We start from the raw sequence: 100,140 nt of genomic DNA on the forward strand, positions 1-100,140 counted from the left end.
AATTATCAAAAGATATTGAATTCTTGATAGAAAAATTTGGCTATCAAAAACATAACGCTTCTATTACAAATATCATATTATCATTATTAAGTAACACTTCTAAACCTGAATTGCTAAAATCTATTATAAAAAAATATTTATCCATTGACCAAAAAGTAGAAATAAGAAATAAAAATGGTGTCGATTTTGAAAGATTAAATTATGAAAATCTATGTTTAAAGTATAACTGTTTAGGGTTCATTGATGATTCTAATGAGTTTACAGTAAGCCATAAACAGTGGCTGCATATTACTTGGGAAAAAGATTTATTGAAATTAGTTGAAGAAATTCATTTTATAGAAGGTAAAGCCTATTATTATAAAGCATCAAACCTCCTTATAGAAAAATCAAGTTTTCTAATTGATAAAATACAAGAGATTATCAAAAGTATTAGTTTTACCTTTGATTATAGAAGCCATTGGGAAAGAAGCTATCAATTACCTGAACAAATTTTTCCTTTACTATATACAAAATTAGTAATGTTAATTAATGAGTTTGATAATGATCGATTAGATTTATTTTTAGAATCGGTGGAAATTAAATCTCCTAATCAAATGGGCCTCTATACGGAAGGCTATCGAAAATCATTGCAAGAAATAATACAATTATTGATATTAATTCAATATGACAAAAACAAAATATTGCCATTAATTAAACTCTGGCAAGAACATATTATAAATGGTGTTCAAAACAGATGGGAAAGAACAGAAGAATTGTTAAAAATTAATGAAGTATATGGAATTTTAAATTTTAAAACCGAATCAGAATCAGCATTTCAAGAAGTACTAAATACCTCAATGGGACCAAGCTGGTATAAAGAGGCACAATTAACACCAATTAATACAACTCTTAAAAATTTAAAATCAGTTCCTAATAATAACATTCTTCAAGAATTTGCTTCAATTTTAGATTATGCATCAGGTGAAATGACATTTCAGAGATATGTTCAAGATAATAAAGAAAATTTCATAGGAGCTTTAATTAAAAATGAAAAATTAAAGGAAGCTTTAGAATATTATAAATTTGAAACTTTACCTCCTCCGAAAATATTAATTAGAAATGCTGAAATTAGTTCGTTTGATGCACCTAGAGTTGGAGATGGTTATTGCTTAGGGGCAAGAAGTATAGTAGAACAAAGTGGCATTTTAGAAATTCTAAGATATTCCGAAATTGATCCTTATTTGAAGTGGGCATTATGTGAAGTTTTCACTATCAATGATGATAACTTTAGATATATAACTTATTTTGGTGGACAAATTTCAAATATTTTAAATGAAATAGAAAAACTAGAAGATGATAATATTGATAAAATAACTGAGAGTATTGCAGACTTAATCTCTAATTCTTTAATTACTATCGACGATAGAAGAAGCTTACTAATTGAAATAGGAAAAGTACTAACAATAAGCAACGTTAAAAGATTACAAGGGTATTTGCTAAATCACAATATTAATTGGGGACTAAATGAAGATCTTGAAAATAAAAGTGGAAACACTATAAAAGAAAAAAATAATTTTGATTTATTTAATGACTCAAATCCAAGCTCGGATATTGAAATGGATATAAATCAAGGTATAAATTTATTCAAGGCAGAAAGGATAAGCATTTGGATGAATAATTATTCTAATTCTCATAAAAAAACTAAACAAAAACTAAAATCACTTTTCCCAAACGATAAATCAGTAATAAAAAATATAAAAGAAAATATATTACAATTTGAGTATGAATCTTGGGACATGTGCGATGATATTATATGGTTTTTAGAAGATAAACTGAACAAGAATCAAATTGAAACGATATATAAAATAATTGCTGAACACTTTCATTTTATGGTTAGGTCTAATAGTGAAGTAAAAGAGAAATATTCTTGGTTTGATTCGAGTTTTGACGATTACAACTCAAATGGACTAATTATTAATTTCATTATTTGGCATTTAAATCATCCTGTTAGTTATATTAGAGATAAAACTTTATATATTTTGGAAGAATTATCAAATTATTCTCCTCTAGTTATTGAGCATTTGATTAAAACTTGTATTTCCAACACACCAGATTTTTCAACGGAATTATCTGGACTAATTTTAAAGGAAATTTCAATTAACAATCCTATTTTAATACAAGATTGCTTAATTAACAATCCAGAATTAGAAGATGAAATAAGCAAAATTAAACATTTTACTATCAAGAAAAATTTGTTAGATATGAGTATCAATCTCAATAAAATTGGATATAATCAATGTTATTCAAAAATTCAAAATTCAATTCCTGAATCTGTTATTCTTACAGGAGAAGTATTTTTGGAAGAAGATTATATTGCATCTATACAAGATAGAATAGATGATTTAAATAATGAAATGTTACTAGATAATAAATTTTGTTTAACATTTAATCAGCTAATGGATGAGTATTGTTACCCTTTGTCAAAAATTGAAGTAGCAAAATCTGATAAATATTTAAGTCGAAGTTTTTATAATGAAGATAGGATTATAGGAAGATACCAATGTATTTTAAGACATGCTTTAAATAATGCCATACTTCATAGAATGGATAAGAACAATATTGACCACATTTATAACATAATAAATTAAATAAAATGTTCGACAGCTGTAAAAACATACGAGATTCAAGATTAGAGTTTGAAAGAGAAATATATATTTCTGTTGATGCAATCCAAAATAAAAAAGTTAATATTACAAGTCCAAGAACAATAAAAAGTTTTTCTAAAGCAAGAAAATGTCCTAATAATAGAATTGATTTAATTTCTATTGATGAATCTTTTAGAAGTGTTGCCCTATTAACAAGAGTTAAATATTAGAATGTATAAAAGTAGAAAGGGAAATAGGGACTCAAGAGTTGATTTTGAGAGAGAACTAAATATTTTAGGTGAAAATATTATGACCGGTAAATTAAGTATTTCTAACCACTTGAGACATCTTGGAAAAGAGATTACAAAAGCTAGGTATGCTCCGAACAAAAGAATTAATTTATTAACAATAAATGAAATGATTAGAACTTTTGCAATGAGTGCAAACTTTCCTGATTTAGATAATTTTGAAACTGAAAATGAAACAAATAACGAAAATGAATAGTAAAAAATATGGAATGCCTCCTCCTATGAATAGGACAGAAATGGAGCATAATTTGAATTTAGTAATTGAAGATTTTAATAACAAAATAGATTCTGGTAATGAAGGCCTTATTCAAAATGTAATGTGGGCAACTTATCCTCATTTAAAAGAGGTTAAGAAAACGCCAAATTTTAGAATAAATTTGCTTACTGTAAATGAAAGGATTAGACTTCAGGCTAATATGCAGAAATGGATGAAGTGAGATATAAATTTTAAAATTTACAACTATAATTAAACCGCAATTATTGAAAGTAAATATTTGCGGTTTAATTTGTAAGCTAAGTTGTTTTAGATTTTCTTTTGGAGTAAGTAGAAATTTAATACAATACAAATTTTGTGTTTAGCACTTCAGTCGCACTATTTCAAAACCCATTTTACCAAGCATTTTGTTCTTTACCGAAGTTATCATTATTTCCAAAATTGGGAGTCATTCCAACGAAGATGCCTTTGTGTTTTAAGTACAGTTCGTCCATTTCGTATAAGTCAACAGGTTGTAGAATTAGGAACCCGTGATTTCTTAGAATTAGTTTTGTATGTTTACCAACATATTTCATACCTTTAAAAGATCTGCGTCTGAATGGAAAAATGTGCCAATTGAAAACATAGTCATATTCGATTTCAAATGTTATTTTAATTTTAGTCTTAGGAACTTCAAATGTAATTTCCGGGAATTCTATTTTGCCTTTTAAGTCATAATATTCTCCATCTAGTTCAAAAGGAAATACTATGTCTGTATGCTTTAGATAATCAATTAATTCAATTGGATGTAAAAAAATTTCTAATATAGGAATTGTAAACAAAATAGATTGATTTCCATATTCCCCTTGCTCAGATGTAAAGACGAGTCCCGGCTTTCCTTCAGCTTCTTGACCATATGTCATTTGATAAATTGGAATTCTAGAACTCATAAAATTTGTTTTATAGAATTGTTATTAAGTGTACTTTGTGCGTTTTGGGATTCAAACTTGTATTGATAAGAGAAATCAATAGTCGCAAAAGGGGCACAAACAACATCAACATTAAATAAATGTTGAAACGCTCGTGATCTTGTTATCAAACTTTGCCATAATCTATATACATATTGTCTCCGATTTAAAACTTTCGTGTTTAAGCTAACATATGCTGAGTCGTCGATGTCAAACTTTATAACCACACCATTTGTTCCAAATTTACCTCGGGATAATGAAGCTGCAAGCGCTATATTTTCACCAAGGTAAAATCCTCTACCTAATTCTCCACCTCCCCTTTTTACGTCAATATTTGATGGTGTTCCAACAATATTGCTAGCTGATGTCCTGTCTGTCCCGTGAAATGCAATCATATTTTCAAATTTTTAATTTTAAATCGGTTTAAGTTTGTCGCTAAAGGATGCCAGATAATTTCCTTATTTACGCATTGCGTCAATCTGATTTATATAAATTTCGTAAAGATATTTCTGTTGCTACTTGAAAATTAATTTTTAATTGTAATTAGTAGGTTGTTACAAATTTTTCACATTTTAACTTTCTTTCGATTGACAAATGTTTTGCATTATTAAATATTTTACTTTCAGTTTAAGAAATCGATTAAAGATAATTATTCTAGCATAAAAACAATGACCGAATAACGTAGATAAAGTCTACAGATTATAAATATCATAGAGTAAACCAATTTTCAGTCTTTAAAAATTAGAAACAGCTATCTTTTTAACGGTATTGATTATTTCTTTATTGAAAATTATAAAAACTTTCTATTTCAAACTTTGCTGTTAAGAGTCCTTCATTAATTTCTGCTTGTAGATTTGTTAACAATGTTCCTATACTTTCCTGATTACCATCAACCAATAGATTATTATATTGACTTTTAACTTCGGAAGAAAATTCTATAGCCCTCTGTTTAACTAAAATAATATCTTTTCTTATGTTACTAGCAAATGCAATAATTGGAGCTAAAGAAGGATCAAAAGAATCACTACTTCTTAATTTCAACGCTTGTTCAATAAAATTCTTCAATAATTTCTCATCAATTTCTTGCCAATCTGTTTCTGAAATAGGATTACCATATTGATCATAACTGGAGTCTATTATTTCATAATTAACCCTAATTGCCTCATTAGCTATGATTGCTACAGGGTGAGATAATTTACCTTCATAATTAAGTATAAGATTAGCATTAGAATCCAAAAACTGAAGTATTTTATTTCTAATATTCATTTTCTCTTCAAAAGATTCCTTGCTGAAGTTTTGAACTTTAGAATAGAAATCTTGAAAAAATTCAGGTAAAAAATCCAAAATATTATAAAGTCTACTAAAATTTTTGCTCTGATCATTTATATTAAAAAAACGAAAACCTTTATACACTGCTAACCTATCTATTTCTAGAATTCTTAAATAATCTCGGGAAGGTGTTCTTCTGAGAATATGAGACTTAAACGGTTCATCATGCAGATCTTGTCCATAATTATGGATTTTTTCACCTTTTTCATTAATGTCTTCTAATATAGAATTTAGATTGACTGTAAGCAACTCCAATTTGTGATAAGAATCTAACTTTTCGTTTCTTATATCTCTAAGTCTATCCTCTTTCAGACTTTTATCAAATTGGTCTTTTGCTTCATTAATTTGTTTTTTAAAAATTGAAACTTGCAATTTATTAGCTTTATACTGCATATAGAAAGCTAAACCTGTAACAACTACAGCTGCTGAATTAATAAATGGATTTGTTATTCCTCCGATTGTATCACCTATATAACCGGTTTCTTTTGGATCGAAAAAAAACATAAATCCAGGTCTAGTAAATAATGGTATTGCTATTATAGAACAAATTAAAAAGGTGATAGCTATCAATATTAAAAAAATGACTTTCTGTGAGAGACTTGTTTTATAATCATTATCCTCATTAATGAAGAAGCGATTGAATATCTCACCACTTATGTGATACATAAAACTGATGATAAATAGTATAAGGAATAACAAGAAAAGTAATATTCCTAAGGAATTTGTTTCAAGCATAAATCTACATTTTTATATTTTTGAATATATTATTTTAATCGTTTTTTAAGATTTCATTTGATAGTGATTATTGAAATATTTAGTCCCATCAGAATAGCTATCAATACTGAAGAACTAAGACTTTTATCACGGTTTGAATTCTAAGTATTCATTATTTCCGAAATTATTTGAACAGAATATCATCAATTGCTTTAATATCATCAATACTGCTTTCAAGTAAAACAAGCAAACAATGTCTTAGTAAATCGAATGAAATTTTAATTATTTCTAAATCTTCTGTATTTTCAAGAGTAATCTTTTTAGTTTTTTCAATTCGTTTAACCTCTCCATGAATTACGGCGCTTCTATAATCATATATTTTTTTGCAAAGCTCATACACTTCTCTAGCTTTAAAATTATTAAAAGATTTAATTTTGCAGAGTTGGGAGGCTCTTATAGAAAGTCTATATGTAATTTCTGACTTAGAATCATTAGTTAAAAGACTTTCTAATGCACTAGTAATATCAAGTATGCTATCTTCATCATTTTTTCTAAGTGATGCGGAATTTAATTTTTTAGTTGCAAACTCGTATTTAGGGATATCATTTAATTTTTTGAAAATTGTTGAAAATTGACTTAATTCCAAACTCGTAATTAATTTCACTTCTTTCAACCATCCATAATTCTCAAATTTATCAGGATATTTACGTTCAGTTACAACATACATATCACTTAAGTCTGTTTTAAAAATTCTCTTACTATCTGTTGGACGAGAAATTATTTGACAATACCCGGTCTCAGCTTGGGAAATTAATCTTAGTATGGCAAAGAGCTTTTCAATTACATTAATTGGTTGAGAATAAGCCATCACATCGTTTAGAATTTCACTTATATTTTCACTTTTTATATTGTCAATTGACCAATTTCTTAAGATAAAGGCGTGAGTTGCTGCTCCTATTACGGTTTTATGTGTAGATGTTGTGTAGCTAGCCTGAATATTTCTTGATAATTGAGTTTTATTATCCATTTTTATTATACTGATAGACTCATTTATATCAAAGTTTTCAAAATCAAATGATATATATAAAATGGGTACAATTATATCAAAGTTTAATTTTTTACTTATAATTGAATTTACATATAATTCATATTCTCTTTCAAAATTACTTTGCTCAAATTCCAAAGAATAAGAATGAATATAAGAATCAACAAAATTACTCAGAAAGAAGTAACTATTGAATAGGATATAAGCTTTAACAACATCATCAGTTAATGGTTTATTAAATCTATTAAATTCATAAATCTCAAAATATTCTTTTAAAAAAGCACTTTCTTTTATAAAATCATGATAATTTACAAAAGAATGAATTGTGAGATATTTTTCATCTTTTATGAAAATTTTAGAGAAATTTCTTTTACCACTATTTTTTAAATAAAATGATGGTAATCCATTTTTAAAAAATGAAATACTTGGATATTCATCATGATTGTCAAACATAGACATCCATGAATTATCTTTTTCATCTTCTATTTTTTTTTTAACAATATCTAATCCATCTATAAGACATCTTTTTAGTAACTCTTTAAAATCGGCTATGTTTAAATTATGATCTTTCATTATTATCATTTAAATTATAGGATATTCAAAAATATAGTTGTAGTACGCAATCTATTGACGTAGATAATTTTTTAACCATTGTCCTCAATAATTCTTTCTTCATTAGATTGTCTAGAATTTTGGCGTACTGATAAACTGACTAAAATATCTATATTCAAAATACTCTCATCAGTTTTACAAAATAAAAAAATACCAACTGCTGTCGGTATTTTATTCATTAATGAGGTTAAAAAATTGTTCAAGAGTAAGTTTTCTTGCTTTACAAATTCTATAAAGTGTTTCAACAGGAATTCTATATGTACCATCACTCTTGATTTTCCGTACAGTACTTTCTTCAATATCGTGGTTTTTAGCAAACGAGTTCTGTGACTTATTTTCTTTAAGCCAAGGAATCAACCAATTTTTAGTTATATACGAACAGATTTTCTCGTTTATGTCAATCATATAACAAAAGAAATATTTTGTTATTGAAATTTTACGGTCGAACGACCGTAATTAAATTATTTTTGTTATATTTGTAATACAAGTTACAAGAGTGTAACTTTGCGATAGTTCAAAGAAATATAGAAGCTATTGCTTAGATTCTCGCATTAGAAAACTGGTAATTTTATGTGTACGAGGAGATAAGTAAATGTGCCCACGACTTCGGCGTGGGCTCACTTATCGTACACGGGTATACCAGTGCCTCTAATGCTGTAAGCTGAGTTCCACGCCTTTTCTTTAGGAAAAATGCAGTAAGTATTTTCAATGATGCAAAGGATTCATCTTATTGATCTAAGCAGTTCCTTCCAGCAATAATTTTGCTAAAATACGCTGCTTATGAAAAGAACAGACTCTTTGCCCCGGAAGTTGAGCAATCTTCAGTTGTACGAACTGCTGAAAAAAGGCAATCCGACAGCTCTCGAACATATTCATCTACGCTACAAGAGACTACTTTTCTGGGTTGGATGGCAAGTGCTTAAGGATGATTTTGTAGTGGACACTATTGTTCAGGATACCTTCCTTAAATTGTGGCTACACCGTGACACCATTGAAACGCCTAATCATATTACTGGTTTTTTACGGTTTGTTATGAAAAGGGACTGTATATCGTATGTCACTGCGCCGAAGAATAAATTCAACCGTCTAGTTGCTTCTCTTGAAAGTTTTGAGAATTATCAGGATTATCTTGTGGGCTATGATCCCCTAACTGATAAAGAGAATCTCCTCAGTCACGAATCTGATCAGAAAAATTTCGATGAAGTCAAAAAGGTTTTACCCGTTCTGGATCCCAAAAGGAAACACCTAATTGAACTTTGCTTGGAATATGGCTTTCAGCACAAACCAATCGCAGAAGCAATGGGAAGCAGTGTGAAAGACATCAGCAATGAGGTGAGCAGAGCTATAAATGACCTTAGGAAAATTCTTAATAGAACCTCTTTTAAACAGCCACAGGAAATAGCTTTCGATAATAAAAAGCAGTCAGAAAAACTCAGTAGCCAACAACTCGATATTTTGAAAAGGAGGTTTGAGCAGAAATCTTCATTTGCAGTAATTGCCCGAGAGCTCGAATTACCTGAAAAAGAAGTACATCGGGAATTTCTGTATGCCTATCAATATCTGCAAAATCAAAACACTTCTGAAATACCTCTTTGAAATGGAAAAATCCACGATTACACTTACCCGAAGAATTCAGCTACTGATCGATCTTCCTGCAAATGAACAAAAAGAGATGTGGGAAAAACTCTATCGGTATCAGAACCGCTGCTTCCGAGCGGCTAACTTAATTGCTTCCCATCTGTATGTTCAGGAAATGATCAAGGATTTCTTTTACCTCACAGAAGAAATCCAATACAAGCTTGCTGATGCCAGCAAGGATGAAATGGGAATATTCACCCGTTCGAAAACAAATACAACGGCACGCCTGGTCTCCGACCGTTTTAAAGGAGAAATTCCTACCGATATTCTGGGAAGCCTGAACAATACGATTCAATCCACCTTTTCTAAAAACAAAGCCGATTACTGGCTGGGGTTAAAATCTTTGAGGAACTTTAAAAAAGACATTCCCATTCCGCTTCCGGTCAAATGCATCAGCAAAATGAAGTATGATCCCGAAAAGAAAGCGTTTTGCTTCAATATGTTTGCTATTCCGGTTAAAACGTATTTAGGGAAAGACTTCTCTGATAAGCGCCTGATAATGGAACGCCTCTTAAGAGAAGAGATCAAGCTTTGCACATCGCAGATCCAACTGAAAGCCGGGAAGATCTACTGGCTCGCAGTATTTGAATTTGAAAAGGAAGAGCACCTTTTAAAACCCGAAATCATTGCAGAAGCCTCACTTTCTCTGGAACATCCTATAGTGGCACAAGCCAACAAATTGCGGATCAATATTGGCTCAAAAGAGGAGTTTTTATACCGAAGGCTTGCGATTCAGGCAAGTCAGAAAAGGATTCAAGCCGGAGTCGCCTATGCCCGTTCGGGAAATGGAGCCAAGCGGAAACAAAAGGCACTGTATAAAACAGAAAATTTGGAAAGCCGCTATGTAAGCCATCGGCTTCATTTGTATAGCCGGAAATTAATTGATTTCTGTATCCAGCAACAAGCGGGCATACTTATTCTCAAAAATCAGGAAGACAAAATAGGCATTGCAAAAGAACAGGAATTTGTGCTTCGTAACTGGAGTTATTATGAATTGCAGACCAAAATAAAATACAAAGCAGAAAAAGCAGGCATCGAATTAATTATTGGATAGCTGAAAAAAATAACGAGGGTGCTTGTACACCCGCAGGGTGAGGTCTTGAACACTCACTAAATACTTATTGTATATACAACGGCGTGGGCTTCTTTTCTTTCTCAGAGGTAGCGTATAATTAAAGATATGATTTTACTTCAAGAAGAAATCTTCCGCTTGTGATAAAAAGATAAATATGTTTGAAAGATATTTTATACATAAAGGTATATGTAATTTGGGTTTAATTACTGCTTCAAATTTAAGAAGCTCAACTGATAGTTGAGCTTCTTAAATTTGAAAAAAATTATATGCAAGCCTAAACGAATACTTATGGATGATTTCTATTTTCTGAGATTCTGGAAAACTGAGGGTAAAGCGCAATTTTTAAGTAATCATAAACTTTCATCCCTTTTTGTTTTCCACCATTGTCTAAGTTCGATTATTTTAGGCTCCCCAATGTTAATTAGTCCTTTTCCTGAGTCTAATTTCTTAATTTCGGTTTCGAGTTTATATTTACTGCTTGGTGTTCCGACGAAATTACTGATTACCTTATAATCCTTGTTTTGAACATTCAAACAAATTGGCAATTTAACTTGTGAAGCAAAATCAAAATCTTTCGTTTTATAATCTTCGACGCCTTGTGATAGCATAACAACAATGACTCCTTTTGATCTTAAAAGTCTTAATAAATCTTCAAGGGCTTTTCTAGCGTTTTTGTTTTTCAAGTAAATATGAGCTTCATCAATTACGATGACATATCGAACTGGAAAAATATGATCTTTTGGCTCACAGTCATTTGTAGAACTAAAATATGAATTAAAATATCTCAACAACAGAAATACAACTAATTGACGTAATGTATCGGAAAGTGCAGGAGGTAGATTTAGATAGAGACTTTTGCTTAAAATATCAGGATTATTCGGATTGCAATTAAAAATGTTCGTAGACAAATCTCTAATTACAGAATACAAAGTATCTTGTCTAATTCCATTTTCTTCGTAGTAATTTTCCAAATCTTCAAAAAGTTCAGTGATACTAGGGTATGACCCATTTTTTCTATCAAGTAAATCATTAATCAAACCTATCAGTACATTTTCTTGAAGCACCCCCATTTTTGGGACAAATGTAGAAATGGTATCTACAAATGAACGAATACTAAACGGTCTTTGTCTTTCATCCAAGTTAATTGATAGAAAAGGATTAAAATCAACTCCACCATCATTCACAATATCTACAAACTCAGTTTTTGTTGCTTCTAGAAAAGGTCTTAATTGTTCTGGATTACCCTCTCCTTTGTAGTCAAAAAATATAAATTTTAATTCATAATTGGAGTTTCTAGAAATTTGATAAAGAATATCTTTTATTAGTTGTGTTTTCCCAGAACCAGCCATTCCTGCAATTGCAATATTTCTATTATCAAATTCACGGAGATCATTTATTTTAATTAAAATTGGTTCTTCATTTTCTGATTTTCCAATTTCAAATGCTAATAGTTCTTGAAACTCATTTACTACTGGATTTTTTTTATTTGTTGAAATATTGATTGTATTTGATCTGAGAGTTAAACCTTTTTTTATTGGTTTTAAAAGAAAATCTATGTGACTACCTTTTGTTATATCTCCATTTTCTAAACTTTCACGCCATATTTTTAAACCGTGATTCAAATGCAGTTTAAATAATTTTATGAATTCTTCCTCAAAAGTATTTTTATTATAATGCTGATCTAATATTGATTTGAAAATCGTAACATTTGTTGTATCATTGATGAACGTTCCAAAAAGAGCCTTATCATCCCTAAACTCTTTTCCATCGGATTTTGGAATAATTTCACTTTCCCAATCAAAGGACTTACCTGTTTGCAAACTTATTGCGAAAGCAATACGTGGAGCGACTCCATCATTTTTGAAACCATATAAACTTTTAAGATTATATAGTATTTCATCATTTTCTTTAGTTAATGTTATTCTCATAATTATGGAAATAGCCGTTTTTTAAATTAGTATTTGCACCATCGTTTAACAGAATATAGGACTTAGCAATATATTGCGAAATATCTCTAAAACGTTTGGGAGTAATCTCACTATTTGTTGAGAAGAGTACAACTTGTTCAGATAAAGTGGGATAGTATTTTTTAGTAATATTATCTCTATGTTCTTCGTCAAGCCTTCCCAATGGAGTATCAATAAAAATAGGCAAACTTTGAATGGACTCATTTAGAATAGCTTTAATAAGGCACGAAATATAAATTTGTTTTTCCCCTGATGATAAACTTTCCTTCCTAATCTCATTATCGTCTTGGTCAAGTAGTGTGATTTTCATTCCTTGCCCTGAAGCCAAAATTGTCACCTTAACATCTTCAATAAATTTGCTATTGTTTCCTTCACTTGAAAGCTTGTGCATTAAAGTTTTTAACTCGATGAGGATCGTTTTCTCTAAACTTTCCTTATGCTTATTTTTTTGCTCTTCTAAAAATGTATTGAGAGTATCAATATATTTTTCAGTCTCTTTAATTTTCAATTTATTTTGAGCATTAATCTCGACCTTATTTCTTAGTGTTACAAGTTCTTGATTAAATCGAGATATGTCTTTTTTTAATTTAACAACTTGTTGATTGTTTTCGCCTATTTTTCTATTATAAATTGTAATATTATGTTCTGCCGTTTCTTTTTCAGCTAAATATTCCAGAATAATATCATCTTCTAAATCAGCATCAACCTTATTCAATATTTTTATTAATTCAGATTTTCTTGAATTTATTATATTAAATTCATCAATAGTAATATGGAACAAGTCATTTGATTGAGAATTGACAAGATTTATAGCATCCGTAATCAAACTCTTTTCAGCATTATTTAAATCGTGGTCAAATTCTAATTCTTTATAATCACTTTCAACACTGTAGAGCTCACTTCCTAAACGTTTTGCTTTTTCATAATAGAAACTTTTATCTCTGAAAGACATGGTTGAATCTGTAGGATCAGGTGGCTTGTTGAAAAGCAATTCAATAAAATTTTCTATTTTTTCTGCATTTTCACTTGATGATATTTTAGAAATTTCATTGCTTTCTTGCATTGAAATATGTTCTTTTACTTCTTGAAGTTTTCCTGATAAAATTATAAATGGAATAATTTCACTTAAGTCGTTAAATTTTTCTGACAATTCAATTTCCTTAATTTTTAGATTTTCAATTTCAGAGACAATCGTTTCTCTATCGAAATTAGAATTCCCTTTTTTACTGTTTTGGGAAATTAAGCTGTCAAAGTTTCTAATTTCTTTTTTTAGTTGATCAATCTCCTTAAGTTTTTCTGCATTTTCCTCTTCAAATTTCTCAATTTCTAAGTTTGATAAATCAATTGCTTTCTCTTTATCTATAATCTGCTCCTGAAGATTCCTTGACGCACCTTCTTTTTTTAAAGTATTTATATAAAATTCGAAATCGTCAATTAGAGTTTCATAATTATCTAAGCCTAATATTTTTCCAAGTGCATCATTTATGAAACTACCTTCTTCCTTTATAGATAAGTTAGCGATTTCAGAAATTTTTTCAGCATCAAAAAACACAAATTTCGCTGCGTCTAGAGGAATAATATAATCGTTGATGAAATTAAACTTATCTGCTTCATCATCAAATATTTCAATATTCGATATCGGATCTATGATAGATAATTTTTCTTCTGTCGTAATTGTATTTCTTGATCTTGTTATTAATACCTTATCTGCATCTGATGACAGTTTACTGATCTCGGGCAATTCAATTTCCTCAACAAGGATGCTAACAGAAAATGTCTCAATTCCTTCTTTTTGTGCGGACCAGTTAATTGATTGTCCCATAAAGGAAGAGTAGTTTTTCTCTTTCTGAATTTCTTTTTTGAAATTATCATCAATCTGAGAGATTTTTTCTCCATACAAACACCACACAATGGAGAGTAAAAAATTAGTTTTCCCATATCCATTTTTACCTCCAATCAATACTATGTTTCGATCATCATCAGTAGATAAATCAAAATCAACTGTCTTATAGTATTGCCTGAAATTACTTATTTTTATATTTGAAAATTTCATTTTATAGCTTTTTCAATCACATCAACGATTTTTTGTTGATGATAGTTAACTCGTTTAATTTTTTTTGCTTTTACGGAATCTAACAAAGATTCTAAAGATTGGTAATTAGTGTTCTTTAAGGTACATATTTCTTTAAGTCTTTCGCTTTGTTGAGTTTTGTTTTCTTTTATATTCATAGGTTAAGATTTTTCATAATTTCAAGAACAGTATAATATTTTGGCATTTCACTATCAGTAAGCTTATTAATGCTATTCAGCTTTCGCTGATTATAAAAAAATAAATATAGATTTTCCTCTCCTGCTTTATTTGCAGATGGTAAACGACGTTTTAATTTGACAAAATTTATTAATTCATCATATTTCTCTTCTGAATTTGAAAGTCGCCTACCATTAATTTTAGAATATTTTTCAAAAATCTTAGTAATTAAATCTTTTCTTTCTTCTTCCAACTCACCGAATTTAATTTTTCTCTTTTGTACATTTATCCATCTATATAATTTAATTTCTTCTTCAGGTACACTAATCGATAGAGGAAGCCTATTTTCACGAGCAAGAAAAAGTAGAAAGATTTCATATCTATCATTCCAAGACATTTGTTCAATCAAATCTGACTTTTTCAATATCTCAAAGTTTTTGGGATATGTTTTTTTATTTAAACCGATATAAGAATTTTTGAAAAAGATAAAAACTTGTGATTCATCAATACGTAGATTGTAATAAATACTCTTCTCATTCGATGCCGGCCTATACTTTAATACATATTGTGTTATATCAGAAATATGTTTTGGCTCATCAGAATGCATTAGATATTCAGTAGCGATACTTCTTATTGTACCACCTTTAAAATCTTCAACCTCATTTTCCCATTTTTTTAGACCAAATATACTAGTTCTGCCAACTGGCACAAATCCATCCTTTCTTTTCATTGAAGCACTAACCTTTCTTTCATCTGTTTCATAATTTGGATGAAGTTCAAGTATTTTTTGAGTTATTTCTTCAACTTTGGAAGGTATTCCTAATTTCTCAAGTGCTTCATAAGAATATTCAAAGGCTTGTTTACTAGTATTTCTTTTAAAAACAATATTATCATCTAAATCTAGATGCAAATCAAATTCATCATTAATTATTTTTTCAGCAACTGAAAAAGCTAAATCAATTGTTTCTACACTGAAATCATTTATAAATCGTGATAAATAACTTTTGAAATTGAAAGAATATGTTTCGTCAAGCCTCTCGTTTACTCTTTCATTTATATCATTAGCAAATGATACAAAATCAATTTTTGAAAAAACTTTACTAACAATATAAAAATTATTCCAATTATGTCTATTACGACTATTTATAATCTTCGTTTGTAATATATCTTCTATATTCCCAATTAAAATAAAATTGTCGCTTAAATAGACAGCCAGAATATAAGAAATGAATTCTTTTGAAAAATTAGTTCGATTTAATATATTAATTTGGTTCACTAAATTTTCCTTCACTTCAATTAAGCTTGAGGATAAATCTATACCATAATTCTCAAATAAATCGTCATTGAAATTCTTAATGAAAGATATTTTATCGAATAAATCACTAATACAATCTCTTCTTATTTGCCTCACTCTTTCACGTGACAAATTATTCTCAGATGCAATTTCACCAAGAGTCATCTCTCTTTGATTTTGATAAATTTTTGAAGCCTTTTTTATTATTGAATTTTGACTTTCAGTAAAGAAAGCATTATTTCTCAGTAAAAAATCAGTAAGTTGGAATATTGATTCAGACTCCAAGATTTCAGTTGGAATTAGAGAAATTGCAAAAGTACGTTGTATTAAAAAATTATTTTTTAATGTTATTAACTCTCTTTCATTATTTGACTCACTAACTTTTATTATAAAGTCATTTACTATCGATACATAAACTTCAAGTTCTGGTAAAGATTTCTGTCCAATATTATCAATATTATGAACCCTGAAATGCTTATCTATTAGTATTTTTTCGGCAAAATTTCTAACACTAAAATTACCATCCAAATATTGTGATATTGCATTCTTACTCCTTATAGAAAGACTATTCGTATTAACAAAAATAAAACTGTTAATAATCTCTCTTTGTAACCTTGTCAAATTTAAAATGATTGTATCAATAGTGATCTTACTTAGTATTTCATTAACATCATTTTCTGGAGTAATTATTTGGTACTTATTACAAAGCTCACTTAGCTCTTCATTAGATTTACGTCCACAATTTCTAAGATTATAAAAAGAATTATATTTTGCATAATGCTTTTGAACATCTTCAATATTCGTCAAGCCATTATACTTACAAATATTATAAGATCGTACACTTATATCATCATTCATATAAATATCGTCTATAGTCATTTGTATTATAATTGATTAATAAGTTTTAGTTTTGTAAGATAAGAAGTATTTTTGTAAGTAAATTACGGTTTTCCTCATTTGTTTAGGATTAAAATAAAAACCACCTTTTTTTGTTAAACTGTTCGCAATTACTAAATATATAAATTCAAAAGTAATTTGTTATTTATAAGCTTTATTCGCCGTATTTTTTTTTTCACCAGCAATTCTTCTATTTATCTACGGAAAAATTCATAATTCTTCATCCTTTTTAAAAAAGGATTTCAAGACTAAAAAAACGAGTTCCGAAGTTTTTTTCACCCTTTTCGCAGAAAAGGCAAGAGTCTAGGTAGTACAAAATGTAAATTTTGTACGTACAAAGACACATCTTGCTATATAGTTTTCATAAATTAAAAATTATATTTTAGTCTACCTTAATTTAGACTAGTGGTCATAGATGATTTTAGTCTAGTTTAGGTCTGTTAATGATTGGAAGATTAGATAGCGAAGAACTTTTGTAAGAGTGTGAAAATTCAAGTGTATTTATATTTTTTTCGAGAGTAGACTGCCAATTCAAAATAGGTCTTCCAAGTGAATTTTTCCAATCTGCTTCTTCCCATTTGTGAAATTTTTGAATCAATAGATCATCTAAAATTTCTGAATAGTCTTTTAAAGTTTTTGCAAAATCCATAAACTGTTTTAGGCTAGGATATTTTGAAAATGAATTATGCACAACAATTTTCGGCTCTAGGATCTGATCTAATTCTTCAATCGGGACTTCCTTTATTTCACCAATTTTTGGTGTTGCTTTTGGCAATTGATTTCCGTTTAAAATGAACCGATTCGGAAAACCACGATTTCTGTTGTAATCTAAAAGTCCTAAAAGTTTGAGCTTATTTTTCGCCGTGATGATCGTTTGTCTGGAGAGACCAAGTTCTCGTGCCATTTGATAATCTGATAATACAATTTCCTTTCGCAGATCTTCACATTTGTAGAGGATAAAAGTGAAAACAGCTATGGTGTTTGCGCCAATTTTATTTTTTGAATTTAAATCAAAAATTTTTTCAAATAAGTTTGCATCAAAAGTTTTAGAATTTTTCATCGCTTAAATCTCGGTTTAGACTGGTTTTCAAATTCACTGGTTCGTTGATTAAGATATTCATTCAAATCTTTAAAATCTGAATATAAAACCCGACAATCTTTCGCATTTTGTATTTCACTACTAATGATTTCAACAGCACGATTTCCAGCTTCATCATTATCTAAATAAAGCTCCACTTTTTCATATTTTCCGAGTGAATTTTTAATGTTATTAATCATCGAAACAGAATTCAGAATGAGATTATCAGAAGGCTCTTTTTCTAATTTATTTTCTAAATTTTTAAATGAAAGAAAATCGAAAAAACCTTCGAAAATCCTAACTGAATTTGAATCGTTTTTAATTGTCGAAATATCTTTTTTGCCCAAACAAATTTTCGAGTATTTATTCCGAATTTCGTAACCGCCAGAATCGTTTTTGAAACCAATTCCGAAATAGTTTTTGTCATTCATTCGATAATGGATCTCTTTTAAAAATTTGGTTTGATCTTCTACTTTCCGACTTTTTAAATATTCCAAAAGTGCCGGGTGTTGAATTTCTTTTACATTAATTATCTCATAGTTCTTTGAAAAATTTTCAAGTTTACTACTGAAAATATTTTGCTTTTGAAAAGAAGAGAAATTTTGACTTTCTGCCCATACTAATACTTCACTTATTGATGCGTTCAAATATCTTTTCATTAAATCGACATTCTTTCCACCGATTCCTTCGGAGTGTAAATACCAATAGTTTAAATTTTTATTGATTTTAAAAGAAGCTTGGGATTCGCTGGTAAAGGGGTTGAGATACCACGCTTCTTTTTCCGATTGTTTCGTTGGAAGGTGTCCGAGAGAAAGGAGGATTTCTTCCAACGGGATTGTATTAAATTGTTTGCAGTTCATTTTTATATATTTATGTGTTTTTGTTTAAAAGACTTACCTAATTACCAAAACCCTGATAATCAAAATATTAAATTCAATTATTCACCCTACCTTTAATCACCTACTTACCAGAATTTTATTTTATAGGTAAGTTCAGGTAGATTTAAACAGCTGGATATACCTTAATAATAAATTGGTTTTCAAATATTTAAAACTTTTAGGTAAGTAGGTAAATGATTATATATTATTAAAATTAATTTGCGATTTTTGACCGCATGAGGTAACCGTATATTTGCCTTTGTGGATGTTTAACTCTGGGAAATTTAAAAGACGATAAAGCTCTTCCGATTTTTAAATGATTGAGGCGAATTCCGTGAGAATTAAGATCAATCATAACTTCTGTAGCGGTTTTAAATTCCTCCAAATTGTCAGATGCTTCATAGAATTTACTCACCATTTCCTGTTCTAAAGTCATTTGTGTGAATCGCTCATTGCGTTTTTCGTTTTCGGAAATATCTGCTAAAGTAAGTTCAGGATTGTAATTTTCTCGTTTGTAAGCATTGAAATAAGCTTGAGCCCAAACCTTATCAATATCAACTTCAGATGAATAATTGAAGTTGATTTTCTCGATGACTTCAAAAATAATCCAACGAACACTTCCGGATTCGTCTGTTAGAAAGTCTGTTTTGTTGGTAGAACCCACGAAACTGCAAATTCTTTCCAGATATTCAGCTTTCCTTGCATAAGGCAATCTTTCGTTGATATGCGTTTTTGAAATGTATGCTTTCAATGAATTAATATCCGCTTTCGCTAAAACCGAAAGTTCATCTAAATTGATAATCAAATTCTTGCACAATTTAATTCTGCTATCTTTATCCAAACCAATGTCTTCCGAGAGGTAATTCGTTAGTTTTTTAGGAATAAAAAATCTTAAGAATGTTGACTTTCCACTATTCTGAATGGTATTTGCCAAAACCAAACAGTGTTTATTGATTTTCTCTTTTTCTAAAGCACAAAAGACCGCTCTAGTAAACCATTTTTCAACGTGATACAAAAATTTTTCATCATCGTTAGTCTTCACATAGCTGCATAATTTTGCGATATGATTTTCGCCATCCCAATCCTCCAAACTTTCAATATATTCTGAAATAGGATTATACTGTTCTATCAAATGGCTTCTGACCAAGATTTCCAATTTATTAATAGGAATATTAATTCCAGATTGAATGAGCTCTATATACAATGAGTTTAAATTTAGATTTGCCCATTTTTTATCTTTTATCAGCTTGATTTCAAACTCCAGAGAGATGGTGTTAAATCTTAATGAATACTTCAAATTGAGATAATATAGAGTGCGATCAAAAATGGTTTTGCCTTCTGTACCATTTTGATACAGAGTATTTTTCTCTTCCATAAAAACATCTGGGTATTGTGGAAACGGAAACAAATAATTATTATATTTGTACCTTACTTCCAAGTAAAACAAAGATTTTAAGCCTAACTACTGCTATAGTTAGGCTTTATTTTTTGCGTAAAGAAAATTCTATAGCTTCTTGTTGAATTTCATCATTTGATTTATGGCTGTTTTTTAACAACCATTCATCGATTTTTTTGCGTTCAAAAAATAGAACTTTCCCGTTGGGTTTAGAAAAAGGAATACTGTGCGAATGAACTAATTTGTAGATGTAGGATTTCTTGAATCCCGTATAATCTGCAAGTTCTTCGACGTTGAGAATTTCCTTTAAACCGAAAATATGTTTTTCAATTCGGTTGAGTTTGTGCAGAATGATTTCGTTATTTTCCATTGCTTTCGTTTAACAAATTTAATGAAGCAAAAGTCATCAAAGAAAACCATAAAAGCAATACAGTCAATTACTTAAAGTCTAAATAAGAATAATCTGGATTTACAACGAGGCTTAAAAGTTTAAATAAGAATAATCTGGATTAAAATGGATTCAGTATAATTTTACTAACTAAAATATTACTCTACCTAAAAATATATTTTTTACAGTTCGATATTTAGTTCCGGGATAATCTCAGCAGCTTCCTTCATCTTGCTATCCACGATTTTAGCATAAATCTGTGTAGTTCTCAATTCTCGATGTCCCAATCTTTTTGAAACCGTGTAAATATCTGCACCATTTTCCAGAAGTAAGACAGCATTCGTATGTCGAGCTGAATGAAAAGTAATATGTTTCGGAACAGCAGCTCGATTGCACCAGCGGATAATTTCTGTATTGTAGGTCATTCCATATTTTAAGCCTTTGAAAACTCTTTCTTGGGCATCTTGTCTTTCGCCCAACAATTCTCTGGCTTGTTTTGAAATATAAAGATATTCTACACCCTCTGTTTTTTCTTGTCGGAAATTGACTCTAGAAATATCACCTTCATCACGAACTTCTTTCCAAATCAAAGTATTTATATCCGACCAACGTAATCCGGATAAACACGAAAAAAGAAAAGCTTTTTTCAAAACCGGATATTTACATTCCGCTTTTGCTAATCGTTGTAATTCATCAAAAATCAAATATTCTCTTTGACTTTCAGCTTGTTCAAACGATTTTATTTTCGAAGCATAATTTATCGTCAAATACCCATTATCGAAAGCATTCCGAAGTGCAGCTTTAAACTTGTTGAAGTAAGAATACTTGGAGTTTTGAGAAAGAGGTAAATCACTCTTACTAATTGCATCCTTTTCAAAGTATTTCCGAACTTTTTTAATGAAATATTCATCAATTTCCTCAAAAGTTAAATTCTTTGGAACTACTTTTTTCAAATGCTGGTAAGTAGAGAACCAATTACCATAATTATTTGACGAATCGAGCGTTCGTTTTTCCTCAGCAAGATCAGCAAAGAAATTTAAAAATACCCGTTTAGCTTTCGCAGTATTTTTCAACTCAAATCTTCCTTGCGCAAATTCAGCTTTTCGAATTGCAATAACATTTTCTGCAAATTCCAAAGCTTCTTTATTTTCTTTTTTTTCTTTGGCAGTTTTTGGATCTGTAATTAGATAGGTGTCTAAATTCTCAAAATTTCTCAGATGCTTTCTTTTTCCGTCATCAGTAATTTCAGAACCACGGTAAAACTCGATTGACAGACTAATCCTTCCGTCCTTTAATTTTCTTTGACTAAGTGATATTTTCATAAATTCTGTTTTGTACTACTTTGTACTACTTTTCACTATTTTCGAGGTATGAAGTAGTACAAAAGTGGTACAAATATACAAATATAGTCTAATAAGAGAAAATAAAATCTATATAACTATCTGATAGTCAAACAAAAGAAAGAAAAAGAAATCAAAGAAAAGCTAATTTATTTCCCGATACAAAACTTAGAAAAAATATTCCCCAGCACTTCATCGTTCGTTACTTCACCGGAAATTTCACCCAGATGTTCCAGTGCGTTTCTCAATTCGTAAGCCAATAGTTCGGTAGAAATCTGGAATGAAATGGCTTCATTGACTTGATGTACTGCATCCAGGGATTTCCGTAAAGCTTCGAAATGACGCTGATTGGTGATTACAACATTATTTTCAGAGGCTTTGAGCTGTTCCACATAAGAGGAGAGTTCATTTTTAAGATCCTGGATATTCTGGTTTTCAACGGCTGAAATTTTAATAAAATCAAACTCGTTTGATAGAGCATTCCTGAAGATTTCTTCCACTCTTTCATATTGTGGCGGCGTAACTTCATCAATTTTAGTAGCACAGATAATCAACTTAAGGTCGTCTCTTATCAAGGATTGTATCATCTCAATATCTGCGGTAAAATCTGCGGTGGCGACATCAGCGAGGTAAACAAGGATCTGTGCATTTTCCACTTTCTCCCGGGCTTTTTTCACGCCGATGGCTTCAATTTCATCTGTTGTTTCACGCAATCCTGCCGTATCGATAAGTCTGAATGCATGTCCTTTGATATGCAGTACTTCCTCTATAGTATCGCGGGTTGTGCCGGCAATATTGCTGACGATTGCCCGCTCTTCTTTCAATAACGCATTCAGCAAGGTAGATTTGCCGGCGTTTGGTTTTCCGATGATGGCAACCGCCGTCCCGTTTTTAATAGCATTTCCGTACTGGAAGCTTTCGATCAGGGAATTAAGTTTTAATTCGATTCTGCTCAGCAATTGGGTAAGAGCAGATCTGTCGGCAAACTCCACATCCTCTTCGGCAAAGTCCAGTTCCAGCTCAATCAGTGAAACAAAGTTCAGCAGGTCTGTCCGCAGCAATGATATTTCATTCGTGATTCCGCCTTTCAGCTGACTGATCGCCACCTTTCTTGAAGCTTCGTTTTCAGATGCGATGACATCGGCAATGGCTTCTGCCTGGGAAAGGTCTATCCTCCCGTTGATGAAAGCACGCAGGGTAAATTCCCCGGCTTTGGCCATCCGGGCACCGTTTCTAATGAGGGTTTCCAAAATACGTTTCCCGATGTGCGGCGAACCGTGAAAAGCAATCTCTACGGAATTTTCCGTTGTAAAGCTTTTCGGAGCCAGGAAAATAGAGATCATCACTTCATCAATCGATTCTTCACCATCCATAAAATAACCGTAATGGATGGTATGGGATTTCTGTTTTTCCAGGTTTTTGGAAGGAAAACTCTTCTGAACTATCGGTAATGCTTCATTTCCGGAAACCCTGATAATCCCCAGGGCACCTACGCCATTGGCCGTAGCCAGCGCACAGATGGTATCGTTATTCATAATACAAAGATAGGAGTTTTAAAAGAAATTTTCAGAGCCAAGAACTTGCTTTCACTATTCGCTTTTTTGTACCCCGGCTGTCCCGGTTTTCTGCAAAAAGAGCTCAGACAGTTTTTCAATAAAGGCTAAACTCTGTGCGGTTGTTTAAGATATTCTCAGCCCTGTATACACTTATATTTGTATTCAATTATAATGGATATCTGTGTTTCAAAATCTTTAGTTGTACTAAATTACAGATTAGACATTTAGAAACCTTTCTTCAGACAACAGAATGTTAACAGTCCTGTACATCGGAATAATCAATCTGAAAAAAGTTATAGAAACAAATGTCCTGCAGAAATCATGCAGGACATTATTAATGTATGTAATGAAAATATTTTGTAACTAAACATTTAATGAAAATTATATTTCAAAGTCAAAGATTATGCATTAATTTCATAACGTGTATTTAAAGCGGACTTACCAGGTCCAGGAACCATTCTTTCACTTCACCTTCCAGATAAGGAGCTAACTTTTCTTCACAGGTTTTGTGATAGCTGTTGAGCCACTCAATTTCCTGTGCAGAAAGGATTTCTTTAACGATGGTATCTTTGAAGAACGGACAGAACGTTAAGGTTTCAAACTCATAAAAAGTTCCGAAATCCGTTTTCTCCGCTTCTTTTACGGCAATCAGGTTTTCGTGGCGGATCCCGTATTGTCCTTCCACATAAAACCCGGGTTCATTGGAGCATACCATTCCCGGCAGAAGCTCCTGCGGGTTCATGTCTTTCCTGATGTTCTGCGGGCCTTCGTGAACATTCATAAAGCTCCCTACACCGTGGCCGGTGCCGTGGTTATAGTCTTTTCCGTGCATCCACAACGGCAGTCTTGCAATGGCATCAAGCTGTACGCCCCGCGTTCCTCTCGGGAACTTTACCATGGACAGACGGATCAGTCCCTGCAGTACCAGGGTAGAGTTTGTTCTGAATTCATCAGATACGGCACCTAATGCCAGTGTTCTTGTGATATCCGTGGTTCCTTCCAGATACTGTCCGCCGGAATCCACCAAAATACTTGAATCATTGGTTACCTCCTGGCAGCCTTCGCTTTTCGCAGAATAATGCATAATTGCACCATTATCTTTGTACCCTACAATGCTTCCGAAACTTTCCCCCACGAAGTTTTCTCCTTCCGCACGGAACCCTCTCAGCTTTTCACCGATGGAATATTCAGTCATGGATTCTTTTCCGGCATTATGGGTAAGCCAGTACAGGAATTTCACCATGGCCACACCGTCCCGTACCATAACGGTCCTGAAACCTTCCAGCTCAGTTTCGTTTTTCTGGGCCTTCATCAGATTGCCGGGAACCGCAGCTTTGATAAACTGGTTATCTTCTTTTAACATTTCGAAAATCGACTGGTTGCTGTTAGGGGAAACCAGAACTTTTTCATTTTTAAATCCTTTCAGGCAGTTAAAAAACTCTTCATAAGGCTTCATTTTCACCCACGCGTCATCCATTTCTTTTCTTGAGTCCACTTCAAGCTTTTCCAGGTCGGTAAACAGCAGGGCCTCGTTTTTGGTGATTACGATATATCCCAGGAATACCGGGTTGCTTTCCACATCGCTCCCTCTCAGGTTTAAGGTCCAGGCTACATCGTCCAGGCTTGAAATGATATGTACCGTAGCTTCCTGCGCTTCCATTTTCTGGCGGATTGCAGCAATTTTATCAGCAACGGATTTCCCCGCTCTTTCCACAGGATGTACGAAAACCGGATTTTTAGAAGGCTTACCTCTCTCCTTCCAGATTTCTTTTAAAAGAGGAGCGTCAACCAGTGTAATGCCTTTTTCATTTAGCTTCCCGGTGAGCAGTTCCCAATTGGCATGGGCTGTTGCGAGGGCATTGACCGCTACTTTACCGTCGGCAGGGATTTCAGAGATAATCCAGTCGATATAATTGGGTGTACCTTCAAGCCCGTCTTTAAACAAATCAATCCCGGAACCTTCAAGCTCCTGGGCTGCCTGGGTATAATATCTCCCGTCCGTCCATAAACCTGCTTTATCTTTGGTAACCACCACGAATCCGGCGGAGCCTAAAAACCCCGAAAGCCATGCTCTTTCCTGCCATTCTGCGGGAAGGTATTCACTCATATGCGGGTCTGCAGAATATACGATAAATGCATCAACCTTATTTTTCTGCATTTCTTCACGAAGCGCAGCTATTTTTTCCTTTGAAGTCATTTTTTAATAATTTTTAAAGACGGGAAGTTACGAATTTTTAAAGTTTCAAAAGAGATTATGCAGGTTTTTTAAACGCTGTCCCTGTAAGTTTTGACAATTACTTTAAACCATATTTTTTGCCTACAGTGAACTTTTCAACATCATCAGATTCAGTTATTTTCCGCTTTAATTATTCCGCTCCTACTCCATCGGTTTTTAAGGTCCTTCTTATATGAACTCTCAAACAGGCTATTGATCTTGGTTCTGACAAGCAATATTATTAAACATTAACACTTTGGAAAGGTTATTGCTAAATCATAAATATGGAAAGCCAGAATTACAAAAACCACAGAAAATTTTATCCGCCTCATCATTTTATCTATCTTCCTCTACTGTTAATCTTATTAGGCACGGGAATTTATAAAAGTATGGATGATGAGCAGAACCAGCTTTTGTGGATTCTTTTTTCCGTAACCGTTTTTCTGATCCTTTTCCTTGCCATTATGGTACGTCAGCATTATGCGGTAGGACTTCAGAACAGAATCGTACGCCTGGAATTCAAACAGCGGTATTATGAGATATCCGGACAGAGATCAGATAATATTGAAGAAAAGCTTACATTCAGCCAGATCGCCGCCCTGCGGTTTGCCTATGATGATGAGTTTAAAATCCTGCTGGAAAAAGCATTAAGGGAAAACACTTCCGGAGACGATATTAAAAAATCCATCACCCGATGGAGAGGCGATTATCACAGAATCTAAATAAAATAATTACTAAACATTTAAAAACAGAATATTATGAAAAAATGGAGCTTATACAGTTTAATGACACTGGGTTTATTAACGCTTACAAGCTGCGAGGCTGTGGAAACAATTTTTAAAGCCGGTATGTGGTGGGGAATCATTGTGGTAGTAGGGATCATCGCTATTATTTTATGGCTGTTCTCAAGAGGCAGGAAATAAATTGATCTTATGGAAAATTCAGACTTAGAAATCATTTCCCATCTGAAGCCCTCGAAAATTGTAAAAATTATGAAAGATCCTGTTGCTTCTGCAAAGGCGGTACATCTTATTTATACCTCCGATGCAGAAACAGCCGGTATTACCCGTAAAAAAAACGGTAAAAAATTCGCTTACTATAAAGACGGTGAAAAAATCAGGGATAAGGAAGAAATTACAAGGATCAATAAACTGGTAATTCCTCCGGCCTGGGAAAATGTATGGATCTGCGCCCTGGACAACGGCCATCTTCAGGCTACCGGAATCGATTTAAAAAGGAGGAAACAATACCGTTACCATCCTTTATGGAGCGCGCTGAGAAACCACACCAAGTTTTACAGGATGCTTCAGTTCGGGTATGCTTTACCGGAAATCCGCCTTCAGGTGGAAAAAGATTTAGCCTTAAGGACTTTTGAGAAGAGAAAAGTACTGGCTTTAATTGTCAGCCTGATGCAGCGTACGAATATCCGGATCGGGAATAACGCTTATGAAAAGCTGTACGGCTCTTTCGGGCTCACGACTTTAAAAGGAAAACATGTCCAGATCAAAGGGCAGAAAATTAATTTTTCCTTTAAAGGCAAAAAAGGGGTTATGCACAACATTGACCTGAAAAGCAAGAGGCTTGCCCGCCTGGTACAGAAGTGCAAAGATATTCCGGGAAAGGAACTCTTTCAGTATATTGATGATGAAGGAAACCGCCACACTGTTGATTCCGGGATGGTAAATGAATACATCAAAGAAATCAGCGGGGAAGATTTTACCGCCAAGGATTTCAGGACCTGGTCCGGAACGGTGAGTGCCTTAATTGCATTCAAGGAAATCGGGTATGCAGAAACCCATGCAGAATACAAAAAAAAAGTAAAGGAAGCTTTGGAAATCGTTGCGTCCCATCTTGGAAATACCAGTACCGTATGCAGAAAATATTACGTGCATCCGCTGGTGATCAACCTGTATGAAAACAATTCCATTAAAAAGTACCTGGACGAACTTGAAAAGATAGAGGAAAACGATGGAAAAGCAGATTTGACACACGAAGAAAAACTGGTGCTTAAAATACTGGAAACCGAAAAAATGTAGTTTTTGATTCAATTCAAAAGCTGCATTTTATTTATCCGTCTGATATCTCTTATCACTGCTGTTATATTCTTGAGGCTGAACTGCCATTCTATTCCCTTCAAGCTTGTTTAAAACCGCATGAACATCATTCTTCATATTTATTTAAAGGAACTTTATCTCCTCCATTCTTACACTTTATACACAATAAACTTTAAAATCCACAGAAAGAAAAAGTTGTTTTCTCCACTTGATATTTTCATTATCATGAGGGTATTCCTGCAATTATAAGGACGAAGTATTTACAGAAATTGTTCCTTTGAAAAGTAAAGCGTAAATTTGTATAAAGTATTTAAATTAAAACATATACATATGTCTAAAGCAATATCGCAGGTACCCTTTGCAGTTAATGAACCGGTAAATTCTTACGTACCAGGTTCTTCAGAAGTAAAAAGTCTTATCGCCCAGTACAAAAAAATGTGGGCTGAAAAGATAGAAATCCCAATGGTAATTGACGGAAAGGAAGTAAAAACGGGCGATAAAGTCCAGTTACAGTCTCCTCAGGACCATAAACACGATTTCGGTTTTTACCACAGAGGTACGATGCAGCATGTGGATGATGCCATAAATGCAGCACTGGCTGCAAAACAGGCATGGAATGAACTGGGATGGGAACACCGTGCCGCTATTTTCCTGAAAGCAGCTGACCTGTTGGCAGGCCCTTACCGTGACGTGATCAACGCAGCTACCATGATCGGACAGTCGAAAAACGTTCACCAGGCTGAAATTGATGCAGCTTGCGAACTGATTGATTTCTTAAGATTCAACGTGGAATTCATGACTGAAATGTATTCTGAGCAGCCGGTTTCCGACAGCGGAATCTGGAACCGTGTAGAGTACAGGCCGTTGGAAGGCTTCTGTTTTGCCGTAACGCCTTTCAATTTTACGGCAATTTCCGGCAACCTGCCTGCCTGTATGGCAATGCTTGGAAACGTAGTGGTATGGAAGCCGTCTGACAAGCAGATCTATTCTGCAAAAGTAATCATGGATGTGCTGATGGAAGCCGGACTTCCTGCCGGCGTCATCAATATGATTTTTACCGATGGTAAAGAAACGGCTGAAAAAGTACTGGCACACAGGGATTTTGCAGGACTTCACTTTACCGGTTCTACCAAAGTATTCCAGGGAATGTGGAAAATGATCGGTGACAATATCCACAACTACAGAACTTACCCGAGGATTGTGGGTGAAACCGGAGGAAAAGACTTCGTGATTGCCCATCCGTCTGCCAATGTAGAAGCAGTAGCTACAGCTTTGGTGAGAGGTTCTTTTGAATATCAGGGGCAGAAATGTTCCGCGGCTTCCAGAGCTTATATTCCGCAGTCGCTTTGGGCGGATGTGAAAAAAGTAATGGAAACCCAGATCAGTTCGATTAAAATCGGTTCTCCTGAAGACCCTTCCAACTTTGTAAATGCAGTAATTGATAAAAATTCTTTCGAAAAATGCAAAGGATATATCGACAGAGCCAATGAATCCGGTGAAGCCAACGTGGTAATCGGCGGAAAAACTGACGACTCCAAAGGATGGTTTGTGCACCCAACGGTAATCGAAACAACAAACCCTCAATATGAAAGTATGGTGGAGGAAATCTTCGGTCCGATCTTATCGGTTTACGTTTACGAAGACAAAGACTGGAAAGAAACGCTTGAATTAGTAGATTCCTCTTCTCCTTATTCTTTAACAGGATCTGTTTTTGCACAGGACCGTTATGCCATCAACGAAGCTTTCAAGGCATTGGAAAATGCTTCAGGAAACTTCTATATCAATGACAAGCCAACCGGTGCCGTAGTAGGCCAGCAGCCTTTCGGTGGCGGCAGGGCTTCCGGAACCAATGATAAAGCGGGATCTAAAATGAACCTGTTAAGATGGACTTCAGTAAGAAGCATCAAGGAAACCTTTGTTTCGCCTAAAGATTACAAATATCCTTATCTTGGGTAATCTGATTATCAGCATATAACAGATAATGGATCATTTCTAAATTATGCATTAACTGCATACAGTCTCCGGAATATAAAATTCCGGAGACTTTTTTTATCCATGAGCAACAGGCATATCGGAAAAATGATCACCCTGTTCTGCCATAACCTCCGCTGGCTTCACAGAATGTTTTTTTGGAATAGTTATTGATTGTTACTGACCGCATACCAAAAAAATAAAATATTATGAAAAAATTATTGCTAGCAGCTGTTGCACTTGGATTAGTGACCATAAGCTGCGGAACCAAGGAATCTTCCATGTCGACGGGTAGTACAGACTCAACGGCAGCAGTAGACAATACAATGCAGAGCACACCGGCAACCACCGATTCGATGACGACCAACAATACGATGTCTAGTCCGGACAGTATGAAAATGGGAACTGATTCAACGGCTACTGCAACACCGGCAAGGTAAATTCAGTTTTACCTGTAATTGAAAATCCACGAATTATTTTGTGGATTTTTTTGTTTGCGGTAATTTTATCAGAATTGAACATAGTAAATGGCTCTAGTAAACCGTATTGCCAGGATTTATAATATTGAAGTTTAAAAGCTATCTTTTATCTTTTATCTTTTATCTTTTATCTTTTATCTTTTATCTTAATTGATTATATTTGATTGTACGAAACATTAAAAAATTGTTATGAGAAAATTATTAGCAGGAGCTGTTTTAGGCGCCCTTTTTCTGGGAAGCTGTGCTCAGGATAAGCAGAAAAGGGAAGAGTTTAAAGACGAACGAAATAAAGAATATTTAAGAAACGATATGGGTGAAACGGCAGCTGCCCACTCTGAATCTGCCACAGCCGACAGCATGAAAATGAAAGCTGACACGGCCGCAACAAAATAAACACAGCCGCAGAATCTTATTTCTGCGGTTTTTCATTTTTAAACCCACCTTACATTCAGATCATCTTCAGTTAAAAATCATGGTTCCGGGATTAAAATTCAATAAAAACACATTTTCTCTCTATTTTTTTTAAAATATATTTTAACTGAAATTGATAATACACATTACTTTTTCAATGGAATCCAAACAGTTAAAGGATTTATTACCGCCACCATGTTATTTAACTTAAACCTGGAAAAATAATCTAATCCAGGCTGTAACTATTTTTACGATATACAGACTTATGTATTACCATAATTATTACATTTGTAATCAATAAAAAGTATTATGAAAAAACTGACAATATTCTCCGCCCTTTTTATCGGAGCCATGACGCTGGCACAGGGGATTAAATTTGAAGACACCAACTTCTCTTCTATCCTGGCAAAAGCCAAAAAAGAAAACAAACTGATATTTGTAGATGCCTATGCTTCATGGTGCGGACCGTGCAAGCTGATGGTGAAAAATGTATTCCCTCAGAAAGCCGTAGGAGATTATTACAACTCACATTTCGTGAATGCCAAAATTGATATGGAAAAAGGCGAAGGTGTTGATCTTGCGAAAAAATACAACGTAAAGGCCTTCCCTACTTATCTTTTCATAGACGGGAACGGTGAAGTGGTACACAGAACGTTAGGGTATGTGGAGGAAAATGATTTCATCCAGTTTGCAAAAGATGCCGGCGATCCTGCAAAAAGATTAGGAACATTAAAGCAGAAATTCGAAGCCGGTGAAAAAGATCCTGAGTTCCTTAAAAACCTGGCCGGGCTTACCATGTACAATGATGCTGAATTTGCAGCCAAAGTAATGGAACGTTATTTCAACGGTAAAACAGAACTGGATAAGGAAGATGTTCAGATGCTGCTTTCCGGTACACAGAGCACAGACAGCCCGCTGTATAAAACCTTTCAGGCAAAAAAATCAGAGATCACCAAGATCCTTCCGGCAGACAGGTATGAGTCATTCGACAAAAATATCAAACTGAATACGATCATTAAAAAATCGTACAATACGGAAACGAAAAAATGGAATGAGCCGTATTTCATGACAGAGACGCAGAAATTCATGACAAAAGACGAGGCGATAAAAATCCTGACCAGGGTGAAAGCCGGAAGAGCACTGAAAGATAAAGATATCCCGACCTATGAAAAACTGACGATAGACCTTTACAGAGACCCGTCAGCAGTAAGTTCAGAAGAGTTGAATTCAATTGCATGGAACTTTTTCGAAAATGTAACCAATAAGGAATCCCTGCAGAAAGCGGTAGCCTGGGCACAGGAATCGGTAAAGAAAAATGAAAATTCTGCCAATACCGACACCCTGGCTAATCTTTACAATAAGATCGGGGATAAGAAAAATGCCAGAATATGGGCTGAGAAGTCGGTACAGCTGGCTAAAAGCACAGGAGAAGATGCTTCTGATACGGAAAAGCTACTGAAAAGCTTACAGATTCAATAATATAAATAAAATCCGCAGACTTCTCTGCGGATTTTATTTTTTCAGGTTAAAGTAAAATATGTACCTAATTTGAAAGACTTTTAAAACCGTAAGCAGCTTTATGGTCATCAATACAAAGAACCGCCGTCTGTAGCAGACGGCGGTTCTTTGTATAATAACAATTGAATTATTTCGTACTGAATAAAGGTTAGTATTCAAACAGAACGCTTCCCCATGTAAATCCGCTTCCGAAGGCAGAAAGGAGTACCAGGTCTCCCCTTCTGATTTTTCCCAGCTCAATGGCTTCGCTTAATGCAATGGGAATGGAAGCTGCGGTTGTATTTCCGTATTTCTGGATGTTGTTATGAATTTTTTCATCCGGCAGCCCGAATTTCTGCTGCACAAACTGGGCAATCCTGAGGTTGGCCTGATGCGGGATAAACATATCCAGGTCTTCAATGGTTTTTCCGGCTTTGTCCAATGCCTCCTGCATGGTTTCAGGGAACCTTGTTACCGCATTCTTGAATACGAAATTCCCATTCATGATCGGGTATACTTCTTTATTGGTTACCTGTTCAGGTTCTTTTCTCATCCTGTCGCTCCATCCGAATTTGGATCCCGGAAACTGCGTACATAGCTCGTCTGCAAATTTCCCTTCCGAGTGCATGTTAACTGCCAGGATATCTCCAACATTATCATCTATAGTAGCAGAAAGCACCATGGCTCCTGCCCCGTCCCCGAAAATTACGGAAACACCTCTTCCTTCATCGGAAAAATCCAGTCCGAAAGAATGAACCTCGGCTCCAACTACCAGAATATTTTTATAGGTCCCGGATTTAATGAAAGCATTGGCCACACTCATGGCATAAATAAACCCTGAACACTGGTTTCTTACATCCAGCGCCCCGATGGTATCACATCCCAGCATATCCTGTAGGAGCACTCCACATCCCGGGAAATAATAATCCGGAGAAAGGGTGGCAAAAATAATATAATCAATATCCTGAGCCGTCAGTCCGGCGTTTTCGATTGCTTTTTCTGAAGCTTTAAAACCTAAGTACGCAGTGGTTTCCTGGGAATCATTCCGGTTTTTACGGTGTCTTCTCTCCCTGATCCCCGTTCTTTCCGTAATCCATTCGTCATTGGTGGTCATTAATGCAGCTAAATCATCATTCGTAACAACGTTATCCGGCACATAGAATCCGATTCCTTTTATTGTACTTTTAATCATATAGTTTTTTAATTTTAACAAAGATAAACTTATTTAATACATAGTTTTTTAAAATAATGCTATTTTTACGGTATGCCAATTGATACGATTTACAGAGATTCCCAGTGCGAATGGGTGGATGTGGAGGCCCCTACCGAGGAAGACATCAAATATTTACATGAACGGTATGAAATCAACCATCTTCTTCTGGAAGACACCCTGGATCCGAACCACTTACCGAAATATGAAGAGAGCGGGAACATCCGGTTTTTCCTTCTCCGCGAAAGCACTGAACTGGAGCGCAAGAACCTCAATACCATCAGTGACATCAGCACGAAAATCGGGATTTTTCTGTTAGGGCGTACCATTATCACCGTTCACCGCATGAAAACGAAGAGTATTTCTGAAACAAAAAGGCAGATCTCGGGCAGTAAGGAAGATATGACCCCTGAAAGCATTGCTTTGAAAATCGCTCTGCTGATCATGAAAAGTTTCGATGATGAATCGGTCAGCCTGTTTGAAACCATGGATAATATCGAAAACGAAATTTTCCTGAAAAACACGAATCATACCAATCAGATCAAAAGATTATACAAGCTGAAGCGGAAATCCGGCCTGAACTTCAGGGTGCTGACCATTTCTGCGGATGCCATTGATAAATTCAAGCTCCTTGGACTTCAGGAATCCGAATTTTTTGACCTCAAGGATAAACACAAAGATGTAGTTGCCGATTTCGACCATCTTAATATCCAGATTACCAACCTTATTTCCATGTTCCTGGCTCTGTCTGACCAGAAAGCCAACCAGGTGATGAAAGTACTGGCGATCTATTCGGTTTACTTCTTGCCGATTACTTTTATTGCCGGGCTGTACGGAATGAACTTCGATAACATGCCGGAGCTGCATCAGAAGAACGGATACTTTTTCACCCTGGGATTGATGGCGATTGTCGTGATCTGCACCTTTATCTATGCACGCCGGAAACAATGGTAGATGAATGTCCGTGATTTGGAAATATTGGATTAAATTTATATATAATTAATGATACACTGAAATTTCATCCTGTTCATTATAAAACTTTAAAACACCAAATACACCGGCCATGAAACCTGAAACCCTGAAATCCATTCTTGAAGACCCGATGCTCTCGCCTCAGTCCCGAGAAAAGCTAGAAGCCCTGTATGCGAATATTTCGGCTAAGGAATTTTCTGATGTGCTGGGTGCGGACGGCCATCAGTATGTGGAATTTGTGCAGGAAGGCGGCGGGGTCTGGGGAAGTGCGCTGGTAGGATATCTGTACGGACTGGAAATTTTCGGGATCCGGTTCCTGAAAGTGGCAGGTACGAGTGCCGGGGCCATCAATACCATGCTGATTGCGGCCTGTAAAACCAAGGAAGAAGCCAAAAGCGGTATCATCAGAGAAATCCTGCTCAACTGGAACTTTGCCGATTTCATGGATGGCAAACCCTATGTAAAAAAGACCATCCGAGCGATGCTCAAAAATAAAAATTTTCTGAAAATCAATATTTATATCTCCATTGCCGTTCTTGTATTCTTTGGGATCCTCGCATTTGTTTTTCCTACGAAAGCCATCTGGGAAACGAAAATCCTTTTTGCCGTTCCCTTACTGCTGGTAATCATCGGGGCTGCATACCTGGCAAAACTTTATGCTGATCTGAAGAAAGGGAATTCAGGGCTCAATCCCGGCACTACGTTCCTGAACCGGATGAAAGAGGTACTGGAAGGGTTCGGGATTAAAACCGTTGCCCAGCTCAATGAAAAATTTATACAGTCGGGTAAGAGTCTTAATCTGGATTACCGCTACGGAAACGGTACGGAATATTATGATATCGCCCTGAAAAGCATCGAAGAGATCCGGGAAAACAACAAAAAGCACATCGACGAAATCCGGTACCGCATTTTTTTTGACAGTACGGTAAACAACGAATATTATAAAAAAGACCCTTTTTATCTTTTAAAATCCGAATACATTGTTGTTACCACCGATATCAATGCCAAAATAAAGGTGGAACTGCCGACGATGGCCAATCTGTACTGGTCTGAAGAGGAACTGAAGCACATCAGCCCGGCAGAATTTGTTCGTGCTTCCATGTCGGTCCCGTTCTTTTTTGAGCCGATGCAGAAAAGAATCAATAAAGAGGATGACTCGGTAAAATATGCCTGGAAATTCTGGATGAACACCAAAGAGGAATCAATCAATCCGGTCGGTGTTTTCATCGACGGCGGGAGCATTTCCAATTTCCCGATGGACCTTTTCCATACTGCCGATATTTTTTATCCGAGGATGCCTCTGTTCGGGGTACAGCTCACCAGTGATGCAGATATCCTTTCTGAAAAAGGAAAAACCAGCGAAGAGATTCTTGAGTCTCCCCTTACCTACGCCGGAAACATCATCGATACGTTGAGAGGCTTTAATGACAAAACGTTTCTGACCAAGCATACTTTTTACCATCTGTTCAGCATCCAGACTGTCAACTGCGGCACCAGCAGCTGGCTGAACTTCTTTATGAAACGGGAAGAAAAAGAGGAACTTTTCAACCGCGGCTTCCAGGCTGCCCTGGATTTCCTCAATAATTTCGACTGGGAGAAATACAAATGCGAAAGGATGATGCTGTCTATGAAAGAGAAAAAGATTTTAAAAGAGGAGGATACGCCGACGGTGGGGTAATCACAATATATCAATTTAATTAACCAACAAAAATCATGATCAATAAGATAGACCTGAGAGAACCACTCAACATTCTGAATTCCGAAGCAACTACTCCGCAGGAAGTCTTTCAGAACCAGACGCTGCGCCCTGTTTTAAAATTACAGAATGACCTTTACGGTTCTTTATTTACCAGCTATGCCATCCGCCAGAATGCAGATTTTAATGCTTTATCTGCAGCGAAAAAAAACAGTTTTATAGAACAAAGCCTGCAGAAAGACAGCGTATTGAAAAATATCTTCATCGGAATGACCATCGGGATGTTCACCCTTCAGGAACTGGAAGTTTATCATTCTGACAGCAAAGTTTTCAACAAAAGAATTATTACGATGCTGATTGAGAGATTGAAGAGTCAGATAAAATAGGAATAATAACCAGGGACTACAAATCTGATATTGAGAATAATTTTTATATTCGCTGCAATTAAACTAAACTATGAAATATATCTGTGAATGCTGTGGCAAAGAAAAAGAAGACTGGCCTGCAATAGTTTACAATTCGCCTTCTCCCTATCTTGATATTTCGGATGAAGAAATGGAAAACGCTGAACTGAGCCCGGACTTTTGTGTTATAAGATATTCTGATGAGACCTGTTATTTTATCAGGGCAGTCATGGTACAGGAAGTCAATGAAGCCTGTCAGGATCTTGACTATGGCGTTTGGGTATCATTAAGCGAAAAAAGTTATAATGAATACGTAGAAAATTACGGCAATAATGATTTTGAAGGAGGATATTTTGGATGGCTGGCAAACTATCTTCCTGATTATGAATTTGATGACCCAATCCCGGCAGATGTTGTTGTTGATAATAAAACAGGCAGACCCTTTATTTATCCGCATGAAAGTTTTGAGCATCTTTTTGTTAAAGATTTTTATAGCGGTATTTCAGAAAAAGAGGCAGAACGAAGAATTAATAAAGTGCTGAATAAATAATATGAATTGGATTATATCAAAAATAAATTTTTGAGAATAAGCACCAAGCTTACAGATACTTAATGATCATTATATCTACTGAAACAAGATTCCATTAAGTTTTCATTTCCTCAGCCACCCTTTAAAAACCTTTGTCACAAAAGGCATCACGACCCAGGTCAGCAATCCGACCATGCAGGCGGCAACCATAAAAATCCTCAGCAGAACGTTCCCGTCTTTCATCCAATGACCGATGGTGTAATTCAGGAAAATACTGGTGGGAAAAACGCCGCATAGTGTTACCAGAGCCATTTTCCAGCGTGGCGGTGCGGTTGGCGATCGGAACCACGCTTCCAGCCCTGTCAGATCACGGTAAACAGCATCTTCAGTGAGCATGCCTGCGTATGCTTCCCACTTTTTAAACAGTTCCGAATTGTAGAAGGCATCCTTTTCAGTTTCGTCTTTAAACGTCCGGAGGATTCCGATTTCATTTTTGCCGTCTTCTTTCAGGGAAGTAATCATCATGGCACCATGGACACCGTCCCGTTTAAATGATTCTCCTAAAAAATGCTGTAAAGCCGCTTCAAATTCTTTTTCTTTTCCGGGAATTACCTTTCTGGTAATGGCAACGTGAATGGGTCTGGACATGGCAATAAATTTTACATAAAAATAATTATTAAATTTAAAACCATCACCAATGAATTCAGGATTTGAAAAAACGTATGATCCGATGTCATGGATTATAATACATGAAAATCCAACTACTCTTTCTTCTACATGGATTCATGATTTAGAACTTTCTGATAAACCGGATAGCTTTTATCACGGGAATTACTAACATCAAAACCATACTATGATATTAACTTAATCTTGTGGTTTTATAATCTGTAATACAAACAGATAAAAGCATATTTGTGCAATCAGCATTAAAAAATTATCTATTTTTGCCAAAAGATTAAATCTGTAATTTAATTTTAATAACCTGTACAAATTCAATGCGAAAATTTTTTATTATTTCATCTATTTTGTTTCTTACCAATTTTCCTGCTCAAAACTGGACCCAAACTGGTAAACTTACTCCCGTTATAAGAAGAGGTGGTGATTCATTTGGCTTTGATCTGCTGTTGAAAAATAATGTTTTATACAGCTCGGCATACGGAAACACTTATGATTCTGATGAGCAGAACAGCACCTTTAAGGCAGGAAGCTTTTATATTTTTGAGCGTCTGAATAATTCCTGGGTAAAGAAAAATAAACTTGTCCCCAATGATCGCGAAAACAGTGATGAATTTGGGAAAAAGTTCGCTTTGGGTGACGATAATAAATTATTTATCAGTGCGTGGCAAAAAAAATCAGGAACAAGTTTCGGAGTAGGAGCGGTTTATCTTTTTAATAAAGACAGCAATGGAAACTGGATCCAGACACAGAAAATCACTCCTCCAATAGCAACTGCCTATACTCATTTCGGAAACAGGTTAAGTGCCGACTCTAATACATTAGCAGTAGGATCACAGAGTTCCAATGTTACTATTTATGAATATAACAGCAATACTCAGAAGTTTAATTTTAAGCAGACATTTCCTTCCACTTATAATGCAGATACTCATGTTTATAATAACAGGGTATTTGCGGGTGTTTCAACACAGAACGTGAATGGAACTGCAAATGCCGGACAAGTAATTATTTATAAGAAAAATATAACTTCGAATATTTGGGAAATTAATCAGACCATCAATTCTCCTGTTACCGGTGATACCCAGTTTGGATTTACTACGTATGCCAATGGAGATTATCTTTTTATAACTGCAGCTTATTATGCAAGGTTTGTTGCCATATATAAGTTTAATGCGGCAACAGATCAGTATACGCATGTTCAGACCATCAGCAATGGATCGAGCTATTTCGGATCAGAAATTTCTATGGAAAACGATTTGCTTGCCATTGGTGCGCCCGGTGCTACTAATACAGCAGCAACTGGTGGAGGTGCCGTATTTCTATACAAACTGGAAAATAATCTCTGGGTACAAAAGCAGAAAATCTATAATAATGATTCAAATCCTTATGATGGATTCGGTTACGGATTAAGCGTAAATAATAACAGTATTGCAGTTGGGGCACCTGATCATGATTTTGACTCTACAGGAGGTAATATTAGTGCAAGTACAGGGGCTGTTTATTTCTTTAATGATCTTTCCAGTTTAGGAACAAAAGAATCCGCTGCACCTACCTCTTATCAGATCTATCCTAATCCGTTCATTGAAAATATTTCAATCCGATTAGACAAGAAATATGATTACCTTACAACAGAGATTTTTGATATGTCAGGAAAAAAAATATACACAAACAGTTTTTCACACAAACAAGGTTTAGATCTGAGCCTGAAATCACTTATATCCGGTACTTATCAACTAAATATATATTCAAAAGACAAAAAAATTATCACGTCACGAATAATCAAAAAATAATAAATTACATCTTATCGTATCAGATAAAGAAAAATTCTCAATCGCATTCATATTTCATTATTAATTTCGATCTGATATAGCGGATTCTAATACATAATCTCTCTACCCTTTGTTCCACATCGGCTCATGCTCTAACACCTTCTGATAAATCAGACAGTTTTCATCATGGGAGCCTTTCAGATAACCGATACTCATCAGGAATTCATTCACGATTTCCCCGCCTGTGAATTTGAAGGTTTTCTTGAACAGCTTCATCCATTCCGGTAATGTTTTCGGGTGATGGTGTTCCAGCCATTTCTCGAATGAACCGAATTCTTCCTGCAGCCCGGCAATGGTTTTTGCATTTTCAATCGCCGCGTTTACCTTCAGCCGGTTCCTGATAATGCCGGGATCATTCAGTAACCTTTCGCGGTCGGTTTCTGTATAGGAGGACACTTTCTGAATATCAAAGTTATCATACGCTTTTCGAAAGCCATCTTCTTTTTTCAGGATTGTTTCCCAGCTTAATCCTGCCTGGTTGATTTCCATCACCAGTCTGCCAAACAGTTCGTTGTCATCATGAATCGGAAAACCGTAATGGTGGTCGTGGTATTTTTTATGCAGGGCCTTTCTGCTTTCAGGCTGCATGTTTTCTATGGCTGAACAGTAACTCATTTCAGTATATTTTCGGTTTTCGTTAAAAACGTGTCTAAGGCATCTTTAATATCCATTCCTATACGGTCTGCCAGAATGATCAGCCACCAGATGTTTTCTGCTAATTTATGCTTAAGTTCTTCTGCTGAATCAGATTTTGGCCATGTTTTTTCATGCGACATTATATCTCTTCCAACTAAGGCTGCATCTGTCAGAAAAGCCAAAGCGTCCTGTTCCACTCTCCATTTTTCACCCTTTTGCCGGCTTTCCAGCTGATGATATTTTTCTCTGATTACAAGAGAACGCCGTATTATTTCATCTAAATTATTATGATTCATTTATATTATTTTTGAAGTGATTGCCTGAATCCGTTGGGAGTCAGTCCGGTTTTCTTTTTAAATAATTTACTGAAAGACTGGGGATGTTCAAAACCCAGATGATAAGCCGTTTCTGAGACAGAAAACCGCCCGTTTGATAAATATTCTTTTGCTTTTTCAATCAATTTATCGTGAATGTGGTGCTGTGCATTCTGTCCGGTGTGCTGACGGAGCATATCGCTTAAATATCTTGCTGTAAGATTCAGTTCAGAAGCCAGGTACTCTACTGTGGGAAGGCCCCGGAGGCTTTTCCCGTCATCAAAATAATCATCCAGGATCTTTTCCATTTTTGTTACCAGATCATTATTCACCCCTTTTCTGGTGATAAACTGCCGGTTGTAAAAGCGGTTGCTGTAGGTGAGCAGCAATTCAATCTGTGAAATAATAACATCCTGACTGAATTGGTCGATCCGTTCATTCAATTCTCCCCGGATATTATCAAAAACAGCTAAAACGGTCTTCTTTTCTTTTTCTGAAAGATAAAGTGCTTCTGCAGTGGAATAGGAAAAGAACCCGTACTTTTTTATTTTCTGAATTAAAGAATACGGCTGCAGAAAATCGGGGTGAATGTGAAGAGACATTCCGCTGTAATCGGCTTCTTCTTCATTCATTTTAAGAATCTGGCCGGGGGAAACGAAAGACATGCCCCCTTCCTCAAAATCGTAATATCCCTGTCCGTATCTTATCTTTCCGTTAAATTCTGTCTTAAACGAAATTTTATAAAAGTCAAGCTTAATCCCGTTTTCAAAATCTTCCGGATCAAAAACAGCTTCTCCGTAATTTATAATGCTGATCAACGGATGCAACGGCGCAGGTTGTCTCATCGCCTGATGCAGTGCGGACAACGATCTGAAGTGAACCGGGGGTTTTACTGTTTTCATACCGTAAATATAATATAGATTTGTGACAACAGGCTGGCAGGAGGAATTAATTACAAATTGGAAAACTAACTTTTAATATTATATTTCTATTTAAACATAAATTCACCTTTTACTTTCTGCACGTAATTTTCGATTCCGGTTTTATTTCTTTCATCATATAAAGCATTGGCATCTTTTCCGGCAATGTATCTTAACTGTAGCTTTCCATCGGTGGCTGCTCCGAAAATAACAGCGGCAATATCTTCAGGCTTTGAGTAACCGGCAATCTGTTCCGGACTATACCCTTCCTGAACTTTTGAAATTAATTTCCCGTAAGACTCATGAAAAGACCCATCCAGCGAACGTCCTGCAAAGTCAGTCTGAATCCCACCCGGAGCGACCACTTTTACATTTATTCCAAACTGGGCCAATTCATATCCCAGACTCTCTGAAAATCCGTCAACTGCAAATTTTGTGGCACTGTAAACAGAACAGGTTGGAAAACCCAGCAATCCGAAACTGGAAGTTACATTGATGAAAGTACCTTCTCTTTTCATCCTGAAATCAGGGATAAAGGCTTTTGTGACCCGGATCACGCCCATTAAATTTGTTTCCAGCTGTTTATGAATCTGCTCATCTGTAAAAGCTTCCAGGGGCCCGATTAATCCGTAGCCTGCATTATTTAAAACCACATCAACGGCATGGTTTTCCAAAACCTCAGCAATTGTTTTCTCCAGCCCGTCTTTTTCCGAAACATCCAGCTTTAATACGGTTACATTTTTCAGTTGTGTAAGTTCTGTTTCATTTTCGGGGTTTCTCATCGTTGCAATGACATTCCAGTTTTTTGACTGAAATAATTTTGCCGCTGTTTTTCCTAAACCTGATGATGCTCCTGTAATAAAAATTGTTTTCTGCATTATAATTTGTTTAAAATTGATAAGGCAAATGTCTGAAGAAATGAGAATTCCTGCGTAGCCTTATTGAGTTTGTATGTAGGCATTTTGACGAATCTCAATGACAAAAACCCATGTCCCGATTCTTTTGCGTATTTTAGTTCTCCATTAACACCAAATAATCAATATGAAAAACTCAGTTATCCCATGGTTGACATTTGTATTTATCTGCTGTGCAGCATTAATCCATGCCCAGAAAATTTCTGATGGAGAAACCATTGATGTAAACGGTATGAAAGTCACGTTTAACATTACCAATAAAGAAAGCATACAGGCAGGCGGGAAAAATTTTGACCGTTACAAAGTTTCGGCATCTGTAAAGAATACCTCTGATAAGTCTTATAACATACGGATGTCTTCTTTTCCGCAAATTGTTACCAATATCAATATTGCAGAGCTTGACTGTATTAATGCCACAGGCGCAAAACTCACTTCCAAAAAAATCCAGCTGAAAATGAAAGCGCAGATGGTCAATGTTTCTTATTCTGCATATGATAAATCGGGGAAACTTACCTCCTACACCATTCCTGTAACCGGAAGTTATTATTTTGATGCGGGAGATACCATTAGTGATAATGCTGTGTTTATTGTTCCGCAGGGAGAAAAACCTGATGTAAACGTAAGAAGCCTCAGATAAAAAAATCCTCCGAAAGTTTTTCGGAGGATTTCTGTTAGTATAAGTAAAATTTAGTGCATCGCTTCACTTAAATCGATCTTTTCTTTGCTTTTCCGTTCCCTGATAAACAGGATAAACGGAATACACACAAGGAAAACCACACCCAGATAAAGGAACACATCCATATAAGACAGTACGGTTGCCTGTTTGGTTACGGATAAATCCAGTATTTTATATGCGGCATTGGTTGCTGCATCGGGGGTCATTCCTTTTGCCGTGAAACTTGCTTTAAGGCCGTTCAGTCTTTGCTGGACTGCAAAATCGGTTTCGTCAAGATGGGTAATCAGGTTGACCCTGTATTTCTGACTGGCATTGGCAATAAATGTGGTAATGGCCGCAATCCCGAAAGACCCTCCGAGCTGTCTCATCATCCCTGTAAAAGCTGCTCCCTGACCGATTTCCTGCCCTTTCAGTGTACTCAAGGACAGTGAAGTAATCGGGATGAATAAGAGTCCCAGACCGGCACCCCGCACAATCAGCATCCAGAAGAACGCATCTTTGCTGGTATCCGGTGTCAGGATTTTATACCCCCAGAAACTGTAGATGAAGAAGATAAACAACCCTAAAGAAACAAGAATCTGTTGTTTTGCTCCTTTTGAGAGTAACCTTCCGATGATCGGCATCATGAAAGCCGTTGTCAGGGCAGCCGGGATCATCAGGGCTCCTGACTGAAGTGCCGTCCAGCCCAAAATACTCTGCGTATACAGCGGAACAATAAATGTAGAGCCGTACAGGCCGAACCCGAGTACGAATGACATCACCGTCCCGATTCTCAGGTTTCCGTTCTTAAGTACGCGGAGTTCTACAATCGGGTACTTGAAGGTAAGCTCGCGCCACAGGAACAGTATAAATCCTAAAACTGCCGAAATGGTAAACGTAACGATCATTCCGCTTTCAAACCAGTCTTCTTCATGCCCTCTTTCCAGGATAAACTGCAGTGAGCCTACGGTAATGGCAAGTAAAGCAATCCCGATCCAGTCTACATCCGAAACCTTCCGTTTTTCTGCATATTTCGGGCTCTTTACAAACTGTAAGGTCATCAGAGTAGCTGCAATCCCAATCGGGATGTTGATATAGAAAATATACGGCCAGCTGAAATTATCAACAATATATCCTCCCAAAGGCGGACCTAAAGTAGGACCGATGATCACCCCGAGGCCGTAAATGGCCTGGGCCATGCTTCTTTTTTCAATCGGGTAAGATTCCGTGATGATGGTCTGTGAAGTTACCAGCAGGGCTCCCCCGCCGATTCCCTGCATGAGGCGGAAAAACACCAGTTCCCAGATATTCGTCGCATTCCCGCACAGGAAGGAAAAGATGGTAAATATAACAATGGAAGCCGCGAAATAGTTCCTTCTCCCGAACTGCTGCGAGAGCCAGCTCGTCATCGGTACCACAATTACGTTACCGATTGCGTATGCCGTGATTACCCAGCCTACCTCTGAAAGTGTGGCTCCAAGGTTCCCTTTCATCTCATTCAGGGCAACATTGACAATGGTGGAGTCCACAATTTCAAGCAGCGCACAAAGGATAGCCGTAATCGTAATGATAACTCTCCGTGCTCCGTATTCTACTAATGAATCTTGCATAGTTTTTAATGTAAAATGTATGTGCGTAAATGTATTGATGAATTAACCGGAGATTCCGGATCAGGAAATAATGAATAACCCGGAATCATGAATACACCGTACATTAATACTGGATACGTGTTTTATTTAAGGGAGACTTCTGCTTTCACGTTCATTCCTGTTCTCATTCTTTTTGCTACATTCTTGTCAAGGTTCACAAAATCGATTTTTACAGGAAGCCTCTGCACCACTTTTACGAAATTACCGCTTGCATTGTCCGGAGGAAGGATGGAGAATGTAGCCCCGGTTGCTGGGGAGAATGAACTTACCACACCCTCGAATTCCCTGTCCGGGAAGGCATCGATTTCGATTTTAACTTTCTGGCCTTCCACCATTTTATCCACCTGCGTTTCCTTAAAGTTGGCCACTACCCATTTCTGGTCGTTCTTAACCAGGGCAAACAGCTGGGATCCTGCCTGCAGGTACTGCCCGGCCTGAATCGGAACTTTTCCCACGTATCCGTCTTCAGGAGCAAGAATTACGGTATAGGACAGGTTTAATTTTGCATTTTGCACATCGACTTCCCTTTGTTTCGCCACGGATCCGGCAACACTGATCTGCTGGGAGCTGGCTGCTGTCTGGGAAGAAGCAATATTAGTCTGCTGGGCAATCTGGTTCCTCTGGTCCACTAAAACCTGAAGCTGCCGGTCAGCGGTCTGTTTTGCTGCCAGAGCCTGTTCATACTGCTGTTCTGTAATGGAATGGTCTTTTACCAGATTTGCGTATCTTTTTAAATCCTGGGAAGTTTTCCATACATTTACTTTGGCCGCTTCAATCTGTGCATTGGCTGTGGTAACTGCCGCCTGGGAAGATCCTATATTTTTAGAAGTTGCCGTAGTGGACGCTTCTGCATTGGAAATGTTGCTTTTTGCCGTTGTTAAAGCAGCTTCAGCCTGCTGAAGGGCCATCTTCTGATCCCTGCTGTCCAGAATAACCAAGGTATCCCCTTTTTTCACAAACTGGTTATCTTTTACTTTTACCTGGGTAACATAGCCTGAAATTTTAGAAATAACAGGTGACATATTGGATGTAATCTGGGCATCGTCAGTTTCTTCATGAACCTGCCCGTAGGTATAGGCATTGTATCCGTAAATTCCTCCACCGATTAAAACAACCGCCAGGATGATCGGGAAAACCAGGCTTTTCTTCTTTTTTGGTTCAGCCGCTTGTGTAGTATTATTTTCCATTTTGGGTATCGTTCTTAATTTTATTTGATTGTTAAAGTTCCTGTTGTCTGTAATAGTTTTCTGTAGGCCAGCGCGGCGTCTGCCTTTGCATTGATTACGCCTACATTGGCAGCAATCTGTGCGGCATCGGCATCCAGTAATTCCGTCATGGTTGCAAGGCCGTTGTCGTATTTATTTTTGGTGATCCTGTAATTTTCATTTGCCTGCTCTGCAGATTTTTCAAAAACAGCGATTCTTTTTTTGGAGTAATCCGTATTTTGGTATTCCCTGTTCACATCAAGCTTAATGTTGTCATTCAGCAGCTCATTGTTGGCAGACAGCTGCATTTCCCTTGCCTGCGACTGCTTCAGCGAAGAGTTTTCTTTCCAGAGATTGGACAGATTATATGAAACCCCCACGCCCACATTCACCGCATTGTAGATGGTTAAGAATTTAGGAATATCTGCTGCCACATAACCTCCCGTCAGTGCAATGGAAGGCAGGTTTTCAGCTTTTGCCGATTTCGTTCCCAGTGCCGCTGCCTGTCTCTGTTTTTCCAGGGCCTGAAGGTCTTTGCGGTTTTCCCTGGCCGTACTCAGATAAAAATCAACCGCTTTTACTTCTTCTGCTTCATCAATATAATTCTGGTCCACTTCAATTTCCGTGCTTTCAGGAAGGCCTAACAGCAAATCCATATTGATATTGGCAATGTTGTAATTGTTTCTGGCTTCCAGCAGCTGCAATTCGATGTTCGAGGTCTGAAGGTTTGCCTTCAACCGGTCATTTCTGGCAATTACCCCGTTATTTTCAAGCTTGAGGAAAGTTTCGTCCCTTTTTTGGGAAGCGGAAAGGTTTTCTTCCAGCACTTTAATGGACTGATTTGCTTTGAATAAGTTATTGTACGCTTGGGCAACATTATAAGCAATGTCAACCTTGTTGTTTTCCGTGCTTAATTTGGAAGCCTCCACCAGGTATTTTGCAGATTCGATGCCGTACTTTATCCTTCCGCCGCTGTATACCGGAACGCTGAGATTGGCAGATCCATAGGCTACCTGATGTACTTCAGGGCCGCCCTCCCCGGTTACACCCGGAAGTTTGATGTTGATATTCGGCTTCAGCGGAAGGTACATATAGCTTCCTGAAACTTTCAGTTCCGGCAGCTTTCTGTTTTTGGCTTCCAGCAGGTCTGCCGTAGCCTCCTCGATCTTCGCGGCATCAATCTTAAGGCTCTTGCTGTTCCGGATGCCCAACTGCACGGCTTCGTCAAGAGTAAGTGTTTTTTTCTCCTGAGCATGTATGCTTGCAAAACCCGCAAAGAGGGCCAGTGCAATAACTGAGTTATTCATTCTCTTCATAACCTAAAAGGTCTTTTAATAAGTATTTTATGTGTGTATTAAGCTCTGTGTAATATTTTTCTTCAAAAACGTCTTCAGCATCTTCATTGTTCAGGAATTCCTTATACATTTCCTTGCCGTTGGAGGCGTAAAACAGGGTTCCGCTTACCGTGGCATGAATCAGGTAGACCGGCGGGTTTTTCTTGAAAATCCCTTTTTCGATACCGCTTTCCACTATTCTTGAATACATGGAAATAAACCCGATTTTGGTCTGCTTCAGAAATTCCACAATCTGCGGGTTCTGTGTATGAAGCTGTTCGCGCTGCATAATCCTGTAAAAACATTTATGATTCCTTACCCTTCCTGCAAACTGGTCGACAATCTTTTCCAGCTTTTCCCATTCATTAAAATCCGTCCTTTCTATAATATCCTTTGAAAAAAACTGTCCTTCATTTACCCTGTACTCCACCAGTTTTTCATAAAGTTTTTCCTTGGAACCGAAATAATAAGAAATCATCGAGATATTCACATTGGCCGCTTTTGCAATTTCCCGGGTAGAGGTTCCTTCAAAACCATTTTCGGCAAAAAGCTTTTCGGCAGCAAACAATATATTTTCTTCTTTTGAAATCATTTTTTATATTCTCATTTTTTCAGAGAGCAAATTTACGACAGATTTTGCATAAATCAAACGATTGATTGATTTTAATTACAATTTTAATTTTATTTTAATATTTTCGTCTATAAGACTGGATGATAGAGTATTAATCTTATTTCTAAGAAATAAAAGATCCGCGATTACAGGAAATAATCGAATCAGTTAAAGATCAAGTGCGGTTAAATGGTATAAAAGATCTGTTTTATACTTTTCTGATTATCTAAGCTTATGAATTTTTATGAATGTACCTTGATAATTTGATTCCCAGGTCGGTCCAGATGATTTTAGGATTGCCGTTTCTTGTCAGATGCAGATCTGCTGTGCTGATTTCTTCCAGGATGCTTTCAATATTGGCTCCGCTGATAAATTTTGAAAAGCCGGCCCAGTTGAAGCCGTTGGCATCTATTTTTTTATATACCAGACCTTCAGACTGATAATTCTGCAATAAAGCGAGCCTGAAAATTTCGGAGCAGTAGTTCAGGAATGATTTCTGCTTCTCGCGGTTCCATCCGGCGATTTCCCTGGCCCAGAGGATTATGTTTTTTAAGAAAGCGGGCTTTTTCTTCACCATGAAGGCATCACGCACCCACTGGATAAAAAGTTTCTCGAATTCGTCGCTTTTGCTCCCTGATTTTAAAAAACGGACGGCATCGTTCAGGTTTCCCTGAGCCTGATGGATAATCTCGCCTAAGGCAGCATCAGGAACATCAAAGTTCTTTTTAAGATATGCTTCTATATCTTCATCATCAATTCTGGGAACTTCTACGATCTGGGTTCTGGAAAGAATGGTCGGGAGCATGTCATTGGTAGATTCCGCAGTTAAAAGGATAACCGTTTTCGCAGGAGGTTCTTCTAAAAATTTCAGGAATTTGTTGGAAGCTGCCGTATTCATTTTATCGGCTCTCCAGACAATCAGGATTTTGGTTCCGCCTTCAAAGCTTTTTAAGGAAAACTTCTGGTTCTGGTCATCAATTTCATCGGCAGAGATAAAAAGCTGTTTATTTTCAGATTCCAGAAAAGCAGTCCAGTCATTATAGCTGGCGTAAGGAAAATTTAGGACCATTTCCCTGAAATCCTCAAATTTACTTTTGCTTAAGGAATTTTTGTTATCCGTAAAAACCGGAAAGCTAAAATGTAAATCCAGATGGTTGAGGTGTTCCACTTTCGAGGCAGCATGCTCATTCTCGCGGCTCAGCACTTCTTTTGCATAGGCCAGAACCACGGGCAGTGTACCGTAGCCTTCCTTCCCTACAAAAAGCTGGGCATGGCTTACCCTGTTTTCGGCAATACTTTCTTTCAGAAGTTTTTTCAGATTTTCCTGTCCGGCTATGTTCTCCCAATTCATGGCTCAAAGATAAAGAAATTTGCGAAAGCTGAAGTTTGCGGAATATGAATTTTGCATCAAAGGGAAACGGTAATTTTTACGGATCCTGTCAAAAGTTAACTGCCCGTCAGCAGCCTGCCTGTTTAAGACAAATCACTGTAAAAGCCTGTAAGCAAAGCTGATTGATAATCAGCCGGTAGCTATATTCCCCCCTTAACAAACTTTAACCTCTTATAATTTTTACAATTCATTAATATTTAAGATATTTGCGCATTATTTTAAAAATAAAGAATGAAAAAAATCTTTGTACTATCATTTATATCAGTTGGGTATTTCCTTAATGCGCAGAATATAAGCAATTCACCATACGCGACTTACGGAATCGGGGATGTAAAATATGATAATACGATTGAAACCACCTCAATGGGAGGTATATCAACTGCTTTTATAAGTGATTTTACAAGTAATTTCAACTTTGCAAACCCTGCAAACAATGCTAATTTCGACCTTACCAGTATCAAACTGGAAGCGACAAATGAAAACAATTACTTTAAAACAGATTATAACAATACGAAGTCTACCAAACACTCTACGTATTTATCCAATATCTCACTGGCATTCCCTCTGTCTCCAAAGCTGAAAATGGGACTTTCCTATCAGCCGTACAGCTCAAAAAGCTACGAGATTCTGCATACTGATGAGCTTAAAGACACAAATGGTGTAGTCTATGCTAACAGGTTCAACAGATTCAGAGGCAGCGGAACAATAAACACCGCCCAGATTGCTTTAGGCTATAAAGTGAATGATAAATTAGCAGTAGGTGCAAGAGCCAATTACTATTTCGGAAACCTTTATGACCTGAATGAACTTGCGCAGTCAAATGCTGAGCTGATCAACGGATACGAAACCAAAAACAGTATCAAGAATTTCAATTTTACGTTAGGTGCAAGCTACCAGACCCTGAATACCAGTACAGACAGAAAGTTCACTGTTGGTGCCACCACTACTTTCGGGAATACGAGTAACATGACGACCGATTACGTAAACAGCACGTATTTCTATGGTGACGCAGCACAGACTGTCAAAAGCAATGAGAGCATTATTGAGCGGCAAAGCACAAGTTCTAAAAACCTTCTGCCTCTGCAGGCTTCCATTGGTGTAGGATACGGTGAAGAAAACAACTGGTTCTTATCTGTACAGGGAGACTATAAAAAAGGAGAAAGCATTGCTTATTTTGGCAACACTTTAGATCTTCAGGACTCTTACAGGATTTCTGCCGGAGGATGGTATCTACCGAATTACAACAACTTCAGAAACTATTTGTCAAGAATCGTTTACCGATACGGTGCGTTCTATGAAAAAGGAAGCTTAAAGCTGGCCGGACAGAGCATTAATAAGTTCGGGATTTCCGGAGGTGTGCTTCTGCCATTTAAAACCAGCAGCATTACCAGGATGAGCGGACTTGAAATCGGTGTTGAACTGGGGAAAAGAGGGACGCTTAAAAACAACCTGATCAACCAGAACTACATCAACCTGAAAGTCGGTTTCAATTTTGCTGATAAGTGGTTCAGAAAGACTTTATATAACTAAGATGTCGTTTTTCAGAAACATATCATTATCATATCAAAAAAATATAGCATGCCTTTTTAGTTGTGCTATATTTTTTATCACTACTTCCTGTGAAGAAGACCTTACCAAAAACGCAGGCAGACAGAGTAAAAACTTCCCTTCACAGATCATCAACAACGCCAATATTATCCAGAGGGATTCCGGTTTTGTCACCATGCGGGCCAAAGCCCCGATTATTGAAAAATATGAATTGATCGACAGCCCTTACACGGTAGCCAAAAAAGGAATTGACATTCAGTTTTTTGACAAGAAAAAACCGAAAGTTCCCGGAACCATCAAGGCGAAATACGCAAAATTTTACGATTACAAACAGTTCTACGAAGCCCGGGGCAATGTACGGATTACCACCAATGAAAACCAGCGGTTTGCCATGCAGAGCGTTTTCTGGGACCAGCGTAAAAAACGGATCTACACGAAGGATACGGTGTATGTAACCATGGAAGACGGCTCCACGCTGATCGGGGCCCACGGAATGACGGCAAAAGACGATTTTTCTGAGTATGTATTCTACCAGAATTCCGGAGACTTCACCACAACTAAATTATCTGAAAACAAAAAATAATCTTATCTATGACCTTCCATGCAATCGGGCTGATGTCCGGAACGAGTTTAGACGGTCTGGATATCTGTTTTGCCAGGTTTGAGAAAGAGGGCTTATCATGGAATTTCGAGATTATAAAAGCTGAAACCCTTCCCTATCCTTCTGCGTGGGAAGAAAAACTGAGACATTCCATCCATCTTTCGGCAGAACAGCTTTTGGAACTGCATTCGGAGTATGGTTTTTATCTGGGAAAAGCAGCCAATACCTTTATTAAAAAACACCGGATTGAACACATCGATCTTATCGCTTCGCACGGACATACGGTTTTTCATCAGCCAAAAAGAAAATTCACCTTACAGATCGGTGACGGAAGAGCCGTTAAATTAGAAACCGGCCTGCCTGTTATATATGATTTCAGAAGCCAGGATGTGCTGATGGGAGGAAACGGTGCGCCATTGGTTCCGATCGGTGATCAACTGCTGTTCTCAAAGTATGATGCCTGCCTTAATCTTGGCGGATTTTCCAATATTTCTTTAAACAACAAAGGTCAGAGGATTGCTTTTGATATTGCTCCGGTGAATATCGTCCTGAACCTGCTCGCAAAAAGCCTGGGCAAAAACTTTGACGAGAACGGCGACCTGGCCAGATCCGGAAATATTGATAAGGAATTATTGGTTCAGTTAAACGGACTGTCTTTTTACCGGCAGCCTCATCCTAAATCTTTAGGTATTGAATGGTGCAACGAACATATCTTCCCCTTATTTGAGAACATAGAAATACCTGATGCACTGGCTACTTTTACAGAGCATATTGCCGTGCAGATTGCAGATGTGTTTAATAAGTATGGGTTAAAAGACGTATTGTTTACTGGTGGCGGAACCTACAACCATTATTTAACCGAGAAAATAAAATCCCTTACGACTACTGAAATTGTTATTCCCGGAACCCAGATCATTGAATACAAAGAAGCACTGATCTTTGCTTTGATGGGCGTTCTAAGGCTGAATAATGAAATCAATGTGCTTTCTTCATCAACAGGAAGCAGCCATGACCACAGCTCGGGAGTTATTGCATAAAAAAACCTTCATTTCTGAAGGTTTCGCTGTATTATTTATAAGCTTCAATCTTGTCCGTTAAGGTATTGATGAAGTTCTGGAGCGGTTTTTCCACCATCATTTTGATAAACGGATTGAATTTCCCTTCAAAAAGCATCTGTACTTCCGTCTGGTTTTCGCTGAGCGGATTTATTGTTGCCGTTAATGAAAAATCAAGGCTTGAACTTGCAGATGTTAAAACGGCTTTTTCGTCAGTGACTTCGTCTATTTTCAAAGCAATTTCCGGCATTCCCTGTAACCCGAATTTAAATCCGTCTTCTCTTGTTTCAAACTTCTGAAGACCGTCCGGCATAAAATTTTTATAGTTTTCCGGGGATTTCAGGAGTTCTACCAATTCTTTAGATGATTTATTGACAATAATCTTTCGTCCTTCTAAATTCATTTTTTATTTTTGTATTTAAATTCTTAATTATTACAAATGTATAAAGTTTTTGTGAACGAAAAAAAATTATTACTGTCTAAGCAGTCTGAAAATCTTGAAAAGACGATTGGATATGAAAATGCCATGACTTTAGAGATTGCGCTGGACCTGCTTGAAAATACATCTGTAAAAGAATTAAACGTATTCGGAGAAGATATTGACGGGATCTGGGCAGAATTCCGGAGCCTTTTCAGGATTATTGAAGCTGCCGGCGGTGTGGTGAACAACCCTGACGGTGATACGCTTTTCATCAGGAGACTGGGAAAATGGGACCTTCCGAAAGGCAAAATGGAAAAAGGTGAATCCCGAGAAGAATCTGCCATAAGGGAAATTGAAGAAGAAACAGGCCTCCGCGATGTGGAACTGGTCCGGTTTATCAATACTACTTTTCACATCTATGTAGAAAGGAACGGTGACAAAGTTCTGAAATGCACCCACTGGTTTGAAATGAATTTCAGCGGCGAGGACACTTCAAAACCACAGACCGAAGAAGGAATTACCGAAGTAGCCTGGAAAAACACCGCTCAGATTGAGGATGAAGTATTTCCAAGCACGTTTAAAAACATCAAACTGATCATCAAAGAATTCTGGGATACCAGAAAAAACTAAATAAAATCAAGTGATTTTTCCAGGGCAACCCCTCTGGAACCTTTTAACAATATATTTTCAGAACGGATTTCATGCAGCTTCAGGTATTCTGTAAGTTCTGCTGTACTTTCAAAAGCGGTTGCTGATGAATTAACCTGCCTGAAGTTTTTCCCGACAGTAATAATCTGGTTAAAACCGAGCTTTTGGGCATAGTTAAGAATATTTTCATGCTCTTTTTGGCTTTCCTCTCCAAGCTCAAGCATATCGCCGATAATAATGGTTTTTGAGCCATCGAAAGTAATGAAGTTATCCAGGGAAGCAATCATTGAACTGGGATTGGCATTATACGTATCCAGAACCAATGTCCGTCCTTCTTTTTTTACCACCTGTGAACGCATGTTGGTTGGCGTATAATGTTCAATGGCTTTTTTAATATGTTCAAAATCGATTCCGAAGTGGAGGCCCAGGCTTGCTGCTGCACAGAGATTGGTAAAATTGTATTCTCCGGTCAGTTTCGATACGGCTTTTATGCCCTGATATTCCAACCCTACAAAATGGTCTTCCGAAACCAGTTCAAACTGGTAATCCGAAGTATCTTTCCCGAAGGTAACGGTTGGGGAATAGCCTTGTGTCTTTTCTGCCTGAACCGGATCATTTTCATTCACAATGATAGTCCGCTGATGGCTGATAAGATAATCATACAATTCAGATTTTCCTTTAATAACGCCTTCAAACCCGCCGAAGCCTTCCAAATGGGCTTTCCCGAAATTGGTAATATATCCGAAATCCGGCTGTGAAATGGAACACAGAAGCTCGATTTCCCACTGATGGTTGGCCCCCATTTCGATCACGGCCATTTCATGTCCGGACCTGACGGAAAGAATGGTCAGCGGAACCCCGATATGGTTATTCAGGTTTCCTGACGTATACTGAACACTGAACTTTTCAGACAGAACTGCATGGATCAGTTCTTTCGTCGTGGTTTTTCCGTTGCTGCCGGTAAGCCCGATAACCGGAATCTGAAGCTGTTTCCTGTGATAAACCGCAAGTTCCTGAAGAAGCTCTAACGTGGAACGAACATAGAAAATATTTTTGTCTGTATTTTCAAAGTCCTGATGTTCTACAATGACAGCCAGGGCCCCTTTGGTTATCGCTTCATCTGCAAAGGCGGCAGCATTGAAATTATCACCTGAAAATGCAAAAAAGAGATCGTTCTTTTCAATTTTCCTGCTGTCAATCGTTACGTTTGCGGACTGTAAAAACAAAGGGTAAAACTGTTCTGTATTCATGGTTCAAAAATAAAAAAACCTTCCAGAATTCCGGAAGGTTTTTGAAAATTATTTTGATAATATTATTTATCTTCTTGTTCTATTCTTATCGTTAGCTCTGGCATCCTGGGCTACACGGAATCCAATCCATCCGTACGCTTTATCCTGGCTCTTGTATCTTCTTTGTCCCGGATCCAGCCAATATGCCGTATCCTGCCAAGAACCTCCTTTTACCACTCTGATATCATTAGTAATTTCAGATGTTCTTTCTTTTCTGTCTTTCTGTAAGATTACTTTTCCGCCTCCGTCTACAATAAACCTTGATTTAGGCGCATTGTACATGTCGTATGAGCTGGCAGAATCAGATGCACTTCTGTAATCCAGAGAAGACATTCTGTCTCCGTCTCTGTAGTTTCTGTAATCTGCAATGGTTTCTCTTTCAAACTGACCCGGTAAATTTCTGTAAACCAGTCTTCCGTCTGCTAAAGTATCATATTTGATATTGCTTTCATCTACCATTTTGTAAGTTCCGTCTCCGTTTCTTACGATAGCCTGAGGCATGTTTCCTCTGTAGTAATTGAAGTCACTGAAGTCTTCATCGATGATTGGTCTGTATACGTCAGCCGTCCATTCTGACACGTTTCCGTACATACCGTAGATTCCTAAATCGTTAGAAGGGAACTGTCTTACGTCTGAAGTCTGAGCTGCTCCGTCATTTTTCCATCCTGCGATCCCGGAGTAGTCACCGGCTCCCATTTTGAAGTTTTCAAGGAACATCCCTCTGTCTCTTCCTTTGGTACCTCTTAACTGTTCAATTTGAGGTTCTTTACCTAAGTATCTGTTGTATTCTCTGTTTTTAGCAAGGCCTAAAGCTGCATATTCCCATTCCACTTCGGTAGGAAGTCTGAATTTCTGAACCATTGCAGAACCCGGAGCCCTGTTGGCAGACAATAGTCTCTGGTTGGTTGTTTTCATACCAGATTTCTGCTGCATTCTTTTCTCATTGATATATCCCTGCATCTCAGGATCATTCGATTTGAATTTATCCATATTGAATGCCGTTCCACCCTGGTTGTTGGATTCGTTGATATATAAATCTTTAGCGATGATACCGGCTTGCATTAAAGCTTTCTCATTGGCTCTGTCTGACAACCATTCGCAGTATCTGTTAGCCTGAGTCCATGATACCCCTACTACAGGATAGTAATCAAACTCCGGAGAACGGAAATACGTCTCGTTGTAATCATTTCTAGATAGTTTGTTGTCCCACAATAAGGTATCCGGCAGTGCACCGTTATAGATTTCCTTAAAGCTCGGATCGCTTGGAGGGAATACATACTTCAACCATGTCAGGTATTCGCGGTATTCGTAGTTAGTAATCTCAGTTTCCCCGATAAAGAAAGAACTTACCTGCATTCTGCGTGGCGAGTTATTCCAATCGTGCATAACATCATCTTTCACTAATCCCATTGTAAAAGTTCCACCTTCTACATATACCATTCCCGGCCACCCTTTCTGCTTTTGTTGCTTTCCTGCAAAAAACCAACCTTGTTTTTCGTTTGGTTTCCAACCTGTTTTGCTGACAAACTTTTTCGTTCCGCCACCATTGTTAGATCCTCCGCAACTGGTTAATGCAAGTGTAGAACTTAATGCTATTAATGAAAACAACTTTAGTTTTTTCATAGTCGATATAAATATTTTCAAAGTACAAAGAAAAAATAAATTATTCAATAAATCAAGTAAACATTTGATTTTTTTGAAAAACGTTAACAAATTAATTTTATTGTATCACAATTTAATTATAAAATTTTCATTTATTTTGTAATTCAGAAATTTCAATCATCAGTATGAAACAAAAAATCTCGATTTTATTCCTAATAAGCTTTGTATCAACGCTCTGGGCTCAAAGAATCACCATTGAATGGGATGGCTCCAAAATCCGGGACTACGGTGACACAAAATTGAATCTTCCTAATTTCAAAAATGAAGGATTTTCATTCAGCCAAAATAACATTTTTATAACAACCAAACAACAGATCGGGGAAAAGCAGGTGAAAGTTTCTAATCCTGTCTGGGAAAATGTTTCATCAAGAGATCTGTTCGATATGAGCAAAGACCTTCTTCCTGAATACGAGGTTAAAGATGCAGTGCATTATTACCTTGAGGGGGAAAGTTATGCAAGCATTAATGTATCGCTGTTCAAAAAAGTAAAGGGACAGGTCCAGAGATTATCTTCTTTTGAAATTTCAGAGACTAATCTCTCGATCAATGCGGGCAGCGCTTTAAAGGTAGGCACCACCAACAATCCCCTTTCAACCGGGAATTTCTATAAAATAAGGGTAGACAAATCCGGGATTTTCAGGATTACCCGACAGTTCCTGCAGGATAACGGCATCAACCCTTCTTCCGTAAATCCTAAAAATTTGAGAATTTACGGAAACGGAGGCATTATGCTTCCTGAGCATAACCAGGACACCAAATACAGCGCGCTTCAGGAAAATGCCATTCAGGTAGTGGGAGAAGATGACGGCGTCTGGAATGATAATGATTATGCCCTGTTCTATGCCCAGGGGCCGAACGGCTATAATCTTTATAACACTTCGAACGGAAACGGTTTTAAGAGAACAGATACCCGAAGTGACACAACTGAGCACTTAAAAAACATTTACGAAGACTATTCATACTACTACATCAATTTTGACAAGGGGCCCGGCAAAAGGGTTCTGCCTGTAGATGTAAATTTACCTTCTACGCCGCTGATCACGAGATACGACAATTACCAGTTCATCAACAATGACCAGAAAAACCTGATGAAGGTAGGAAGAACCTGGGTTGAAGATACCCCTTTTATCACTGATAAAACAGTTACCTTTACTACAGCCACGCCAATTCAGGGGGGCGATGTGATCCGGTACAGAGCTCAGGTAATCGGCTATAAATCCCAGAAGAATACTATTACGGTTAATATCAATAATCAAAATTCTGTTTCATCGATTGTTCCTCAGCCTGATCAGAGTTCCACCTACGAATTTTACCCTGTACGGTATTCCGGTACGGTTACAGGAATAAGTGGAACCCAGCTTACGTTCAATCTTAAGCCCGATATTTCAGTAAACCCTAACGGGACTTTCTATCCGGATTATTTTGAAGTGCAGTATAAAGACAACCTGACTTTTAACGGGACCCAGATGAACTTCAGGGATTTCTCACTGGCAAGCGGAAGCAATACCACCTACGGATTCAGTGTATCCAACGCCTCTGCTGCAGAGCAGATCTGGGATGTTACCGACATCACCAATGCCAACAGAAGGGTGAATAAAGCAGCCGGAAACGCGACGTTTAATTTTGCATATACAGCAGCCAACACAAGTTTCAACAATGAATTTGTAGCTTTCAGGGCCGACGCCGCTTTCAGTCCGCAGTTTGTAGGAAGGATCAACAACCAGAATCTTTCCGCATTACAGAACGTGGATTACCTGATCATTACGGTTCCTGAAATGATGGGGCAGGCACAGCGTCTGGCCAGTTACCATCAGACGAAAAACAATTATAACGTACAGATTATAGACACGGATAAAATCTATAATGAATTCGGAAGCGGAAGCAGAGACCTTACAGCCATAAGAGATTTTGTAACAAAACTGAACACGCCGACCGGTACTTTAAAATATGTATTTATCTTAGGGGATACTTCCTACGATTTTAAAAACAGGGTAGCCAACAACTCAAATGTAGTAACCAGCTACCAGAGTGAAAACTCCATGGATGTGGTGAGGTCTTTTGTTACGGATGATTATATCGTGATGACAAAACCACAGACCAACCAGTTTATAGAGTCCAACCTACCCGATCTTCCGGTAGGAAGACTTCCTGCAGGCAATGTAACGGAAGCTTCCAATATGATTGACAAAACCCTGGCATATTACAACAGCCTGGGCGGACAGTCTACACCTTTCGGGGAATGGAAAATGAAACTGGATTTTGTAGTGGATGATGATAATGACACCGGCACACCGTTCCATACGATTATGAACAATTCCCTGGTTACGGTTTTTGAGCAGAACAACCAGAATCTTAAAGAATACAATGTAAGAAAATTATATCTTGATGCTTTTCCTGCACAGAGTACCGCAGGCGGACAGAGATACCCACAGGTTAACCAGGCCATCTCCAATGATATCGGCAACAGCCTTTACATTTTCTACTTCGGACACGGAGGGATTAACGGATGGGCGCAGGAAAGGGTTTTAACTTTATCTGAAGTTCAGAACGCCAATAACTTTTCCAATGTATACAGCAGATTCCCGTTTGTATCAACCATCACCTGTGAATTTACCCTTTGGGATGAGCCAGACACTTCTTCGGCCGGAGAACAGTTTATCAAGCTGAAACAGGGAGGCCCTGCAACCATGATTACTTCCAGCCGTGCCATTGACGTAGGGTACGGTATTGATTTTACGAACCTGTATACCCAGAATATCTTTAAGCTGACCAATGACGATTTTGAAACATTGGGTTACGCCCACCTGAATGCAAAAAAACAAAGGGGTGCTTCATCCGAACATTTAAAGGTAAATTTCCTCGGCGATCCTGCCATGAAGCTGAGCAGGCCTAAAAGATTACTGGTAATTGATAATATTGAGACCCCGGTTCCGGGACTGATCAGAGGTCTGGATTTTGTGAAGGTGAAAGGCCATGTCAACAATCCGAACGGAACAGTTAACACCAATTTCAACGGAAGGGTTGTCATCAACATCTTCGATAAAAAATTAAATAAGAATACGCTAAATAATGACGGAGGCCTTACTCCGGTTCTTCAGTACACGGAAGAAGGAAGTGCCATTGTAAAGGCATCGGGAACTGCCGTAAACGGAGTGTTTACCGTAGAATTCTACGTTCCGAAGGACATTAATTATGCGGTAGGGGAAGGAAGAATCCTAGGATACGCAGATAACAAGGCAGCAGACGTATTCAATAACCAGGCAGTACAGGTAGGCGATATCAACCCGAACGGGATCAATGACAACGAACCGCCGAAAGTAAAATTATACATGAACAATACCAACTTTGCAGAAGGCGGTATTACAGACCAGAACCCGATGCTGCTGGCATGTGTTACAGACGATACGGGAATTAATTCCACAGGGTCTGGTATCGGTCATGATATTACAGTATATTTGGACGGCCAAATTATCAATACCGTTGTGCTGAATGATTTCTATGCATCAGGTGAAGGAAACGGGTGTCTGAGCCCGAGCCTGGCAGACTATCAGAAAGGGAATGTAAGCTACCCTTTCAGGAATCTGGCGGTGGGACAGCACCAGTTGACATTTAAAGTTTGGGACATAAACAATAATTCAACAACTGCAACGTTAAACTTTGAGGTTAAGGACGAAGCCGATCAGCACCTGGTCATCAACAGACCGCTGAACTGGCCCAACCCATTTACCAACAAAACGTATATTCATTTTGAACATAACTGTGATGATATCCTTGATGTGAATGTCCAGATTTATACGATAACAGGAAAACTGGTAAGAACGTTATCTCAGCCGGTGGTGGCAGAACCGTTCCTGCAGGGCTTCAGAACGCCGCGCCAGGCGATAGAATGGGACGGAAAAGATGATTTTGGGGCTACTGTTGCAAAAGGTACGTATATTTTTAAGATATTTGCAAAAAGTCAGAATCAAGAAAAATGCAAAGGAAGTGCTACAGCTGTAGAAAAAATGGTACTTTTGAAATAATTTAAGATCATAACAATAATAATATCAACAAAAAACTGATAATATATAAAAGACAACATATGAATTTAACTACTAAACTGCTTTTAGGGATTGGGTTAAGTGCTGGTTTTTTAGGCTATTCACAAGATTTAGGCCTTGTAAGACCGGTATTAACCGGAGCTCCTTTCTTAAGAATCGCACCGGATGCCAGAGCCGGAGGTATGGGAGACCAGGGTGTCGTTACCTCTCCTGATGCTTTTTCACAATTCTGGAATGCTGCGAAATATCCTTTCAGCAGAACAAGTTCTTCCGTGGGATTAAACTACACGCCATACATGGGGAAACTTACCAATGATGTGTTTTTATTATACGGGGCGTTCCATAAATTCTTAGGGCAGGAAGAAAGATCCACCATTTCCGCGAGTATCTATTACTTTAACATGGGGGAAGTGGATTTAACTCAGTTAGTAGGAAATGAAGTAACTTCTATGGGTACTTCAAAGCCAAATGAATTCTCTATTGACGTTGCCTACGGACTTAAGCTTTCAGATTCTTTCTCTGCAGCTGTTACCGGTAGATTTATCCGTTCAGATTTAGCCGGAGGGTTCAATACAGATACAACCCTGAGGCCGGCAAACTCTTTCGCGGTAGATGTTTCAACATACTATACTTCACCCAGGTTTTCCGGTCTCGGAAGCATGGAAGGTAAGCTGAACGCCGGTTTTGCCATTCAGAACGTGGGTCCCAAGCTGGATTATACAGGAAATGAAGAATCAAGATCTTATCTTCCGACCATGGCCAGATTAGGGGTAGGTTATGATATGTACCTTGATGACATGAACCGCGTCGGTTTAAGCGTTGAAGGCTCTAAAATCCTGGTTCCGGGATCTGAATTTATCGGGAATGACCCGAATACGAGACAGCCGATCTATGCAATCCCGAACGTAGGCCCTATCGCCGGGATCGGAAAATCATTCAAAAACCCGAACTCAATCATGTACAGTGGAGCTCTGGAATATTCTTATGACAACGCATTTGCCGTAAGGGGTGGGTATTTCCATGAAAGTGAAGAGCAGGGAGCAAGACAGTTTGCAACGGCAGGTATCGGATTGAAATACCGTTCATTCGGACTTGATATTTCTTACCTGATCAACATGTCTAAAATCAATACCGCTTTGGATAACACGCTTCGTTTCGGGCTTACCTGGAACATCGGTGATGAAACTTCCAACGTAGATTATTAAAAAACTTTCAGCCATGAACATTCAGTGACCGGCTTTAATTAAATAATAAAGTAACCTTTATTGGTTACTATTGAAAAGCTCCATACAATGGAGCTTTTTCTGTTTCATACACTGACAGTTGTCATTATTATATGCTACCGGCTGTTTGAAATATCAGAAATTTATAATGAGCTTGGTACGTTGAATTTAGCATTGTATTTGTTAACCTGTTGTTGAATTACCGCCATCATCCTAGCCCCGATAGAAATGAAAATCCTTTTGTTGGAAAACAAAAGATTGCAATGGATAGCGGGAAACAGCTTCAAAAAATAAGACTACTTTATTCCTTCCCGTTTTTTTAAGACTTTATAAACTGGTAATTTAAACCTTCAGCGCAGATTCAGGCTGATCTTTTTATCCTAAACCGCAATTTATCTTTCATTATAATATATTCATAAATTATTTAAAAATAGATACAGCTTTTTCATTTTTCAATAATTATTTTTGTACGATGAACTATTCTGCAGAGCTTAAAAAATTTGTAACCAGCCAGTATGTGTATTCTGCCATCAGGATTACGCTGGCTACCGTTCTGCCGTGTCTTGTTCTTGCCCATTTCGGGATCCTGAAAGAATACTTCCTTTTTCCGCTCGGGACCAGCTTTGTGGCTCTGACCGATCAGCCGGGCCCTTTTATCCGCAGGAGAAATGCCCTGGCCTTTGCCATTATCTGCTTTGTCTTTGTAGCGATGGTTGCCAGCCTGGTGATGCATGTTAAAATCCTTGTTTTTGCCGAACTCATCGTTTTCGGAATGTTTTTTTCCCTGATCGGAGTGTACGGACAGAGGCTTGCCGCAGTTGGCTCCCTGTCCCTGGTTGTTCTGGCGATCTTTATTGACGGCCATCTTACAGGCGCCAATATTTTCAAAAGCCTGCTGATCTTTGCTTCCGGATGCACCTGGTTCCTGTTGATATTTTTAGTGGTTACCACCATCCAGCCTTATAAGCTGGCCAGCCAGATGATCGGAGAAAATTACCTCCAGCTGGCGGAATTTTTAAAGATAAAAGCCAATTATTACCAGAAAAATCCTGATTTTGATAAGCTGACCACTCAGGTGATTGCCAAACAGATCGAAATAAAAAACCTTCAGGAAGAAACCCGGGAAACTGTTTTTAAAACAAGGACAATCGTTAATGAATCGACCACCACCAGCCGTCTGCTGATGCTGATGTTCCTGAATTCCATGGATCTTCATGAAAAGCTGATGACCTCGGAAAGTGATTACCAGAAATTACAGCAGAGTTTCGGGGATACCATGATCCTTGTGACGGTGCATGACTATCTGAACCTTCTGGCCGAAGAAATCACCAACATCGGTATTTCCCTGCAGATCGGGACCAGAGCGAAGCCTACATTTGACTTAGAAACTGAGCTGAGAAGCCTCAACCACCACTATTTCGAACTCAGGAACAAACGTATTTCCCCTGATAATTTTGAGAACTTTATGGTCCTGCGCCAGATCCTGATGCGCATCAATGAAATCACAAAAGAAATCAACGAGATCTACAAAGTTTTCTCACAGAATGTAAAGCTGGCTAAAAGCCTTTCCACGGGTCTGGACCTGAAAAAATTCATGCCGAATGAAGAAAAACTGAACATTAAAGTTTTAAAGAATAATATTTCCTTTTCTTCATCCCATTTTAGGCATGCCCTGAGAATTACCATTGCCCTGCTCATCGGATACCTGTTTTCCCTGTTCCAGTTTTTGGGAATAGGGCATACGTACTGGATTTTAATTACGATTGTCGCGATCCTGAAGCCTGCCTACTCTATTACCAAAAAAAGGAACCTGCTGAGGCTGTACGGAACCATTGCCGGTGCTGTAATTGCCTATGGGATCCTTCATTTCATCCAGGTGAATGAAGCGTTGTTTACCATCCTTTTGCTGAGCATGATCATGTGCTTCAGCTTTCTGAAAGGAAAATATTTCTGGGCGGTTCTATTTATGACCATCTACGTATTCCTGAGCTTTAATTTTTTAAGTCCGGGCAACGTGAATATCATTTTCAGGGACCGGATTGTAGATACGGCCATCGCTGCAGCCATTACGTCACTGGTTGCCTATGTCGTGCTGCCGGTATGGGAACATACCCAGAACCTGGACCTGATGAAAAAATCTGCAGAATCCAATCTGCTGTATTTCCAGAGTGTGATCTCCAAATTCCTGGAAGAAAGCTTTGACCTGGAAGACTATAAGGTAAAGCGAAAAAATGCCATTATTTCTCTGGCCAATCTTTCGGATAACTTTCAGCGAATGATTTCCGAACCTAAAAACCAGCAGAAAAAGCTGGAGGTGGTCCATCAGTTTGTCGCCACTTCCCACCTGATAACCGCCTATACCGCATCTTTGTCTCAATATGTAAAAAATGACGAAAAATACCCTGAAATCGATGCTGAAGGCTGGAGCCGGAAAATCGAAGCGGAAATGCAGAAAGTGGTCAACCTGTTAAACGGAGATAAAATTACGGAGGTCCTGAATATGGAAAGCCGCATTGAGCCGGAAGATTCTTCCCTTGATGACCTCATCCTGAAAAGAAGAACGGAGCTGATTGAAAATGAAAGCTATGACCTCCGGGATCCGGACAAGATTTCACACGTCACCGAACTGAAAAACATCCATGATGTGCTGGAACTGATTTATGACGTAGCGAAAGAACAGAGAAAAGTAATCGAAAAATATAAAAACGAATCACAGTCGGAGCTTAAAGAAAGCCTCGAGCCTGCTCCTCAACAATCGTAAAGCAGAAGTCGTCGAAAAATTCCACCCTGGCCTTTAATTCATCGGAGATCCGGTCATCATGCACCCTGCATTTGATGTGATGGAGGTGCTTAAGCTCAAAAGGCCGTACTTCATAATGCTTTTTTAACGACCAGTGCTTGGAATGATGGATCTTATACATGCTTTCCTTTACGCTCCAGATAATGGTGTAATACGTCACTTCGTTATCGAAAGGAATAAAGCCTCTTTCGTTTTCATACGTGAATTTATCAATCACCCTTAAAATTTTAGGATTGAATTTTTCAATATCGATCCCGATTTTATTTTTTGAGACAGCAATGGCCGCAAACGGAAAAGAATGGGTAATGGAAATTTCCGCATCTTTCGGGGAAAGAAACGGCTCGCGCTCTTTATATAAAATTTTAGAATCCGGTTTTAATCCTTTCAGCAGCTTGCGCACCATTAAAACTTCAAGAAGCTTTTTCGGATGGTAGTCTTTTACTTTTTCGGCATTTTCAGGTTCTAAAAGCTGATGGATATCCAGCTCTTCCGTTTCATCATACTTCCATATGAGGATGGTGGCATTGTCATCAGAAAAATCGCGGTAAAGAGGCATGGGATTATTTTAAGTGATAAAATTAATAAAAAGAAATGTAATATCTGTTGCCGGATCAAGCCCGAACTTGCGAAAAGAGTCTTATAAATCATTCCTTTCATCTATCAGACAGATATACCGTAACTGAGACAGCCGTTTTTATATATAAATTATTAGTTGTAATTTTGCACTGTACAAACAGAAACAAACATATTCATTCATATGAGTACTACGACACAATACCTTCCTTACAAAGTTAAGGATATTTCCCTGGCAGAATGGGGAAGAAAAGAAATTACCCTTGCAGAAGCAGAAATGCCGGGCTTAATGGCAATCCGTGAAGAATACGGACCGTCTCAGCCGCTGAAAGGAGCAAGAATTGCCGGATGTCTTCACATGACGATCCAGACTGCGGTACTTATTGAGACCTTAGTGGCTTTAGGTGCTGAAGTTACCTGGTCTTCTTGTAATATTTTCTCTACCCAGGACCACGCAGCAGCAGCAATTGCAGCAGCAGGAATCCCGGTATACGCATGGAAAGGCCTTAACGAAGAAGATTTCGACTGGTGTATTGAGCAGACATTATTCTTCGGGGAAGACAGAAAACCGTTGAACATGATCCTGGATGACGGCGGAGACTTAACCAATATGGTTTTTGATAAATATCCTGAATTCACAAAAGATATCAAAGGGCTTTCTGAAGAAACCACAACCGGCGTTCACAGGCTGTACGAAAGAATGAAGAACGGAACATTAGTGATGCCAGCCATCAACGTAAATGATTCTGTAACCAAATCTAAATTCGATAACAAATACGGATGTAAAGAATCTGCGGTAGATGCGGTGAGAAGAGCAACAGACGTTATGTTAGCCGGAAAAAGAGTTGTGGTGTGCGGATACGGAGACGTTGGTAAAGGAACCGCAGCCTCATTCAGAGGAGCAGGTTCTATTGTTACCGTAACTGAAATTGACCCGATCTGTGCGCTTCAGGCTGCTATGGACGGTTATGAAGTGAAAAGACTGGATACCGTAGTGGATAATGCAGATATCGTTATCACCACTACCGGTAACTTCAACATTGTAAGAGGAGAACACTTCCTTAAGATGAAAGATAAAGCCATCGTTTGTAACATCGGACACTTCGATAATGAAATCGATATGGCCTGGTTAAACAAAAACTACGGCCACACCAAATCTGAAGTAAAGCCGCAGGTAGACATCTATACGCTGGAAGAAGGCAAAGAAGTCATCATTCTTGCAGAAGGAAGACTGGTAAACCTAGGCTGTGCAACCGGTCACCCGAGTTTCGTAATGTCCAACTCATTCTCTAACCAGACACTGGCGCAGATTGAACTTTGGAACAACGCTGAAGCATACGGAAACGAAGTATATATGCTTCCTAAGCATCTGGATGAGAAAGTAGCCGCCCTTCACCTTAAGAAATTAAGCGTTGAGCTGGAAACCCTTTCTCCGGAACAGGCCGAATATATCGGAGTGGATGTAAAAGGTCCTTTCAAACCTGAATATTACAGATACTAATTGCAGTTAATTAGCAGTTAGCAGAAATATAAGCTCTCCGGTTTTTTCCGGGGAGTTTTTTGTTTTCAGGAGCTTATTCCGGCTATCCGCTCATACTCCTCATGCCCGGCTTATCCCTTCCATTGCGGGGTAACCGCTGCTATCCGGGCTATGGAACGGTCCGGCTTTTTCATCACCTGAAAGTTCCCGCTTCACCAAGTTGCCCTGAAAGCTACCTCAACAGTTCCGGAAACTTCTGGATTCTTGCCTAAAAAGGAAGTCATCATGCATACATCTCCTGTTTTTGCACCAACTGTCCTGCACAATAAAATATCAGCATTTCAGTTGTGGCAGGCAATCAAATAAAAAATGATATATTTGAGGCCTTTAACAAAAACATTATAATCAATGAAAAAGCAAAATGTATCAAATGCATTTATTGCGGCATCCTGGGTTGCACTGGCTGCAGGGATGATCGGTTTTATCGTGGGCCTCGCCAGAGCAGAAATGCAGCTTAACGAGAAAGGGTATTATTTTACCGTTCTTCTGTACGGCCTGTTTGCTGTGGTTTCCCTGCAGAAAGCCGTTCGTGACCGGCTGGAGAATATTAAGGTGACGGATATCTATTACGGGATCTGCTGGTTTGCCACAATTTCCTCCATCGTTTTGCTGGCCATCGGATTATGGAACGCCACCATCCTTCCGAGTGAAAAAGGCTTTTACGGATTTGCTTTTTTACTGGCACTCTTCGGAGCCATTGCCGTCCAGAAAAACACCCGGGACAATATGATGAACCAGGAATAAAAATAAGAACTCTCCCATCCGGAGGGTTTTTTTGTGGAAATCTTTTTATGTATTCATGTTAATTTCAGCTTTTTTATAGGAATTTATCATCTTTTTTTTTAATTTTATATTTCTGTTTTATCATTTCACAAAATATTTAACATGTATAAAAAACTACTAACCACCTTCGTACTCATTTTTATCGTTCAGATGGCGTACGCGCAGAATGAGTTTATTACCACCTGGAAACCCGGTAACCTGCAGACCCAGTCTTATCAGGGCATTCCTGTAAATTCCACCAACACCCAGATCTGGCTCCCTACTGAGGGAACAGACTATACAATCGCCTGGGAGGAAATAGGATACCCTTCCCATACCGGCGTGCTGACCAATGTAACTTCATCGTATCACACTCTGGTTGATTTCGGGACTTCTTTAAATCCTGATCCTGCAAATGCCACGTACAGGGTAAAAGTAAGCAACGGAAACGGACTATTCCACAGAATAAGATTTGTAGATTGGGATCTTTTCATAAATGGCAACGGTATCATAGGAGATATTCATAAAATATTAGCCGTTGAACAATGGGGGCATATCAACTGGTCCACCATGAAGCAGGCATTTCAGGGATGCTTGCTGATGGATGTAACTGCAACTGATATTCCGCGGCTGTCTGCGGTAAGCGACTTTTCCTTTATGTTTACGAACTGCTCAAACTTTATCGGAAATCCCACCATCAATAACTGGAACGTGTCTTCAGCAACCAATCTTCAGAGTACATTCCAGGGATGTTTTCTTTTTAATCAGCCTTTGGGAGACTGGAATACTTCAAATGTAATCAACATGGGCACGCTCTTTCTTATGGCAAAGGCTTTTAATCAGCCTATCGGAAACTGGGATACTTCAAAAGTAGAAACAATGACCGCCACATTCAATAATGCCCGTGAATTTAATCAGCCTCTCGGAAACTGGGATCTGTCTAATAATCTTGATTGTGAATTCATGTTTTCAAGTGCGGTAAAATTTAACCAGCCTATCGGGAACTGGAACACTTCTAAAGTTATTGAAATGAACCGGATGTTTAGCAATGCAACAGCTTTTGACCAAGACATCAGCAGCTGGAATACAGGCAATGTAACCAATATGGAAGGTATGTTTGCCAATGCGGCAAGTTTTAATAAAGCTATTGGAAACTGGAATGTGGGGAAAGTCATATATATGAACTATATGTTTGACGGTGCCTCTTCATTTGACCAGAATCTATCCGGCTGGAATACCGGAAAAGTAATTTCCATGCAGAACATGTTCAGCAATGCCGTTAATTTCAACCAGAATATAGGCAATTGGAATGTCAGCCTTGTCATCGGTATGGGCAACATGTTTAACGGAGCCTCAAAATTCAATCAGAATCTGGGATTGTGGAATCTGGGTTCTTTACAGATAGCAGGAGGAATGTTGCAGAACACTGCGCTGAGCTGTGAGAACTATGACGATACCCTTCAGGGCTGGAGCATGAACCCTTCCACTCCGAATAGTATTAATATTTCACCTGTTTCTCCTCTTACCTATTCTCATCCTGCGGCAGTAACGGCAAGGAATTATCTGGTTTCCGCAAAAAACTGGACCATTTCCGGAGATACTTACAATGCCGAATGCCGGTCCACTTTGGGAACTTCTGAAATCCATGCCGAAAGTGCGGCCGGAATTTACCCGAACCCTGCAACCGATTTTATTTATGTAAGAAACCTGGAAGTGAAAAGCTATATGATCATGGATCAGAGCGGAAGAATTGTGGTGAAAAACAGTGCACAAAATAATCAGATAAATATCCAGAGCCTGGTTCCCGGAAATTATATCCTGCAGATCAATACCGCTACCGGAGTACAAAATTTTAAATTTATCAAAAAATAAGATAAAAATTAAGGCTGATGCTTTTTAGCCTGTAAATACTGAGCGCCTCACGAAATCCGTGAGGCGCTCAGTATTTATTGTTGATTTTAAATTCACTGATCAAAATGATTCGGATGTTTCGCTTTGATATCATCTACGGTTCCCAATACTTTATCTTTCAGGGAATCCTGGTATTTCTGAAGATTTTCAGCAACCGATGCATCCGCAGAACCTATAATTTTGGCTGCCAGAATTCCTGCATTCAGGGCACCGTTCAGGGCTACCGTAGCTACCGGGATCCCGCCCGGCATCTGGAGAATTGACAGGACAGAATCCCAGCCGTCAATAGAGTTGCTTGATAAAATCGGCACCCCGATTACCGGTAACGTTGTGCAGCTCGCCACCATCCCCGGAAGGTGCGCCGCCCCTCCTGCTCCGGCAACAATAACTTTCAGCCCTCTTTCTTTTGCCGTTTTTGCATAATCAAACATCCTTTCAGGGGTTCTGTGTGCTGAAACTACAGTCAGCTCATAAGGAATGCCCAGCGATTTCAGAAAACCCGCAGCCTGTTCCATAACCGGCAAGTCGCTCTGACTTCCCATAATAATTCCTACCATTCTTCCATTATATTAGATGGCCAAAGATAAAAAAATTAATACGCCCGATGCAAAAAGGCGCAAAAGTTGTTTTGCTATCAGAAATTCAGGAAAGGAATTCTTTGATTGGCCTCAAAGTGACTACCTTTGTTAATTACACGAACATATTTTGAAAGATTATAAACTTACTTTAGCAATCCTTACCGTTGCCATTGTCTGGGGAACTACGTTTTTATCCATAAGAATTGCCGTAGAAACAATTCCGGCATGGTTCGTGGCAGGAACCCGGCAGTTCCTGGCCGCTGTTATCATGCTTTGTATCCTTCTTTACCGCAGACAGTTCCAGTGGATCGGCTGGAAAAATTTAGGCTATCAGATCGTTTTTTCTACACTGATGCTGATTGTGGCCAACGGGATGACCACATTGGCCGAAGAATCCGTAACCAGCAGCCTTACCTCACTTATCAGCGCCTGTTCGCCTATCATCGTTTTCCTGGGCAGCGTAGCCCTTGGATTACAGAAGTTCAGCTTCAAAGCACTCGCCGGCGTCCTGCTGTGTTTCAGCGGAATTCTTTTCATTTTCTGGGACGGGATTGATGATCTTGAAAACCCGGAATATGCCATGGGAGTGTTCATGCTGTTCATTGCGATTTTGGGCTGGGCATCGGGAACTATTTTCACAAAGAAAATGAATATCCAGAGTAAAAATATTTCTTTAAATCTTTTTTACCAGTTCGCTTTTGCCGGTATTGTACAGCTTGTGTTTGCATTCACCCTTACAGACAATTACAATTTTGAAAACTGGACCGTCCAAAGTATTTCTGCAATGATCTATCTGGCCATTTTTGGTTCTGTTGCTGCTTTTTTTGCCTATCATTATGCACTCACAAAGGTTTCCCCGGTTCAGGTTTCCATATTGGCTTATGTGAATACGGTTATTTCTATTTTCCTGAGCTGGCTGATCCTGAACGAAGAAATTACAGGTAAATTTGTCCTCGCTGCAGTGCTGATTATTCTCGGAGTCTTCGTCATCAATTATAACCGTGAAATGTTCAGAAGGAAGAGCATCCCGTAAGTTGAGCGTTATCTTCGAAAAGAGAATTTCATCTATTCAAAATTATTGCACGCAGATTATGGTGATCAAGCATATTTTTATGCAGATTAATTGTCTGGATTTAAATAACAGGCTTTAATTTTTTTAATTAGATTACCAATATAGAAACCTAATGCTGTGTGTTAACAGGCGTGACATGCTTTATTTAAGATAAACGCAAAGCAGAATATGTGGTATCCTGCTTTTATATTTCCTCATTTTTTCCTATCTTGTCTGTGCCAAAATTACAATATGCTAAAAAACACAGTGTTTATTATCCTTACGGTTTTAGTTTTTTTAATCAGCTGTAATGATAAGAAAAAGGAAAATGACCTTGAGGTAAGGGAAAAAGAATTATTGGAAAAAGAAAAACTATTCGCTCAGAAGGAATCTGAATATCAGGTGCTTTTAAAAATGAGGGACAGTATCTTCACCAAAAAAGATTCCGTGACAGTAGTAAGCTGGCCCGCAGCCGTTGCCGGGTCATGGACGGGAAAGGTAATATGTACAGAATCCAACTGCAGCGATTATGTTGTGGGCGACCAGCGTACCGATACCTGGGAATTCGACAGTGATTCTACCCAGCTGATGACCAAAATCATCAACAACAATAACCTGGTGCGGATCTATTCCGGGAAGTTTGAAAACAATGAAGCCAAGCTGAACTTTAAGACCGATTCCACTTCCAAAAAACAGGTGGAGATGAATATCCTGCTGAATGACATCACCCCAAACAAGATCAGAGGCACCCGGACCATCGCTGTTGACAACAGCTGTACGGCAAAGTTTTCTGTAGAACTGGTACGCACCACAAAATAAACACGTATGATCTTACTGAGCATCCATAACCTGAGTCTTCCCATCGAAGACCCGGTCCTGAAGTTTCTGCTGGTTTTAATTATTATTCTTGCAGCTCCCCTTCTTTTAAACAAAATAAAGGTCCCGCATCTCTTAGGGCTTATCATTGCAGGAGCCGTCATCGGCCCGAATGGTTTCAATATCCTCTCCAGAGACAGCAGCATTGTAGTTACCGGCACCACGGGACTTCTTTATATCATGTTCCTTGCCGGACTGGAAATAGATATGGGGGATTTTAAGAAAAACAAATGGAAAAGCCTCGGTTACGGCGGCTATGCCTTTATCTTTCCTTTCGTGTTGGGCTTTTTAGGCTCTTATTACCTGCTTGAGTTTTCAATACTGACCTCAGTTCTTTTTGCCAGCCTTTTTTCTTCCCAGACGCTTATTACCTATCCGTTAATCAGTAAGCTGGGAATTGCCAAGAACCGGGCTGTTAATATTACCGTAGGCGGAACCATGATCACCGACATCGCGACACTATTAGTCCTTGCGGTTGTTGTAGGGATGGTGCAGGGTGATGTAGGAACATCATTCTGGGTAAAACTGTCTGTTTCGTTTTTTCTGTTCAGCATTATTGTTCTCACGGTATTTCCCGTCATCGGAAGATGGTTTTTCAAAAAAGTAGACGATAAGATTTCCCAGTATATTTTTGTACTGGTGATGATTTATCTTGCTGCCTTACTGGCTGAACTTGCCGGCGTGGAAGCCATCATTGGAGCATTTTTTGCCGGACTTGCCCTGAACAGGCTGATTCCCCATACCTCATCCTTAATGAACCGTGTGGAATTTGTAGGAAATGCCATTTTTATCCCGTTCTTCCTGATCAGTGTCGGAATGCTGATCGATTTTACCGTATTCTTCAAAAGCTTTGAAACCCTGAAAGTTGCCGGAATTATGCTGGTGGCTTCCATTGGAGGAAAATACATCTCCGCAGTTGTTGCGCAGAAAACCTTCAGATTTACAAAAGAAGAAGGAACACTGATTTTCGGGTTGAGTTCTGCCTCTGCGGCGGCTACTCTGGCCACGGTTATGGTAGGGTATAATATCATCCTTTCTGAAAGTGAAAACGGAGAGCCTGTAAGATTACTGAATGAGCATGTGCTTAACGGAAGTATTCTGCTGATCCTTATTTCATGTACGGTTTCATCGTTTGTATCTATGGCAAGCGGACAGAAAATCGCTGAAATTGATAACGAAGATACCGTTTCCGGAAATAACCATGAGGAAGAAAATATTCTTTTAGCCGTTAACTATGAAAAGACGGTAGAAAAAATGGTGAATCTGGGAATACTGATCAAAGCCCACTCCAATACGGATAATGTATTTGCCCTGAATGTCATCAATGAAGATAAAAACGAATCTTCTGTAAAAAATGCTGAAAAACTGCTCCATCTCGCAACCGATGCCGCCGCTTCTGCAGACGTAAACTTTAAGACGCTTAAAAGATATGACAATGACGTCATCAACGGAGTGAATAATGTCATCAAGGAACAGAAAATCACGGATCTTATCATCGGACTCGAAGATGAAAAAGGCTTCTCCCCTTCTTTTGTATACAACCTGTATAACGGCTACCTGCAGAACGATGATGTCAACGTGCTGGTTTACCATGCGGCCCAGCCTTTATCAACCATTAAGCGGTATGCGGTTATGATTCCTGAAAAAGCCCATAAGGAAGCCGGTTTCTTCCACGCGCTTTTACGAGTATGGAATATAGCCCGGAATTCCGGAGCAACACTGGTCTTCTATGCTTCGGAAAACATCCTTGATATCCTGCAGAGGATTATTAAAAAGGCAAATATCGAAGCTGAGTTTATTATTATGAATTCCTGGAAAGACGGCGAGAATACGGCTTCCCAGATAAAAGAAGACGAGGCCCTTATCCTTTTCATGGCGAAAAGAGGCATGCAGTCTTATATTCCGAGAATGAGGCTGGTGCCTGAAATGCTGAATAAGAATCTGAACAACAATAATTACCTGTTGATTTTCCCTTTTTCGGAGCTTAATAAAAATGATCAGGAAAAACGTTCGGTAGGCAACCACGATGATTTCGTGGAAATCGGGAACGTGATCAAGAAGATTTTTAAGTAAATTATCCTTGTCAGGGTTTAAAAACCCTGACAAGGATACTATTTTTATTCTGCAATCACCCTCACCATTCCCTTCACAGTCACCAGTTTTTCCATCAGTTCCTCACGGGAATCTGCCAGTACATTGATGTGTCCCATCTTTCTTCCCGGTTTGGTTTCCGTTTTTCCGTAAAGGTGGATATAGGTTTCAGGTAATTTTAAAATGTCTTCCATGCCTTCATACACCACTTTCCCGGAATGGCCTTCTGCGCCTACCAGGTTCAGCATTCCGCTGTAGATAATCGCATCCGTATCGGCAAGAGGTAAATTTTTCACCACCCTGTACATCTGCTCAAACTGCGAATTGGCATTCCCTTCCTGGCTTTGGTGGCCGGAATTGTGCAGTCTCGGCGCCGTTTCGTTTACCCAGACTTTCCCTTCTTTATCGAGGAAGAGTTCGATGGCAAATAGTCCCGGAGAATTTACTGCACTGAGGAATTTTTCTGTGATGGAATTAATCTGTTCTTCAGTTTCTTCACCCAGGAAAACCGGACAGATATTGAAATCCAGTAAATTCAGTTTCGGGTCGGCCACCATTTCCGTCACAGGGAACGTTTTTGTTTCGCCGCTTTCATTTCTGGCTACGATAACGGAAAGTTCTTTGTCAATATCAACCAGCTTTTCAATAACCGAATCATCAAGCCACAGATTTTTCATATCTTCAGCAGTGCGGATCACCTGTACCCCTTTTCCGTCATATCCGCCCGTATTCATTTTCTGTACGAAAGGCAGCGGCATTTTAATTTCATCAGAACTTCCGTCCATCACTTCAAATTCCGGGCTTGGAATATCATGTGATTCATAAAATTTTTTCTGAAGGATTTTCTGCTGGATGGTTTTGATAATGTTGGAATTCGGAACCACTTTTATGCCCTGATTTTCGAGTTCGGCCAAAGCATCGGCGTTTACATGTTCGATCTCAATGGTTACCACATCTTTATCTTTACCGAAATTCAAAACTGTTTCATAGTCATTAAAACTCCCTTGCGTAAAGTAAGAAATGGTATGGCAGGGTGCATCAGGAGCCGGATCCAGGGTATAAAATTCGTCATCGTATTTCAATGCTTCCTGAATCAGCATCCTTCCCAGCTGTCCGCCTCCTAAAATTCCTATTTTCATTTCCTTTTATTTTATATTAAATCTGAAATTATTTTTGATATTCTATCTGTTAATTATCTACTGAATTTTATCAATTTTCAAATACCCGAGGCTTACAAAATTCTCCTGATTTTCTTCATCTGATTTTACCAGCGAAATCGAATACTTCTGCTTTATTGATGCAGGCAGAATTTCCTTTACCGGAAAAATATCATCAATATCTACCCCCAGCTTTTCATCAATATGGCTTGTCGCCCCTTTGAATCCCATCGTCTTATAAAATTCCGTGCCTTTTGCTTTTTTTACGGCATCCGCCATGGCATTTCCCACCGCGAGGTGCTGTTCATGGAATTCTTCGAAAAAACCTCTTTTATAGCCTCCCAGGTTAATGAAATACAGCTGCTCTTCAGAAGTAGGCTCACCTTTTTCAACAATTTTCACTTCATATCCGTCTACAAACTTCACTTCCTGATAACAGTCGATATGGATTTTCCCTTTTGCCTCTTTCCAGAAGTCTTTCATTTCCTCAACCAGGTCTTTCAGGCTTTCTGCAATCCCGAAAAACACATCGTGCTGCTCAATATTCCTTCCGGGCGGTGTAGCTCCCAGGATGACATAAAATAGTTTCATATTCATTAAATTCCGTTTATGCAAAAATACGTCAAATTTATCTTTTTTAAACTTTGGCAGACTGTTACAATAGTTTTATATTTGTACCATGTCAGAAATCATTATTCTCTTCCTTGGAGCAATTTCGGCAGGACTTTTGGGTTCACTGACCGGTTTAGGAGGCGGAGTTATTATTATCCCTTTATTAACGCTGGGTTTCGGCGTTCCCATGCACTACGCTATCGGTGCTTCCCTTATTTCCGTAATCGGGACCTCTTCCGGGGCGGCGGTTGCTTTCGTAAAAGAAGGTTTTACCAATATGAGGATCGGGATGTTTCTGGAGATCGCCACCACTGCCGGGGCTATTGCCGGGGCACTGGTTTCGGGGATGCTTAACCCGAATACCATTGGGATTATTTTTGCAAGTATTCTTCTTCTGACTGTTATTTTAAATTTAAAAGGAAAGCCGGACCACCAGGAACCTGTGATAAAAGGAAGCCTGGAGGAAAAGTTAAAACTGTTCGGGACTTTTCCTGACAAAGGCATTATGAAAAGCTATTCCGCCAGAAATACCGTTCCGGGATTTTTCATGATGATGTTTGCCGGTGCCATGTCCGGACTTCTGGGAATCGGTTCCGGTGCTTTGAAGGTTCTGGCAATGGATAATATGATGAAGCTGCCTTTTAAAGTTTCCACGACTACCAGCAACTTTATGATCGGGGTGACGGCAGTGGCCAGTGCACTGATCTATTTCCAGCGGGGTGAAATTATCCCGGTGATTGTTGCACCTGTTTTAATCGGTGTTGTAGTAGGAAGCTTTATCGGATCAAAAACGCTGATGGTTTCCAAAACCAAAAAACTGAAAGTATTTTTTGCCATTGTAATCACCATCCTTTCGGTGTATATGATGTATAACGGAATTAATAAAAGTTTCAGATAATGAAGAAGAATTTCACAGATGTAGATCTGAACCGTTCGGTAGGTAATTTGCTGAGGCTGGGCGTTATTCTTTCTGTTATTACCTCGCTGGCCGGTTTTATCAAACTTTTTACGGAAGGCTTTAAAATGCCCAAAACCTACAACAGCCTGAATATGGGGACTTCTTCTGAAAAGGTATGGGGCCAGTTCTGGAGCTCCCTCTGTAAAGGAGAAGGAATGGCCATTATCCAGCTGGGGATTTTACTGCTTATTTTTACGCCTTTGGTAAGAATTATTTTCGCTTTAATCGGGTATTTAAAGGAAAAAGATTATGTGTATGTAATCATTTCTTCTATTGTACTGGCCATTATGGCGGTAAGTTTCTTTACGGGTTACGCCCACTAATTTACACTTCATAAAATTCCATCGGAAGCCGGTCCGGATCCTGGGTAAAGAAAAATTCTTTCCCTGTGAATTCGTCTGTGCGTATCTCTTCGCAGGATAAGCCTTTCTGTATCAGTTCCTGTCTTTTTTCATAGATATTTTCAACTGAAAAGGCAAGATGCCTTAAACCGCAGGCTTCGGGCTGTGACGGTCTTTCCGGAGGGTTGGGAAATGAAAACAATTCAATAATATAATGATCCCCGATGGCCAGATCCAGTTTGTAAGACTGCCTTTCTTCGCGGTATACTTCCCTGATAATCTGCAAGCCTAAAACTTCGGTGTAAAATTTTTTAGACACCTCATAATCTGAGCAGATGATGGCAATGTGATGTATTTTCATTTCCAATTTTATTTTAAGTCTTTACAGTTGTCTTTTCTTCTGGTATCAATCAGATACTGGATTTTCCATATCCCGTTCTGTTTAACCAGCTGGAAACTGTTGGCTCCGCAATGGGAAAATTTCCCTTTGAAGTAAAATGAATACGGTACAAAGACACTCGCAAGGTTTCCGTCTGTATGAATCGATTCAATGATAAACCGTTCATCCAGGTCATCTTTTGCGAAGCCGGAAATGGAAGTGATGAATTTTTTCAGGTCTTCCGTTTTTACGCCATCTTTGGCAATGGTCTGCAGAACGGCCGTTTCCGAAAAAACTGATTGCAGCAATTCCGGATCGGCCGATTTCATGGCCGAAAATAAATCTTTCACCGGTTTTTCAATTTCCGGATTCTGCTGGGCAAAACAAAAACTCCCGGACAGTAAAAGTACAGCAACTATTTTCTTCATGCTTTTTTTTGGATTTTAAGAACTAAAAATAAGGATTTTACCTTCATCATTTTACATCCCTTATCAACATTATATAAATTTCATTTGAGCAGTAATAAAAAATAATCTAAATTTATAAAATTATTTATATTTATGTGGACAGCTTACCTGATTCTGACTATATTATTGCTGATTTTAACCATCCTTCCAAAAATTCAACATTCTCACTGGATATTCCGTACTCCTGAGTTTGGCAAGATACAGATCACCTTTTTTATCCTGCTGACATTTGTGCTGGGTTTTTTCGCAGACCGTCCGGCGGGTTTCTGGTATTATCAGGGATTCCTGCTGTTTTTATTTGTCTATCACGGCATTACGCTTATCAAATACACACCGCTCTACCCTATAAAGAAGCATTTCTGGCGCCAGCAGTCTTCCAAAAGGCTGAAATTTATTTCCGCTAATGTGTACCAGTTTAATGAGGAATATGACAGGTTTATTGAACTGATTAAAAAATACAAGCCGGATTTCTTTTTAACCATGGAAAGCAACAAAGGCTGGGAACAGGCATTGCAGTCTTTGGAAAAAGAATATCAATATCAGCATAAAGTGACCCTGGAGAATACCTATGGGATGCATTTTTATTCCAAAACTAAAATCAGGAGCGCAAAGACGCATTATTTTGTGGCTGATGACATCCCTTCCATTGAAGCCCACATGGAAACCGATGACGGTTTCAAGTTCGTTTTTTTCGGTGTCCATCCGCCACCGCCGAGCCCGACAGAAGAGGAAACATCAAAAGAAAGGGACGGCGACCTTTTAAGTACAGCCAAACGCGTGACAGAAATTGATGAACCTATTATTGTAGTGGGGGATTTCAATAATGTAGCATGGTCTAAATCATCCATCCTTTTCAGGAAAACAAGCCACCTGATCGACCCAAGAATCGGGAGGTCTTTTGTATCAACTTTTCATGCCAGGTACCAGCTGTTGAGATTTCCTATTGACCTGATGTTCCACAGTGAAAATATTTTTATTGAAGATCTTAAAACCCTGGAGAATTTCGGCTCAGACCATCTTCCGGTATATTGCGAATTTTATATTGACCACCACAACACCGAGCAGGAAGAACGAATCGATACCGCCACCAGAGAGGAAAAAGAAGAAGCAGAAGAAATGATTCAGGAAGGCAAAGAAGAAGACGGCGAACGTGATCAGGTGGTGACAGAAGGATAATTTTGATGCTGTAGTGATTACTTAGATTCCTACAGAATGACAATGATACATTTATTTTGTCATTCCGCAGAAATCTAAGTATTAGAATTAAGTCCGGTTTATGTATGAAAACTAAACGATCACACTAAGAATATTCTGTTTTATTTTAGAAATTCATTACATCCTTTACCACGCCGTTGTTCTGGGTATGCTGCAGTAATTCGGATTCAATAAAAATCTTAATCTGCTCTTCAGATCCGTTGTCCGGGAATAAAAGGTGAACATTGGCACCGGCGTCGAGGGTGAAGAATAAAGGTAAACCCGTTTCTTTTCTGAAGGCCCAGATTTTATTAATAACTTCCAGGGTTCCCGTCTGCATCAGAATGAAAGCAGGATCGCTCATCATCATCATGGCGTGAAGCGTTAAAGCCTCATGTTCTACCAGCTTGATAAAGCCTTCCAGATCTCCGTTGGCTAAGATTTCCTTCATCGGTCCAAAATTTTCCCGTGCCTCCTGAAATCTCCGTTCTGCATAAGGATTGGTATTCATCAGTCCGTGTCCTACAGTTGAAGAAACCGATTTCTGGCCTTCATGGATCAGTAAAACCCAGTCATTGAAACTCCTGAAAATATCATGGATTTCATCATTCGGATAGGGTACCGCAAACAGGTCGCAACTCCCTTTGATCTGAGATTCACCCCAGACTACCAATCCGCCGTATAAGCTTCTGCAGGCACTTCCGCTGCCCAGCCTTGCCAGGAAGGATGCCTTTCTTAATGATTCCTCTCCGGTTGTCTCTCCTGAAAAAGATCCGTCCAGATTCATCAGACATTTGGCAATCGCCCCGAAACCGGAAGCCGAACTTGCAATGCCTGAACTGTGAGGGAATGTATTTTCTGTCCTGATGATGTATCTGCCCTGCAAAATCCACGGAAGGTACTGATCAATATTCCTGAAATATTTTTCAATCTTTTCAGCAAATTTCACTTCTTCCTGCCCTGCCAGAAAAGTCTGTACGGAAAACGGCTCGTCAGCAAAAAATTCCATTGTGGTATTGGTTTTACAATGGTTTAAAGTATAGCTGATGCTTGGGTTTGCCGGAATCTGGTTGTCATATTTCCCCCAGTATTTAATCAGGGCAATATTGGACGGACAGCTTTCTGAAACGGTCTGATGATGTAAGGTATATTCTTTTTTTCCTAAAAATTCCTGTGTTGTCATAATTTGGTTTAAAATGATAAACTTAACGGAGTAACTATAAATATCAGAGCTTTATGATCAGCCTGAATTGATCGTTGCCATTTAATACATTTCCTCAATGATCTCCGAATATTTTTTGAGGACTACATTTCGTTTTACTTTCAGTGTGGGCGTGATCTCTCCGGTATTGATATCAAATTCTGCAGGCATCAGCGTAAATTTCTTCACCTTTTCAAAATCCGACAGCTCGTTCTGGAGCTCTTTGATTTTTCCTTTATAAAAATCATGTACGGTTTCGTTTTTCACGACTTCTTTCCAATCGGTAAACGGGATATTATTTTTTTTGATAAAATCCTGTAAAAATTCAAAGTTCGGGACTACCAGTGCAGAAACGAACTGCCTTCCCTCTGCAATCAGCACAATCTGCTGGATGAAATTGTTGTTGGTGAGCAGGTTTTCAATCTGCTGCGGTGCAATATATTTGCCGTTTGATGTTTTCATCAGGTCTTTCAGCCGGTCTGTGATCGTAAGATTCCCTTCTTCATCAATCTTTCCGGCATCACCGGTTTTAAACCAACCGTCTGCCGTAAAAACATTCAGCGTATCTTCAGGTTTATTGTAGTACCCTTTCATAATCCCTTTTCCCTTCGCCTGGATTTCATCATCTTCACCGATGCGGATTTCTACGCCGGGAAGCGGTTTTCCACTGGTTCCGTGCCCGAAGCGGGTTAACGGAAAAAGAGTCAGGGTTGCTGTTGTTTCGGTCAGCCCGTATCCTACCGTCACATGAATTCCCACGGATTCAAAGAACCTGGTGACTTCAGGAGACAAGGATGCCCCACCGCATGGCAGGAACCACAGCCTGCCGCCCATTCTTTCTTTTATTTTATTGAATACCAATGCTCCTGCAACAGATTCTTTTATTTTTAATCCTGCCGGAACCGGTTTTTCATTTCTTCTCAGTTCGGCCGCCTGCCATCCTGTTTCCAGTGCCCAGCTGAAGATCTTTTTCTTTAAAGATGAACTCTCGCCGGCCTTTTCCAGTACGCCTGCATAAATTTTCTGAAAAAACCGCGGAACAGCACACATCATGGTTGGTTTTACTTCTTCCAGGGCTTTGGGTATATTTTTCGGATCTTCAAGAAAATATACCCTTGCTCCGCCATACAGGCACAGCAGGCTCCAGCTCCGTTCGAAAACGTGACTCAAAGGTAAAAATGCCAGCGAAAGCTCTTCTTCAAAATTTTTAAATTTTAAAAACTCAAAGTGGGCATCAAAGGCATTGATGAAATTACCGTGCGTCAGCATCACGCCCTTAGGCGTACCTGTTGTTCCCGATGTGTAGATCAGGGTGGCAACATCATTGATATCTTTTTTGCAATACTCCATTTCAGGAGAAGCTTTGGCAATAAAATCTTCCAGGTAAAAACTGCTGAATTCTTTCTTTATCCAGACAGCTTTTTTAGCAATGATGATGGTTTCAAGACCTGTTTTTCCGGCTTTCAGAATCTCAAGGCAGGCATCATACTGGGCCTGGTCCCCCACCAGGATAACCTTCGCTCCTGAGTCACTGATGATGTATTCTGCCTGATCTGCATTGTTTGTAGCATAAACCGGAACCGTTATGGCTCCGGCAGCCATCGCCGCCAGGTCAAAAATCATCCATTCGGAAGAATTATCCGCATAAATGGCCACTTTATCATGCTCATGCACGCCTGCACTTTTCAGGGCATTGGCAGTCTTAGAGATGATTTCACTGAATTTCTGCCAGCTCAGTTCTTTCCATCCTGCATCTTTCTTTTTAAAGCCTATGGCAGATTTTACTGCATGTTTTTCTATATTCTTTTGAATAATTGCCTCTGCAAGATTCATTTTTTCAACTTTTTGTCGTTTATATAATTTCTAAGATGGAAATCCACCGTTTCTTCCAGCGGAATAAACTCATACTGTAACCTTTCTCTGATCTTCCGGTTGGAAATATGGTTCATTGCGGAAACGGCTTCAACATTCGCCCTTGTTGCCATTCTCAAAGGAGGAATCAGCCATCCGAAAAGCGTATTGGCTACAATTCCGAGGTTCAGGTAAGGTTTTGAGAGGATTTTCGCTTCCTTCAGGCCCAATGATTTCCTGATCTGTTTTCCTATTTCAGCGTATTTTTTACTTTCGGAAATAATAACAAACCGTTCCCCGAATATATTTTTTTCCATCAGTTCCACGGAAATCCTAGCTACATCCCTTACATCGGCATAGCTTGTGCCTCCGGAAAAAGTAAAGCTGTTCTTTTCAAACGTAGGAAAGATATCGCCGCTGCTGTTGCCCCAGTTTCCGCTTCCGATGATCATTCCCGGGTTGACGATTACAGTATTCAGCCCTTCTGCAGAAGCCCGCCAGACTTCCATTTCAGCGAGGTGTTTGGAAATGGCATAAGCCGAGTGCTCTTCTTTGGGATTAAAATCAGAAGTTTCATCCAGCTCGCCGTTTTCATTGGCAAGATCCAGCACGGCAATGGAGCTTACATAAAGGAATTTTTTCACAGATGAGCCGTCACAGGCATACAGAAGGTTTTCTGTGCCTTTTACATTCACGCGGTATATTTCTTTATTGTCTTTAGGGTTAAAGCCTACTTTTGCCGCGCAGTGGTACACCTCATCAACTCCTTCTACAGCAGCCTGCAGCGACTGAACATCATTGAAATCAACATCTATCCATTCAATTTTATCAAAGAAACCTTCCGGGTTTTCCGTATAAAATGCAAAGGAGTGTTTGACTTCGTTTAAATTGCTCTGCGGCCTCTTGGCGGCGCGTACGGTTTTCCCTTTTTTTAAAAGTTCCAAAACAATTACCCTGCCCAAAATTCCGGTAGCTCCCGTTACAAAAACCATCAGTTATTTTTACTACAATTGACTAAATTATGTTCATATTCTATGCCATGCAAATTTGCGATTTTTAAAGGAGATTTCAATTTTTAATTGATGGGAAATGTTAAATAAATTGCATTCAGAACTGAATTTACAGGTAATAACAGCACCGTATTTCTCCGGATAACGGCGAATGATGGTATGTTCCATCCTTACGGTTAACAAGAAAACGGGCTGAAGCCCGTTTCTGCTGATTACAAATATATCAATTAAAAAATTCTCTTATTTAAAATGTGCGGTTCCTTTATACCAAAACCATATTGTTCCTTCGTGGTGCTTTATCGCACAGAAGGTCTGCAATGCTTTTTGAAATCCGGTTATCTTCGGTAAGGTTATCAAGCCAGAAAAACTCTCCGGCTGCATTGATTTCGATAAAATAATATTCATCTTCAGGAGAGACGATCATATCAATGGCTCCGTAATCCACATGGTAGACATCCAGAAGCTCCAGTATCTTTGCTTCAATATCCTGAGGAAGTTCTGTGGGAATCCATTTATCAATCAGGTTAATCCCGTCTTTCCGCCAGTCTGTTTTTGCTGCTTCAGACTGTTGGGAATCAATTTCAAACGCGTAAACATCACGTCCGACAACCGTTATACGGAGTTCTTTCTTTTTTTCGATTTTTTTCTGGAACTGCATCGGACAGTATAAAAGCGTATCCAGTTCTTCCAGTTTGTCTTCGTTTACCACGTTCGTGAACACTACATTTTCCACCCCGTCTTCATAAATTGCGAAACCGGTCTGCATTTTAGCCACCACATCGCCGTGTTTTATAATAAACCTTCTGGCTTCGTCAGGGCTATTGGTAACAGCGGTTGCCGGAATTTTCAAACCGAGCTTATCTGCAATTTTCAACTGTTCTTCCTTGCTGTCCAGCCTTCTGTAAATACTGGGCTTTCCCAGAGAGTAAGCATCCACCGATTCCAGGAAACCGAAAAGTGTATTGCGGATTTCACCCATCGCAGCTCCGAAAAACTTGGCATCCATCTCATCCTTCACTCCTTTACCGATATTGTAGGCTCTGCGATACCAGACTGCGCTGATATCATCCAGCCGGTGTTTTTTATCCTCGGTTTCCAGAACCGTAATCCATTCGCCATCCTCAAAAGTGGTTGACAGTTTATTATGTAAAGGATAAAGATCAACATTAAAACGGATGATCTCAAAGCCGTTTTTATCAATATATTCCGTTACTTTTTCAATGGAAAAGTTATCTCCTGTATGGGTAATTATTAAAATTTTATTCATTGGTTTATTTCATTCTTTTTATAAGGTGGTCGGCAATTCTCTGTGCAATCGGAAACCCAAGTTCTTTCTGAAGCATTCCCCACTCTCCCTGCGGATTTACTTCAAGGAAATAATAATTGCCGTCTCTCGCTCTGATCATGTCAATGGCACCGATATAAAGCCCCATTTCTTTCATCATTGATGTAAGGTTCAGCTTTATATGTTCAGGAAGCTCATAGGCTGACCATAAATAGGTTCCCTGGGTAATACGCCAGTCTGCATTTTCGCTGTTGTTGATCTTTCCGGTAAAGAATTCCCCGTCCAGATACACAATTCTCAGTTCATATTCTTTTTCGAGATACGGCTGGAAAATCATCGGGCAATAGGCAATATCTTCTATGTCTTCCAAAGATCCTCCGTCAATAATCTGGGTAGAAAGCAGGTTTTCGCCGCCCATTGATTTTGAAAGGGCCCCGTGAAGTTTTGCCACCATTTTTCCGTTGCAGTATTCATGAAAGAAAGCAGTGATTTTTCCGGCATCATTGGAGAAAATAGTTTTCGGAACCGTTAAGTTATTTTTTCCGGCTATTTTCAGCTGGAGCATTTTGTTCCCATCAATTTTATTTTCATTTTCAAAGGGATTGATCCAGGGCACATCTTCCATTGCCGTAAAGAGGTTATAGCGGAGGCTGTTGTATTCTTTAAGGAAAATTCTCCGGTACTCTTCATCCATTTCCTCCGGAAGGCTGATCTGCCATGATTTCCTGTGCCAGACCGCATTGATCTGTTCCGAACTGATTGTGTTTCCGGCTTCATCAGTGATCTCAAAGCCGAAGTCGTTCACACTGATTTTCTGTAAATGGTTGAGACGGTCTGAATTGAGCCTGAAGAAAGGGATATTCTTTGATTTTAAATAGTTAAAAAAAAGATCAATATTGTAAAAATCCTGAGAATGGGTGATACAAAGAATCATTTGCCGTTTTATTTTATTAAAAAAGGAAACTTAGAGTGTAAGTTTCCTTTGTATGATTTTGTTAATTTCTGACTAACAATTCATTATACTACCGGAGAGTCATCATCGCCATCAGAAGGATACTTCATCGTCTGCATCATATCCAACGTTGGTTTTGTTACGGTATCTACAGTAGGCTTCGTGATAATACCTGTTCCGTCACCTCCTTTTACTTTCTCAGGATCCTGAATCTGTTTTTCAAGGAATGCTGCGAAAAAAGGCTTCTTTTTTGAATTCTTGTTTTTCATAATATTTATTTTGATTAAAATTATAGTTTATAATTGTTCCAGAGTACCGTCTTCATCACTGTCTGAAGGGTATTTCATCGATACCACATCCTGTCCGGGTGAAGTTAAACCGTCCACAAAGAGTGAAGTGACACTATCCCTCAATGCTCCGGTTGTCGTACCGCCGTCACCTCCTTTTACTTTTTCAGGGTCCTGAATCTGTTTTTCAAGGAATACTGCGAAAAAAGGCTTCTTTTTTGGATTCTCGTTTTTCATAAGCTTCAGATATAATTAATCAAGATCCTGAGCGGCATCACTGTCAGACGGATATCTCAGCGTAACAGCATCCAGGCTCGTACCGGTTACATTATCTCTGAGTACCCCAGTTACATTATCTTTTTTGGCATCCGTTACATCGTCTGCAAGTACTGACGTTAAAGGACTCGTTCCCCCTTTTATCTTTTCAGGATCCTGAATCTGCTTTTCTAAGAATGATGCGAAAAACGGTTTCTTTGTTTTCTTGTTTTCCATAGTATTAATATTTAATGATTTAGAGAAGTCTAAAGTATTAAAAAAAATTCACACCAGGAAGAATAAAATTAATTTTAAGAAAATTTTAACAAATCCAAACCAATAGTACCATAATTTTAATTAATATTCAAGAATTGTTTCACAATGTTAGCAAAATCAACAGGATTCTCTGCCTGTACCCAATGTCCTGCATTTTTTACCGTTGCAAATTCTGCTGCCGGAAACTGCTGCTTAATCGCAAACTGATCCTGCGGAAGGATATAATTGGACTTCTGCCCTGCAATGAATAATGTTTGTCCGCTAAAGACCCCAAACCTGATGGCATTGGAAACAAAATCATTGTATTTTTCAGAAAGTGTTTTAAGGTTGAACCGCCAGTTCAGTTTTTTTTCGTCATCCCAGTATAGGTTTTTCGCAAGAAACTGAATGGTTGATTTCTCAGGGATATACTGGCTGAGCACGGCTTCCACGTCACTTCTTGAAGCTACAGTATTGAAATCCACGGTTTCCAGTGCTTTAATAATCCCCTGGTGGTGCGGAGGATATGCTTTCGGGGAAATATCTACCACAATCAGCTTTTCCACTTTTTCAGGATATTTTATGGCAAACTGCATTACGGCTTTTCCGCCTAAAGAGTGTCCTAAAATATGTGCTTTTGCAATCCCGTAATGATCCATATAATGAAGGATATCATCTGCAAGATCATCGTGGGACATGTTTTCAGAATGGAAACTCCTTCCGTGGTTTCTGAGGTCAATTAAATGAACCGGTAAAAATTCCCCGAGGTCTTTCCCGAAGGTTCCCCAGTTGTCCAGCATCCCGAACAATCCGTGGAATACCAGCAGAGGTGCTGATGAAAGGTTTTCACCAAATATTTTTGAATTTAAAATCTCCATAAGTTTTGTTTTAAAGATCGTGGCCTGATTACGGAAGCCGGAAGTGAATAATACGTTTAAGCTCCGCCTGTTTCTTGTTTTCGCCTCAGTTTACCATTTTGCCAGTCTTTTCAGATAGGCCTGAACCGTATTTTCCAATCCCATATACAATGCTTCAGAAACCAGGGCGTGCCCGATGGAGACTTCCAACAGGTTAGGAATATTATCTGCAAAGTATTTTAAATTGTCAAGGCTCAGATCGTGCCCGGCGTTTATACCCAATCCAAAATCCGCCGCAACCAATGCGGTGTCATAGTAAGGTTTTACCGCTGCTTCTTTATTTAATGTATAATTTTTTGCGTAGGCTTCGGTATAGAGTTCTATCCTGTCTGCCCCTGATTTTGCGGCATATTCCACCAGTTCAGGATTCGGGTCAAGGAAAATTGAAGTCCGGATTCCTGCATTTTTAAATTCTGCAATGATTTCCTTAAGAAAGTCCAGGTGCTTTTTTGTATCCCAGCCTGCGTTTGAAGTAATGGCATCATCGGCATCAGGAACCAGGGTTACCTGTTCAGGTTTTACTTCCAGCACCATATCGATGAATGGCCTGTGGGGATTCCCTTCTATATTGAATTCTGTGGTAACAAGCGGCTTCAGGTCATACACATCTTTTCTGGTGATGTGTCTTTCGTCCGGTCTCGGGTGAATGGTAATTCCCTGGCCTCCGAATTCCTGAATTTTAACGGCAGCTTCCGTTACGCTTGGCGTCTCACCTCCTCTCGCATTTCTAAGGGTAGCGATTTTATTTATATTTACGCTTAATTTTGTCATGGTACAAAAATAAAAAAACCCAACTTAAAGTGGGCTTTTTTAGTGTAACATTTTTAACTTCCCTGTGTGACCAGCCTTACAATGGTCAGGGCAACATTTACCCCTAATCCGATAAGGGCTAAGTTACAGGCAGATTTGGCAGCTACCGGCTCTTTATCTTTTTTAACAAAGTAGATAATAGCGCCTGCCAAAGGAATACAAAATGATAAAATTTTCAATCCGATGTGAAGGTCTTCACCCGACTTGTTGGGTTCATTCTGGAAATTCTGATTTAAATCGTTCATAGTTTATTTTATTATGATATTAATGTTTCAATAAATTTATAGGTGTAATAAGTAATCCTTTCACTAAACCCGCTGATGCCGATCCCGGCCAAAAATCCCGTAATACACCGGATCACATTCGTGCTTTCCCTGTTAAGGTAAGCCTGGGTAAGGCCGTCAATAAGCGTGGGAAGAATAAGCAGAACACTTAAAAACATACCTATCTGATAGAACCAAAGCATAGGAATCATAAGAAAATATCCAAGGTAAATACCTGTACATCTGGCACACACCGGAAACTGTTTCTTTTTATAAAAGAAAGATCTGGACGGCATCCTGTGGCAATCTACCCATTGAATCTTAGTCATGCGGCTAAAGTATGAAAAATATCTATTCTTGACAATTTAATTGGAACAACTTGAGATTAAATTCTCCAATATTCCGTTTGAATTTATATTTTCACCTGCATTACTTCGAGTTCAAATTCTTTGGAAGCCACCAGCAGATGGTCAAAAATATCTGCCTGGATCTGTTCAAAACGCACCCATTCTGTATCATTGGTGAAGGAATAGATTTCCAGGGGAAGGCCCTGCGGCGTAATATTGAGCTGGCGGACAATCAGCGGTCCTTCTTTATCAAGTTCCGGGATTTTCTCTATATATTTCTGGGCGTAATACCTGAACACCCCGATATTGGTAAGCTGCCGTCCGTTGATAATCTCCTCGTTATGCGCCATGTTTTCTTTTTCCTTTCTCAGCTCAACAGATTTCTCGCTGAGGTAATCTGAAATGAGATTGATATTCTTCAGGCGTTCGATATCTTCATCGTTAAGAAACTTAAATGAGTTGATATTGAAAAAAATCGATTTTTTAATCCTCCTTGCGTTGGTTTCAGAAATAACCTGGAGGTTCTTAATTTCCGTGGTCATTAAATCATAGGTAGGAATGGTGGAGAACGTTTTGTCAAAATTATTGATTCTTGTGGTCAGCAGGCTGATCTCAGCAATATTTCCTTCCAGGTTGTATTTGGGAATGCTTACCCAGTCGCCCACCTTCAGGTTTTTGGAAGTGGCCACATGAATCCCGGTGACAAATCCTAAAATGGTATCCCGGAATACCAGGACCAGGACTGCAGTGATGGCTCCTAAACTCCCGACGATCGTTGTTCCTTTGATACCGAAAACCACACAGATTCCGACCACGGAAAAGATAAAGATCCCCAATATCTTCATTGTCTCAGAAACTGCATTCAGTGCCATGATTTTATAAAAATCCTGTTTGATCACAAAGTAATTCCTGAAAGCCGTCAGTCCGCGGTACAGCATTCCGGCAAAAATCATCACCAGTCCCAGGTTTACAGACCTGATCAGAAACTGGGTTGTTTTTACCAGTGCCCCTGAAAATATAGATTCGTGGATACTTCCGACGATTAACAGTGCAAAAAGATGGGCAATGGAATTGGTGATCCTGGATTCATAAACAGAATTGATTACAGGATATTTTTCCTTGTTATGGAAAATACGGAAAATACTGTTGATGATAATTTTAAAGATAAAATCAATAACCAGAAAGATTACCCATAACAAAATTATTTTTACAATGATGTGGAATACCCAGTCAAGGCCTGAGGGAGAGATCCGGCTGATGTATCGGTACAGCGGATCACTCAATTCCTGCAGAAAATCTTTTGTTTCTTCTAATTGGTCGTTCATTACAGCAAATTTAGGAAATTTAAGGTGGCTTTTAAATACAATTCCTGTATCAATTATCATCCCAAAACCCATAATGTTACAATTCCCGGAAAATTTTCCGGGCAAAAAATCAAAACCATAAATCCTGTCAACACCTCATCAATAATACAAAATCAATCTCATAACGAACAAATCAATAAATTAAACTTAAAAAAAATAACCTTTTATTCAATTTAATATAAAATAATTACTAATTTTAGCATAAACTAAACAAATCAAAATCAATACATTATGAGAAAACACTACTTCTTTATTTTGTTGTGTGTATTCACGCTTTTAGCCAATTGTTCAGGAGACGATGCTGCGCTGGCTTCTGAAAACACGAGTACCACCGTTATGAAAACCGGCAAAGTTACCGGCAAAGTAATGTCACAAAACGGAACCAAGCCTATCGGCGGTGCTTCGGTTTTCACTTTTGATGACAAGTATAAAATTTATTATACCACGTCAGACGCAGAAGGTAAATTCACATTGGATGCTCCGGCAGGAAACCATACTATTTATATCCAGACCGGTAACGGCAGCAACTTCCGGACAGAGATTTCCGCAACGGTAAAAGACAGCGAAACTTTAAACCTTGATGCCAGCCAGACCAAGCTGAACCAGGTAGCAAAAATTGCTTATGTAAAAGGAACGTATGATAAAATAGAAGACATTATCCAGACGTTAGGCTATACCGCTACTGAAATCAGCAATAATGATCTTGCCAACCTAACCACGGTTGCACAATATGATATCATCTTCCTTAACTGCGGCTCCAGAAACAACTATTCTGCAAACCCGACGCTTTACTCTGTAATCGATGCCAATTTAGCCATCTTCGTTGCTAACGGAGGAAGTATTTATGCCTCAGACTGGGACGTTGCCTATCTGGTTGGCGGAACCACCAATACCACTAACTGCTCGCTTCCGGGAGGTTTTGTTCCTGATTCAAAATTATGTTCTAAAAATACCGGAAGCTCAGGCATGGTAAACGCTACAGTGAACAATACGGGGCTTACCTCAGCTTTAGGATTCAACACGCTTAATATTGATTATGATCTGGGATCATGGCAGAAAATAACCAATTATGATCCGGCCTATTGGGAAGTCCTGGTTAAAGAAACTTCATCCAATGATGCCCTGATGATCAGGACGAATCATTTTACAGCAACAGGCACTCCGGTTACGCCTATCGGAAACGCACCGACGACAACTTTTGCAACGGTCTGCATTACGCTTCCGGGGAATATCCAGATCAGCCTTTCGGTTCCGCAGGTATTGGTTCCTTACCTAGTTGCCTTGGGAGCAACAGCAGGGCCTTGCTCAGGATCATCAAACAGCGGCTATATTTATTATACCACTTTCCATAACCACGCTTCGGGAAATATCGGAAATGCCGGCGTTATTCTACAGTATGTAATTTTAAACCTTTAATAAAAACTTCAACTTAAACATGGAGGCGGCTTTTATAAAGCTGCCTTTTTTTATATCTTGCATCTAAATAAAAAACAATGGATACAGCATTAATTAATATTCTCTGCCTCGTTCTCTTATTCCTGGGGATGATCGGCACTTTCCTGCCGGTACTGCCCGGACTGTTACTGAGCATCTGCGGCCTGCTGATTTATAAATTCGGGACCGATGCAGACCTGCCGATGATCTATGTGTGGGCATTCGGAATCCTGACGTTGCTTTCGGTTATTTTAAATTACGTGATTCCTGCGAAGACCAACCAGAAATACGGCGGGACACGCTGGGGAAGCATCGGCTCTGTAATCGGGACTATTGTCGGGCTTTTTTTACCGATTCCGCTGGGCTTTTTGGTAGGGATGTTTGCCGGCGTATTTATCGGTGAGCTTCTTCATGACAGCAAGGACATGAAAAAAGCATTAAATTCCACCAAAGGGGCTTTCATCGGATTTATTTACGGAACCGGATTCAGCCTTGTGGTAGGTTTGGCTATGTTTTTGGTAGTGATACTGGATATGCTTGCCGTTATTTAAAACTAAACATTATGTTTCATAAAATCATCATATACAGCCTGGGCGTATTTTCTCTTCTGAACTGCAATGCCCGGAAAACATCTGCAGATGCCGGAAAGACATCCGCGTCAACCGAAACAGCTACAGCTACTGTAAAATCAAATCCTATGAACAGTGAAAAAGTCATTTACTTCAGGGAAGGTGAAAACAAATTTCTGAGTGAATACCAGATGAATGTCACGTTCAAAGGTATTTCGGAAGACAGCCGGTGCCCGGAAGGGGTCAACTGCATCTGGGCAGGCGCTGCCGTTGCGCAGGTTGAAGTAATGGGAACCGCTACCCGGCCGATGACATTAAACCTTGCGACCACAGACAACAAAGGAAGAAACTACAGCCAGTCTGCAGCTTTCAACGGATATACGATTTCTTTAACCGAAGTAACTCCATATCCAAAATCGGCAGAAGGGACGCAGGCTTTGAAAGGAGCCTACCAGATCGGGATTACCATCACAAAATCAACAGGGGAAACATCTACCACGAAATAGGTTTCTTTCCTTTTGAAACAAGATATTCATTAATTTTTGAGAACGGCCTGCTTCCGAAAAACCCTTTGTGTACAGAAAACGGGGACGGATGGGCAGACTTTAAAATAAAATGCTTAGCCGGATTGATCAGTTCGGCTTTTTTCTGTGCAAAAGCGCCCCAGAGTACAAAAACAACATTTTCTTTTTTATCTGAGATTTCTTTGATGATAAAATCGGTAAATTTTTCCCAGCCTAAATCTTTGTGTGAATTCGGGGAATGGGCACGGACCGTGAGCGTTGCATTCAACAGCAAAACGCCCTGTTTTCCCCAGTCGTCAAGTTCTTTTGATGTTCTTGCAACTCCGACGTCATCTTTTAATTCAATAAAAATATTTTTAAGGGAAGGCGGTGCTGCCACCTTTTCGGAGACGGAGAAACATAATCCGTTGGCCTGATAGTCGTTATGATAAGGGTCCTGCCCGAGGATCACTACCTCAACATCATCAAAAGGCGTCAGTTCCAGTGCTCTGAAAATCTGGTTTTTCGGCGGGAACACTTTTGTACTTGCATATTCCTGCTTTACCTTGTCCCAAAGCTGGGTAAAATACGGTGTGTTTTTTATCGGGGCTAAAATTTCTGTCCAGGTCATGGGTTCAATTTGAAAATTTGAGAATAAGTTAATCTGATAATTAAACGTTACAATTTAAATACCATTATATTTTTTGCTAAAAACCAGACTCCCCAGGAAATCTTTATCATTCCGCTCCTCCTGCAAGATAAAATTATGCTTTAAAAGAAGCTTTTTTGAGTTTTCATTGGATTGATCGGTCATCGCAACAATCTCCTGCAAATTTAACTCATTAAAACCAAAATGTAAAACGGCAGTCAATGCTTCAGACATGATACCCTGCCGGTGATAATCCGGCAACAGTTCATAACCGACTTCCGCTGTTTTCCGGTCTTCAGAAAAATTCCAGAGGCAGATGGTCCCGATAAGATGAGCCTGATCCTTTAAAGAGATCCCCCAGTAAAAAATCTGATGATTCCGGGTTCTTTCTTTGATGGTTAAAATAAACTGAAGCGCATCATAATTGTTCTTAGGTGAGTTTCTCTGTACAAACTGATTGATCATTTCATTGCTCCTGATCTTCAGAATATCTTCAACGTGGCTTTCGTTGATTTCTTTTAACTGCAGTCTTTGGGTTTGCTGTTTCATTTAGATTTTATTTATTCAATAAAAGGCAGATCATATTCAAATTCGTTTACCACTTTCCCATTTTTACTATCCAGGTTAAGTATTCTTTCTACACCTTTACTTTTATCATTATAACTTATAACCCATAAATTTGAGCTCTTCCCTTCTGGGAAAAATTTTCTTATCTGAGTTCTTACTCCAGAACTTTGCCTTTCCAGAGATATGCTGTTTTTTCTACAATAATCTAAGACCATTTTATAAGTAAAATCCCATCCTTCATCCGTATTTTCAATTGAAACAAGTTTTCCTTTTTTATCATAATGATACCATTGACCAAGTTTGAAACCGAACCAACAGTAAATACCCTTTGTCTTCAGAATATGATTTGGATAAAATTCTTTATAAATTCCGAACAGTGGATTTATTGAATAATCATAGCCTGAAAAATAGGATTCTTTGTAAGACCTGCTGTAATGAACCAGATTACTTCCCGTCTTGTCATTAACAATAAAATCATTTTCTCTGCTAGTAATATATATCTTATTTTTTCTGTTTTTCTTTATTTCATCTGAGAGTAAAGCAACATCAAATTTTTCCGGCCTAGCATTTATAATGGGAATAGTATTCTTTTTTTGAGCATAAGAATTAATTATGGCAAAAAATAACAAGAAATATCTGAAATTTTTCATTATACATTTTGTAAATATCTCAAATATACACAAATTCACATTTTCTCACTAAATTTGTACTGTGTATATAAATAAAGAAGATTTAAACGAATTAGAGTTTCCGCAATTGCTCGCGGAGATCTCTCCTTTTGCCTATTCTCCGAAAACACGGGAAAAGATTCTTGAACTTCGTCCGATGAATATTGACGAGGCTGAGCTTTCTCTGAAAAAAACTTCCGAATACCTGTCGAGTTTTGAAAGTTCCAATGCGATTCCGTTTGATGAATATGAAGATATTGAAAATGAACTGAAACTGATGCTGATTGAGAATTACCGTCTTGAAAACAGCGCTTTCATCAAAATAAAAACCCTTACGGAACAGATCGGGAAACTGCAGAAGTTTTTCCCTACCATGCCGGACACCTTCCCTACTTTAATGAATGATGCGTCCGTTCTGGAATTCAGAAAAGAGATTATTGATAAGGTAGATAAGGTTTTCAACCGGTTCGGTGAAGTAAAAAGCGAAGCTTCCCCGATCTTAAAAACATTACGGGCTGAAATCCAGGCTGCAAAAAAGGCGATCCAGGAAAATTTCAACCGGGTTTTATTCAATTACGGACAAAGTGATTTCCTGGATGATATCCGTGAAAGCAATATTGAAGACATAAGGGTTTTAGCAGTAAAATCTGCCTATAAAAAAAGAGTTCCGGGACGGGTTTTAGGACTTTCAAAAACAGGATCCATTACATATATCCAGCCGGACAGTGTGGTAAAACATTACTTTAAGCTTAAGGAAAGCGAAGAAGAAGAAAAAAAGGAAATTGATAAAGTCCTGAGGAAGCTGACGGCAGAATTAGCCGAGTTCCAGCCACAGCTCTGGAGATATCAGATGTATATTTTTGACCTTGACCTTACGCGCGCGAAAGCTAAATTCGGCGAACTGGTCAACGGGGTTTTGCCGAAAATCAACCGCCATAAGACCTTAAGGCTGAAGGAAGCTTTTCACCCTTTGCTGTTTTTAAGGAATAAAGCGGAGAACAAAACCATTTTTCCACAGACACTGACGTTAACGGACCATAACAGGATTATCTGTATTTCCGGACCGAATGCCGGAGGAAAATCCATCACCCTGAAAACCGTCGGGCTGCTCCAGCTGATGATCCAGAGCGGGATCCTGATCCCCGCACATCCGAAATCCGAGATGTTTTTCTTTGATAAGGTGATGACGGATATCGGGGATAACCAGTCTATTGAAAACCACCTTTCCACCTATTCTTCAAGATTGAAGAAAATGGGCGGCATCATCCGTGAAGCCGATGCCAACACCCTTCTGCTGATTGACGAATTCGGAACGGGTTCTGACCCTGAACTGGGCGGTGCCCTGGCAGAAAGTTTCCTTGAGTTTTTCTATGATAAAAAAAGTTTTGCCATCATTACCACGCATTACACCAATATCAAACTGGTGATTGAAGAACTTCCCAATGCCCAGAATGCAGCCATGCTTTTCAATGAAGAAACACTGGAGCCTCTGTACAAGCTGGAAGTGGGACAGGCAGGAAGCTCCTTTACTTTTGAAGTGGCGGAAAAGAACAAGATCCCGAGATTTATCATCCATTCCGCAAAGAAAAAAGTGGAACATGATATCGTTAATTTAGATAAAACGATTGTCAAGCTCCAGCAGGAAAAATATGAGGTGGAAAAGCTGAAATCTGATCTGGCGGAACGGAAAGAATCGGTTGAAGACAAACGTGATAATTTGCAGAAACTGAATGACCAGCTTCAGCAGAAACTGTTCAACTTCCAGAAGTTATATGAAGAAGAACACCGCAAACTGCAGTTCGGGACCAAGATTGAAGGCTTTATTGACAGCTATATCAAAGGAAAATCCAGGAAAGATGTGGTGAAGGATTTTATAAAGATCCTGGAGCAGGAAAAATTCAGGAAAGTAGGAGCTGATAAAGATGAGAGCAAGCGGCTTCAGGTAGTGAAGAGAAAAATCACGCAGCAGCTGAAAAAGGAGGATGTTATTGAAAAGATTTCTGAAACCAATGAAAAGCTGGAAGAAAAGCGCAAAACCGACCGTGCATTATGGCTGAAAGAAGGCCAGCGCGTCCGCATTACCGGAAGCACCAGCGTGGGAACCATTGAAAAAATCTCAAAAAACAAAGTGGTTGTGAATTACGGGATGTTTAAAACAACAATTGATGCAGATGAACTGGAAAGGATTTAACGGGTAATGGTAACGGTAAAAACGCAGATTACATTCAGGGATTTTTTACTGTTTCATCTGAAAAATTCACTGATCAGATTTATGGTGTTCTCATTGATTACCCTGTTCGTTTTTATTGCAAATTTTTACAATGCTGAACGTGACGATCATGAAATGTACAGGCAGATTATCATCTGGTGGTTCATTTTTTCCATATTTCTTGTCATCCGTTCTTATTTCAGTGTGAAAAAAGCTTTTTTTTCCAATAAGAATGTTCAGGAAACGATTATTTATACTTTTACAGATGAGAAAATCTGTATAGAAGGCGAAACATTTGATTCAGATTTGACCTGGGCCGATGTGTACAAGGTAAAAGAAAACAAAGACTGGTTCCTGATTTATCAGAGCGCACAGGTTATGAGCATGGTTCCTAAAAAGTATTTTACCCGTGAACAGATCCCGCAACTCAGGAATATAATTAAAGCCGGTCATGTAAAAGCCAGACTCAGGAAAGATTGATTAGACAACTTAATAAATAACGAAAGAGAGCATCACTGATGTTCTCTTTTTATCTTAATTTTTATATTTTTACCGGAAACGAATAATTTATGAAGCCTTTAAAAGCACTTTCAGACCTGCTGCCGATACCAAGCTACACGGTAATCATCCTGTGTTTCTTCTTTCCTTTTTTTCTGATCAAATGTGGCGACACAACGCTGATGTCCATAAAAGGAACCGACCTTGTTACCGGAATTTCCAAAAAGGCCATGGATGAAAGAATGAAAGAAAGCATTAAAAAGAGCTCACCGTATGCCTCTTCATCAATTGATGACGGGCATGAAGATGCTCCAGTAAAAGATGAATATGCCCCGATGGATGACCATCAGGAGACCGGAAAAGACAAAAAGGATATTTCACCCAGTCCGTTTATTATTATTTCTTTCGTGATGGCGGTTGCCGGAATTATCATTCACCTTCTAAAAAACGTACGGAAAAAACATCTTTACCACCTTATTTTTTCTGTGACCGGGCTTATTGGCTTCCTGCTTTTTTACTTGGGCTTCCAGTCTAAAATGGAAGATATGGGAAACAATAAACTGGGCATGGGCCTCGAAGGGAAAATCTCTATCAGCTATGGTTTCGGGACGGCATTTTATATAGCATCCGTTGTATTCTTTATGCTTATTTTATTTTACGGGATCTTTATCTACTTCCTGAAAAACAGTCCGGAATCGGTTTATGGTCTACAGAAGCAGGATGAAGAGCCGCATGCAGATCACTAATAAAGACGGCTCGAATATTCAGCCTCATCGTGAATAGAATTAAATATCTCAATTCTTAAATTCCTATACACTGAATGATTAAAAAACTCAGCATCCTCAGGATTTTTTATGTCAGATTACTGATTCCTGCTGTTATTGCTTCCCTGCTGATGTGCTTTTCACTGGGTTTCAGCGCGGGTAATTTCGGGCTGTGTTTCCTGTTGTTTCTGCCCTGCCTGCATTTCCTTATTTATGAACTGCGGTTCAGAAACGAATATTACTTTTACGCCAATTTCGGGCTTTCAAGACTGTTTCTCTGGATCTTCACCTGTTCACTAAGTATCCTGGTCAACAGCATTACTAAATTTTTATGAGCAGACTGCACGCAGACAGCATTACAAAATCGTTCGGCGCAAAGCAGATCCTAAAAGATATGTATATAGGATGCGAAAGCGGAACCGTTATCGCATTACTGGGAAGAAACGGCACCGGCAAATCTACCCTGCTGAAAATCATTTTCGGGACGGTAAAAGGCGATTCGCAGTACATCCGGGTTGATGATAAAATCCTTCAGAATCAAATGGACAGAAAAGGAAGGATTGCTTATCTCCCGCAATATTCTTTCCTGCCGAAAGGGATTAAGATTAAAAATTTAATTCCGCTTTTCTGTAATCGGGAAAATACAGGTAAACTTTTAACGCTTGAATTAATGAAGCCTCTTCTCAACGAAATCTGCAGAAATCTTTCCGGTGGCGAAAAAAGAATAGCTGAAGCGTTACTTATTCTCTATTCGGATTCAAAATTTATTCTGCTCGATGAGCCGTTCAGCGGGCTTTCTCCGAAACTGACCGTTGAAATGCAGAGCATTATTAAGGAACAGACAGAACACAAAGGCATTATTATTTCTGATCACCGTTTTCAGGACGTGCTGGATATTTCGGATGAGGTTTATCTGCTTTCTGATTCGTATTTAAAACAGATTAAAAATTTAAAAGAATTGGAGCAACATAATTATCTCCCGAAAAGCATTTAATTTATATATTTGAACGGTTAAAAAAATTTCATGATGATTTCCGTAAATAAAACATTGTACTTATCCGTTTTCAGTCTTTTTTCCATGGCTCTTGCAAAAGGACAGAACAAAGTTCCTTTTGGTGTTGTAAAAGCTGAGGAAGGATATGCGATGGTACGGGTTCATAAAGACGATTACAGGAAAATTATTGATAAGATCCGCATGAAAACGGGCGATGTCTTTATTTATGAAAAACCGGCTCCCGGCGAAACGGAATGGATCTGGATTAAATATCCTGAAAGGGATGATACGGACAAACCTTTTGTAAGGTATGACAGCATTACCAAGGAAGGTATGGTGAATAAAAACCGTGTGGTCTTTGTGGATAAGCTCCCGCATTTTACGCCTTCAAAATCCAAAAACGGAAAATCACTGATCTTCACAGATGATTCCAATCCTAAAATTCCGGGAAACCAGAGAACGAAAGTCATCATTGATATTTATCCCTCGTATGCACACATCAAAAAACAGACAAAAGATGCGGATGGAAATATTACTACCATTGATAAAGTAAAACCCTGGGGTGTCGGTAAAGAAATTCCGGAAGGCATGACGGAAATTAAATCCGTTCGCGTACAACAACCCGGAAGAGGTTCTGTTTTCGTAAGGGACGCAATTAAAAACATGTTTCAGCCGACAATGGATTTTAACAACATCGGTGTAACGGCCATTGACAATGACCATATTTTCCTTTATATGATCAACGGTTCCGGTGTAAACAGGTATACTACGATCTGGACCATTAAACAAGGGAAAGTGGAAAGCCAGATCATCTACAAAAACCCTGAATAATTCATCCGTAATCATTATTTTTGCAACCGTAAAGTCAGCAGCTTCTAAGCTCCCTGGCTTTTCAGAAACCGGCTCTGCTTAACCGCAGATTAAAAGGGAATCGTGTGAGAATCACGAACTGTCGCGCAACTGTAAGTAACTGAAGTCTTTATTAAGAATCCACTGTCTTATTCCATAAGATGGGAAGGAAATAAAGATGTTACAAGTCAGGAGACCTGCCTCTTTCTTATATACAAAAAACTTTCGCGATCTGAAGTTTTATTGACCTTATGGTATGTTTCAGGAATTCCGGTTCCCGGAATGTTCTTATTCTGTTTCAATATATCTTCATTTCGCCTTAATTAATAATGAAATATGACTACAGAAGAAAGAATTGAAACATCGGAAACCCGAATCTTTAAAGCCGTTTTCCCCAATACCACCAACCATTATGACACGCTTTTCGGAGGAACTGCGATGCAGCTGATGGATGAAGTGGCATTTATCACCGCGACCCGGTTTGCCAGAAAAAGAGTGGTTACAGTAAGCAGCGATAAAATCGATTTCAAAAAACCGATTCCGGCAGGTACCATTGTTGAACTGATCGGGAAAGTTTCCCATGTGGGAAAAACCAGTATGAAGGTGAACGTAGAAATATATACGGAACAGATGTATTCTTATGAAAGGGAAAAAGCGATTGTTGGCGACTTTACTTTTGTAGCGATCGACGAATCTAAAAAACCTGTCCAGATATTGTAATTACTTCGGGGCGGCCGCAGGCCGC

The 100,140-nt window shown here is 38.4% G+C and carries 97 protein-coding genes and 1 riboswitch; of the genes, 45 read left to right on the forward strand and 52 right to left on the reverse strand.

The window, feature by feature from the left end:
- The 4 genes from ASE55_RS20390 to ASE55_RS17865 form a co-directional block, all read left to right on the forward strand.
- Window positions 1–2,627, forward strand: a 2,627-nt coding sequence (locus ASE55_RS20390; RefSeq protein WP_157844670.1) for a hypothetical protein, incomplete at its 5' end; no start/stop codon positions are given.
- A gap of 5 nt (window positions 2,628–2,632) precedes the next feature.
- Window positions 2,633–2,854 carry a hypothetical protein gene (locus ASE55_RS17855; RefSeq protein WP_056222907.1) on the forward strand — a complete coding sequence of 74 codons (222 nt, stop codon included), beginning with the start codon at window positions 2,633–2,635 and terminating at the stop codon, window positions 2,852–2,854.
- 1 nt (window position 2,855) lies between these two features.
- Window positions 2,856–3,128, forward strand: coding sequence for a hypothetical protein (locus tag ASE55_RS17860; RefSeq protein WP_056222908.1), 273 nt, complete (start codon window positions 2,856–2,858; stop codon window positions 3,126–3,128).
- Window positions 3,121–3,369 carry a hypothetical protein gene (locus tag ASE55_RS17865; protein WP_056222910.1) on the forward strand — a complete coding sequence of 83 codons (249 nt, stop codon included), beginning with the start codon at window positions 3,121–3,123 and terminating at the stop codon, window positions 3,367–3,369. Before ASE55_RS17860 ends, ASE55_RS17865 begins: the two co-directional genes overlap by 8 nt.
- A gap of 172 nt (window positions 3,370–3,541) precedes the next feature.
- On the opposite strand, the gene ASE55_RS17870 is transcribed toward ASE55_RS17865, so the two are convergent.
- The 5 genes from ASE55_RS17870 to ASE55_RS17890 all read right to left on the reverse strand — a co-directional run bounded on the left by ASE55_RS17870 (window position 3,542) and on the right by ASE55_RS17890 (window position 8,198).
- Window positions 3,542–4,075: a hypothetical protein gene (locus tag ASE55_RS17870; protein ID WP_056222913.1), complete on the reverse strand. Its 534-nt coding sequence runs from the start codon at window positions 4,073–4,075 to the stop codon at window positions 3,542–3,544.
- Window positions 4,072–4,488, reverse strand: coding sequence for a DUF3990 domain-containing protein (locus ASE55_RS17875; protein WP_056222917.1), 417 nt, complete (start codon window positions 4,486–4,488; stop codon window positions 4,072–4,074). The genes ASE55_RS17870 and ASE55_RS17875 overlap by 4 nt, the downstream gene beginning before the upstream one ends.
- A gap of 385 nt (window positions 4,489–4,873) precedes the next feature.
- Window positions 4,874–6,157, reverse strand: a complete 1,284-nt coding sequence (locus tag ASE55_RS17880) for a hypothetical protein (protein ID WP_128414619.1) — start codon at window positions 6,155–6,157, stop codon at window positions 4,874–4,876.
- 163 nt (window positions 6,158–6,320) lie between these two features.
- Window positions 6,321–7,754, reverse strand: a complete 1,434-nt coding sequence (locus ASE55_RS17885; RefSeq protein WP_128414620.1) for a HEPN domain-containing protein — start codon at window positions 7,752–7,754, stop codon at window positions 6,321–6,323.
- A gap of 210 nt (window positions 7,755–7,964) precedes the next feature.
- On the reverse strand, window positions 7,965–8,198 hold the full coding sequence (locus ASE55_RS17890) for a helix-turn-helix domain-containing protein (RefSeq protein WP_056222926.1): 234 nt from the start codon (window positions 8,196–8,198) through the stop codon (window positions 7,965–7,967).
- Window positions 8,199–8,573: 375 nt separating this feature from the next.
- On the opposite strand from ASE55_RS17890, the gene ASE55_RS17895 reads away from it, so the two are divergent.
- Window positions 8,574–9,389, forward strand: a complete 816-nt coding sequence (locus tag ASE55_RS17895) for an RNA polymerase sigma factor (protein ID WP_056222929.1) — start codon at window positions 8,574–8,576, stop codon at window positions 9,387–9,389.
- Between the two features lies 1 nt (window position 9,390).
- Window positions 9,391–10,485: a hypothetical protein gene (locus tag ASE55_RS17900; protein ID WP_056222931.1), complete on the forward strand. Its 1,095-nt coding sequence runs from the start codon at window positions 9,391–9,393 to the stop codon at window positions 10,483–10,485.
- 371 nt (window positions 10,486–10,856) lie between these two features.
- Here ASE55_RS17900 and ASE55_RS17905 read toward each other — a convergent pair whose 3' ends face one another.
- The 11 genes from ASE55_RS17905 to ASE55_RS17955 form a co-directional block, all read right to left on the reverse strand.
- Window positions 10,857–12,434 carry a DndE family protein gene (locus tag ASE55_RS17905; RefSeq protein WP_056222933.1) on the reverse strand — a complete coding sequence of 526 codons (1,578 nt, stop codon included), beginning with the start codon at window positions 12,432–12,434 and terminating at the stop codon, window positions 10,857–10,859.
- Window positions 12,415–14,526 (reverse strand): AAA family ATPase, encoded by a 2,112-nt coding sequence (locus tag ASE55_RS17910; protein WP_056222936.1) that lies wholly within the window; start codon window positions 14,524–14,526, stop codon window positions 12,415–12,417. Before ASE55_RS17910 ends, ASE55_RS17905 begins: the two co-directional genes overlap by 20 nt.
- Window positions 14,523–14,702, reverse strand: a complete 180-nt coding sequence (locus ASE55_RS17915; protein ID WP_056222939.1) for a hypothetical protein — start codon at window positions 14,700–14,702, stop codon at window positions 14,523–14,525. Before ASE55_RS17915 ends, ASE55_RS17910 begins: the two co-directional genes overlap by 4 nt.
- On the reverse strand, window positions 14,699–16,894 hold the full coding sequence (locus tag ASE55_RS17920) for a sigma factor-like helix-turn-helix DNA-binding protein (protein ID WP_056222942.1): 2,196 nt from the start codon (window positions 16,892–16,894) through the stop codon (window positions 14,699–14,701). The genes ASE55_RS17915 and ASE55_RS17920 overlap by 4 nt, the downstream gene beginning before the upstream one ends.
- 439 nt (window positions 16,895–17,333) lie before the next feature.
- Window positions 17,334–17,972 (reverse strand): hypothetical protein, encoded by a 639-nt coding sequence (locus ASE55_RS17925; RefSeq protein ID WP_056222945.1) that lies wholly within the window; start codon window positions 17,970–17,972, stop codon window positions 17,334–17,336.
- A complete protein-coding gene (locus ASE55_RS17930; protein ID WP_056222948.1) occupies window positions 17,969–18,850 on the reverse strand; it encodes a toprim domain-containing protein in 882 nt (293 codons plus the stop codon). Before ASE55_RS17930 ends, ASE55_RS17925 begins: the two co-directional genes overlap by 4 nt.
- A gap of 232 nt (window positions 18,851–19,082) precedes the next feature.
- Window positions 19,083–20,243: a VapE domain-containing protein gene (locus ASE55_RS17935; RefSeq protein ID WP_056222952.1), complete on the reverse strand. Its 1,161-nt coding sequence runs from the start codon at window positions 20,241–20,243 to the stop codon at window positions 19,083–19,085.
- 106 nt (window positions 20,244–20,349) lie between these two features.
- The gene (locus ASE55_RS17940) at window positions 20,350–20,634 is read right to left on the reverse strand and encodes a helix-turn-helix domain-containing protein (RefSeq protein ID WP_056222955.1); all 285 of its coding nucleotides are present in this window, start codon (window positions 20,632–20,634) and stop codon (window positions 20,350–20,352) included.
- A gap of 200 nt (window positions 20,635–20,834) precedes the next feature.
- Complete coding sequence (locus tag ASE55_RS17945; protein WP_056222958.1) at window positions 20,835–21,974, reverse strand: site-specific integrase; 1,140 nt, start codon at window positions 21,972–21,974, stop codon at window positions 20,835–20,837.
- Window positions 21,975–22,141: 167 nt separating this feature from the next.
- Window positions 22,142–23,527, reverse strand: coding sequence for a tRNA uridine-5-carboxymethylaminomethyl(34) synthesis GTPase MnmE (mnmE, locus tag ASE55_RS17950; protein WP_056222962.1), 1,386 nt, complete (start codon window positions 23,525–23,527; stop codon window positions 22,142–22,144).
- 448 nt (window positions 23,528–23,975) lie between these two features.
- The gene (locus tag ASE55_RS17955; RefSeq protein WP_056222963.1) at window positions 23,976–25,745 is read right to left on the reverse strand and encodes an aminopeptidase P family protein; all 1,770 of its coding nucleotides are present in this window, start codon (window positions 25,743–25,745) and stop codon (window positions 23,976–23,978) included.
- 302 nt (window positions 25,746–26,047) lie between these two features.
- Between ASE55_RS17955 and ASE55_RS17960 the strand changes: the two genes are divergently transcribed.
- The 7 genes from ASE55_RS17960 to ASE55_RS17985 all read left to right on the forward strand — a co-directional run bounded on the left by ASE55_RS17960 (window position 26,048) and on the right by ASE55_RS17985 (window position 32,157).
- Window positions 26,048–26,485 (forward strand): DUF6526 family protein, encoded by a 438-nt coding sequence (locus tag ASE55_RS17960; protein ID WP_056222966.1) that lies wholly within the window; start codon window positions 26,048–26,050, stop codon window positions 26,483–26,485.
- Between the two features lie 36 nt (window positions 26,486–26,521).
- Window positions 26,522–26,686 (forward strand): hypothetical protein, encoded by a 165-nt coding sequence (locus tag ASE55_RS17965; RefSeq protein ID WP_056222968.1) that lies wholly within the window; start codon window positions 26,522–26,524, stop codon window positions 26,684–26,686.
- Window positions 26,687–26,695: 9 nt separating this feature from the next.
- A complete protein-coding gene (locus ASE55_RS17970; protein ID WP_056222970.1) occupies window positions 26,696–27,799 on the forward strand; it encodes a DNA topoisomerase IB in 1,104 nt (367 codons plus the stop codon).
- Between the two features lie 348 nt (window positions 27,800–28,147).
- Window positions 28,148–29,773, forward strand: coding sequence for an L-glutamate gamma-semialdehyde dehydrogenase (gene pruA / locus ASE55_RS17975; protein WP_056222972.1), 1,626 nt, complete (start codon window positions 28,148–28,150; stop codon window positions 29,771–29,773).
- A 236-nt stretch (window positions 29,774–30,009) separates the two neighbouring features.
- Window positions 30,010–30,228, forward strand: coding sequence for a cytochrome C551 (locus ASE55_RS19975; RefSeq protein WP_238585079.1), 219 nt, complete (start codon window positions 30,010–30,012; stop codon window positions 30,226–30,228).
- A 228-nt stretch (window positions 30,229–30,456) separates the two neighbouring features.
- Window positions 30,457–30,660: a hypothetical protein gene (locus ASE55_RS17980; RefSeq protein ID WP_056222976.1), complete on the forward strand. Its 204-nt coding sequence runs from the start codon at window positions 30,457–30,459 to the stop codon at window positions 30,658–30,660.
- Between the two features lie 327 nt (window positions 30,661–30,987).
- On the forward strand, window positions 30,988–32,157 hold the full coding sequence (locus tag ASE55_RS17985; RefSeq protein WP_056222978.1) for a thioredoxin family protein: 1,170 nt from the start codon (window positions 30,988–30,990) through the stop codon (window positions 32,155–32,157).
- Between the two features lie 187 nt (window positions 32,158–32,344).
- Here ASE55_RS17985 and ASE55_RS17990 read toward each other — a convergent pair whose 3' ends face one another.
- Window positions 32,345–33,367 carry a 3-oxoacyl-ACP synthase III family protein gene (locus ASE55_RS17990; RefSeq protein WP_056222982.1) on the reverse strand — a complete coding sequence of 341 codons (1,023 nt, stop codon included), beginning with the start codon at window positions 33,365–33,367 and terminating at the stop codon, window positions 32,345–32,347.
- Between the two features lie 72 nt (window positions 33,368–33,439).
- On the opposite strand from ASE55_RS17990, the gene ASE55_RS17995 reads away from it, so the two are divergent.
- The 4 genes from ASE55_RS17995 (at window position 33,440) to ASE55_RS18010 (ending at window position 37,007) form a co-directional block, all read left to right on the forward strand.
- A complete protein-coding gene (locus ASE55_RS17995; protein ID WP_056222985.1) occupies window positions 33,440–34,339 on the forward strand; it encodes a CorA family divalent cation transporter in 900 nt (299 codons plus the stop codon).
- A gap of 109 nt (window positions 34,340–34,448) precedes the next feature.
- Window positions 34,449–36,035 carry a patatin-like phospholipase family protein gene (locus ASE55_RS18000; RefSeq protein WP_056222988.1) on the forward strand — a complete coding sequence of 529 codons (1,587 nt, stop codon included), beginning with the start codon at window positions 34,449–34,451 and terminating at the stop codon, window positions 36,033–36,035.
- A 35-nt stretch (window positions 36,036–36,070) separates the two neighbouring features.
- On the forward strand, window positions 36,071–36,439 hold the full coding sequence (locus tag ASE55_RS18005) for a hypothetical protein (RefSeq protein ID WP_056222990.1): 369 nt from the start codon (window positions 36,071–36,073) through the stop codon (window positions 36,437–36,439).
- Between the two features lie 70 nt (window positions 36,440–36,509).
- Window positions 36,510–37,007, forward strand: coding sequence for a DUF2199 domain-containing protein (locus ASE55_RS18010; protein ID WP_056222995.1), 498 nt, complete (start codon window positions 36,510–36,512; stop codon window positions 37,005–37,007).
- A 102-nt stretch (window positions 37,008–37,109) separates the two neighbouring features.
- Here the strand turns inward: ASE55_RS18010 and ASE55_RS18015 are convergent, their stop codons facing one another.
- Window positions 37,110–37,634, reverse strand: a complete 525-nt coding sequence (locus ASE55_RS18015; protein ID WP_056222998.1) for an antibiotic biosynthesis monooxygenase — start codon at window positions 37,632–37,634, stop codon at window positions 37,110–37,112.
- A gap of 347 nt (window positions 37,635–37,981) precedes the next feature.
- On the opposite strand from ASE55_RS18015, the gene ASE55_RS18020 reads away from it, so the two are divergent.
- Complete coding sequence (locus ASE55_RS18020) at window positions 37,982–39,451, forward strand: T9SS type A sorting domain-containing protein (RefSeq protein ID WP_056223001.1); 1,470 nt, start codon at window positions 37,982–37,984, stop codon at window positions 39,449–39,451.
- A 102-nt stretch (window positions 39,452–39,553) separates the two neighbouring features.
- Here the strand turns inward: ASE55_RS18020 and ASE55_RS18025 are convergent, their stop codons facing one another.
- The 4 genes from ASE55_RS18025 to ASE55_RS18040 all read right to left on the reverse strand — a co-directional run bounded on the left by ASE55_RS18025 (window position 39,554) and on the right by ASE55_RS18040 (window position 42,238).
- Window positions 39,554–40,105 carry a DNA-3-methyladenine glycosylase I gene (locus tag ASE55_RS18025; protein ID WP_056223006.1) on the reverse strand — a complete coding sequence of 184 codons (552 nt, stop codon included), beginning with the start codon at window positions 40,103–40,105 and terminating at the stop codon, window positions 39,554–39,556.
- The gene (locus tag ASE55_RS18030; protein ID WP_056223010.1) at window positions 40,102–40,422 is read right to left on the reverse strand and encodes a hypothetical protein; all 321 of its coding nucleotides are present in this window, start codon (window positions 40,420–40,422) and stop codon (window positions 40,102–40,104) included. Before ASE55_RS18030 ends, ASE55_RS18025 begins: the two co-directional genes overlap by 4 nt.
- Before the next feature lie 5 nt (window positions 40,423–40,427).
- On the reverse strand, window positions 40,428–41,342 hold the full coding sequence (locus ASE55_RS18035) for a helix-turn-helix domain-containing protein (protein WP_056223012.1): 915 nt from the start codon (window positions 41,340–41,342) through the stop codon (window positions 40,428–40,430).
- Window positions 41,343–41,428: 86 nt separating this feature from the next.
- Window positions 41,429–42,238 carry an SDR family oxidoreductase gene (locus tag ASE55_RS18040; RefSeq protein ID WP_056223015.1) on the reverse strand — a complete coding sequence of 270 codons (810 nt, stop codon included), beginning with the start codon at window positions 42,236–42,238 and terminating at the stop codon, window positions 41,429–41,431.
- 163 nt (window positions 42,239–42,401) lie between these two features.
- Between ASE55_RS18040 and ASE55_RS18045 the strand changes: the two genes are divergently transcribed.
- A complete protein-coding gene (locus tag ASE55_RS18045; RefSeq protein WP_056223018.1) occupies window positions 42,402–42,911 on the forward strand; it encodes a hypothetical protein in 510 nt (169 codons plus the stop codon).
- Window positions 42,912–42,961: 50 nt separating this feature from the next.
- On the opposite strand, the gene ASE55_RS18050 is transcribed toward ASE55_RS18045, so the two are convergent.
- The 5 genes from ASE55_RS18050 to ASE55_RS18070 form a co-directional block, all read right to left on the reverse strand.
- The gene (locus tag ASE55_RS18050; RefSeq protein ID WP_056223021.1) at window positions 42,962–44,539 is read right to left on the reverse strand and encodes a DHA2 family efflux MFS transporter permease subunit; all 1,578 of its coding nucleotides are present in this window, start codon (window positions 44,537–44,539) and stop codon (window positions 42,962–42,964) included.
- A gap of 122 nt (window positions 44,540–44,661) precedes the next feature.
- The gene (locus ASE55_RS18055) at window positions 44,662–45,765 is read right to left on the reverse strand and encodes an HlyD family secretion protein (protein WP_056223025.1); all 1,104 of its coding nucleotides are present in this window, start codon (window positions 45,763–45,765) and stop codon (window positions 44,662–44,664) included.
- 20 nt (window positions 45,766–45,785) lie between these two features.
- Window positions 45,786–47,099, reverse strand: coding sequence for a TolC family protein (locus ASE55_RS18060; RefSeq protein ID WP_056223028.1), 1,314 nt, complete (start codon window positions 47,097–47,099; stop codon window positions 45,786–45,788).
- Complete coding sequence (locus tag ASE55_RS18065; RefSeq protein ID WP_056223031.1) at window positions 47,083–47,709, reverse strand: TetR/AcrR family transcriptional regulator; 627 nt, start codon at window positions 47,707–47,709, stop codon at window positions 47,083–47,085. Before ASE55_RS18065 ends, ASE55_RS18060 begins: the two co-directional genes overlap by 17 nt.
- 250 nt (window positions 47,710–47,959) lie before the next feature.
- Window positions 47,960–49,078 (reverse strand): ATP-binding protein, encoded by a 1,119-nt coding sequence (locus ASE55_RS18070; protein WP_056223034.1) that lies wholly within the window; start codon window positions 49,076–49,078, stop codon window positions 47,960–47,962.
- Between the two features lie 270 nt (window positions 49,079–49,348).
- Between ASE55_RS18070 and ASE55_RS18075 the strand changes: the two genes are divergently transcribed.
- From ASE55_RS18075 to ASE55_RS18085, 3 genes are read left to right on the forward strand one after another with little or no spacing between them, the layout of a single operon-like run.
- The gene (locus ASE55_RS18075) at window positions 49,349–50,647 is read left to right on the forward strand and encodes a hypothetical protein (protein ID WP_056223037.1); all 1,299 of its coding nucleotides are present in this window, start codon (window positions 49,349–49,351) and stop codon (window positions 50,645–50,647) included.
- A gap of 1 nt (window position 50,648) precedes the next feature.
- Window positions 50,649–51,248 carry an LPS export ABC transporter periplasmic protein LptC gene (lptC, locus tag ASE55_RS18080; protein ID WP_056223040.1) on the forward strand — a complete coding sequence of 200 codons (600 nt, stop codon included), beginning with the start codon at window positions 50,649–50,651 and terminating at the stop codon, window positions 51,246–51,248.
- Window positions 51,249–51,256: 8 nt separating this feature from the next.
- Window positions 51,257–52,303, forward strand: coding sequence for an anhydro-N-acetylmuramic acid kinase (locus tag ASE55_RS18085; protein ID WP_056223042.1), 1,047 nt, complete (start codon window positions 51,257–51,259; stop codon window positions 52,301–52,303).
- A gap of 31 nt (window positions 52,304–52,334) precedes the next feature.
- Here ASE55_RS18085 and ASE55_RS18090 read toward each other — a convergent pair whose 3' ends face one another.
- Complete coding sequence (locus ASE55_RS18090; RefSeq protein WP_056223043.1) at window positions 52,335–52,724, reverse strand: hypothetical protein; 390 nt, start codon at window positions 52,722–52,724, stop codon at window positions 52,335–52,337.
- Window positions 52,725–52,760: 36 nt separating this feature from the next.
- On the opposite strand from ASE55_RS18090, the gene ASE55_RS18095 reads away from it, so the two are divergent.
- Window positions 52,761–53,372: an NUDIX hydrolase gene (locus ASE55_RS18095; RefSeq protein ID WP_056223045.1), complete on the forward strand. Its 612-nt coding sequence runs from the start codon at window positions 52,761–52,763 to the stop codon at window positions 53,370–53,372.
- Here ASE55_RS18095 and ASE55_RS18100 read toward each other — a convergent pair.
- Window positions 53,369–54,640 (reverse strand): UDP-N-acetylmuramoyl-tripeptide--D-alanyl-D-alanine ligase, encoded by a 1,272-nt coding sequence (locus ASE55_RS18100; RefSeq protein WP_056223047.1) that lies wholly within the window; start codon window positions 54,638–54,640, stop codon window positions 53,369–53,371. The genes ASE55_RS18095 and ASE55_RS18100 overlap by 4 nt on opposite strands.
- Window positions 54,641–54,706: 66 nt before the next feature.
- The gene (gene gldJ, locus ASE55_RS18105) at window positions 54,707–56,302 is read right to left on the reverse strand and encodes a gliding motility lipoprotein GldJ (RefSeq protein WP_056223049.1); all 1,596 of its coding nucleotides are present in this window, start codon (window positions 56,300–56,302) and stop codon (window positions 54,707–54,709) included.
- A gap of 164 nt (window positions 56,303–56,466) precedes the next feature.
- On the opposite strand from gldJ, the gene porU reads away from it, so the two are divergent.
- The 3 genes from porU (at window position 56,467) to ASE55_RS18120 (ending at window position 64,365) form a co-directional block, all read left to right on the forward strand.
- Window positions 56,467–60,363 (forward strand): type IX secretion system sortase PorU, encoded by a 3,897-nt coding sequence (porU, locus tag ASE55_RS18110; protein ID WP_056223051.1) that lies wholly within the window; start codon window positions 56,467–56,469, stop codon window positions 60,361–60,363.
- 59 nt (window positions 60,364–60,422) lie between these two features.
- A complete protein-coding gene (gene porV / locus ASE55_RS18115) occupies window positions 60,423–61,586 on the forward strand; it encodes a type IX secretion system outer membrane channel protein PorV (RefSeq protein WP_056223052.1) in 1,164 nt (387 codons plus the stop codon).
- Between the two features lie 490 nt (window positions 61,587–62,076).
- Entirely contained in the window at window positions 62,077–64,365 is a 2,289-nt protein-coding gene (locus ASE55_RS18120; RefSeq protein ID WP_056223054.1) for an FUSC family protein, read from the forward strand.
- Here ASE55_RS18120 and ASE55_RS18125 read toward each other — a convergent pair.
- The gene (locus ASE55_RS18125) at window positions 64,328–64,960 is read right to left on the reverse strand and encodes a 4'-phosphopantetheinyl transferase family protein (RefSeq protein ID WP_056223057.1); all 633 of its coding nucleotides are present in this window, start codon (window positions 64,958–64,960) and stop codon (window positions 64,328–64,330) included. The genes ASE55_RS18120 and ASE55_RS18125 overlap by 38 nt on opposite strands.
- Window positions 64,961–65,161: 201 nt before the next feature.
- Here ASE55_RS18125 and ahcY point away from each other — a divergent pair, with 201 nt between their 5' ends.
- The 3 genes from ahcY to ASE55_RS18140 all read left to right on the forward strand — a co-directional run bounded on the left by ahcY (window position 65,162) and on the right by ASE55_RS18140 (window position 69,151).
- Window positions 65,162–66,478, forward strand: coding sequence for an adenosylhomocysteinase (ahcY, locus tag ASE55_RS18130; RefSeq protein WP_056223059.1), 1,317 nt, complete (start codon window positions 65,162–65,164; stop codon window positions 66,476–66,478).
- A gap of 387 nt (window positions 66,479–66,865) precedes the next feature.
- Window positions 66,866–67,261: an inner membrane protein YiaA gene (gene yiaA / locus ASE55_RS18135; RefSeq protein WP_056223061.1), complete on the forward strand. Its 396-nt coding sequence runs from the start codon at window positions 66,866–66,868 to the stop codon at window positions 67,259–67,261.
- A 141-nt stretch (window positions 67,262–67,402) separates the two neighbouring features.
- Window positions 67,403–69,151, forward strand: coding sequence for a BspA family leucine-rich repeat surface protein (locus ASE55_RS18140; protein ID WP_056223063.1), 1,749 nt, complete (start codon window positions 67,403–67,405; stop codon window positions 69,149–69,151).
- Window positions 69,152–69,243: 92 nt separating this feature from the next.
- Here ASE55_RS18140 and purE read toward each other — a convergent pair whose 3' ends face one another.
- Entirely contained in the window at window positions 69,244–69,747 is a 504-nt protein-coding gene (purE, locus tag ASE55_RS18145; RefSeq protein WP_056223065.1) for a 5-(carboxyamino)imidazole ribonucleotide mutase, read from the reverse strand.
- A 148-nt stretch (window positions 69,748–69,895) separates the two neighbouring features.
- On the opposite strand from purE, the gene ASE55_RS18150 reads away from it, so the two are divergent.
- The 3 genes from ASE55_RS18150 to ASE55_RS18160 all read left to right on the forward strand — a co-directional run bounded on the left by ASE55_RS18150 (window position 69,896) and on the right by ASE55_RS18160 (window position 73,768).
- Window positions 69,896–70,801 (forward strand): DMT family transporter, encoded by a 906-nt coding sequence (locus ASE55_RS18150; RefSeq protein WP_056223067.1) that lies wholly within the window; start codon window positions 69,896–69,898, stop codon window positions 70,799–70,801.
- 270 nt (window positions 70,802–71,071) lie between these two features.
- On the forward strand, window positions 71,072–71,638 hold the full coding sequence (locus tag ASE55_RS18155; RefSeq protein WP_056223068.1) for a hypothetical protein: 567 nt from the start codon (window positions 71,072–71,074) through the stop codon (window positions 71,636–71,638).
- Window positions 71,639–71,644: 6 nt separating this feature from the next.
- Window positions 71,645–73,768: a cation:proton antiporter gene (locus ASE55_RS18160; RefSeq protein WP_056223070.1), complete on the forward strand. Its 2,124-nt coding sequence runs from the start codon at window positions 71,645–71,647 to the stop codon at window positions 73,766–73,768.
- Window positions 73,769–73,812: 44 nt separating this feature from the next.
- Here ASE55_RS18160 and ASE55_RS18165 read toward each other — a convergent pair whose 3' ends face one another.
- Together ASE55_RS18165 and ASE55_RS18170 are read right to left on the reverse strand one after the other, a co-directional pair.
- The gene (locus ASE55_RS18165; protein WP_056223072.1) at window positions 73,813–74,925 is read right to left on the reverse strand and encodes a 5-(carboxyamino)imidazole ribonucleotide synthase; all 1,113 of its coding nucleotides are present in this window, start codon (window positions 74,923–74,925) and stop codon (window positions 73,813–73,815) included.
- A gap of 57 nt (window positions 74,926–74,982) precedes the next feature.
- Window positions 74,983–75,534 (reverse strand): DUF1543 domain-containing protein, encoded by a 552-nt coding sequence (locus ASE55_RS18170; RefSeq protein WP_056223134.1) that lies wholly within the window; start codon window positions 75,532–75,534, stop codon window positions 74,983–74,985.
- A gap of 88 nt (window positions 75,535–75,622) precedes the next feature.
- Between ASE55_RS18170 and ASE55_RS18175 the strand changes: the two genes are divergently transcribed.
- Together ASE55_RS18175 and ASE55_RS18180 are read left to right on the forward strand one after the other, a co-directional pair.
- Window positions 75,623–76,453 (forward strand): sulfite exporter TauE/SafE family protein, encoded by an 831-nt coding sequence (locus tag ASE55_RS18175; protein ID WP_056223074.1) that lies wholly within the window; start codon window positions 75,623–75,625, stop codon window positions 76,451–76,453.
- The gene (locus ASE55_RS18180) at window positions 76,453–76,836 is read left to right on the forward strand and encodes a DUF1634 domain-containing protein (RefSeq protein ID WP_056223076.1); all 384 of its coding nucleotides are present in this window, start codon (window positions 76,453–76,455) and stop codon (window positions 76,834–76,836) included. Before ASE55_RS18175 ends, ASE55_RS18180 begins: the two co-directional genes overlap by 1 nt.
- A gap of 1 nt (window position 76,837) precedes the next feature.
- Here the strand turns inward: ASE55_RS18180 and ASE55_RS18185 are convergent, their stop codons facing one another.
- Together ASE55_RS18185 and ASE55_RS18190 are read right to left on the reverse strand one after the other, a co-directional pair.
- On the reverse strand, window positions 76,838–77,215 hold the full coding sequence (locus ASE55_RS18185) for a VOC family protein (protein ID WP_056223078.1): 378 nt from the start codon (window positions 77,213–77,215) through the stop codon (window positions 76,838–76,840).
- Between the two features lie 8 nt (window positions 77,216–77,223).
- Complete coding sequence (locus ASE55_RS18190) at window positions 77,224–77,661, reverse strand: nuclear transport factor 2 family protein (RefSeq protein WP_056223080.1); 438 nt, start codon at window positions 77,659–77,661, stop codon at window positions 77,224–77,226.
- 132 nt (window positions 77,662–77,793) lie between these two features.
- Here ASE55_RS18190 and ASE55_RS18195 point away from each other — a divergent pair, with 132 nt between their 5' ends.
- Window positions 77,794–78,876: an endonuclease/exonuclease/phosphatase family protein gene (locus ASE55_RS18195; protein ID WP_056223082.1), complete on the forward strand. Its 1,083-nt coding sequence runs from the start codon at window positions 77,794–77,796 to the stop codon at window positions 78,874–78,876.
- 145 nt (window positions 78,877–79,021) lie between these two features.
- On the opposite strand, the gene ASE55_RS18200 is transcribed toward ASE55_RS18195, so the two are convergent.
- From ASE55_RS18200 to ASE55_RS18260, 13 genes are all read right to left on the reverse strand, one after another.
- Window positions 79,022–80,077, reverse strand: a complete 1,056-nt coding sequence (locus ASE55_RS18200) for a diphosphomevalonate/mevalonate 3,5-bisphosphate decarboxylase family protein (protein ID WP_056223085.1) — start codon at window positions 80,075–80,077, stop codon at window positions 79,022–79,024.
- 81 nt (window positions 80,078–80,158) lie between these two features.
- Window positions 80,159–81,928 carry an AMP-dependent synthetase/ligase gene (locus tag ASE55_RS18205; protein ID WP_056223087.1) on the reverse strand — a complete coding sequence of 590 codons (1,770 nt, stop codon included), beginning with the start codon at window positions 81,926–81,928 and terminating at the stop codon, window positions 80,159–80,161.
- On the reverse strand, window positions 81,925–82,938 hold the full coding sequence (locus ASE55_RS18210; protein WP_056223089.1) for an NAD-dependent epimerase/dehydratase family protein: 1,014 nt from the start codon (window positions 82,936–82,938) through the stop codon (window positions 81,925–81,927). The genes ASE55_RS18205 and ASE55_RS18210 overlap by 4 nt, the downstream gene beginning before the upstream one ends.
- Window positions 82,939–83,218: 280 nt before the next feature.
- On the reverse strand, window positions 83,219–84,223 hold the full coding sequence (locus ASE55_RS18215; protein ID WP_056223091.1) for an MvdC/MvdD family ATP grasp protein: 1,005 nt from the start codon (window positions 84,221–84,223) through the stop codon (window positions 83,219–83,221).
- A gap of 4 nt (window positions 84,224–84,227) precedes the next feature.
- Window positions 84,228–85,175, reverse strand: a complete 948-nt coding sequence (locus ASE55_RS18220; protein ID WP_056223093.1) for an MvdC/MvdD family ATP grasp protein — start codon at window positions 85,173–85,175, stop codon at window positions 84,228–84,230.
- Window positions 85,176–85,258: 83 nt separating this feature from the next.
- Window positions 85,259–85,462: a microviridin/marinostatin family tricyclic proteinase inhibitor gene (locus ASE55_RS18225; RefSeq protein ID WP_056223095.1), complete on the reverse strand. Its 204-nt coding sequence runs from the start codon at window positions 85,460–85,462 to the stop codon at window positions 85,259–85,261.
- 27 nt (window positions 85,463–85,489) lie between these two features.
- Window positions 85,490–85,717, reverse strand: a complete 228-nt coding sequence (locus ASE55_RS18230) for a microviridin/marinostatin family tricyclic proteinase inhibitor (RefSeq protein ID WP_056223097.1) — start codon at window positions 85,715–85,717, stop codon at window positions 85,490–85,492.
- 15 nt (window positions 85,718–85,732) lie between these two features.
- Window positions 85,733–85,972, reverse strand: a complete 240-nt coding sequence (locus tag ASE55_RS18235; RefSeq protein ID WP_056223099.1) for a microviridin/marinostatin family tricyclic proteinase inhibitor — start codon at window positions 85,970–85,972, stop codon at window positions 85,733–85,735.
- Between the two features lie 116 nt (window positions 85,973–86,088).
- A complete protein-coding gene (locus tag ASE55_RS18240) occupies window positions 86,089–86,868 on the reverse strand; it encodes an alpha/beta fold hydrolase (protein ID WP_056223101.1) in 780 nt (259 codons plus the stop codon).
- A gap of 90 nt (window positions 86,869–86,958) precedes the next feature.
- Complete coding sequence (locus tag ASE55_RS18245) at window positions 86,959–87,678, reverse strand: pyridoxine 5'-phosphate synthase (protein ID WP_056223103.1); 720 nt, start codon at window positions 87,676–87,678, stop codon at window positions 86,959–86,961.
- 53 nt (window positions 87,679–87,731) lie between these two features.
- The gene (locus ASE55_RS18250; protein WP_056223105.1) at window positions 87,732–87,962 is read right to left on the reverse strand and encodes a hypothetical protein; all 231 of its coding nucleotides are present in this window, start codon (window positions 87,960–87,962) and stop codon (window positions 87,732–87,734) included.
- Window positions 87,963–87,973: 11 nt separating this feature from the next.
- Window positions 87,974–88,309 (reverse strand): DUF2085 domain-containing protein, encoded by a 336-nt coding sequence (locus ASE55_RS18255; RefSeq protein WP_056223107.1) that lies wholly within the window; start codon window positions 88,307–88,309, stop codon window positions 87,974–87,976.
- An 83-nt stretch (window positions 88,310–88,392) separates the two neighbouring features.
- A complete protein-coding gene (locus tag ASE55_RS18260) occupies window positions 88,393–89,652 on the reverse strand; it encodes a mechanosensitive ion channel family protein (RefSeq protein WP_056223136.1) in 1,260 nt (419 codons plus the stop codon).
- 270 nt (window positions 89,653–89,922) lie between these two features.
- On the opposite strand from ASE55_RS18260, the gene ASE55_RS18265 reads away from it, so the two are divergent.
- The 3 genes from ASE55_RS18265 (at window position 89,923) to ASE55_RS18275 (ending at window position 92,200) form a co-directional block, all read left to right on the forward strand.
- Entirely contained in the window at window positions 89,923–91,107 is a 1,185-nt protein-coding gene (locus ASE55_RS18265; RefSeq protein ID WP_056223109.1) for a carboxypeptidase-like regulatory domain-containing protein, read from the forward strand.
- Window positions 91,108–91,184: 77 nt separating this feature from the next.
- Window positions 91,185–91,676, forward strand: coding sequence for a DUF456 domain-containing protein (locus tag ASE55_RS18270; RefSeq protein ID WP_056223111.1), 492 nt, complete (start codon window positions 91,185–91,187; stop codon window positions 91,674–91,676).
- 11 nt (window positions 91,677–91,687) lie between these two features.
- Entirely contained in the window at window positions 91,688–92,200 is a 513-nt protein-coding gene (locus ASE55_RS18275) for a hypothetical protein (protein ID WP_056223113.1), read from the forward strand.
- Here ASE55_RS18275 and ASE55_RS18280 read toward each other — a convergent pair.
- Genes ASE55_RS18280 through ASE55_RS18290 form a run of 3 tightly spaced genes read right to left on the reverse strand, consistent with a single transcriptional unit; the run spans window position 92,187 to window position 94,063 of the window.
- On the reverse strand, window positions 92,187–92,828 hold the full coding sequence (locus ASE55_RS18280) for a uracil-DNA glycosylase (RefSeq protein WP_056223115.1): 642 nt from the start codon (window positions 92,826–92,828) through the stop codon (window positions 92,187–92,189). The two genes, ASE55_RS18275 and ASE55_RS18280, sit on opposite strands and share 14 nt — an antisense overlap.
- A gap of 54 nt (window positions 92,829–92,882) precedes the next feature.
- Window positions 92,883–93,395, reverse strand: a complete 513-nt coding sequence (locus tag ASE55_RS18285) for a GNAT family N-acetyltransferase (RefSeq protein WP_056223117.1) — start codon at window positions 93,393–93,395, stop codon at window positions 92,883–92,885.
- An 11-nt stretch (window positions 93,396–93,406) separates the two neighbouring features.
- Window positions 93,407–94,063 carry a hypothetical protein gene (locus ASE55_RS18290; RefSeq protein WP_056223119.1) on the reverse strand — a complete coding sequence of 219 codons (657 nt, stop codon included), beginning with the start codon at window positions 94,061–94,063 and terminating at the stop codon, window positions 93,407–93,409.
- 61 nt (window positions 94,064–94,124) lie between these two features.
- On the opposite strand from ASE55_RS18290, the gene ASE55_RS18295 reads away from it, so the two are divergent.
- The 7 genes from ASE55_RS18295 to ASE55_RS18325 all read left to right on the forward strand — a co-directional run bounded on the left by ASE55_RS18295 (window position 94,125) and on the right by ASE55_RS18325 (window position 100,115).
- Complete coding sequence (locus ASE55_RS18295) at window positions 94,125–96,272, forward strand: endonuclease MutS2 (protein ID WP_056223121.1); 2,148 nt, start codon at window positions 94,125–94,127, stop codon at window positions 96,270–96,272.
- 6 nt (window positions 96,273–96,278) lie between these two features.
- A complete protein-coding gene (locus ASE55_RS18300; protein ID WP_056223123.1) occupies window positions 96,279–96,770 on the forward strand; it encodes a YcxB family protein in 492 nt (163 codons plus the stop codon).
- Between the two features lie 89 nt (window positions 96,771–96,859).
- The gene (locus tag ASE55_RS18305; RefSeq protein WP_056223125.1) at window positions 96,860–97,534 is read left to right on the forward strand and encodes a hypothetical protein; all 675 of its coding nucleotides are present in this window, start codon (window positions 96,860–96,862) and stop codon (window positions 97,532–97,534) included.
- A gap of 74 nt (window positions 97,535–97,608) precedes the next feature.
- Entirely contained in the window at window positions 97,609–97,887 is a 279-nt protein-coding gene (locus ASE55_RS18310; protein ID WP_056223127.1) for a hypothetical protein, read from the forward strand.
- The gene (locus ASE55_RS18315; protein ID WP_056223129.1) at window positions 97,884–98,546 is read left to right on the forward strand and encodes an ATP-binding cassette domain-containing protein; all 663 of its coding nucleotides are present in this window, start codon (window positions 97,884–97,886) and stop codon (window positions 98,544–98,546) included. Before ASE55_RS18310 ends, ASE55_RS18315 begins: the two co-directional genes overlap by 4 nt.
- Window positions 98,547–98,576: 30 nt before the next feature.
- Entirely contained in the window at window positions 98,577–99,377 is an 801-nt protein-coding gene (locus ASE55_RS18320; RefSeq protein WP_056223131.1) for a hypothetical protein, read from the forward strand.
- Between the two features lie 52 nt (window positions 99,378–99,429).
- Window positions 99,430–99,615, forward strand: a riboswitch (cobalamin riboswitch).
- A 116-nt stretch (window positions 99,616–99,731) separates the two neighbouring features.
- Window positions 99,732–100,115 carry an acyl-CoA thioesterase gene (locus ASE55_RS18325; protein WP_056223132.1) on the forward strand — a complete coding sequence of 128 codons (384 nt, stop codon included), beginning with the start codon at window positions 99,732–99,734 and terminating at the stop codon, window positions 100,113–100,115.
- Window positions 100,116–100,140 lie beyond the last annotated feature (25 nt).

The sequence above is a fragment of the Chryseobacterium sp. Leaf201 genome (assembly GCF_001421435.1).
Lineage (GTDB): Bacteria > Bacteroidota > Bacteroidia > Flavobacteriales > Weeksellaceae > Chryseobacterium.

Coding starts and splice junctions, on each gene's coding strand:
- ASE55_RS18185 (WP_056223078.1), bottom strand. CDS start 77,215: ATGAAAATACATCACATTGCCATCATCTGCTCAGATTATGAGGTGTCT.
- ASE55_RS18000 (WP_056222988.1), top strand. CDS start 34,449: ATGAAACCTGAAACCCTGAAATCCATTCTTGAAGACCCGATGCTCTCG.
- ASE55_RS18075 (WP_056223037.1), top strand. CDS start 49,349: ATGAAAAAAATCTTTGTACTATCATTTATATCAGTTGGGTATTTCCTT.
- ASE55_RS17985 (WP_056222978.1), top strand. CDS start 30,988: ATGAAAAAACTGACAATATTCTCCGCCCTTTTTATCGGAGCCATGACG.
- ASE55_RS18120 (WP_056223054.1), top strand. CDS start 62,077: ATGAACTATTCTGCAGAGCTTAAAAAATTTGTAACCAGCCAGTATGTG.
- ASE55_RS17870 (WP_056222913.1), bottom strand. CDS start 4,075: ATGAGTTCTAGAATTCCAATTTATCAAATGACATATGGTCAAGAAGCT.
- ASE55_RS17885 (WP_128414620.1), bottom strand. CDS start 7,754: ATGAAAGATCATAATTTAAACATAGCCGATTTTAAAGAGTTACTAAAA.
- ASE55_RS18235 (WP_056223099.1), bottom strand. CDS start 85,972: ATGGAAAACAAGAAAACAAAGAAACCGTTTTTCGCATCATTCTTAGAA.
- ASE55_RS18270 (WP_056223111.1), top strand. CDS start 91,185: ATGGATACAGCATTAATTAATATTCTCTGCCTCGTTCTCTTATTCCTG.
- ASE55_RS17860 (WP_056222908.1), top strand. CDS start 2,856: ATGTATAAAAGTAGAAAGGGAAATAGGGACTCAAGAGTTGATTTTGAG.
- ASE55_RS18315 (WP_056223129.1), top strand. CDS start 97,884: ATGAGCAGACTGCACGCAGACAGCATTACAAAATCGTTCGGCGCAAAG.
- ASE55_RS18100 (WP_056223047.1), bottom strand. CDS start 54,640: ATGAATACAGAACAGTTTTACCCTTTGTTTTTACAGTCCGCAAACGTA.
- ASE55_RS18050 (WP_056223021.1), bottom strand. CDS start 44,539: ATGCAAGATTCATTAGTAGAATACGGAGCACGGAGAGTTATCATTACG.
- ASE55_RS17935 (WP_056222952.1), bottom strand. CDS start 20,243: ATGGAAGAGAAAAATACTCTGTATCAAAATGGTACAGAAGGCAAAACC.
- ASE55_RS18240 (WP_056223101.1), bottom strand. CDS start 86,868: ATGGAGATTTTAAATTCAAAAATATTTGGTGAAAACCTTTCATCAGCA.
- ASE55_RS18165 (WP_056223072.1), bottom strand. CDS start 74,925: ATGAAAATAGGAATTTTAGGAGGCGGACAGCTGGGAAGGATGCTGATT.
- ASE55_RS18095 (WP_056223045.1), top strand. CDS start 52,761: ATGTATAAAGTTTTTGTGAACGAAAAAAAATTATTACTGTCTAAGCAG.
- ASE55_RS18160 (WP_056223070.1), top strand. CDS start 71,645: ATGATCTTACTGAGCATCCATAACCTGAGTCTTCCCATCGAAGACCCG.
- ASE55_RS18275 (WP_056223113.1), top strand. CDS start 91,688: ATGTTTCATAAAATCATCATATACAGCCTGGGCGTATTTTCTCTTCTG.
- ASE55_RS17990 (WP_056222982.1), bottom strand. CDS start 33,367: ATGATTAAAAGTACAATAAAAGGAATCGGATTCTATGTGCCGGATAAC.
- ASE55_RS17965 (WP_056222968.1), top strand. CDS start 26,522: ATGAAAAAATGGAGCTTATACAGTTTAATGACACTGGGTTTATTAACG.
- ASE55_RS18245 (WP_056223103.1), bottom strand. CDS start 87,678: ATGACAAAATTAAGCGTAAATATAAATAAAATCGCTACCCTTAGAAAT.
- ASE55_RS18205 (WP_056223087.1), bottom strand. CDS start 81,928: ATGAATCTTGCAGAGGCAATTATTCAAAAGAATATAGAAAAACATGCA.
- lptC (WP_056223040.1), top strand. CDS start 50,649: ATGTCGTTTTTCAGAAACATATCATTATCATATCAAAAAAATATAGCA.
- ASE55_RS18085 (WP_056223042.1), top strand. CDS start 51,257: ATGACCTTCCATGCAATCGGGCTGATGTCCGGAACGAGTTTAGACGGT.
- ASE55_RS17980 (WP_056222976.1), top strand. CDS start 30,457: ATGAGAAAATTATTAGCAGGAGCTGTTTTAGGCGCCCTTTTTCTGGGA.
- ASE55_RS18090 (WP_056223043.1), bottom strand. CDS start 52,724: ATGAATTTAGAAGGACGAAAGATTATTGTCAATAAATCATCTAAAGAA.
- ASE55_RS17925 (WP_056222945.1), bottom strand. CDS start 17,972: ATGAAAAATTCTAAAACTTTTGATGCAAACTTATTTGAAAAAATTTTT.
- gldJ (WP_056223049.1), bottom strand. CDS start 56,302: ATGAAAAAACTAAAGTTGTTTTCATTAATAGCATTAAGTTCTACACTT.
- ASE55_RS18040 (WP_056223015.1), bottom strand. CDS start 42,238: ATGCAGAAAACAATTTTTATTACAGGAGCATCATCAGGTTTAGGAAAA.
- ASE55_RS18250 (WP_056223105.1), bottom strand. CDS start 87,962: ATGAACGATTTAAATCAGAATTTCCAGAATGAACCCAACAAGTCGGGT.
- ASE55_RS18300 (WP_056223123.1), top strand. CDS start 96,279: ATGGTAACGGTAAAAACGCAGATTACATTCAGGGATTTTTTACTGTTT.
- ASE55_RS18055 (WP_056223025.1), bottom strand. CDS start 45,765: ATGGAAAATAATACTACACAAGCGGCTGAACCAAAAAAGAAGAAAAGC.
- ASE55_RS18015 (WP_056222998.1), bottom strand. CDS start 37,634: ATGTCCAGACCCATTCACGTTGCCATTACCAGAAAGGTAATTCCCGGA.
- ASE55_RS17915 (WP_056222939.1), bottom strand. CDS start 14,702: ATGAATATAAAAGAAAACAAAACTCAACAAAGCGAAAGACTTAAAGAA.
- ASE55_RS17960 (WP_056222966.1), top strand. CDS start 26,048: ATGGAAAGCCAGAATTACAAAAACCACAGAAAATTTTATCCGCCTCAT.
- ahcY (WP_056223059.1), top strand. CDS start 65,162: ATGAGTACTACGACACAATACCTTCCTTACAAAGTTAAGGATATTTCC.
- ASE55_RS18225 (WP_056223095.1), bottom strand. CDS start 85,462: ATGAAAAACAAGAATTCAAAAAAGAAGCCTTTTTTCGCAGCATTCCTT.
- ASE55_RS18005 (WP_056222990.1), top strand. CDS start 36,071: ATGATCAATAAGATAGACCTGAGAGAACCACTCAACATTCTGAATTCC.
- ASE55_RS18045 (WP_056223018.1), top strand. CDS start 42,402: ATGAAAAACTCAGTTATCCCATGGTTGACATTTGTATTTATCTGCTGT.
- yiaA (WP_056223061.1), top strand. CDS start 66,866: ATGAAAAAGCAAAATGTATCAAATGCATTTATTGCGGCATCCTGGGTT.
- ASE55_RS18060 (WP_056223028.1), bottom strand. CDS start 47,099: ATGAAGAGAATGAATAACTCAGTTATTGCACTGGCCCTCTTTGCGGGT.
- ASE55_RS18065 (WP_056223031.1), bottom strand. CDS start 47,709: ATGATTTCAAAAGAAGAAAATATATTGTTTGCTGCCGAAAAGCTTTTT.
- ASE55_RS18260 (WP_056223136.1), bottom strand. CDS start 89,652: ATGAACGACCAATTAGAAGAAACAAAAGATTTTCTGCAGGAATTGAGT.
- ASE55_RS18030 (WP_056223010.1), bottom strand. CDS start 40,422: ATGAATCATAATAATTTAGATGAAATAATACGGCGTTCTCTTGTAATC.
- ASE55_RS17905 (WP_056222933.1), bottom strand. CDS start 12,434: ATGAGAATAACATTAACTAAAGAAAATGATGAAATACTATATAATCTT.
- ASE55_RS18230 (WP_056223097.1), bottom strand. CDS start 85,717: ATGAAAAACGAGAATCCAAAAAAGAAGCCTTTTTTCGCAGTATTCCTT.
- ASE55_RS18265 (WP_056223109.1), top strand. CDS start 89,923: ATGAGAAAACACTACTTCTTTATTTTGTTGTGTGTATTCACGCTTTTA.
- pruA (WP_056222972.1), top strand. CDS start 28,148: ATGTCTAAAGCAATATCGCAGGTACCCTTTGCAGTTAATGAACCGGTA.
- ASE55_RS18215 (WP_056223091.1), bottom strand. CDS start 84,223: ATGAATAAAATTTTAATAATTACCCATACAGGAGATAACTTTTCCATT.
- ASE55_RS18190 (WP_056223080.1), bottom strand. CDS start 77,661: ATGAAGAAAATAGTTGCTGTACTTTTACTGTCCGGGAGTTTTTGTTTT.
- ASE55_RS18305 (WP_056223125.1), top strand. CDS start 96,860: ATGAAGCCTTTAAAAGCACTTTCAGACCTGCTGCCGATACCAAGCTAC.
- ASE55_RS18140 (WP_056223063.1), top strand. CDS start 67,403: ATGTATAAAAAACTACTAACCACCTTCGTACTCATTTTTATCGTTCAG.
- ASE55_RS17940 (WP_056222955.1), bottom strand. CDS start 20,634: ATGGAAAATAACGAAATCATTCTGCACAAACTCAACCGAATTGAAAAA.
- ASE55_RS18325 (WP_056223132.1), top strand. CDS start 99,732: ATGACTACAGAAGAAAGAATTGAAACATCGGAAACCCGAATCTTTAAA.
- ASE55_RS17930 (WP_056222948.1), bottom strand. CDS start 18,850: ATGAACTGCAAACAATTTAATACAATCCCGTTGGAAGAAATCCTCCTT.
- ASE55_RS17865 (WP_056222910.1), top strand. CDS start 3,121: ATGAATAGTAAAAAATATGGAATGCCTCCTCCTATGAATAGGACAGAA.
- ASE55_RS17995 (WP_056222985.1), top strand. CDS start 33,440: ATGCCAATTGATACGATTTACAGAGATTCCCAGTGCGAATGGGTGGAT.
- ASE55_RS18200 (WP_056223085.1), bottom strand. CDS start 80,077: ATGACAACACAGGAATTTTTAGGAAAAAAAGAATATACCTTACATCAT.
- ASE55_RS17945 (WP_056222958.1), bottom strand. CDS start 21,974: ATGAAAATATCACTTAGTCAAAGAAAATTAAAGGACGGAAGGATTAGT.
- purE (WP_056223065.1), bottom strand. CDS start 69,747: ATGGTAGGAATTATTATGGGAAGTCAGAGCGACTTGCCGGTTATGGAA.
- ASE55_RS17900 (WP_056222931.1), top strand. CDS start 9,391: ATGGAAAAATCCACGATTACACTTACCCGAAGAATTCAGCTACTGATC.
- ASE55_RS18255 (WP_056223107.1), bottom strand. CDS start 88,309: ATGACTAAGATTCAATGGGTAGATTGCCACAGGATGCCGTCCAGATCT.
- ASE55_RS18290 (WP_056223119.1), bottom strand. CDS start 94,063: ATGAAAAATTTCAGATATTTCTTGTTATTTTTTGCCATAATTAATTCT.
- porU (WP_056223051.1), top strand. CDS start 56,467: ATGAAACAAAAAATCTCGATTTTATTCCTAATAAGCTTTGTATCAACG.
- ASE55_RS18010 (WP_056222995.1), top strand. CDS start 36,510: ATGAAATATATCTGTGAATGCTGTGGCAAAGAAAAAGAAGACTGGCCT.
- ASE55_RS17920 (WP_056222942.1), bottom strand. CDS start 16,894: ATGACTATAGACGATATTTATATGAATGATGATATAAGTGTACGATCT.
- ASE55_RS18220 (WP_056223093.1), bottom strand. CDS start 85,175: ATGATTCTTTGTATCACCCATTCTCAGGATTTTTACAATATTGATCTT.
- ASE55_RS17955 (WP_056222963.1), bottom strand. CDS start 25,745: ATGACTTCAAAGGAAAAAATAGCTGCGCTTCGTGAAGAAATGCAGAAA.
- ASE55_RS17970 (WP_056222970.1), top strand. CDS start 26,696: ATGGAAAATTCAGACTTAGAAATCATTTCCCATCTGAAGCCCTCGAAA.
- ASE55_RS18175 (WP_056223074.1), top strand. CDS start 75,623: ATGTCAGAAATCATTATTCTCTTCCTTGGAGCAATTTCGGCAGGACTT.
- mnmE (WP_056222962.1), bottom strand. CDS start 23,527: ATGAATAACGATACCATCTGTGCGCTGGCTACGGCCAATGGCGTAGGT.
- ASE55_RS17890 (WP_056222926.1), bottom strand. CDS start 8,198: ATGATTGACATAAACGAGAAAATCTGTTCGTATATAACTAAAAATTGG.
- ASE55_RS18310 (WP_056223127.1), top strand. CDS start 97,609: ATGATTAAAAAACTCAGCATCCTCAGGATTTTTTATGTCAGATTACTG.
- ASE55_RS18195 (WP_056223082.1), top strand. CDS start 77,794: ATGTGGACAGCTTACCTGATTCTGACTATATTATTGCTGATTTTAACC.
- ASE55_RS18180 (WP_056223076.1), top strand. CDS start 76,453: ATGAAGAAGAATTTCACAGATGTAGATCTGAACCGTTCGGTAGGTAAT.
- ASE55_RS18020 (WP_056223001.1), top strand. CDS start 37,982: ATGCGAAAATTTTTTATTATTTCATCTATTTTGTTTCTTACCAATTTT.
- ASE55_RS17880 (WP_128414619.1), bottom strand. CDS start 6,157: ATGCTTGAAACAAATTCCTTAGGAATATTACTTTTCTTGTTATTCCTT.
- ASE55_RS18170 (WP_056223134.1), bottom strand. CDS start 75,534: ATGAAACTATTTTATGTCATCCTGGGAGCTACACCGCCCGGAAGGAAT.
- ASE55_RS18155 (WP_056223068.1), top strand. CDS start 71,072: ATGCTAAAAAACACAGTGTTTATTATCCTTACGGTTTTAGTTTTTTTA.
- ASE55_RS17875 (WP_056222917.1), bottom strand. CDS start 4,488: ATGATTGCATTTCACGGGACAGACAGGACATCAGCTAGCAATATTGTT.
- ASE55_RS18285 (WP_056223117.1), bottom strand. CDS start 93,395: ATGAAACAGCAAACCCAAAGACTGCAGTTAAAAGAAATCAACGAAAGC.
- ASE55_RS18210 (WP_056223089.1), bottom strand. CDS start 82,938: ATGGTTTTTGTAACGGGAGCTACCGGAATTTTGGGCAGGGTAATTGTT.
- ASE55_RS18070 (WP_056223034.1), bottom strand. CDS start 49,078: ATGAATTGGGAGAACATAGCCGGACAGGAAAATCTGAAAAAACTTCTG.
- ASE55_RS18035 (WP_056223012.1), bottom strand. CDS start 41,342: ATGAAAACAGTAAAACCCCCGGTTCACTTCAGATCGTTGTCCGCACTG.
- ASE55_RS17910 (WP_056222936.1), bottom strand. CDS start 14,526: ATGAAATTTTCAAATATAAAAATAAGTAATTTCAGGCAATACTATAAG.
- ASE55_RS17855 (WP_056222907.1), top strand. CDS start 2,633: ATGTTCGACAGCTGTAAAAACATACGAGATTCAAGATTAGAGTTTGAA.
- ASE55_RS18125 (WP_056223057.1), bottom strand. CDS start 64,960: ATGCCTCTTTACCGCGATTTTTCTGATGACAATGCCACCATCCTCATA.
- ASE55_RS17895 (WP_056222929.1), top strand. CDS start 8,574: ATGAAAAGAACAGACTCTTTGCCCCGGAAGTTGAGCAATCTTCAGTTG.
- ASE55_RS18025 (WP_056223006.1), bottom strand. CDS start 40,105: ATGAGTTACTGTTCAGCCATAGAAAACATGCAGCCTGAAAGCAGAAAG.
- porV (WP_056223052.1), top strand. CDS start 60,423: ATGAATTTAACTACTAAACTGCTTTTAGGGATTGGGTTAAGTGCTGGT.
- ASE55_RS18280 (WP_056223115.1), bottom strand. CDS start 92,828: ATGACCTGGACAGAAATTTTAGCCCCGATAAAAAACACACCGTATTTT.
- ASE55_RS18320 (WP_056223131.1), top strand. CDS start 98,577: ATGATGATTTCCGTAAATAAAACATTGTACTTATCCGTTTTCAGTCTT.